This is a genomic window from Nitrobacter vulgaris (assembly GCF_031453995.1).
Lineage (GTDB): Bacteria > Pseudomonadota > Alphaproteobacteria > Rhizobiales > Xanthobacteraceae > Nitrobacter > Nitrobacter vulgaris.
Map to the genome: position 1 here is coordinate 1 of NZ_JAVDPZ010000010.1, position 114,832 is coordinate 114,832.

Annotated in this window: 105 protein-coding genes and 2 tRNA genes (1 of these 107 cut by a window edge); 65 read left to right on the forward strand and 42 right to left on the reverse strand. The window is 60.6% G+C overall.

The window, feature by feature from the left end; genetic code table 11:
• The first annotated feature begins 355 nt into the window (after positions 1-355).
• The 7 genes from GGQ85_RS08205 to GGQ85_RS08235 all read left to right on the forward strand — a co-directional run bounded on the left by GGQ85_RS08205 (position 356) and on the right by GGQ85_RS08235 (position 6,213).
• Positions 356-2,893, forward strand: coding sequence for a TonB-dependent receptor (locus GGQ85_RS08205; protein WP_309774087.1), 2,538 nt, complete (start codon positions 356-358; stop codon positions 2,891-2,893).
• 412 nt (positions 2,894-3,305) lie between these two features.
• Positions 3,306-3,995, forward strand: a complete 690-nt coding sequence (locus GGQ85_RS08210; RefSeq protein ID WP_309774088.1) for a Fe2+-dependent dioxygenase — start codon at positions 3,306-3,308, stop codon at positions 3,993-3,995.
• 22 nt (positions 3,996-4,017) lie between these two features.
• Positions 4,018-4,257, forward strand: a complete 240-nt coding sequence (locus tag GGQ85_RS08215) for a hypothetical protein (protein WP_309774089.1) — start codon at positions 4,018-4,020, stop codon at positions 4,255-4,257.
• A 44-nt stretch (positions 4,258-4,301) separates the two neighbouring features.
• Positions 4,302-4,574 (forward strand): energy transducer TonB family protein, encoded by a 273-nt coding sequence (locus tag GGQ85_RS08220; RefSeq protein WP_309774090.1) that lies wholly within the window; start codon positions 4,302-4,304, stop codon positions 4,572-4,574.
• Positions 4,571-5,146, forward strand: a complete 576-nt coding sequence (locus GGQ85_RS08225) for an invasion associated locus B family protein (protein WP_309774091.1) — start codon at positions 4,571-4,573, stop codon at positions 5,144-5,146. The genes GGQ85_RS08220 and GGQ85_RS08225 overlap by 4 nt, the downstream gene beginning before the upstream one ends.
• A 51-nt stretch (positions 5,147-5,197) precedes the next feature.
• A complete protein-coding gene (locus GGQ85_RS08230) occupies positions 5,198-5,644 on the forward strand; it encodes a hypothetical protein (protein ID WP_309774092.1) in 447 nt (148 codons plus the stop codon).
• 371 nt (positions 5,645-6,015) lie between these two features.
• Positions 6,016-6,213, forward strand: coding sequence for a hypothetical protein (locus GGQ85_RS08235; RefSeq protein WP_309774093.1), 198 nt, complete (start codon positions 6,016-6,018; stop codon positions 6,211-6,213).
• 466 nt (positions 6,214-6,679) lie between these two features.
• Here the strand turns inward: GGQ85_RS08235 and GGQ85_RS08240 are convergent, their stop codons facing one another.
• Both GGQ85_RS08240 and GGQ85_RS08245 read right to left on the reverse strand, forming a co-directional pair.
• Positions 6,680-7,597 (reverse strand): alpha/beta hydrolase, encoded by a 918-nt coding sequence (locus GGQ85_RS08240; protein ID WP_309774094.1) that lies wholly within the window; start codon positions 7,595-7,597, stop codon positions 6,680-6,682.
• A 657-nt stretch (positions 7,598-8,254) separates the two neighbouring features.
• A complete protein-coding gene (locus GGQ85_RS08245) occupies positions 8,255-8,821 on the reverse strand; it encodes a helix-turn-helix domain-containing protein (protein WP_309774169.1) in 567 nt (188 codons plus the stop codon).
• Between the two features lie 124 nt (positions 8,822-8,945).
• On the opposite strand from GGQ85_RS08245, the gene GGQ85_RS08250 reads away from it, so the two are divergent.
• Complete coding sequence (locus GGQ85_RS08250) at positions 8,946-9,473, forward strand: GNAT family N-acetyltransferase (protein ID WP_309774095.1); 528 nt, start codon at positions 8,946-8,948, stop codon at positions 9,471-9,473.
• Positions 9,473-9,919, forward strand: a complete 447-nt coding sequence (locus tag GGQ85_RS08255) for a DMT family transporter (RefSeq protein WP_309774096.1) — start codon at positions 9,473-9,475, stop codon at positions 9,917-9,919. Before GGQ85_RS08250 ends, GGQ85_RS08255 begins: the two co-directional genes overlap by 1 nt.
• A gap of 77 nt (positions 9,920-9,996) precedes the next feature.
• Here the strand turns inward: GGQ85_RS08255 and GGQ85_RS08260 are convergent.
• A tRNA-Arg gene (locus GGQ85_RS08260) sits at positions 9,997-10,073 on the reverse strand.
• 264 nt (positions 10,074-10,337) lie between these two features.
• The gene (locus tag GGQ85_RS08265) at positions 10,338-11,822 is read right to left on the reverse strand and encodes a sensor histidine kinase (protein WP_079448173.1); all 1,485 of its coding nucleotides are present in this window, start codon (positions 11,820-11,822) and stop codon (positions 10,338-10,340) included.
• A 319-nt stretch (positions 11,823-12,141) separates the two neighbouring features.
• On the opposite strand from GGQ85_RS08265, the gene rpmH reads away from it, so the two are divergent.
• From rpmH to GGQ85_RS08320, 11 genes are all read left to right on the forward strand, one after another.
• Entirely contained in the window at positions 12,142-12,276 is a 135-nt protein-coding gene (gene rpmH, locus GGQ85_RS08270; protein ID WP_006609582.1) for a 50S ribosomal protein L34, read from the forward strand.
• A 22-nt stretch (positions 12,277-12,298) separates the two neighbouring features.
• Complete coding sequence (gene rnpA, locus GGQ85_RS08275; protein ID WP_079448172.1) at positions 12,299-12,634, forward strand: ribonuclease P protein component; 336 nt, start codon at positions 12,299-12,301, stop codon at positions 12,632-12,634.
• Between the two features lie 72 nt (positions 12,635-12,706).
• The gene (yidC, locus tag GGQ85_RS08280; protein ID WP_079448171.1) at positions 12,707-14,539 is read left to right on the forward strand and encodes a membrane protein insertase YidC; all 1,833 of its coding nucleotides are present in this window, start codon (positions 12,707-12,709) and stop codon (positions 14,537-14,539) included.
• A 148-nt stretch (positions 14,540-14,687) separates the two neighbouring features.
• Positions 14,688-15,341 carry a ribosome biogenesis GTP-binding protein YihA/YsxC gene (gene yihA, locus GGQ85_RS08285; RefSeq protein ID WP_309774098.1) on the forward strand — a complete coding sequence of 218 codons (654 nt, stop codon included), beginning with the start codon at positions 14,688-14,690 and terminating at the stop codon, positions 15,339-15,341.
• Positions 15,338-15,739, forward strand: coding sequence for a DUF423 domain-containing protein (locus GGQ85_RS08290; RefSeq protein ID WP_309774099.1), 402 nt, complete (start codon positions 15,338-15,340; stop codon positions 15,737-15,739). The genes yihA and GGQ85_RS08290 overlap by 4 nt, the downstream gene beginning before the upstream one ends.
• Before the next feature lie 188 nt (positions 15,740-15,927).
• Positions 15,928-16,824: an acetylglutamate kinase gene (gene argB, locus GGQ85_RS08295; protein WP_309774100.1), complete on the forward strand. Its 897-nt coding sequence runs from the start codon at positions 15,928-15,930 to the stop codon at positions 16,822-16,824.
• Positions 16,821-17,534, forward strand: coding sequence for a pyrimidine 5'-nucleotidase (locus GGQ85_RS08300; protein WP_309774101.1), 714 nt, complete (start codon positions 16,821-16,823; stop codon positions 17,532-17,534). Before argB ends, GGQ85_RS08300 begins: the two co-directional genes overlap by 4 nt.
• A gap of 73 nt (positions 17,535-17,607) precedes the next feature.
• Positions 17,608-18,453: a 2,3,4,5-tetrahydropyridine-2,6-dicarboxylate N-succinyltransferase gene (gene dapD / locus GGQ85_RS08305; protein WP_309774102.1), complete on the forward strand. Its 846-nt coding sequence runs from the start codon at positions 17,608-17,610 to the stop codon at positions 18,451-18,453.
• 89 nt (positions 18,454-18,542) lie between these two features.
• Entirely contained in the window at positions 18,543-18,941 is a 399-nt protein-coding gene (locus GGQ85_RS08310; RefSeq protein WP_374708863.1) for a DUF805 domain-containing protein, read from the forward strand.
• On the forward strand, positions 18,941-20,110 hold the full coding sequence (dapE, locus tag GGQ85_RS08315; protein ID WP_309774171.1) for a succinyl-diaminopimelate desuccinylase: 1,170 nt from the start codon (positions 18,941-18,943) through the stop codon (positions 20,108-20,110). The genes GGQ85_RS08310 and dapE overlap by 1 nt, the downstream gene beginning before the upstream one ends.
• Positions 20,107-20,667, forward strand: a complete 561-nt coding sequence (locus GGQ85_RS08320) for a phosphorylase family protein (protein WP_079448165.1) — start codon at positions 20,107-20,109, stop codon at positions 20,665-20,667. The genes dapE and GGQ85_RS08320 overlap by 4 nt, the downstream gene beginning before the upstream one ends.
• Here GGQ85_RS08320 and truA read toward each other — a convergent pair.
• From truA to def, 3 genes are read right to left on the reverse strand one after another with little or no spacing between them, the layout of a single operon-like run.
• On the reverse strand, positions 20,664-21,401 hold the full coding sequence (gene truA / locus GGQ85_RS08325) for a tRNA pseudouridine(38-40) synthase TruA (RefSeq protein WP_309774103.1): 738 nt from the start codon (positions 21,399-21,401) through the stop codon (positions 20,664-20,666). The genes GGQ85_RS08320 and truA overlap by 4 nt on opposite strands.
• A complete protein-coding gene (fmt, locus tag GGQ85_RS08330) occupies positions 21,401-22,333 on the reverse strand; it encodes a methionyl-tRNA formyltransferase (protein ID WP_309774104.1) in 933 nt (310 codons plus the stop codon). The genes truA and fmt overlap by 1 nt, the downstream gene beginning before the upstream one ends.
• 32 nt (positions 22,334-22,365) lie before the next feature.
• Positions 22,366-22,893 (reverse strand): peptide deformylase, encoded by a 528-nt coding sequence (gene def, locus GGQ85_RS08335; RefSeq protein ID WP_079448162.1) that lies wholly within the window; start codon positions 22,891-22,893, stop codon positions 22,366-22,368.
• A gap of 148 nt (positions 22,894-23,041) precedes the next feature.
• On the opposite strand from def, the gene GGQ85_RS08340 reads away from it, so the two are divergent.
• Both GGQ85_RS08340 and GGQ85_RS08345 read left to right on the forward strand, forming a co-directional pair.
• Complete coding sequence (locus tag GGQ85_RS08340; protein ID WP_309774105.1) at positions 23,042-24,256, forward strand: DNA recombination protein RmuC; 1,215 nt, start codon at positions 23,042-23,044, stop codon at positions 24,254-24,256.
• 39 nt (positions 24,257-24,295) lie between these two features.
• Positions 24,296-25,651 carry an AmpG family muropeptide MFS transporter gene (locus GGQ85_RS08345; RefSeq protein WP_309774106.1) on the forward strand — a complete coding sequence of 452 codons (1,356 nt, stop codon included), beginning with the start codon at positions 24,296-24,298 and terminating at the stop codon, positions 25,649-25,651.
• A 65-nt stretch (positions 25,652-25,716) separates the two neighbouring features.
• Here the strand turns inward: GGQ85_RS08345 and yddG are convergent, their stop codons facing one another.
• The 3 genes from yddG to GGQ85_RS08360 all read right to left on the reverse strand — a co-directional run bounded on the left by yddG (position 25,717) and on the right by GGQ85_RS08360 (position 28,755).
• Positions 25,717-26,583 carry an aromatic amino acid exporter YddG gene (gene yddG, locus GGQ85_RS08350; RefSeq protein ID WP_309774107.1) on the reverse strand — a complete coding sequence of 289 codons (867 nt, stop codon included), beginning with the start codon at positions 26,581-26,583 and terminating at the stop codon, positions 25,717-25,719.
• Positions 26,584-26,648: 65 nt separating this feature from the next.
• A complete protein-coding gene (gene phbB / locus GGQ85_RS08355) occupies positions 26,649-27,374 on the reverse strand; it encodes an acetoacetyl-CoA reductase (protein ID WP_309774108.1) in 726 nt (241 codons plus the stop codon).
• 202 nt (positions 27,375-27,576) lie between these two features.
• Positions 27,577-28,755 carry an acetyl-CoA C-acetyltransferase gene (locus tag GGQ85_RS08360; protein ID WP_309774109.1) on the reverse strand — a complete coding sequence of 393 codons (1,179 nt, stop codon included), beginning with the start codon at positions 28,753-28,755 and terminating at the stop codon, positions 27,577-27,579.
• A 317-nt stretch (positions 28,756-29,072) separates the two neighbouring features.
• On the opposite strand from GGQ85_RS08360, the gene phaR reads away from it, so the two are divergent.
• The 5 genes from phaR to GGQ85_RS08385 all read left to right on the forward strand — a co-directional run bounded on the left by phaR (position 29,073) and on the right by GGQ85_RS08385 (position 35,357).
• Positions 29,073-29,669 carry a polyhydroxyalkanoate synthesis repressor PhaR gene (gene phaR / locus GGQ85_RS08365; RefSeq protein ID WP_309774110.1) on the forward strand — a complete coding sequence of 199 codons (597 nt, stop codon included), beginning with the start codon at positions 29,073-29,075 and terminating at the stop codon, positions 29,667-29,669.
• A gap of 413 nt (positions 29,670-30,082) precedes the next feature.
• Positions 30,083-32,122, forward strand: coding sequence for a sensor histidine kinase (locus tag GGQ85_RS08370; protein ID WP_374708864.1), 2,040 nt, complete (start codon positions 30,083-30,085; stop codon positions 32,120-32,122).
• Positions 32,092-33,834 (forward strand): ATP-binding response regulator, encoded by a 1,743-nt coding sequence (locus GGQ85_RS08375; RefSeq protein WP_309774112.1) that lies wholly within the window; start codon positions 32,092-32,094, stop codon positions 33,832-33,834. Before GGQ85_RS08370 ends, GGQ85_RS08375 begins: the two co-directional genes overlap by 31 nt.
• 1 nt (position 33,835) lies before the next feature.
• Positions 33,836-34,471 carry a response regulator gene (locus GGQ85_RS08380; protein ID WP_309774113.1) on the forward strand — a complete coding sequence of 212 codons (636 nt, stop codon included), beginning with the start codon at positions 33,836-33,838 and terminating at the stop codon, positions 34,469-34,471.
• 274 nt (positions 34,472-34,745) lie between these two features.
• Positions 34,746-35,357 (forward strand): sigma-70 family RNA polymerase sigma factor, encoded by a 612-nt coding sequence (locus tag GGQ85_RS08385; protein WP_309774114.1) that lies wholly within the window; start codon positions 34,746-34,748, stop codon positions 35,355-35,357.
• Between the two features lie 324 nt (positions 35,358-35,681).
• Here the strand turns inward: GGQ85_RS08385 and putA are convergent, their stop codons facing one another.
• Positions 35,682-38,687, reverse strand: coding sequence for a bifunctional proline dehydrogenase/L-glutamate gamma-semialdehyde dehydrogenase PutA (putA, locus tag GGQ85_RS08390; RefSeq protein ID WP_309774115.1), 3,006 nt, complete (start codon positions 38,685-38,687; stop codon positions 35,682-35,684).
• Positions 38,688-39,005: 318 nt separating this feature from the next.
• Between putA and GGQ85_RS08395 the strand changes: the two genes are divergently transcribed.
• The gene (locus GGQ85_RS08395; RefSeq protein WP_309774172.1) at positions 39,006-39,599 is read left to right on the forward strand and encodes a hypothetical protein; all 594 of its coding nucleotides are present in this window, start codon (positions 39,006-39,008) and stop codon (positions 39,597-39,599) included.
• 179 nt (positions 39,600-39,778) lie between these two features.
• Here the strand turns inward: GGQ85_RS08395 and GGQ85_RS08400 are convergent, their stop codons facing one another.
• From GGQ85_RS08400 to GGQ85_RS08415, 4 genes are all read right to left on the reverse strand, one after another.
• Entirely contained in the window at positions 39,779-39,979 is a 201-nt protein-coding gene (locus tag GGQ85_RS08400; protein WP_011316219.1) for a cold-shock protein, read from the reverse strand.
• 249 nt (positions 39,980-40,228) lie between these two features.
• Positions 40,229-40,561 carry a SorB family sulfite dehydrogenase c-type cytochrome subunit gene (sorB, locus tag GGQ85_RS08405; RefSeq protein WP_309774116.1) on the reverse strand — a complete coding sequence of 111 codons (333 nt, stop codon included), beginning with the start codon at positions 40,559-40,561 and terminating at the stop codon, positions 40,229-40,231.
• An 11-nt stretch (positions 40,562-40,572) separates the two neighbouring features.
• Entirely contained in the window at positions 40,573-41,775 is a 1,203-nt protein-coding gene (sorA, locus tag GGQ85_RS08410) for a SorA family sulfite dehydrogenase catalytic subunit (protein WP_309774117.1), read from the reverse strand.
• A 234-nt stretch (positions 41,776-42,009) separates the two neighbouring features.
• Complete coding sequence (locus GGQ85_RS08415) at positions 42,010-42,270, reverse strand: hypothetical protein (protein WP_309774118.1); 261 nt, start codon at positions 42,268-42,270, stop codon at positions 42,010-42,012.
• 332 nt (positions 42,271-42,602) lie between these two features.
• On the opposite strand from GGQ85_RS08415, the gene GGQ85_RS08420 reads away from it, so the two are divergent.
• Complete coding sequence (locus GGQ85_RS08420) at positions 42,603-44,276, forward strand: glycosyltransferase family 39 protein (RefSeq protein ID WP_309774119.1); 1,674 nt, start codon at positions 42,603-42,605, stop codon at positions 44,274-44,276.
• Between the two features lie 55 nt (positions 44,277-44,331).
• Here GGQ85_RS08420 and GGQ85_RS08425 read toward each other — a convergent pair whose 3' ends face one another.
• Complete coding sequence (locus tag GGQ85_RS08425) at positions 44,332-45,378, reverse strand: YcjF family protein (RefSeq protein WP_309774120.1); 1,047 nt, start codon at positions 45,376-45,378, stop codon at positions 44,332-44,334.
• Positions 45,375-46,844 carry a YcjX family GTP-binding protein gene (locus GGQ85_RS08430; RefSeq protein ID WP_079445852.1) on the reverse strand — a complete coding sequence of 490 codons (1,470 nt, stop codon included), beginning with the start codon at positions 46,842-46,844 and terminating at the stop codon, positions 45,375-45,377. The genes GGQ85_RS08425 and GGQ85_RS08430 overlap by 4 nt, the downstream gene beginning before the upstream one ends.
• A 480-nt stretch (positions 46,845-47,324) precedes the next feature.
• On the opposite strand from GGQ85_RS08430, the gene GGQ85_RS08435 reads away from it, so the two are divergent.
• On the forward strand, positions 47,325-48,806 hold the full coding sequence (locus GGQ85_RS08435; protein WP_309774121.1) for a methyl-accepting chemotaxis protein: 1,482 nt from the start codon (positions 47,325-47,327) through the stop codon (positions 48,804-48,806).
• A gap of 113 nt (positions 48,807-48,919) precedes the next feature.
• Entirely contained in the window at positions 48,920-50,095 is a 1,176-nt protein-coding gene (locus tag GGQ85_RS08440; protein ID WP_309774122.1) for an isovaleryl-CoA dehydrogenase, read from the forward strand.
• A gap of 220 nt (positions 50,096-50,315) precedes the next feature.
• Here the strand turns inward: GGQ85_RS08440 and GGQ85_RS08445 are convergent, their stop codons facing one another.
• Positions 50,316-50,882, reverse strand: coding sequence for a L,D-transpeptidase (locus GGQ85_RS08445; protein WP_079445854.1), 567 nt, complete (start codon positions 50,880-50,882; stop codon positions 50,316-50,318).
• Positions 50,883-51,112: 230 nt separating this feature from the next.
• Here GGQ85_RS08445 and GGQ85_RS08450 point away from each other — a divergent pair, with 230 nt between their 5' ends.
• From GGQ85_RS08450 to GGQ85_RS08460, 3 genes are all read left to right on the forward strand, one after another.
• Positions 51,113-52,657, forward strand: coding sequence for an acetolactate synthase large subunit (locus GGQ85_RS08450; protein ID WP_309774124.1), 1,545 nt, complete (start codon positions 51,113-51,115; stop codon positions 52,655-52,657).
• Positions 52,658-52,736: 79 nt separating this feature from the next.
• Positions 52,737-53,411 (forward strand): metallophosphoesterase, encoded by a 675-nt coding sequence (locus GGQ85_RS08455; RefSeq protein WP_309774125.1) that lies wholly within the window; start codon positions 52,737-52,739, stop codon positions 53,409-53,411.
• Between the two features lie 128 nt (positions 53,412-53,539).
• Positions 53,540-53,797: a hypothetical protein gene (locus tag GGQ85_RS08460; protein WP_079445857.1), complete on the forward strand. Its 258-nt coding sequence runs from the start codon at positions 53,540-53,542 to the stop codon at positions 53,795-53,797.
• Between the two features lie 47 nt (positions 53,798-53,844).
• Here the strand turns inward: GGQ85_RS08460 and GGQ85_RS08465 are convergent.
• Positions 53,845-53,919, reverse strand: a tRNA-Val gene (locus GGQ85_RS08465).
• 1,073 nt (positions 53,920-54,992) lie between these two features.
• Here GGQ85_RS08465 and GGQ85_RS08470 point away from each other — a divergent pair.
• Both GGQ85_RS08470 and GGQ85_RS08475 read left to right on the forward strand, forming a co-directional pair.
• Positions 54,993-55,181 (forward strand): hypothetical protein, encoded by a 189-nt coding sequence (locus GGQ85_RS08470; RefSeq protein ID WP_079445858.1) that lies wholly within the window; start codon positions 54,993-54,995, stop codon positions 55,179-55,181.
• A gap of 154 nt (positions 55,182-55,335) precedes the next feature.
• The gene (locus GGQ85_RS08475) at positions 55,336-55,761 is read left to right on the forward strand and encodes a PadR family transcriptional regulator (RefSeq protein ID WP_079445859.1); all 426 of its coding nucleotides are present in this window, start codon (positions 55,336-55,338) and stop codon (positions 55,759-55,761) included.
• 619 nt (positions 55,762-56,380) lie between these two features.
• Here GGQ85_RS08475 and GGQ85_RS08480 read toward each other — a convergent pair.
• From GGQ85_RS08480 to GGQ85_RS08495, 4 genes are all read right to left on the reverse strand, one after another.
• A complete protein-coding gene (locus GGQ85_RS08480; protein WP_079445860.1) occupies positions 56,381-57,199 on the reverse strand; it encodes a formate/nitrite transporter family protein in 819 nt (272 codons plus the stop codon).
• A 257-nt stretch (positions 57,200-57,456) separates the two neighbouring features.
• Positions 57,457-60,699 carry an AAA family ATPase gene (locus GGQ85_RS08485; RefSeq protein WP_309774126.1) on the reverse strand — a complete coding sequence of 1,081 codons (3,243 nt, stop codon included), beginning with the start codon at positions 60,697-60,699 and terminating at the stop codon, positions 57,457-57,459.
• 761 nt (positions 60,700-61,460) lie between these two features.
• Positions 61,461-61,748 (reverse strand): hypothetical protein, encoded by a 288-nt coding sequence (locus tag GGQ85_RS08490; protein ID WP_079445861.1) that lies wholly within the window; start codon positions 61,746-61,748, stop codon positions 61,461-61,463.
• Positions 61,749-61,972: 224 nt separating this feature from the next.
• Positions 61,973-62,602 (reverse strand): DUF2478 domain-containing protein, encoded by a 630-nt coding sequence (locus tag GGQ85_RS08495; RefSeq protein WP_244553421.1) that lies wholly within the window; start codon positions 62,600-62,602, stop codon positions 61,973-61,975.
• 330 nt (positions 62,603-62,932) lie between these two features.
• Here GGQ85_RS08495 and GGQ85_RS08500 point away from each other — a divergent pair, with 330 nt between their 5' ends.
• Positions 62,933-63,925 carry an NAD(P)H-dependent flavin oxidoreductase gene (locus GGQ85_RS08500; RefSeq protein ID WP_079445862.1) on the forward strand — a complete coding sequence of 331 codons (993 nt, stop codon included), beginning with the start codon at positions 62,933-62,935 and terminating at the stop codon, positions 63,923-63,925.
• 41 nt (positions 63,926-63,966) lie between these two features.
• On the opposite strand, the gene GGQ85_RS08505 is transcribed toward GGQ85_RS08500, so the two are convergent.
• From GGQ85_RS08505 to GGQ85_RS08525, 5 genes are all read right to left on the reverse strand, one after another.
• The gene (locus GGQ85_RS08505) at positions 63,967-65,283 is read right to left on the reverse strand and encodes a DUF3422 family protein (RefSeq protein WP_079445863.1); all 1,317 of its coding nucleotides are present in this window, start codon (positions 65,281-65,283) and stop codon (positions 63,967-63,969) included.
• A gap of 138 nt (positions 65,284-65,421) precedes the next feature.
• Positions 65,422-65,634, reverse strand: a complete 213-nt coding sequence (locus GGQ85_RS08510) for a SlyX family protein (RefSeq protein ID WP_309774127.1) — start codon at positions 65,632-65,634, stop codon at positions 65,422-65,424.
• Positions 65,627-66,394, reverse strand: a complete 768-nt coding sequence (gene trhO / locus GGQ85_RS08515; RefSeq protein ID WP_309774128.1) for an oxygen-dependent tRNA uridine(34) hydroxylase TrhO — start codon at positions 66,392-66,394, stop codon at positions 65,627-65,629. Before trhO ends, GGQ85_RS08510 begins: the two co-directional genes overlap by 8 nt.
• A 264-nt stretch (positions 66,395-66,658) precedes the next feature.
• The gene (locus GGQ85_RS08520; RefSeq protein ID WP_079445866.1) at positions 66,659-66,874 is read right to left on the reverse strand and encodes a CsbD family protein; all 216 of its coding nucleotides are present in this window, start codon (positions 66,872-66,874) and stop codon (positions 66,659-66,661) included.
• A 195-nt stretch (positions 66,875-67,069) separates the two neighbouring features.
• Complete coding sequence (locus tag GGQ85_RS08525; RefSeq protein WP_079445867.1) at positions 67,070-69,166, reverse strand: methyl-accepting chemotaxis protein; 2,097 nt, start codon at positions 69,164-69,166, stop codon at positions 67,070-67,072.
• Between the two features lie 411 nt (positions 69,167-69,577).
• Here GGQ85_RS08525 and GGQ85_RS08530 point away from each other — a divergent pair, with 411 nt between their 5' ends.
• The 6 genes from GGQ85_RS08530 (at position 69,578) to glpD (ending at position 77,944) form a co-directional block, all read left to right on the forward strand.
• Entirely contained in the window at positions 69,578-71,842 is a 2,265-nt protein-coding gene (locus tag GGQ85_RS08530; RefSeq protein WP_309774129.1) for an acyl-CoA dehydrogenase, read from the forward strand.
• Positions 71,842-73,125, forward strand: coding sequence for an acetyl-CoA C-acetyltransferase (locus tag GGQ85_RS08535; RefSeq protein WP_309774130.1), 1,284 nt, complete (start codon positions 71,842-71,844; stop codon positions 73,123-73,125). Before GGQ85_RS08530 ends, GGQ85_RS08535 begins: the two co-directional genes overlap by 1 nt.
• Positions 73,126-73,132: 7 nt before the next feature.
• Positions 73,133-75,223, forward strand: a complete 2,091-nt coding sequence (locus GGQ85_RS08540) for a 3-hydroxyacyl-CoA dehydrogenase NAD-binding domain-containing protein (RefSeq protein WP_309774131.1) — start codon at positions 73,133-73,135, stop codon at positions 75,221-75,223.
• A 31-nt stretch (positions 75,224-75,254) separates the two neighbouring features.
• Positions 75,255-75,701 (forward strand): acyl-CoA thioesterase, encoded by a 447-nt coding sequence (locus GGQ85_RS08545; RefSeq protein ID WP_309774132.1) that lies wholly within the window; start codon positions 75,255-75,257, stop codon positions 75,699-75,701.
• A gap of 280 nt (positions 75,702-75,981) precedes the next feature.
• Positions 75,982-76,218, forward strand: a complete 237-nt coding sequence (locus GGQ85_RS08550; protein WP_309774133.1) for a hypothetical protein — start codon at positions 75,982-75,984, stop codon at positions 76,216-76,218.
• Positions 76,219-76,405: 187 nt separating this feature from the next.
• Positions 76,406-77,944, forward strand: a complete 1,539-nt coding sequence (gene glpD / locus GGQ85_RS08555; RefSeq protein WP_309774134.1) for a glycerol-3-phosphate dehydrogenase — start codon at positions 76,406-76,408, stop codon at positions 77,942-77,944.
• A 15-nt stretch (positions 77,945-77,959) separates the two neighbouring features.
• Here the strand turns inward: glpD and GGQ85_RS08560 are convergent, their stop codons facing one another.
• Entirely contained in the window at positions 77,960-78,463 is a 504-nt protein-coding gene (locus tag GGQ85_RS08560; protein ID WP_309774135.1) for a DUF1993 domain-containing protein, read from the reverse strand.
• A 298-nt stretch (positions 78,464-78,761) separates the two neighbouring features.
• Here GGQ85_RS08560 and GGQ85_RS08565 point away from each other — a divergent pair, with 298 nt between their 5' ends.
• Positions 78,762-79,172: a hypothetical protein gene (locus GGQ85_RS08565; RefSeq protein ID WP_309774136.1), complete on the forward strand. Its 411-nt coding sequence runs from the start codon at positions 78,762-78,764 to the stop codon at positions 79,170-79,172.
• On the opposite strand, the gene GGQ85_RS08570 is transcribed toward GGQ85_RS08565, so the two are convergent.
• On the reverse strand, positions 79,096-80,547 hold the full coding sequence (locus GGQ85_RS08570) for a helix-turn-helix domain-containing protein (RefSeq protein WP_309774137.1): 1,452 nt from the start codon (positions 80,545-80,547) through the stop codon (positions 79,096-79,098). The two genes, GGQ85_RS08565 and GGQ85_RS08570, sit on opposite strands and share 77 nt — an antisense overlap.
• A 177-nt stretch (positions 80,548-80,724) precedes the next feature.
• On the opposite strand from GGQ85_RS08570, the gene aceA reads away from it, so the two are divergent.
• The 3 genes from aceA to GGQ85_RS08585 all read left to right on the forward strand — a co-directional run bounded on the left by aceA (position 80,725) and on the right by GGQ85_RS08585 (position 83,026).
• Positions 80,725-82,032, forward strand: a complete 1,308-nt coding sequence (aceA, locus tag GGQ85_RS08575) for an isocitrate lyase (RefSeq protein WP_309774138.1) — start codon at positions 80,725-80,727, stop codon at positions 82,030-82,032.
• A 24-nt stretch (positions 82,033-82,056) separates the two neighbouring features.
• Entirely contained in the window at positions 82,057-82,263 is a 207-nt protein-coding gene (locus GGQ85_RS08580) for a DUF4170 domain-containing protein (protein ID WP_011509641.1), read from the forward strand.
• Positions 82,264-82,471: 208 nt separating this feature from the next.
• A complete protein-coding gene (locus tag GGQ85_RS08585) occupies positions 82,472-83,026 on the forward strand; it encodes a hypothetical protein (protein WP_309774139.1) in 555 nt (184 codons plus the stop codon).
• A 92-nt stretch (positions 83,027-83,118) separates the two neighbouring features.
• Here the strand turns inward: GGQ85_RS08585 and GGQ85_RS08590 are convergent, their stop codons facing one another.
• From GGQ85_RS08590 to GGQ85_RS08610, 5 genes are all read right to left on the reverse strand, one after another.
• Positions 83,119-84,267 carry a PQQ-dependent sugar dehydrogenase gene (locus tag GGQ85_RS08590; RefSeq protein WP_309774140.1) on the reverse strand — a complete coding sequence of 383 codons (1,149 nt, stop codon included), beginning with the start codon at positions 84,265-84,267 and terminating at the stop codon, positions 83,119-83,121.
• A 95-nt stretch (positions 84,268-84,362) separates the two neighbouring features.
• The gene (locus GGQ85_RS08595; protein WP_079445879.1) at positions 84,363-84,542 is read right to left on the reverse strand and encodes a hypothetical protein; all 180 of its coding nucleotides are present in this window, start codon (positions 84,540-84,542) and stop codon (positions 84,363-84,365) included.
• A 147-nt stretch (positions 84,543-84,689) separates the two neighbouring features.
• A complete protein-coding gene (locus GGQ85_RS08600) occupies positions 84,690-85,340 on the reverse strand; it encodes a glutathione S-transferase family protein (protein ID WP_309774141.1) in 651 nt (216 codons plus the stop codon).
• A gap of 171 nt (positions 85,341-85,511) precedes the next feature.
• Positions 85,512-86,501 carry a glycosyltransferase gene (locus tag GGQ85_RS08605; protein WP_374708860.1) on the reverse strand — a complete coding sequence of 330 codons (990 nt, stop codon included), beginning with the start codon at positions 86,499-86,501 and terminating at the stop codon, positions 85,512-85,514.
• The gene (locus GGQ85_RS08610) at positions 86,488-87,714 is read right to left on the reverse strand and encodes a glycosyltransferase family 87 protein (RefSeq protein ID WP_309774143.1); all 1,227 of its coding nucleotides are present in this window, start codon (positions 87,712-87,714) and stop codon (positions 86,488-86,490) included. The genes GGQ85_RS08605 and GGQ85_RS08610 overlap by 14 nt, the downstream gene beginning before the upstream one ends.
• A 190-nt stretch (positions 87,715-87,904) precedes the next feature.
• Here GGQ85_RS08610 and GGQ85_RS08615 point away from each other — a divergent pair, with 190 nt between their 5' ends.
• The 14 genes from GGQ85_RS08615 to serA all read left to right on the forward strand — a co-directional run bounded on the left by GGQ85_RS08615 (position 87,905) and on the right by serA (position 104,674).
• Positions 87,905-89,107 carry a pyridoxal phosphate-dependent aminotransferase gene (locus GGQ85_RS08615; RefSeq protein WP_079445918.1) on the forward strand — a complete coding sequence of 401 codons (1,203 nt, stop codon included), beginning with the start codon at positions 87,905-87,907 and terminating at the stop codon, positions 89,105-89,107.
• Positions 89,108-89,303: 196 nt separating this feature from the next.
• Positions 89,304-89,861, forward strand: a complete 558-nt coding sequence (locus GGQ85_RS08620; protein ID WP_309774144.1) for a DUF992 domain-containing protein — start codon at positions 89,304-89,306, stop codon at positions 89,859-89,861.
• A gap of 184 nt (positions 89,862-90,045) precedes the next feature.
• Complete coding sequence (locus GGQ85_RS08625; RefSeq protein ID WP_079445883.1) at positions 90,046-90,528, forward strand: DUF992 domain-containing protein; 483 nt, start codon at positions 90,046-90,048, stop codon at positions 90,526-90,528.
• A gap of 173 nt (positions 90,529-90,701) precedes the next feature.
• Positions 90,702-92,777: an elongation factor G gene (locus GGQ85_RS08630; protein ID WP_309774145.1), complete on the forward strand. Its 2,076-nt coding sequence runs from the start codon at positions 90,702-90,704 to the stop codon at positions 92,775-92,777.
• A gap of 226 nt (positions 92,778-93,003) precedes the next feature.
• A complete protein-coding gene (locus GGQ85_RS08635; RefSeq protein WP_309774146.1) occupies positions 93,004-93,861 on the forward strand; it encodes a shikimate dehydrogenase in 858 nt (285 codons plus the stop codon).
• A gap of 97 nt (positions 93,862-93,958) precedes the next feature.
• Complete coding sequence (locus tag GGQ85_RS08640; RefSeq protein ID WP_374708861.1) at positions 93,959-94,267, forward strand: FeoA family protein; 309 nt, start codon at positions 93,959-93,961, stop codon at positions 94,265-94,267.
• The gene (feoB, locus tag GGQ85_RS08645) at positions 94,264-96,144 is read left to right on the forward strand and encodes a ferrous iron transporter B (RefSeq protein WP_309774147.1); all 1,881 of its coding nucleotides are present in this window, start codon (positions 94,264-94,266) and stop codon (positions 96,142-96,144) included. The genes GGQ85_RS08640 and feoB overlap by 4 nt, the downstream gene beginning before the upstream one ends.
• A 142-nt stretch (positions 96,145-96,286) precedes the next feature.
• Positions 96,287-96,472, forward strand: a complete 186-nt coding sequence (locus GGQ85_RS08650; protein WP_309774148.1) for a hypothetical protein — start codon at positions 96,287-96,289, stop codon at positions 96,470-96,472.
• Positions 96,473-96,702: 230 nt separating this feature from the next.
• Entirely contained in the window at positions 96,703-98,049 is a 1,347-nt protein-coding gene (glmM, locus tag GGQ85_RS08655) for a phosphoglucosamine mutase (protein ID WP_079445889.1), read from the forward strand.
• A 132-nt stretch (positions 98,050-98,181) separates the two neighbouring features.
• Positions 98,182-99,429, forward strand: coding sequence for an MFS transporter (locus GGQ85_RS08660; protein WP_309774149.1), 1,248 nt, complete (start codon positions 98,182-98,184; stop codon positions 99,427-99,429).
• Positions 99,430-99,630: 201 nt separating this feature from the next.
• A complete protein-coding gene (locus tag GGQ85_RS08665) occupies positions 99,631-100,482 on the forward strand; it encodes an outer membrane protein (protein ID WP_079445891.1) in 852 nt (283 codons plus the stop codon).
• A gap of 209 nt (positions 100,483-100,691) precedes the next feature.
• Positions 100,692-101,516, forward strand: a complete 825-nt coding sequence (locus tag GGQ85_RS08670; protein ID WP_309774150.1) for an outer membrane protein — start codon at positions 100,692-100,694, stop codon at positions 101,514-101,516.
• A 141-nt stretch (positions 101,517-101,657) separates the two neighbouring features.
• Entirely contained in the window at positions 101,658-102,830 is a 1,173-nt protein-coding gene (locus GGQ85_RS08675; protein ID WP_309774151.1) for a phosphoserine transaminase, read from the forward strand.
• 254 nt (positions 102,831-103,084) lie between these two features.
• Positions 103,085-104,674: a phosphoglycerate dehydrogenase gene (gene serA / locus GGQ85_RS08680; RefSeq protein ID WP_079445893.1), complete on the forward strand. Its 1,590-nt coding sequence runs from the start codon at positions 103,085-103,087 to the stop codon at positions 104,672-104,674.
• 150 nt (positions 104,675-104,824) lie between these two features.
• Here the strand turns inward: serA and GGQ85_RS08685 are convergent, their stop codons facing one another.
• Positions 104,825-106,378: a S10 family peptidase gene (locus GGQ85_RS08685; protein ID WP_309774152.1), complete on the reverse strand. Its 1,554-nt coding sequence runs from the start codon at positions 106,376-106,378 to the stop codon at positions 104,825-104,827.
• Positions 106,379-106,791: 413 nt separating this feature from the next.
• Between GGQ85_RS08685 and GGQ85_RS08690 the strand changes: the two genes are divergently transcribed.
• Both GGQ85_RS08690 and GGQ85_RS08695 read left to right on the forward strand, forming a co-directional pair.
• Complete coding sequence (locus GGQ85_RS08690) at positions 106,792-108,084, forward strand: adenylosuccinate synthase (RefSeq protein WP_079445896.1); 1,293 nt, start codon at positions 106,792-106,794, stop codon at positions 108,082-108,084.
• Positions 108,085-108,135: 51 nt separating this feature from the next.
• The gene (locus tag GGQ85_RS08695; protein WP_309774153.1) at positions 108,136-109,692 is read left to right on the forward strand and encodes a hypothetical protein; all 1,557 of its coding nucleotides are present in this window, start codon (positions 108,136-108,138) and stop codon (positions 109,690-109,692) included.
• Positions 109,693-109,858: 166 nt separating this feature from the next.
• Here the strand turns inward: GGQ85_RS08695 and GGQ85_RS08700 are convergent, their stop codons facing one another.
• The gene (locus GGQ85_RS08700) at positions 109,859-110,047 is read right to left on the reverse strand and encodes a hypothetical protein (protein WP_309774154.1); all 189 of its coding nucleotides are present in this window, start codon (positions 110,045-110,047) and stop codon (positions 109,859-109,861) included.
• A gap of 298 nt (positions 110,048-110,345) precedes the next feature.
• Between GGQ85_RS08700 and GGQ85_RS08705 the strand changes: the two genes are divergently transcribed.
• Positions 110,346-110,888, forward strand: a complete 543-nt coding sequence (locus GGQ85_RS08705) for a DUF4112 domain-containing protein (RefSeq protein ID WP_309774173.1) — start codon at positions 110,346-110,348, stop codon at positions 110,886-110,888.
• 149 nt (positions 110,889-111,037) lie between these two features.
• Here the strand turns inward: GGQ85_RS08705 and GGQ85_RS08710 are convergent, their stop codons facing one another.
• The 5 genes from GGQ85_RS08710 to GGQ85_RS08730 form a co-directional block, all read right to left on the reverse strand.
• Positions 111,038-111,325 (reverse strand): hypothetical protein, encoded by a 288-nt coding sequence (locus tag GGQ85_RS08710; protein ID WP_079445900.1) that lies wholly within the window; start codon positions 111,323-111,325, stop codon positions 111,038-111,040.
• Positions 111,326-111,633: 308 nt separating this feature from the next.
• Positions 111,634-112,047 (reverse strand): peptide-methionine (R)-S-oxide reductase MsrB, encoded by a 414-nt coding sequence (msrB, locus tag GGQ85_RS08715; protein WP_079445901.1) that lies wholly within the window; start codon positions 112,045-112,047, stop codon positions 111,634-111,636.
• Between the two features lie 17 nt (positions 112,048-112,064).
• A complete protein-coding gene (gene msrA, locus GGQ85_RS08720; RefSeq protein ID WP_309774155.1) occupies positions 112,065-112,784 on the reverse strand; it encodes a peptide-methionine (S)-S-oxide reductase MsrA in 720 nt (239 codons plus the stop codon).
• 245 nt (positions 112,785-113,029) lie between these two features.
• Positions 113,030-113,299 carry a DUF7662 domain-containing protein gene (locus GGQ85_RS08725; RefSeq protein ID WP_309774156.1) on the reverse strand — a complete coding sequence of 90 codons (270 nt, stop codon included), beginning with the start codon at positions 113,297-113,299 and terminating at the stop codon, positions 113,030-113,032.
• A gap of 4 nt (positions 113,300-113,303) precedes the next feature.
• Positions 113,304-114,179, reverse strand: coding sequence for a UTP--glucose-1-phosphate uridylyltransferase (locus GGQ85_RS08730; RefSeq protein ID WP_309774157.1), 876 nt, complete (start codon positions 114,177-114,179; stop codon positions 113,304-113,306).
• Positions 114,180-114,514: 335 nt separating this feature from the next.
• On the opposite strand from GGQ85_RS08730, the gene GGQ85_RS08735 reads away from it, so the two are divergent.
• Positions 114,515-114,832 carry the start of a lytic murein transglycosylase gene (locus tag GGQ85_RS08735; protein WP_374708862.1) on the forward strand. The gene runs 1,122 nt beyond the window's last position, so the window shows 318 of its 1,440 coding nt (coding positions 1-318); its start codon is at positions 114,515-114,517; the stop codon falls past the right edge of the window.

The following is a 114,832-nucleotide window of genomic DNA, read 5'->3' on the forward strand; positions in this document are numbered from 1 at the left end:
AGCTAACCCGTCGGCCCCATCGCGGATCCAATCCACAGTCATGCCGTTTCGCCCAAGGCCTCGGACCAGCGCTTTGCCAAACATCGCATCGTCTTTCAATCGCCCTCGTTGAACTAACCCGAGACCTTGAAGTCCCTTTTCAATTTACAACAGGTGCAAATCTACGATCCGGTATCGTGTATCGATGGGACACCGGTACTACCTCATCCTGCGAACCCTGAGCGCAGATTAGAATATCTTTAAATAACGTCGATTCCGGATTTGTGTTGCTTGCTGTGCGTTGACGGCCGAACAGGTTTGCAACGATTCATATCGTCGCGCGACATTATAGCGCAAGTGATGAATGGGGGCTTTGATGAGTATTAAGATACCGGCCACGCTGCGAGCTGGCGGGGCAGCAATTAAGATAGCTCGTGACGAGAGCAATGTCGGAAAGGTGTCGGCCGTCGCAAGCTTGATCGCCGTGGCGTCCATTTCTGGCGCTGAGGCGCAGAAGGCCGATTTGCCTCCTGTTACGGTTGACGCTCCAATTCAACGCCCCCATCCCACAGTCTCCAAACCCTCGTCAGAGCAAGTCCGCGCTCGCAACGCTTTGAGGCGGGCTCAGAGAACTCAGCGCGCGACGCCGGCGCCCGTAGTTGTTCCAAGCGCGGTCGGCGCTGCCGATCGTAACCCGTACGCGGACCCGGCGGCGCCCTACAAGGCTGATCATGTTCAAGCCGGGGGGAAGTTTCCGGAAAAGCTTGTCGATACGCCAAAGTCGATCACGGTGCTGACCAAAGAACTTCTTGAGGACAAGAACGCCACGTCGTTGAAGCAAGCGATCTTGAGTACGGCAGGTGTAACGCTCGGGACCGGGGAAGGTGGTAACGCCTTCGGAGACCGCTTCTTTATCCGCGGCTTTGACGCGCGTAACGATATATTCATCGATAACGTTCGCGACGCCGGCGTCAGTGTTCGCGAAAATTTCTTCACCGAGCAGGTCGAAATCCTACGCGGTCCAGGGTCATCCTTCGCAGGCCGTGGTACGGCCGGCGGCGCTATCAATATCGTGACCAAGCAAGCAGCGACGGAGAACAGCTTCTACAACATGGATACCATGTTTGGTACCGACAGAACCAAGCGCGTTGTACTCGACGTCAATCAAGTGATTGACCCAACGCTCGCTATTCGCGCCGGTGGGTTGTTTCAGGACGCAGGCGTTGCTGGCCGCGATCATGTGACGGACAATCGAAACGGGGCCTTTTTCGCCACGACATGGAAGCCAGTTGACGCGGTTATAGTTCAGGCGAACTACATTCACACGGCGTTGTCGGGTTTGCCAGACTTCGGTGTGCCCTACTACCGGCCAAGCACAGCGACCACGGCTGGCGGGCCCTTTCCGGATTTCGGTTCAAACCGCGCTAATTGGTATGGCTTCGTGAACCGCGACTTCTTCCGGACCGGCCAGGATATCGGTTCAATAAATGCTCAAGTGCAGATCACTCCGGACCTTACGCTGACCAATAGATTCAGGGCTTCGAACTCGACCCAGGACTACATTGGAACACTTCCTGAGGCCCCGGTCATTAGAACTCCGTTCACAGCATCAACGATTTCCGCAAACCCGCAGAGTCGCTACCAAGCTACTGGCGTGGTCGCCAATCAGACGGAAGCAACCTACAAGTTTCAGGATGGCGTTGGCTTCAGACACACCGCACTTGCGGGCGTTCAGTTCGATCGCGAAACAATTTCTATCGACAGTTATACTGGGCTTACTTCGGAAGCCCTGCCAGGAGGGTTTACGGGCAATTCATTGACGGGTGTAAGCATCTTCAATCCGCAATATACAAACCTTCCGTTCGGCGGTACCCCAACCCTTACAGGTCGGCCAACCAACATTCGAATTAACACCCAAAGCGCTTACGCATTGGATTCGGCCAACTACAACGATCTGCTGATCCTGAACGGCGGTGTGCGTTACGACAACTACAATATCAGCTTGAACGGATACGGCACGGTCAACGGCGTTGCGGGCGTCTTCGGCCAACAGCAGCAATCCTATGGGTTGCCAAACTTTAACCTTGGCCTCACCCTGAAACCCTTGCCTAACGGCAGCGTCTATGTCGCATACGCGACTTCCTCAAATCCTGTGGGAGCTGAGTTCGATGGCACGAGCATTCAGTACGGTGGTCTGGCACCCGTCTTAAACGGTGGCGTTTCCCAGATCTTCGGACCAGAGAGGAACAAAGCGATCGAGATGGGCACGAAGTGGGAGCTGTTCGATCGACACTTACTGGTGACCGCCGCGCTGTTCCAGACAGAAAAAGAAAATGCTCGCGAGTCGCGTAACATCACGGCAGCCACTGCGACCCCAGCGTGCCCGTATCCTGCGGGCACAACGGGTAACGTTTCCTGTATCACAGCGGGCGCGGCATATCGTATCCGCGGTATAGACCTCGGAGTTGGCGGCAAGATCAATGACAGGTGGAGCATCTTTGGCGGGCTTGTCTTGATGCAATCTGAAGTGACGCAGTCGCTCATTCCTCCGGCAAACCCGATCCTTTTCAGTTCTAATATCGGTCTTCCGCTCACGAACGTTGCTCATCAGTCATTTAGCTTACTAAACAAGTATCAACTGAGTGATGCCTGGGAAGTTGGTATGCAGTCGGTCTATCGATCGCAGATTGCTGGCGGCACATTCCTCGCGGCCAACCAGGGGACGGCAATTCCAAGTTACTGGCGGTTTGATACGTTTGCAGAAGCACGGATTGACAAGCACTGGAAGCTGAAACTGTTTGTCAACAATATCATGGACAAGCGCTACTACGATGCTCTCTATCAAAGTGCGGCGCCGTTCGTCCTCGAAGCCCCCGGTCGTGCTGCTTATCTGGTGCTTTCAGCGCGGTACTGAGAAAGCTTAAGGCGCTGGCCATGCTTTGTGGCCTCACCAACGGATGGCAGCAGTCAGCTATGCAGCTGGCTGCTGCTACTTTTACCGATCTGCCTGGGCTAATCGATGTGGTTCCGCAGACCTTGTGGGTTCTGCGATGTTTCCCGGATCACTCGACCTTTCACGATCAAAATTGTCCGCCGCTACTTTCGCGAGGTCATGGTGAAGTTCGACACAAATGTAGGAATGACTTGAACACGTCACCAAAGCAGACGGGACAAATTGCTGTCGATTTCAGATCGGAACGGCCTCCGAACACTCGCATTGCCCGGACTGATTATTCGTCATCCTGATCGCCGCTCCGCAATCAGCGGGTTCGATCCGATTCGACACTTCTTGAAAATATCGGCGGCAACTTCGAAAGAGTGATGAAATGCTCGTTTGCATACCGAATGTTCTCACTAAGGCAGAGGTGCTTGAGTTTCGACAACTAATGGACGGCGCGTGTTGGGAAGATGGACGTCGTACAGCAGGATCACAGTCCGCGATGGTCAAGCGAAACGTGCAGTTGCCTCCAGACGGGGATCTCGCGCGCTCGCTGGGTCGGCGGATCATCAAGGCGTTAACGGGAAATCCGCAGTTTCTCTCAGCAGCTATTCCCCTTCACATTTTTCCTCCGCTCTTTAACCGATATTCGGCAACGGAGGGTCACGAGTTCGGCATTCACGTTGACAATGCCGTACGTGGCGATCCGCTAACCGGACTTCGGATTCGTACTGATCTTTCCATAACACTTTTCCTAACGGAGCCGGATGAATACGAAGGGGGAGTTTTGACGGTTGAAGATTACTTTGGCTCCCACGAAATTAAACTACCGGCGGGTGATCTGGTGCTTTACCCCGCCACCAGCCTGCATCTCGTCACGCCAGTTACACGTGGTGAGCGGGTTGCCTCGTTCTTTTGGCTGCAGAGTATGATCCGCGATGAACGCGCCCGTAGCATGATCTACGACTTGGACGTAGCAATTCAGGGAATCGTTGGGCGTGTAGGCGCGGGCGATCCGGAAGCGGTTCGGTTGACAGGAGTGTACCACAATCTCATTCGCTATTGGGCCGAATGCTGACGTTGGATGGTTGAGGATAGAAATGGACGAATTGAACGGCAAGATGATCGCGTGCCAGTTGTTGATCGCCGGGCTCATTGCGCGAGTAGCGAATGAACAACGTGATCCCCTTCGTTTTCTTACAGATTTTCGTGATGAAATCCGCGCGGTCGTGAAGGGCGTGAACATCGCTGGGATCGACGGTGCAGATCGAGTGCGGTATCTGGCCAATCAGTCAATCGACGAACTATTTTCATTGATGAAACCTCCGAGCAGTGAATAGGCGCGGAGGCGCGGAAAGATGCCGAACATGATTCAGGTTCAAGGATGACATTGCTTGAGCGGGGCAATTGTTGTCGCTCCTGCAAACCTCCCGATGCGGCGTCCGGTGCGGCGGGGGCGGGTGTTGCGACGGTTGCGTTCACGATCGACCGCTCCGGCCGCGTGCTGTCGGCACGCCTGGTGCGCTCGGCCGGCGACTCCGCGCTCGACGCAGAAGCCGCCTCGCTGTCGCGTCGCGCCAGTCCCGTCCCCGCCCCGCCGCCCGATGTCGGCGGCGGTTCAATCACACTTGCCGTTCCAATCAGGTTCAGTCGATGATGTCAGCAAATCTCACACGAACATGCCTGCTCACTCTCGCCGCCGCGATCACAGCCGCAACGATGACTGCGGCTCAGGCCCAGCAACCGGCGGTGCAGCAGCCGGCCACATCAGCGGCAACGCTGCCGAACGGGGCTTCGTCGGTGAACGAGACCTTCGGCGACTGGACCGTCGATTGCCGGATCATCGAGCGGCGCAAGCAATGCTTGTTGTCGCAGGCGCAGGGCAACAAGGAAACCGGCAGGCGGGTCTACGCCATCGAGCTGAACCCTGCCGTGGGCGGCAAGGTCGATGGCACCATCCTGATGCCGTTCGGGCTCAATCTCGACGCCGGCGCGGTGCTCAAGCTCGACGACAAAGACCTCGGAAAGGGACTGCGCTTCTCCACCTGCGTGCCGCAGGGCTGCCTGTTGCCGGTGAATTTCCCCGCCGCCGCCACCGACGCCATGCGCAAGGGCACGAAACTCGTGGTCGCCTCGCTCAACCTCTCCAGCAACGAGGCCGTCACCTTCAACGTCTCGCTCAACGGCTTCGGTCCCGCGCTGGCGCGCGCAACAGAACTCGCAAAATAGCGACAATCAAATCGAAAAGGCCGGTTCATCCGGTATACAGGGAGATTGCCCATGCTGACGCTGGTTAAGGATGATCTCTCCGTCCAGCAGGAATCGCCGCCGCCTCAACGCGATTACAACCGGCGTCGCTTCCTCTCATGGCTCCGCGACGAGGTGGCGATCCTGCGCACGCTCGGTATGGATCATCGCCGCATCGCCGCGCAGCTCGATATCGAGGAGCACGACGTGCGGGCGTTCTGCCCCAAGCCGAGCGAGAAAGCTCCGCGCCGCAACCTGCCGCGTCGCGCCGTGGAAGCGTTGCTTCATGGCCGCCACGCCTCGCTCGGCGGCCGGACCGTCGCCAAACGCAGCCGCCATCTCGTCGAGATCGCAACCGCCTACACCTGGGATGAATTATTGTCCGAGCCGGGCGTCGGATCTGTGACGGCGTCGGAAATCAGACTTTGGCTTGAGGAACGAGGGGCTTCGCTGCGAGCGTCGAATGAAGCATTATCCTGACAGAGCAGGCATAGACCTGCCCACTAAGCCCGAGGCTGCCCAGTCCCATTCCGCCCGATATTGAGCTTGTATTGTCTCAACGCCGATTAGCGTGCTGCCTATTTTGCCGCGATCGCAGTCTTCGTCAGAGTACCAACGAGTGACAACAAGCCTCCAGGAATATCGGTCGCTAGTTCGCCTTAAACGTTGAACTCGAGCCTCTGAACCTTGGCCCGGATTTTCAACGTGACGGTCGACTATCTCCTCGGCGGCGACGCGGGTCGAGAAACTGGGATCCGCCGAAGACGAGGCGTTCTTCCGTGAATACCAATCCATGTCGCCGGAGGCCAAGGCTCGACTAAGGCGGTTGGCGAAAGCTCTGGACGACTGATATGAACTTCGAGGTCCGGAAAGGCATCGATCATCCTGCCGGAGTTTGGTTCGGCCAGCGGGTCAAGGAGCACTCATTTCGTAGCGAGAAGTACGAAACTGCCTACACTCTGATTCACCTGCCGGATGCGGAGCCGAAGTCTTGGTTCGAAGGAAAGCCGCTTGAGGACACGTACGAGCGCTTCGTTCGTCGTGGATGAACTAGGCGTCGATCCGCTCCCGGTAGAATCACATCCTCACGACAGCCGCGGCCATGCCGCTTCGTGCCAGCAGCTTCTCGCGGGGCTACGACGTCATGACGGCACTTCCGATTTTGCGAAGCGCCGTCTGATCGACGACGCGGACCGTGGTCGACGCCATTGCCAATACGCTCGGCGACGTCGTCTTCTGCTTACTATCCGCTTACTTTCGCAAAATTGCGGTAAGCGAGCCGAGCCAGACAATTAGCTAACTACCCGGAATCACTGGCGCGCCGTCTCAGGTGATGATGCGAACTATGTCTCCTCCATAGCCCTCTAAGGCCCTATCCAGTCACTCCTGACGCTGGAAGCAGGATTGTCACGCGCGGCTTCCACCAATCAAGCTCCTGCGGAACGACGGGAGCTTGATTGGCTTTGTTACTCGCAACGCGGGCGAGAGGGCGAGAGAAGCGCGCGTCCCGAACCTTCAAAGATTGCTCTTGTAGAACGGAACCAGCTTTTCGAGCGCCTTTCCGACCGGCTCGGGCTTGTCGTAAAGGTCGTAGTGCGACCAGCCTTCCACAACGACCAACTCCTTCTTCTTCGAAGCAGCGCGCTCGATGATTTCGCAGCCGTCGCGATAGGCGCCGAAGGCTCCGACCTTGTTGCCCACGACAATGCAAAGCGGCTGGGTGAGAAGCACCTCAGCGAGATGAAACGCATCCCAGCCGACAGCGGCAGCCTGGTGCGACAGGAGCGAGCGGTTGCAACCGTGAGGCTTCTGTCCACGCGGGGTCCGATAGTAGTCCGTCGCTTCCAGCACATCGATGTCTTTGATACCGGCCTTCTTGTCCGCCTCGACCGAAGGAGGCAGCAGATCGTCGACATGCCATTCAGCGCCGCGCGCCTCCGCGGTGCGCTGTTTTGATATCTTTTCCAACAAGCCGATGGGGTCGAGATTGGCGAAGCCGCCGCGCATCAGCCGCCCATAATTCGCGCCGGTCACGGTGCCGACTGCCTTGATGCGCCGCTCGGTCATCGCGGCGTTGATCGCATAACCGCCACCACCGCAGACACCAATGCGATCCTCATCCACATACGGCAGCGTCACCAGATAGTCGGCGACATGGCGGAAGTCCTCGACGGTCAGGGTCGGGTCTTCGATGAAACGGGGCTCCCCGCCGCTGGCCCCCTGAAAGCTCCGATCGAACGCAATCACGACGAAGCCTTCCTTCGCAAGCGCCGCGCCATAAACGTTGCCCGAGGTCTGCTCCTTACAACTCCCGATCGGATGGGCGCTGATGATGGCCGGATACTTTTTCGTCTTGTCAAAGTTCGGTGGGAAATGGATATCGGCGGCGATATCCCAATACATGTCGCGATTGCGGATATTCACGGTTTCCATGGTGCGTTCTCCCTGGTTGGCAGGTTGGATTGGAGGATTTGCTATCGGCGGGCGGGTTCACATGAAGGCGGGTTTGTCGCCATCAGTATTTGGCTTGTTGATGCCGATATTGCGATTGCCGAGTGGTCTTGAGGCACCGGCAAGATCAGCAACGACGGCCGCCACGCTCTTGCGCGCGATTTCCGTTCCCTTGAACGGCTCAGTCCGCTCCGTGATTTCGAAATCGATCTCGTCCGCGTCAGTCAGCAGATGCCTGCGAAGCTGCGCGCGCTGGTGGATTTCCTGATCGAAAAGCGGCGTGTCGCGAATTTCGCTTCAACAGCGATATCGTAACGGCAACTGGCATGATCATCACTTGGGAGCTTGGCCTTCCAACACGGTCGTGAGGCCGGCTGACCGAGTCCACAGCGCATTCAGTATGACACCACCGTGAGCGATTCGAACTTTTTCACCGCCAGACGCCACCGTTTCTACGCTTTTTCATCCGTCGCCTATCTCCCGCTCTCTGCGCGAGCGTAGTTTCTGCGAGTATCGGCGGCTATGGAGGGCAATCGGCAGTTTTGGCGCGCCGGTGGAGATGAAACTGGGCACCGCTATGTCATTGCGGGGCCTCTATAATTTTAGGATCGCCCTGCGCCTGGGAGCCAAGGCGCAGCTCTACGCGACGCTCAGTGCCGCGACCGCATAGATGCAGGTGTGCTTGCCTTCGTTCTTGAAGACGCAATCCATTGGCGGGCCGAGTTCCAGGCAGTCGCCCTGCTTCATTTCGTGCCGTACCTCGCCTTCGACAAAGACCAGTTCGCCCTCCAGAACCCAAATGAGTTGTCGCAGGAAGGCATAGGCGGACGCCGGCATAGGAACCGCCTTGCCGGCAGGCAAGGCAACTTGAACCAGATCGAGCGGCATATCCGAACGCGGTGAAACGTGCCGGCGCACATACCCCGTTTCGGGGTCAGTCCAAACCGGCTGATCGGCCTTCCGCAGCATGCGGCCCTGCCGAACCTCGGCGCGAGCCATCAATGCTGACATGCTGAGGCCGAATGCGCCGGTGAGCTTGCCAAGGAGGTTGGCGGTCGGGCTGCTGTCGCCGCGCTCAATCTTGTAGATCATGGCGCGGGACACCGACGCCTTCTCCGCAAGGTCGGTTAGCGACCAGCCTCGGCTTTCCCGCTCGGTGCGAATGCGCGCGCCAATCCGACTGTCTATGTCGTCATTCTTTTTCATCATACTACTATGGTAGACGGATTCTTACCGCGCAATGAAGTGACGCCGGGAAATGGCCCTGTTGACACTTGGCTTCTGTTTCATATAGTAGACAATAGTGCTTCTATGGTAACAGGAGAGCGATATGGAGATTCGCGACGCCGGCCCGACCGATGTGGAAGGGGTCACCGCGATTTACAACGACGCCGTCGAAAACACGACGGCGATCTGGAACGACACGAAGATCGACACTGGAAACCGCCTCTCGTGGCTCGCCGACCGGCAGCGGGTGGGCTATCCGGTGCTGGTCGCGGTGGATGACGCCGGCACCGTTCTTGGCTACGCCTCGTTCGGAGACTGGCGCGCATGGGACGGCTATCGCCATACGGTTGAGCATTCCGTCTATGTCAGGGCCGACCAGCGCGGGAACGGCATCGGAAAGGCGCTTATGCTGGGACTGATCGAAAGGGCGCGCGGCATTGGCAAACACGTGATCGTGGCCGGCATTGAGGCAGGAAACACCGCGTCGATCCGGCTACATGAGAAGCTCGGGTTCGAGTCTGTCGGTCACTTGAAGCAGGTCGGGACCAAATTCGGCGTGTGGCTCGATCTGGTCTTCCTGCAACTCATGCTGGATACGCGCACGTCCCCCGATGAAATCGGCAAGCCGTGATGACCCCACTGATCGTCGCTTTGCTTGTCGCTGCCGGTGCCGCCATCGTGGCGCAGAATCTCCTGATGGCGCACATGACAGCTGGCGCTTCCACTGTTCTGATTGCGTTGGTGATGAACTCGGCGGTTGGCCTCGTTGCCCTATCGATCCTGTTGGTCAGTCGCTCCGGCCTTGCGGGTATTTCCGAAGCCTTCGGCGCTGTCCGGATTTGGGGCGTCTTGCCAGGATTGCTCGGCTCGTTCTTCGTGTTCGCCAGCATAGTCGGCTACCAACGTCTCGGGCCGGCGGCGACGATTTCGATTCTGGTCGCAAGCCAGTTGATCTTCGGGCTGGCGCTCGACATGGCAAGGTCCGACGTCACCGGCGTACAAAGCTGGCTCACCGCTATCGCAGGCGCGGGGCTTCTGGTTTCCGGGGCGTTTCTCGTCGCATCCCGCAGCCTTTGAAATTCGTTTACTCGGCGCTGCGCGAAAAATGACCAATCCGTGACCAGGACCAGAGAACTACGGTGCTGTAAGATTACTGGCGCGCCCGAAGAGATTCGAACTCCTGACCCCCAGATTCGTAGTCTGGTGCTCTATCCAGCTGAGCTACGGGCGCGTTTGTCGGCAAAAATCGCTGAAATTCACAGTGCTTGCGTTTCGGGAACCAGCGTCCCGAAGGCGCGCCATTGCTAACGGCTCCCGGTCGGCTTTGCAAGCGGTGCGGCTGCACCGGCATGCATATGATTCGCTATGAAGAGCGCGACAAGGCTGCTTTCTAGCCTAGGGCCTTTCCGCTTCTGCGGGAATTAGAAGCGTGGCTCCAGGATTTTGATTTGACGTGTTTTCTTCACGCGAACCGGCATCCACATCTTGAGATTGATCAGGCTCGGGCGCGTTCGTTACGGATCGTTTGCAACTCCACGGGACGATCCGGGATCGCTATCCGGAACGTTGCGCCTATGGTGCCTTCCACCAGAGCAATGTCGCCGCCGTGCGCACGCACCAGTTCTGCCGCGATCGCAAGGCCGAGACCGCTGCCGCCGGGGCGTACCGATCCCTGGAAGGCCTCGAACAGATGGTTGCGCGCCTGTTGCGGAACGCCAGGTCCGGTGTCGGAAACCTCAACGATCGCCACCGCGCCTTCGCGGCGGCCGGTAACCCGGATTTGCCGGGTCGCAGCATCAGCGTCGTTTCGCGGTTGGCTCTCCAAAGCCTGTGCGGCGTTGCGCACGAGATTGAGCAGAATACGGAAAAGCTGATCCGGATCCGCGTCGATGGTAAGGCCGCGCTCGATCGCGTTGATCCAGGTGATGGAACCGTCCGGCGCCAGTCCCGCCGACTCCCGCACTTCGTTGACGATAGGCTCAATCGCCATTAGCCGCCGGTCGGGGGCGGCCTCCTGCGCCCGTCCATAAGACAACGTCGACTGGCAGAATGCGATGGCGCGTTCCAGCGAGCGCATCAGCTTTGGCGCGAACCGCTGCACCCGGGGATCGGGCACGCTGGCCAGTTGGTCGGAGAGCAGCTGCGAGGACGCCAGCAGATTGCGAAGGTCGTGATTGATCTTCGAGACGGCGAGACCGAGCGCTGCCAGCCGGCTCTTCTGATGCAGCATCGACACCAGGTCACGCTGCATGTCGGAGAGTTCGCGCTCGGCGACGCCGATTTCGTCGCCGCGCTGCGACGGCACGATGATCCGCGCCGAGCTTTCGGGATTCTGGTGAAAGCCCACGAGATTCGCGGTCAGGCGCCGCATCGGGCGGACGAACAGGTAGTGCAGCGCCAGATAGACCAAACCTGCAGTCAAAATCGCTATCGCCAGCGAGACCAGCAGCAGGTTGCGCGAAAAGCGGTACATCGACTGGCGCAGCGGCTCCTCGTCGGTGACGACCTCGATGAACTGCGCGCCGCGCGACCCCGGTCCGATGATGCGGATCGCCTGGTTGCCGCTCTCCAGCATGGTTTCGAATGAACCGACAATGGCCGACCACGGAGTCATGGTGCGCATGTCGATGTCATGATCGATCGCCGCCGGTAGATCGGCACTGGCGAGCAGCCGGCGCTGCTGACCCATCTTGATGGCGACCGCACGGGCGCCGATGCTGTTGAGAATCTGCCGTGCGAGCGAGTCGGGCACCATGCCAGAGGGAGCTGCATCAAGCACCAGCGCTGCGGTGTTGGCGGCTGCCAGGCGATCGTTGAGTCGATTCAGCCGAAAATTGGCGATAGCGGGGACGTAGATCAGTATTTCGGCGATCATGACCAGCGGAATCGTCAGCAGCAGGAGCTTGCCGGACAGGCCGAGCCGGCCGCGCAATGAGAGACGTGAGGCCCGAATCCGGAGCTGTTCGATCGCCTGTGACACGGTTGTCCTCTGAAGGGCCTGCGGCAAACTGACCGTGATCCGCGCTCCTGGAATGGATCACGCCGGCCTCTGAACCACTGCCGGAACACATGCGTAATATAGGTCGGCGCGAGATTTTGGCCAATTCGGCCGGGCTGGGAAACGGTACAGGGCAAGATTGACGAAAAGAGGCCGCTCCCGTATAAGCCGCGCCAATTGTCCGTGACGGCTCGGTTTCGATCGGGACGGCTTGTTCGGGTCGAATAAGGGCTCGGTTCAGGTCGGTATTACCGGACTTAACCTCAACATCAGGCGACGTGCCCGGTCAGCGGAGACTCCCGTGAAACGGACTTATCAACCCAGCAAATTGGTGCGCAAGCGCCGCCACGGTTTTCGTGCCCGCCTCGCGACCACCGGCGGCCGGAAGGTTCTTGCCGCGCGGCGCGCGCGGGGCCGCAAGCGCCTGAGTGCCTGAGCGGATCGTCCCGAGAACCATCATGGACCGGTTGAGGCAGCGGGCGGATTTCCTCGCCGTTGCCAATGGGCCGCGGGTGAGCACCCCTGCCTTCGTGGTACAAAATCGTCGCCGCAACGATGGCGGTCCGATCAGGATCGGCTTCACGGTGACAAAAAAAAATGGCACCGCGACCGAGCGAAACCGCATCCGCCGCAGACTTCGCGAATTGGTGAAGCGCCTGGACGCCGTATCCATGCGACCGCACAGCGATTATGTGATAATCGGCCGCCGTGCTGCGCTCAACCGCCGTTATGCCGTGATGCTTGATGATTTGCGTTCGGCGTTTCATCGCCTCGACCGCCGGCATCCAGGATGAACGCAGCGTCAAATCGACGACATCAACGGTGTATACAGCCGCAATCCGAATTGAGTGACGAGATCCTGAACGATGTCTGAGAACCGCAATACCATCATCGCTATCGTTCTGTCGGCTCTCGTGCTGATCGCCTGGCAGTATTTCTACAACATTCCGCAGATGGAAAAGGATCGCGCCGCGCACCAGGCGCAAAGCGAGCTTGCCAAGTCTCAGACTGAGGCGGCGCCGAATTCCCCCACGCCTGCTCAACCCGCAGCTGAAACCGCGGTGGTTGCCCGGGATGCTGCCATCGCGTCCAAGCCGCGCGTCAAGATCAGCACCCCTCGCCTGAGCGGAAGCCTGTCGCTGACTGGCGCGCGTATCGATGACCTCCTGCTGACCAAGTATCGCGAGACGGTCGATCCCGCTTCGCCCGCGATCGAGCTGTTTTCGCCCTCCGGTACGGCCAATCCGTATTATGCCGAATTCGGATGGGTTCCCGCCACCGGATCCACCGTCCGGGTTCCAGATCAGAAGACGGTGTGGGTGCAGGAAGGGTCGGGGGCGCTGACGCAGTCCACGCCGGTCACGCTGAAGTATGATAATGGCGAAGGGCTGACGTTCCGTCGCACCATCTCGGTGGACGAGCACTATCTGTTCACGGTCAAGGATGAGGTCACAAACGCCGGCAGCGCGCCGGTGACACTGTACCCGTTCGCGCTGATTTCACGGCATGGTACTCCGGCGGTTTCCGGTTACTACATTCTACACGAAGGGCTTATTGGCTTTCTCGGCGATCAGAAGCTTCAGGAATATACATACAAGAAGATCGATGAAGCCCAATCGGTGACCTTCAATGTCACCAACGGCTGGCTCGGCATCACCGACAAATACTGGGCCGCGGCCCTGCTGCCTGACACCAGCGCGCGATTGCAGGCGCGGTTCTCGTCCGATCTGGCGGGTTCAGTCAGGACCTACCAGACCGACTATCTGGAGGATGCGCAGACGATCCCGGTTGGCGGTACCGGTTCGGTAAACACACGTCTTTTTGCCGGCGCCAAGGAAGCCGGTGTTGTCGGCCTCAATTTTCCGTTCGTGGAGCTTGGCGGCTACAACAAGCAACTCGACCTTAACCATTTCGACCTGCTGATCGACTGGGGTTGGTTCCACTTCATCACCAAGCCGATGTTCCTCGCGCTGGACTTCTTCTTTCATGTGTTCGGCAACTTCGGCGTCGCGATTCTGGTCGTGACCGTACTGGTCAAGCTGATTTTCTTCCCGCTCGCCAACAAATCCTATGCCTCGATGGCGAAGATGAAGGCGGTCCAGCCTCAGATCAACGCACTGAAAGAACGCTTCCCTGACGACAAGATGAAGCTGCAGCAGGAGATGATGGAGATCTACAAGAAGGAGAAGATCAACCCGATCTCGGGCTGTCTTCCGGTCCTCCTTCAGATTCCCGTGTTCTTCTCGCTGTACAAGGTGTTGTTCGTGACCATTGAAATGCGTCACGCACCGTTCTTCGCCTGGATCAAGGACCTGTCCGCGCCCGATCCGACCCACATTTTCAACCTGTTCGGACTGCTGCCATACGATCCCTCGGTGGTGCCGCTGCTCGGGCCTTATCTGGCGATCGGTGCGTGGCCGATCATCATGGGCATCACGATGTGGTTCCAGATGAAGCTGAATCCGACACCGCCGGATCCGACTCAGAAGATTATCTTCGACTGGATGCCGGTAATCTTCACCTTCATGCTCGCGTCTTTCCCGGCCGGCCTCGTGATCTATTGGGCGTGGAATAACACGCTGTCGGTGATCCAGCAGAGCTACATCATGCGCCGCAACGGCGTGAAAGTAGAACTGTTTGATAACGTGAAATCGACCTTCCGCCGCAAATCCTCCGACAAGCCGGCGAAGACCACATAGACGGATCGCCGCCTTAAGATCGTCGCGGGGGCGCATTGCGGACGAAGCCGTCCAATGATCGGCGGGAACGTTTCTGATTCCGTCGCTCCGCGCAAAATCGGCCGATCTTGCCGCGAAGGCGCAATGCCAAGCCAGGAGGCCTCTTCGCATGACAACCGGCCTTGATACGGAGTTGATCGAGCAAGGCCGAAGACTGTTTGCCGGGGACTGGCAATTCATCTGGGCGTCGCCGTCGATCGAAACGTTGCCGCCCATGGCGGGCCTTGAGGTCGCATTCGCCGGACGCTCCAACGTCGGCAAGTCGAGCCTGATCAACGCGCTGACCGGCCGCAGCACGCTGGCCCGAACGTCACGCACGCCGGGACGAACCCAGGAGCTGATCTTCTTCGAGGGTCCCAAGGGGGCCGACGTTCGGCTGGTCGACATGCCGGGATACGGCTTCGCGTCGGCGCCGAAGGCCAAAATCGCGTCGTGGACGTCGCTGATTCATAAATTCCTGCTCGGCCGGGCGACCCTTGCGCGCGTCTATGTCCTGATCGACGCGCGCCACGGCATCAAGGATACTGACCAGGACATCCTGACCACGCTCGACAGGTCCGCGGTGAGCTATCAGATCGTGCTGACCAAGGCCGACGAGGTCAAGGCCGCTGAAATGGCGGAGCGTACCGAAGCGACCAGGTCGCTGCTCGCCAAACATCCTGCAGCGTTCCCGGATGTGCTGGTCACGTCGTCGCGCACGGGCTACGGAATACCGGAGTTGCGCGCCGCCATGGCCCGCCTGATCGGAGAGCTTCAGCGATGACGCAGTTCTGCTGTTTTCGGATCATCGTTTTTGCGGCGGGGCTGATGGGCGGCGCCGGCGTCATCCTGGCTGCGGTCGCGGCGCACAAGACAGGGGGCACACTTCTGCTCTCGGCCTCGTCGATGCTGTTGTTTCATGCTCCCGCCGCGCTGCTGGCGGTGCTTCTGGCGGATCGGCAGATTATTCGCCCACGTCTCGGTCTCGCGACTGCCAGCTGCTTTGCCGCAGGCGCAATCCTGTTCAGCGTGGACTTGACGGTGCGGCAATTCCTCGACCACCACCTTTTCCCGAGAGCCGCTCCGTCCGGCGGAACGCTGATGATTCTGGGTTGGTTTTTGCTCGCGATCGCCGCCATCTGGCCTCGTGCGGCGTCCCGTTCCGAGCAGTCTGGATCCTGACCCGAAGCGGCTTTGCGGTCCTGCCGCCAATCGGTTATAGCGTTTTCGAGCGAAGTGGATTCCGGTTCGCGTAAAGAAAACGCGTCAAACATAAAGATTGAGCTTCGCTTCTGATTCAATCAGAAGCGATACTGCTCAGAACCCGCTTATCCCGCCGGCCAAGAGATTAGTCTCAAGAGATCAGCTTCATGTCCGATGACTCCCGCATCAGCCCGCTCGATCAGGCGCGCATCCTGTCCGAGGCGCTGCCGCACATGCAGCGATATGACGAGGAGACCATCGTCATCAAGTACGGCGGCCATGCCATGGGCTCGGAGGAGGTCGCCCGCCAGTTTGCCCGCGACATCGTGCTGCTCGAGCAGACCGCGATCAATCCGGTAGTGGTGCATGGCGGGGGTCCTCAGATCGCGGCCATGCTGCAACGGCTCGGGATAAAATCCGAATTCGCCGCCGGCCTGCGCATTACCGATGCCGCGACGATTGAAATCGTCGAGATGGTGCTCGCCGGTTCGATCAACAAGCAACTGGTTGGCTACATTAACGAGGCCGGCGGCAAGGCCGTCGGACTTTGCGGCAAGGACGGCAACATGGTTACCGCCTTGAAGGCCACGCGAATGTTGGCGGATCCGGATTCGAACATCGAGAAGGTCGTCGATCTCGGCTTTGTCGGCGAACCCGAACACGTCGATCTGACGCTATTGAATCAGTTGATCGGTCACGAACTGATTCCGGTTCTGGCGCCGTTGGCTACCTCAAAAGGCGGCCAGACATTCAACGTCAATGCCGATATTTTCGCCGGGGCAGTGGCAGGCGCGCTGAAAGCCAAGCGTCTCTTGCTTCTCACGGACGTTCCAGGCGTGCTCGACAAGTCGAAGAAGCTCATTCCGGAGCTCTCGATCAGCGACGCGCGCAAGCTTATCGCCGACGGGACTATTTCGGGTGGCATGATCCCGAAAGTCGAAACCTGCATTTACGCGCTCGAACAGGGCGTCGGTGGCGTCGTCATCATCGACGGGAAGACTCCTCACGCGGTTCTCCTGGAGCTCTTTACCGATCAGGGTACGGGAACGCTGATTCACAAGTGATCGACGCGCAGCAACATCCACACCGCGGCTTCAGTCACATCGACACGTGGGTGTTCGATCTCGACAACACGCTCTATCCGCATCACGTCAACCTCTGGCAGCAGGTCGACGCCCGGATCGGTGAATACATCGGCCAGTTCCTCAACGTCGATTCCGTCGAGGCGCGGCGCATCCAGAAGGATTACTACAAGCGCTTCGGCACCAGCATGCGCGGCATGATGACCGAGCACGGCGTCTCACCTGACGACTATCTCGCTTACGTCCATCAGATCGACCACTCGCCGCTCGACCCCAATCCGGCGATGGGTGCGGCGATCGAAAGGCTTCCAGGCCGCAAGCTGATTCTGACCAACGGTTCGACCGCCCATGCCGGTAAGGTGCTGGAGCGGCTTGGTTTCGGTCATCACTTCGAGGCCGTGTTCGACATCATTGCCGCGGAGATGGAGCCGAAGCCGTCGCCGCGGACTTATCGTCGCTTTCTCGAACGGCATCACGTCGATGCCGCGAAAAGCGCGATGTTCGAGGATCTGTCGCGCAATCTCGTCGTCCCGCATGAACTGGGGATGACGACCGTGCTGGTGGTGCCGGACGGGACACGTGAGGTGGTGCGGGAGGAATGGGAAATGGAAGGCCGCGGCGCGCCGCATGTCCACCATGTGACCGACGACCTCTCCGGATTTCTGGCGGGGCTGACGGCGCGGTCGGCTTGACATGTCTGCCTCCGTCCAAGAGAACACCGCGTTGACAAACTACGACCGCGCAGTAAAGCCACGAGGAAATCCGATGTCGCTCGCCTCGCTCGAAACCACCATCAACGGCGCGTTCGATGTACGCGAGACCGTCACCCCCGCGACCAAAGGCGAGGTGCGCGAGGCGGTGGATCATGCGCTCGACCTGCTCGACAAGGGCGAGGTGCGGGTCGCCGCGCGCGCGGCAGACGGCAAGTGGATCGTCAATCAGTGGCTCAAGAAGGCCGTTCTGCTGTCGTTTCGTCTCAACGACATGAGCGTTATTCCGGGCGGTCCCGGCAACGCCGTGTGGTGGGACAAAGTGCCGTCGAAGTTCGAGGGCTGGGACGAGAACCGGTTTCGTAACGCGGGCTTTCGGGCCGTGCCGGGCGCGATCGTGCGCCGCTCCGCCTTCATTGCGAAGAACGCGGTGCTGATGCCGTCGTTCGTCAATCTCGGCGCCTATGTCGACGAGAGCACCATGGTCGACACCTGGTGCACGGTCGGCTCCTGTGCCCAGATCGGCAAGCGCGTGCACATCTCGGGCGGCGCGGGCATCGGTGGCGTATTGGAGCCGCTGCAAGCTGGGCCTGTGATCATCGAGGACGATTGCTTCATAGGTGCGCGCTCCGAGGTGGCGGAAGGCGTGATCGTCCGCAAGGGCGCTGTGCTGTCGATGGGCGTTTTTCTCGGCGCCTCGACCAAGATCGTCGACCGTGCAACCGGCGAGATCTTCATGGGCGAAGTGCCGGAATATGCGGTGGTGGTGCCGGGAGCGCTGCCGGGCAAGCCGTTGAAGAACGGCCAGCCCGGGCCGTCCACCGCCTGCGCAGTCATCGTCAAGCGCGTCGATGAACGCACTCGCTCCAAGACCGGCATCAACGAACTGCTGCGGGACTGAGCCTTCCGGAGACCGCTCATGAACCTGACGACGCTGCTGTTCAGCTTTCAGGGCGGATCAATCGAGCCAGATACTGGTGGGTAGCGCTGATCAATCTTGCCATTCTTACTGCCTGCTTGGTCTTTGCCTTAGTCCTCATAGGGCTTGAAATTTCGAACGCTACTCCTGCGACCGGCGCGCCGGTGAACTACTTGTTTATGGCGATCTTCGTTGTCGTCGGTCTATTGGTGATATGGTCAAGCACAGCTACGGGAATTAAGCGTTTGCATGATCGAGACCAAAGCGGATGGTGGATGCTCGTGTTTTGGGGAGTCAGTGCCATCGTCGGCTTGCTGCAAGAGACTGCCACGACGCCCAGCAGCAAGTTCATCCTTGACGTCGGGAATTTCGCGGTGACCGTCTGGATCATCATCGAACTCGGCTGCCTGCGCGGCACGCAAGGGCCAAACCGCTTCGGCGCTGATCCACTTGAAGCGTCGCCCCAATGATGCCGTCCGACGCGCTCTCCATCGCCCGCGATCTCGTCCGTTGCCCGTCGGTGACGCCAGCGGATGCAGGCGCGCTCGGCGTGCTGGAAACACTGCTCAAGGGTGCGGGCTTCGATGTCCACCGCATCACCTTCAGCGAACCGGGCGCCGCTGATATCGACAATCTCTATGCCCGCATCGGCACGACCGGCCCTCACATCGCGTTCGCCGGCCATACCGACGTCGTGCCTCCAGGCGATGAGGACGCCTGGACCCGTGGCGCGTTCTCAGGTGACGTGGTTGATGGTTTTCTCTATGGGCGCGGCACGGTCGACATGAAGGGCGGAATCGCCTGCAGCGTCGCCGCCGCGCTTGACTATCTCGCGGAGCATGGCGGCCAGCCGGGGAAAGACGGCGACGGCTCGATCTCGTTCCTGATCACCGGGGACGAGGAAGACATCGCCGTCAACGGCACTGTCAAGCTGATGCAATGGGCCGCTGCACGCGGCGAAAAATTCGACCACTGCGTGCTCGGCGAGCCCAGCAATATCGAGGAGCTTGGCGATTGCATCAAGATCGGCCGCCGGGGCTCACAGTCCGGTACGCTCTATGTCGACGGTGTGCAGGGCCACGTCGCTTACCCGCATCGCGCGTCAAATCCGATTCCGGACATCGCCGCGTTGATTACCGCGCTTGTCAGTGAGCCGCTGGACCAGGGGAGTGCTCAGTTTCAGCCTTCCAATCTGGAATTCACCTCGGTCGATGTCGGAAATCCGGCGGCCAATGTGATTCCGGGACAGGCGCGCGCGAAGTTCAACATCCGCTTCAACGACCATCACAGTCAGGAATCGCTGCGTGCGCTGATCGAGGCGCGCGTCTCCGAGACCTCGGGCAATCGCATTGCGACCCGCATCGTGTGGGAGCCCTCGAATGCCGACGTGTTCCTGACCGAGCCCGGCCCCTTCACCAATCTCCTGGTCGCAGCCATTGAGGAGGTCACCGGCCGCAAACCGGAGCTCAGCACCGGCGGCGGCACCTCGGATGCGCGCTTTATCAAGGACTATTGCCCGGTGATCGAGTTTGGTTTGGTCGGGCAGACCATGCACCAGATCGACGAGCGTACGCCGGTGGCCGATCTCGAAAGGCTGACCCGTATCTACCGCGGCGTGCTGGATCGCTACTTCGCATGAACGACAAAATCCTCGTCCTCACCGCCATCGACGACGAACTCGACAAGGCGCGCGCGCCCGATGGCGTCCGGGTGATCTACACCGGCGTTGGCAAGATCAATGCCGCCAGCGCAACCACGCTGGCGCTGCTGACGATGCACCCGTCACTTGTCATCAATTACGGTACCGCGGGAAAGATCAATGAGACGCTCCAGGGTCTCGTGGAGGTCTCAAACGTCGTCCAGCGCGACATGATGGCGATGCCGCTGGCGCCGCGCGGACGCACGCCGTTCGCCCCGGAGCTTGATCTGTTGACTTCAGGCCAGGGCGGTGTCGTCTGCGGTACCGGCGACAGCTTTGTCACAAGCTCCGATCCGTGGCTGATCGAGAACAACATCGACATCGTCGACATGGAGCTGTTCGCGGTGGCGCAGGTGTGCCGGCGGCATGGCCTGCCGTGGCGTGCGTTCAAGTTCATCACCGACGACGCCAACGACCTCGCGCATCAGGACTGGACCGCCAATGTGAAGGATGGCGAGGGCCTGTTCTGGGATGCGCTGGAACGGATTCGCTCTTAGTAATCCACCCGCACAAGATACAATCCGTCGGGCGGCGCCACCGGCCCGCACGCTTCACGCCGCCGCGCGGCCAACGCGTTGGACAGGTCATCTGCGCTCCAGCGGCCATGCCCGACCCACACCAGTGATCCTACCATCGAGCGGACCTGGCTGTGCAGGTACGAGCGCGCCGACGTGATGATGTTGACGCTGTCGCCGTTTCTGACGACGTCGAGTTGATCGAGCGTTTTCTCCGGCGACTTCGCCTGACATTCAGTGTCGCGAAATGTCGTGAAATCGTGCTTTCCGATGAGCCGCTGTGCCGCCGTGTGCATCGCCTCCGCATCGAGCGGCCGCGGCACGCGCCAGACATGGCCGACATCGATGGCGAGGTTCGCGCGCCGATTGGCGATGCGATAGATGTAATGTCGTCGGCGTGCTGAGAAGCGCGCCTCGAAGCTGTCGGGCACGATCTCGGCTTCGAGCACGCCGATCGGATGTGGGCGCAGGTGCGCGTTGAGCCCGTCACGCAATCGATTCGGTACGAAGTGCTTCGCGATGTCGCAATGGGCAACCTGCGCCAGCGCATGGACGCCGGCATCGGTGCGGCCCGCGCCGTGCACGCGGACGCAATCACCGCAAATCGCCTTCACTGCCGCCTCCAGCGCGCCCTGTACCGAGGGACCGTTGTCCTGGTACTGCCAGCCGCAGAAGGGACCTCCGTCATATTCGATGGTCAGCTTGTAGCGGGGCATCAGACGAGCCGCAGCGGCGGCGTCAGCGGCGTGCCGTTCAGAAAGGCGCCGGCCTTCATCGGTGGCTTTCCCGCGCGCTGCAATTCAAGGATGCGGATCGCGCCTTCGCCGCAGGCGATCGTCAGGCGGTCGTCGAGGAGGCTCCCCGGCGATCCCGCGCCTTCCGCCAGCTCACAACGCAGGAGCTTGACGCGGACCGGCTCGCCATCCACCGGCATCTCGCACCAGGCGCCCGGAAACGGCGACAGGCCATGAATATGGCGCAGCACGTCGCGCGCGGGTCTGTTCCAGTCGATGCGCGCCTCGGTCTTATCGATCTTGGCAGCGTAGGTGACGCCTTGTTCGCTCTGCTTCGTCAACTGCAGGCCGTCGCGCGACAGCGAGGCCATCGCACGCACCATTAGATCAGCCCCAAGCGGCGCCAGCGCGTCATGAAGATCCGACGCCGTCATCGCATCGGTGATGGTGATCCGCTCGGCCAGGGCCACGTCGCCGGTGTCGAGACCGGCATCCATCTTCATGACCATGACGCCGCTTTCGGCATCACCGGCCATGATGGCGCGGTTGATCGGTGCAGCACCGCGCCAGCGCGGTAGCAACGATGCGTGCAGATTGTAGCAGCCATATCGCGGCGCACCGAGGATCGCCTGCGGCAGGATCATGCCATAGGCGACGACGACCGCGGCATCGGGGGCGAACGATTGAAACTCAAGCAGCGCCTCCGGCGTCTTCAGCGTTTTTGGCGTCAGCACGGGGAGACCGAGGCGCTGCGCTTCCCGCGCCACCGGGCTCGGCTGCAGCTTCATGCCACGGCCGGCGGGCCTCGCCTCGCGGCTGTATACGGCCGCGATCTCGTGGCCGTGGGCCACGAGTTGCAGCAGCGTCGGCACCGCAAATTCGGGCGTGCCCATGAAAATCAGGCGAAGCGGCATCTGATTAATTTCTGCGCGGCAAAAAAACCGCTTTATCTCGCGGCGAGCTTCGCGGCCTTGGTGAATTTTTTCATCACACGGTCGCGTTTCAGTTTCGAGAGGTAATCGACAAACAGCACGCCATTGAGATGGTCGATCTCATGCTGGATGCAGGTGGCGAAAAGACCCTCGGCATCCTCCTCGTGAACCTTGCCGTCAAGATCGGTGAAGCGAATCCGCACGCGCGCCGGCCGCTCGACCTCCTCGTAATATTCGGGGATCGACAGGCAGCCTTCTTCATAGACCGACAGCTCCTCCGAAGCCGAGAGGATTTCCGGATTGATGAAAACACGCGGCCGCGGTTTCGTCTCTCCTTCTTCGTCGCGTTTGGCGAGGTCCATGGTGACGATGCGGACAGGCTGCGCGATCTGGATGCCGGCGAGCCCGATGCCGGGCGCGTCGTACATGGTCTCGAACATGTCGTCGGCAAGCTTGCGGATCTCCGGCGTGACCTTTTCGATCGGCCTTGACACGAGGCGCAACTGCTTGTCCGGCACAATGATGATTTCGCGAATGGCCATGCCGGCGATGTAATCCCCGAGTCTGTCCGGGTCAATCCGCGAGCTGCATTGACCGTCCGGCCGTCATGAGCAGGCACATTGAGCTTTCGTTAACTCCGTGTGTTCGCTCTTCGTTCGCGAACATGGCCGAATCGGCTACGATGGGCGGATGAGCGACATTCTTTTCATGCTGGGCGATGTGCCGGTGCGGACCGGCGCCGTGCTGATCGCGTTTGGCGCGCTGGCGCTGGCATTGTTGCTGAGCATTGCGATCGTGATCGCGCGCTCGGGACGCCGGGGAACCGAAATGGCGACCGCGCAAGCAAGTCGCGCGGATGAACTCGAGGAGCGTCTCATCGACATGATGCGTACGCAGGCCGAGGCCACCGGCCGCGTCGACGCCATGGGCAAGGCGCTCGCAGGGCGACAGGCGGAGATGGCGCGGGCAGTCAGCGATCGGCTGGACGCGGTCACCCACCGGGTCGGCCAGTCGATGGAGCAGACCACACGCAACACCATGGACAGTCTGCGGGTGCTGCACGAACGGCTCGGAATTATCGACAACGCACACCAGAACCTAACCGAACTGACGACGCAGGTGACGACGCTGCGCGATGTGCTCGCCAACAAGCAGTCGCGCGGCGCGTTCGGGCAGGCGCGAATGGAGGCGATCGTGCAGGACGGAATGCCGAAGGGCTCGTTCGCCTTTCAGCACACGCTGCCAAACGGCAAGCGGCCGGATTGCGTAATCTTCCTCCCCGATCAGCGCCCGCTTTGCATCGATGCGAAATTTCCACTTGAGGCGATGACGGCGCTGCGCGACGCCCGAACCGACGACGAAAGGAAACTCGGAACTCAGCGGCTGCGCGCCGACGTTATGCGGCACGTCACCGACATCGCCGGAAAATATCTGATCCCGGGCGAGACCCAGGACACCGCGCTGATGTTCGTGCCATCGGAATCGGTCTATGCCGAGATTTACGACAGCTTCGACGATGTGATCCAGAAGGCCTATCGCGCCCGGATCGTGCTGGTATCGCCGTCACTCTTGATGCTGGCGATTCAGGTGATGCAACAGCTTCTCAAGGACGCGCGGATGCGCGATGCCGCGGATCAGGTACGGATCGAGGTCATGAACATGATGGGTGACGTCGAGCGCCTGCGCGACCGGGTCAACAGGCTCGGCAGCCATTTCGATCAGGTCAGCGAAGATGTGAGGCAGGTCCTGATCTCGGCCGGCAAGATCGGCAAACGGGCTATGAGGATCGAGGAACTCGATTTCAGCAAAGACGGGGCGGCTGAGGAGACGCCACGGATCGTCGAGCCCGTCGAACCGACGGTGTTTTCGCCGCAGTTCGCCCGCAAGATCCAGGCGGGTGAGTAAGAGGAGGGCGAAACTGGCCGAATCTGCTAGCACTGCGGCATGACCGCTCCGGACGTCGCCCCAACCGTATCCGAGGCTGCCTCCCGTGCGTCTTGGCGCGAGAGCATGGCGGTCTATCTGCAACCGCGCGTCCTCATTGTCATGATGCTCGGCTTCTCGTCCGGCCTGCCGCTGGCGCTGTCGGGCTCGACTCTGCAGATTTGGATGAAAGAATCCGGCATCGATCTGCACGACATCGGTCTGTTTGTTCTCGTTGGCACGCCCTATACGCTGAAGTTTCTGTGGGCGCCGTTGGTCGATGCCCTGCATATTCCGCTGCTGACGCGGCGGTTCGGCCGCCGTCGCGGTTGGCTCGTCTTTTCGCAATTGCTTCTGATCGCGGCAATCCTGTTGCTGGCCTCGACCGATCCAGTGAAAGCGCCGTGGTTTGTCGCGCTCGGCGCGGTGCTCGTGGCGGCGACGTCGGCGACGCAGGACATCGTGGTCGATGCCTTTCGGGTCGAGAGCCTGCCGGAAAGCGAGCAGGCTGCCGGCATGGCGGGTTATGTCGCCGCCTATCGTATCGGCATGTTGGTCTCGACCGCCGGAGCTCTCTTCCTGGTCAGCGCATTCGAAGGGACAGGCCAGGTCCGCGCCTCGGCGTGGGCGTGGGGCTACATTAGCATGGCGGCGATGGTTCTGATCGGCACCGTCACGGCACTGGCGGCCACTGAGCCCGAGCAATCCGTGCGCGCCGAACTGGCGACGCGGGCTAAGGGCGGTTTCGCGCGGGTCATGAATGCCGCGGTCGGCGCATTTTCTGAATTCCTGAGCCGCAAGGACGCTCTCGCCGCGCTCGCCTTCATCGTGCTGTTCAAGTTCACCGACGCGTTCTCCGGCACCATGACCGCACCGTTCGTCATCGATCTTGGCTTCACCCGCAACGACTACGCCGCCATCGTCAAGGGCGTCGGTCTTGCCGCGACGCTGATTGGCGGTTTTGCCGGCGGCTTCGTGGCGCGGCGCTACCCGCTGGCGGCAAGCCTGTGGGTTGGCGGCATTTTGCAGGCGGTCGCCAACCTGTCGTTCTCATGGCTGGCGCTGGTCGGCGTCAATCAATGGGCGCTGGCTCTCGCTATCACAGCGGAGAATTTCACCAGCGCCATCGGCACGGTGATCTTCGTCGCCTATCTGTCGGCGATGTGCCGCAATCCGCTGCACACCGCTACCCAATATGCGCTTCTCACGGCGCTTGCCGCGGTCGGCCGAACCTATCTGTCCGCCAGCGCCGGGTTCGTCGCCGAGGCGACGGGATGGCCGCTGTTCTTTGCGATCTGCGTTGCCGCTGCCATACCAAGCCTGATCCTACTGGCCTGGCTGCAGCGGCGCGGGCACTTTGCCGCGTTGCGGGCGTAAACGGTGGCGCAGCGAACCGGTACCTACCTCGGGTCAAGCCCGAGGATAGGCTTCGCTCGAAAACGCTATTTCCAGATCATGTCCTTTGCCGCGATCAACCCGCCGCCCGCGATCAGCACGGACGCGACGGCGAGCGCCGCAGTCGGCTTCGCGAAACCCGCCAGTATCAGGAACGCGGTCGAAAGTAGCGGCGTCGCATAGGCGGCCGCGCCGAGCACGCGAATGTCGCCGCGCTTCATGCCGATATCCCAGACATAGAAGGCAAGGCCGACTGGACCGATGCCGAGCGCGGCGATCGCGAGCCACTGTGCCGCGCTGTCCGGCCACACCGTCTGTTCCATGAGCAGATGCGCAACCGCCGCGAGTGCAGCCGTCGCCAGGCAAAAGCCCGCGACCGCGTCGGTTGGAACCGAGGCCAAGCGTCGCGACAGCACCGAATACGCTGACCAGACAAACGCCGCCATGAACGCTGCCGCAAGACCGGACATCTGGACGCGTTCGAACACAATCGAGGTACCGCCCGCAAACAGCGAAACCGTCCCGGCCAGCCCGAGGATCGCGCCGATCAGATGATGTGACGCCAGCCGCTCGCCTGGCAGCATCGAGGAGAACAGCACGATCAACAGTGGCCAGAGATAATTCAGGAGGCCCGCTTCGGCGGGTGGCGCCTGTCGCAGCGCGATGAAATACAACGCATGATAGCCGAACAGCCCTCCCACCCCCACGAGCCATACAACCGCCGGCTGTCGCAACGCGCTGACGCCTTCGGGACGGAACAGCCAGCTCGTGCAGCCGGCAAGACCACCAATTGCAAACGTCATGGCCGCGAGTTGAAACGCGGGAATGTGCCCGGTTGCGACCGTCATGACCGCGAGCAGCGACCACATCAGGATGGCGGCGAGGCCGATGAGTGTGGCGGTCCGGGAGGTCATGATTTCTTCCTTCTCCTCTCTTGGGAGAAGGAAAGAAGCGGCATGTCCACCCTATGCACTCTTCATTACGCTTGATACTGGCCGCCGTTGATGCTCAGCGTCGATCCCGTGATGAAGCCGGCATCGTCGGCGGCGAGGAATATCACCGCGCGCGCGATCTCATCGGGCTCACCGAGGCGGGTCACCGGAATCTGCGGCAGGATGTTTTTCTCGATGACGTCCTTGGGCACGGCCTGCACCATTTCCGTGTTGATGTATCCGGGGCAGATCGCATTCACGGTGATTCCGTTCTTGGCATTCTCCAGCGCCAGCGCCTTGGTGAAACCGATGTCTCCGGCCTTCGCCGCCGAATAGTTCACCTGGCCGAACTGGCCCTTCTGGCCATTGATCGAAGAGATGTTGATGATGCGGCCGAACTTGCGCGCGCGCATTCCCTCGATCACCGGGCGCGTCATGTTGAACAGCGAGCCGAGATTGGTGTTGATGACGGCGCTCCACTGCTCGAGCGTCATCTTGTGGAAGGCGCCGTCTTTGGTGATGCCGGCATTATTCACGAGCACCTCGATGGGGCCGAGGTCCGCTTCGACCTGCTTGATGCCGCCAGCACAGGCATCGAAGGAAGCGACATCCCACTTGTAAACGGGAATGCCGGTTTCCGCCTTGAATTTTTCCGCCGCCGCGTCGTTGCCGGCGTAGCTCGCCGCGACGTTGTATCCGGCCGCTTTCAGCGCTCTGCTGATCGCGCCGCCGATGCCTCGCGTTCCCCCCGTCACCAATGCCACTCTTGCCATGCGTCGTCCTCCTGGAGTTCCAGCTTTTGTTTTGACGCGCTTCTTGACGCGAACCGGTACCCACCTCGCTCGTAAACGCTACGGAAAGCCGGATTTATCCTGATCGTTGAAACAAAAGCTTTGCGGATAAAAATGCCCGGCACGAGGCCGAGCATTTGGTTGTCAGCGCGACTCAATGTCCATTTTCGCCGCCTTCATCCGCTCAGCCGCGCTCAACGCACATGGCGAGCCCCATGCCGCCGCCGATGCATAACGTGGCAAGGCCCTTCTTGACGTTTCGCTTCTGCATTTCGTGCAGCAGGGTCACCAGCACGCGCGCGCCCGAGGCACCGACCGGATGGCCGATGGCGATCGCGCCGCCATTGACGTTGACCTTTGAGGTATCCCAGCCGAGGTCCTTATTGACGGCGCAGGCCTGTGCGGCGAAGGCTTCATTGGCTTCGATCAGGTCGAGGTCGCCGATCGTCCAGCCTGCTTTTTTCAGCGCGGCACGGGAGGCCGGAATCGGGCCGGTGCCCATGATCTTCGGATCGACCCCGGCTTGGGCCCAGGAGACGATGCGGGCGAGGGGGGGCTTGCCCTCTTTCGCCGCCTGCGCGGCCGACATCAGGACGACGGCCGCGGCGCCGTCGTTGATTCCCGACGCGTTGGCCGCGGTCACAGTGCCGTCCTTTTCAAAAGCGGGTCGCAGTTTGGCGATGGCGTCGACCGTCACGCCAGCCTTCGGATATTCGTCCGTGTCGACCACAACATCGCCTTTGCGGCTCTTGACGGTGACGGGCACGATCTCGTCCTTGAATCGACCGGCTTTTTGCGCGGCCTCCGCCTTGTTCTGCGAGCCCGCGGCGAATTCGTCCTGCTGCTGGCGGGTGATCTGGTACTCACGGGCGACGTTCTCGGCGGTGTTGCCCATGTGGTAGCCGTTGAACGCATCCCACAGCCCGTCCTTGATCATGGTGTCGATGAATTCGAGGTTGCCCATCTTGACGCCGCCGCGCAGGTGCTGCGCATGCGGCGCCATGCTCATGGATTCCTGTCCGCCGGCGACGACGATATCCGAATCCCCGTTCAGGATGGCCTGATAGCCGAGCGCGACAGTGCGCAGGCCCGAACCGCAGAGCTGGTTGACGCCCCAGGCCGGGCTTTCCACCGGAACGCCAGCGGCGATCGACGCCTGACGTGCCGGATTCTGGCCCTGCGCCGCAGTCAGAATCTGGCCCATGATGACTTCGGAGACCCGTCCGGGCTCGATTCCCGCCCGCTCCAGCGCAGCCTTGATGGCGATAGCACCGAGGGCGTGGGCGGGCGTCGTGGCAAGCGCGCCGTTGAAACTTCCCACTGGAGTGCGGGCGGCGCTGACGATGACGACATCGTCTGACATGGACACCTCCTGGAGCTTAAGTGACATGCTGGGGCTTGAGTGACTTGAAATTCGATGATGACAGGCCGCACCGGCGGTCCGCGATCTACTCAGATATATATCCTGTTGACCTCACGAGAGTGTGTCAATCATGCCAATGGCTGGAAGTTGCACCCGTACATGATCGTGAGCACTTCTATGCATTGGCATTAACTGTTTTTTATAAAACGGTAGCCGAAGCGGGCTGAAAGTGCTTACTTTGCTGCAATGCGTTACGTGTTAACCCCATCGTGGATGCCGGCGGGGTTTCTTGTCCTCGGCAGGGACGTGTGGGATCTATGGCGAAATCAGAGACACCGACGACAATCAAGAAATATGCGAACCGGCGGCTCTATAATACCGGCACCAGCACCTATGTGACGCTCGAAGATCTCGCGGGGATGGTCAAGCAGGGCGAGGACTTCCTTGTCTTCGATGCAAAGACTGGAGACGACATCACCCGTTCAGTGCTGGCGCAGATCATTTTCGAACAGGAAAACAAGACGGGGCAGAACCTGCTCCCGACCACCTTCCTGCGGCAGCTGATCCGTTTCTACGGCGATAGCATGCAGATGGTGGTGCCGAAATATCTCGAACGATCGATCGACATGCTGACCCGCGAGCAGGAGAAGTTTCGCAAGCAGATGACAAGCAGCTTCAGCGGCACTCCGTTCGCGCCGCTTGAGGAGCATGTCCGCCGCAACATGGAGCTTTTCGAGCGCACGTTCTCGATGTTCAAGCCATTCGTGCCGCCGCGCAATGGGACCGCCGCGCCCGAGCCGGAGAAAACGCCCGATACTCCCGATCCCGGCGACAATATCGAAGATCTTCGCCAGCAGATGAAGGAGATGCAGGACCGCCTGGAACGGATGTCGAAAGAGCCGAAGAAGGAGTAGGTGTTCGGGTCTGCGATCATGATCGAACAGATGACGCTGAGGTCGCCGACCAGGAATCCAAGGGGATTTCGGCTCATGCAGAACAGCAGCGCGGTCTCCATGCTCGTACCTGCATCGTGTGCGCCCTCTGCCCCGGCGGAGCCGAACTCCGCGGCCATTGCCTGACACCCCTCACGGCCTGCAATTGACGACCGGGGCGCCTGCCCGTCCCAGTCCATCAAGTGTCAGATTGGTATTTCCTCGCGTTGAACCTTTTCTTGAGATGGATGACTCTCACAAAGGGGTCACGCGTCGGTGTGCCGTGCGCGACAATCGTCGCCAGGCTGTCGTTTGAAGCCATTGTCGCCGGGAAAGCCGCAGCGAACGAATCCGCAAGGTAGCTCCATTTGGTTCCAGCCGAGACCCAGAACGGCATAGCCGAAGAGCAGCAAGAGGGCCGCTCGGGCATCGTCGGCCTGGTTCGCGCTATTCCGATCCGCTGGCGCATTTTCTCAATCACGGCTTTGAATTCTGCGGCCGTGCTTGTTCTTGCGCTGTTGATATGGAGCGGTGCCAAGACCCTGGGGTCGGCATGGGACGACGTGCGTCAGGTCAGGAACTCCGATAAGATCCTTGCGGTTCTCGAGAGCGAGACCGGTCGACTGCAAAACCTGATCCATCGCTACGTCAATCAGCCCGGTCCCGATCTGTTTGCGGAAATCCTGCTGTTGCGCGAGGCCATCCTCGGCACCTTGAGAGCGCGCGCTTCGACTGACCCGATATTGCTGGGTACGGTCGACGAACTGGAACGCGCCACCGAACGCTTTCTCAGCGGTTTCAGGGAATTGCGCGCATTACAGACGACGATTGCCAAGACCTATAAGAACCAAATCCTGACGCCTACCAAGGACATGGCCGGCCTCTATTCGATCATCGAGGGTGCGATCAGTCGCCGCGACGCGCGGATATGGCCGACACTTGGCAAATCACGCGAGGCATTCACGGCGATGCTGGTGGACGCCAACGCCTACTACCTCGCACCCGCGTCAACCAGTGCGGACGAAGTCCGAAAGAATATCGATGCGGTCGCGCGCACGATCCCGGTGATGATCGATTTTGCCGAGAACGATCTCCAGCACGACGCATTGCAGCGGCTCAAAACACGAACATCTGCGCTGCACGATGGGATCGCGAGCCTGTCCGATCTGCTCACCAAGCGAACGGATCTTTCGCGCAACTCCATCGACGCCAGCCAGGCTGAGACCATCGCCGCGATCGACGGCTTGTCGGTCAAGATGCGTCGGCGGGAGCAGAATGCGCAGTTGACGTTTGACCACACTCTCACGAGCATCTCCCGCAAGATGCTGTCGATCGCCGCGATCTTTCTCGCCATCATAGTGATTGCCGGCGTTGTCATCGCGCTCAGCATCCGTCTGCCCCTGCGGCAGCTCATGACGTCGATGCGCGCGATCATGTCCGGCGACTACGGTCGCAGAGTCGCCGGCACCGACGCGCGGGATGAAATCGGCACTATGGCGCGCGCGGTCGAGATGTTCCGCAAGAACGCCATCGCCAAGCGCGCGGCGGAGGACGAATTGCGGGCATCGACGCAGAGGGCCGAGAATGCTTTGCTAGAATTGAACGCGGTGCAGCGCAATCTGATCGACGCTGAGCGGCTTGCAGTGCTCGGGGGGTTGGTCGCGGGCGTCGCGCACGAGGTGAACAATCCGATCGGCATCAGCCTCACTGTTGCTTCGAGTTTCGCTTGGCGCGCCGACACATTCGACGCCGAATTGAGATCCAAGACGCCACTGAAGCGTTCGCAGCTTGAGGAATTCGTGAGCACCTGTCGCGATGCAGCTCGTCAGCTGGTTGCAAATCTGCACCGGGCCGGCGAACTGATCCAGTCCTTCAAGCAGGTTGCCGTCGATCGATCTCACGCTGAGCGCCGCCAGTTCAGCTTGAGTGAATCCACCGGCCAGATCGTCGCCAGCCTCCGTCCGGTTCTGAAGCGATCTCCGATAAACATCTCTGTCGATGTCCCGGAGGGTCTGATTATAGATGGGTTTCCCGGCTCATACGGGCAGATTTTGACTAATCTTTTTCTCAACGCTGCCAATCACGCGTTCCCCAATGGGCGATCGGGTACGATTTCCATCGCGGCGAGCCTGCGCGCCAATGATGACATCGAGATCATTTTTTCCGACAATGGTATCGGGATGACACCGGACGTCCAGCGGCAGGCGTTCGATCCCTTCTTTACCACACGCCGCAACGAGGGTGGCACCGGCCTTGGGCTTCACATTGTCTACAATCTTGTCATACAGCAGCTCGGCGGTCGGATGACGGTGAAATCAGAGCTGGGACAAGGAACGACTTTTCGCATTATCATGCCGCGATCCGGCGCCGGCGCTGGCACGGAAACAGACAGCGGGACAGTACAATGGCCTACCAGGATGATCTCCTCGACCTGATCGACGATTCTGGAGCTGATCGCCCCGGGGCGTCGACGGTTCGCCAGTGGAAGGTCGCCGTGATCGACGACGATCGGGCGGTGCATGAAGGCACGCGCTTTGCGCTGAGCGATTACAGTCTCAACGGACAGACGCTGGAGATTCTGTCGGCCTATTCGGCTGCCGAGGGACGTGAGCTAATGCGCGCGCACCCTGACATCGCCGCGGTGCTCCTCGATGTGATCATGGAGACCGACGAAGCCGGCCTCGATCTCGTCGAATTCATCCGTAACGAGCTACAGAACGAAACCGTGCGCATCATCCTGCGCACGGGGCAACCGGGACAAGCGCCGGAGCGCAGCGTTATTGTCGACTACGACATCAACGATTACAAGGCCAAAACGGAACTCACCGCCGACAAACTGTTCACCTCCTTGACTGCGGCGCTGCGCAGCAATCAGCAGCTCGAACGGATGGTGCAGACCCGTCGCGGCCTCGAGATCATCATCGATGCGGCTTCCACGCTCTACGATTTTAAGTCGATGCAGCGGTTGGCCGAAGGCGTCCTGACGCAGATCGCGTCGCTTTTGAACATCGACTGTGCGGGCATTCTGGTGTTGCGCGACGGCGGCGCGGTCGATGATGACTTTGCGGTTCTTGCGGGGTCCGGCTGTTACAGCTGCTTCAGCGGGGTCGACGGCCAGGCATCGCTCGATTCCGATCTCAAGCAGACGGTCGAGGACGCCTTCAGGCGGCGTAAGCACGAATTCGCCGATCACCGTTCGGTCCTCTATATCCGCACCGGCAGTGGACGCGAAGTCGTGGTGTTGTTGCAGGCCGAGCGCGATCTATCGGATACTGATCGGTCCCTCGTGGAGATCTTCGGCAGTCGGCTGTCGATCGCATTCGACAACGTGATCCTCTATGAGCAATTGCAGGACGCCAACGCGCAGCTCGAAGACCGCGTGGCGCAGCGCACGCGCGCGTTGATGCAAGCCAATCGCAGGCTTTCCGCGCAATGGCTGCGGTTGCAGCGGGCCAACGGGTTCAAGAATGAGATTCTAGGAACGGTGGCGCACGACCTGAAGAATCCTCTCGGCGTCATCCTGGGGCGGACCGAAATGCTCGCCGAACTTGTCAGCGCAGGCTCGTACGGTGACACCGTCACCGTGCAGGTCGATCACATTCGCGACGCCACCAAGCGCCTGATTACGATGGTCGATCACCTGATTTCAGACGCCATGGCCGATGCTTTCGATATCACTATAAAGCGCGAGCCGGTCGATATCGCGGCGCTGGTCGCCGAGGTCTCCGAGGCCAATCAGCTATCAGCGGTTAACAAGCAGCAAACCATCGCCGTGTCGGCGCCTACCGGACACGTCACGATCTGCGACCAGGACCGGATGCGCGAGGCGATCGACAATCTCGTCAGCAACGCCATCAAGTACAGCCCGGTGGGAGGCAGGATCACGCTTCTGGTCGGCCAGGATGCGGACCACACAATCATCCGCGTCACGGACGAGGGCGCCGGCCTGTCGCCCGAGGATTTAGGACGACTGTTCGGCCGTTTCCAGCGATTGTCCGCAAAACCCACCGCTGGTGAAAGCTCCACCGGCCTTGGCCTGTCGATCGTGAAACGGATCGTCGAAATGCATGATGGCCAGATCAAAGCCGATAGTGGTGGCCCCGGACAGGGATCGACCTTCACCATCATCTTGCCTACGACAATCTGACATGAACAGGAATCCGTATATCATTGTGGTTGACGACGAGGCGCCTGCCCGGGAGATGGTGGGTGACTATCTCAAGATGCATGGCTTCGCCATCACGTTGTGCGACGGCGGCCGAAGTTTGCGCGACGCGATCGGCAGGACAACGCCAGATCTCGTAGTACTCGATCTGAACATGCCGGAGGAGGATGGCCTTTCGATCATCCGCGATCTCAAGAGCCGCACCAACATTCCGGTGATCATGCTGACGGCGACGGCCAGCCCGATTGATCGTGTGGTCGGCCTCGAACTCGGCGCCGACGACTACGTGGCAAAACCATGTGAGTTGCGCGAACTGATGGCGCGTATCCGCTCGGTACTGCGGCGAAGTGCGCCAAAAATGGAGGGCAACGAACATCCGCTTACGGCGTCGGAGTTTGGTCTGTTGAAGGTCTTCGCCGCCAATCCGAAACGGGTTCTGTCGCGCGAGCGGCTGCTGGAACTGGCCAATGCACGCGACAGCGAAGCCTTTGATCGGGCGATTGATCTGCGAATCATGCGGATCCGGCGGAAGATCGAGCCCGACCCCGCAAAGCCCGCGGTGATTCGGACCATCCGGGGCGGCGGTTATCTGTTTTCACCTTCCGGCGACAAATCCTGAGTTGCTCCAACGGCTAAGTCTAACGACGTTCAAACGAACAGTGCTTTCCCAGCTCAGTCGAAACTGACAAAAAAATACTTTAATATTCAACAGTTTGCGCCACAGAACCGGTATGCATTTTTTGCGGAGTATACGCTGGGTTTCGCTGATTGTTTCATCGCTGGGGAGGGGACGAAACAATTGCACCTTCCCGCGAAACCATTTTCTGCTTTCCGTGCAGGCGTTCTGAAACGTGAGACGGCTAATATTCTGCCCAACGATAAGGGGAGCCGTCATGCAAAATGTCATCGCGATTAACGCAGCCGCCTGCCAAGGCATTATCGCTGCCCAGGCAACCACAGATGAGATGCTTCTCGAGCGGATCGCCCACGGCGACCGGGCGGCGATGCATACCCTGTATTTGCGGCATAACGTCCGAGTCTATCGCTTCGTGCTCCGTAGCTTGCGCGACACGACGGCGGCCGAAGATATTGTCAGCCAGGTATTCCTGGACGTTTGGCGTACTGCCGGCCAGTTCGAAGGCCGCTCACGGGTATCAACGTGGTTGCTTTCGATTGCCCGGTTCAAAACGCTGACCACGCTGCGCCAGCGTCGGCATGAGGATATCGACCAGGAGAATGTCCGGGAAATCGCTGATGGCGCCGATACGCCCGAGGCGTCGCTCGATCGCAGCAACGTCAGCGAAATTCTGCGAGCCTGCATCGCCAAGCTGTCCCCGGCTCATCGCGAGATCATCCATCTCGTTTACTATCACGAGAAGACGGTCGAAGAAGCCGGCGAGATCATCGGCATTCCGCCAAGCACCGTGAAGACCCGTATGTTCTATGCCCGCAAACAACTCGCAGCGCTTTTGAAAGTGGCGGGCCTCGCAACACTAGCAGCCTGACCAACTACTTGATCTGCTGATCGCCCGCCTAGCAGCGGCCCCGATGCATGACGTTCGGGCCGGTTTGCGTTCGGGCGACATCCCCGCGCTTGAGCGATTATCGGAAAACCGCGAGCGAACCGCGCAGTGCCCATCGTTGCTGGCGCCAGCCTGCAATCCCAAGCAGAGGCCTCGGGCGGCCAGGGCTGAATCGATAATGGTCGTTGCACGTCTGAGGGCTTCGCAAAGCGTGAGACGGCGCGGCTTGTCTCTGCCGCCACTATAGCGTTTTTGAGCGAAGTGGAATCCGGTTCGCGGGAGAGAAACGCGTCTAATCAACAAGCTCTAGCCTACTTCGGTCATCAATGCGGCATTGCCGCCGGCGGCTGCGGTATTCACCGTTACGGTCTGTTCGGTGGCAAACCGGGTGAGATAGTGGGGGCCGCCGGCTTTGGGTCCTGTCCCCGACAGCCCATGGCCACCGAAGGGCTGCACTCCGACCACAGCGCCAATCATGTTGCGGTTGACGTAGATGTTGCCGACCTGAAGCCGGTCAGCGACGATCTCGATCGTATCGTCAATGCGCGAGTGGATGCCGAGCGTCAGGCCAGAGCCGGTGTCGGCGATGGAGTCCAACACCCCATCGAGACCGGAGGCGCTATAGCGCACGATGTGAAGGATTGGTCCGAACACCTCTTCGGTCAGTTGCCGCGCGTCGTCCAGCTCGAAGATATGCGGCGCGACGAAATTGCCCGATGACGGCGCAAGTCCCGCGAAATGTACCTGAGCCTCGCGCGTCATGCGCGCGATATGCGCATCGAGCCGATCCTTTGCCTCGCGGTCGATCACCGGGCCGACATGGGTGGCGGGATCGGACGGATCGCCGATCCTCAATTCGCGCGCTGCGCCAACGATCATCTCGATCATGCGGTCGGCCACGTCCTCCTGCACGAACAGAAGCCGCAGCGCGGAGCAACGCTGCCCGGCCGAGCGAAATGCCGAAGTCACGACATCGTCGGCGACCTGCTCGGGCAGCGCGGTGGCGTCGGCGATCATGGCGTTGATGCCGCCGGTCTCGGCGATCAGCGGCACGATCGGGCCGTCCTTGGCGGCGAGCGTGCGGTTGATCGATCGCGCCACTTCTGTTGAGCCGGTGAAGACCACGCCCGCGATGTCGCGATGCGCGACAAGCGCAGCCCCGATGTGTCCGTCGCCCTGAATGAGGTGAAGCGCCGCCTCCGGAATCCCGGCTTGATGCAGCAGGTGCACAACTTCCGTGGCGATCCTCGGCGTCTGTTCAGCCGGTTTCGCAACCACGGTATTTCCAGCCATCAGCGCCGCCGTCACCTGCCCCAAAAAGATAGCCAGCGGAAAATTCCAGGGCGAGATCGCGGCAAAAACGCCGCGCCCGCGCAGACGCAGCGTGTTGCGTTCGCCGGTCGGCCCGGGCAACGGCTGCGCGTCGCCGAACAGCTTGCGGCCTTCCGCGGCATAGTATCGGCAGAAGTCGGCGGCTTCGCGAACCTCCGACACACAATCATCCAGCGTCTTACCGCCTTCCCGTTGTAAGAGCGCGATGAAGCGCGCCGATCGCTGTTCCAACAGGTCGGCTGCGCGATCCATGGCGGCGGCTCGCACGGCCGCCGGTGCGCGGCTCCACGATGAAAACCCACTGCGCGCCGCGGCAACGGCTCGGTTCACATCTTCCGGCCGGCTATCGTTCACCGGCACGATTGAGACATGCTCAGCCGCGACCTCGGCAACCAGCCGGTTCACCGCGGCGCGCTCGCCGAATTCGACTCCGCGCGAGTTGATGCGCTCCGGCTGGAAAAGATCGCGCGGCAGTGGAATCCTCGCGTGCTCGGCGCTGTCGGCGCTTCCTATGATATCGACCGGTCTGCGCAGCAGCGTGTCTAGCGGCATATTGGGATCGGAGACCGTCGCGACGAAGGAGGAGTTGGCTCCGTTCTCGATCAGGCGGCGCACCAGATAAGCGAGCAGGTCGCGGTGACTGCCGACCGGCGCATAGATGCGGCAGGCGATCACGGGGCGATCCTTGCAGAGCGTGGTGTAGAGGGCTTCGCCCATGCCGTGCAGGCGTTGGAATTCAAAGCCGGTCTCTCCGTCCGTCAGTTCGAGAAGCGTTGCGACAGTGAGGGCATTGTGGGTTGCGAACTGCGGAAACAGGCGCGGCCGCAGCGTCAGCAGTTTTTTCGCGCAGGCGATGTAGTTCAGGTCGGTCATCGCCTTGCGGGTGAACACGGGATAGCCGTCGAGCCCGCGCTCCTGCGCGCGCTTGATCTCAGTGTCCCAATACGCGCCCTTCACCAGACGAACCATCATCCGCCGGTTCAGGGCTCGTGCGAGGTCGTCGATATAGTCGATAACGGCACCGGCGCGCTTCTGATAGGCCTGGACGGCGAGGCCGAAGCCACTCCAGCCAGCGAGCGAGCGGTCGGCGGCAATGGCGGCGATCACATCGAGCGAAAGCTCCAGCCGATCGGCTTCCTCCGCATCGACCGTGAAAGCGAGATTGAGCGCTTTGGCGCGCTTGGCGAGATCGATGGCGCGCGGAACCAGCTCCACCATCACCCGCCCTCGGCTCACTGCCTCAAAGCGCGGATGCAGCGCCGACAGCTTGACGGAAATGCCGGGGCGGTCGGGCAGGGTCCTGTCGCCCACGCCGCGGCCGATCGCCTCAATGGCGGCGGCGTAGGAACTGAAATAGCGGTCCGCATCCGCAGCGGTGCGCGCGCCCTCGCCTAGCATGTCGAAAGAGTAGCGGGTGCATCCCGCCGAATGCGCGTGCGCCCGCTCGAGCGCAGCCTCAATGGTTTCGCCCAGTACGAAGTGACTGCCCATCAGCCGCATCGCCTGCCGCGTCGCCGCGCGAATCGCCGGAACGCCGAGCCGTTTCGCGAGCCGCCCGATGGTTCCCTGCGGCGTCTCGCCCGGTTGGATGACCCGCGCCGACAACCCGAGCGCCCACGCGGACGCGTTGACAAGAAAGGCGCTGGATTTGGTCTCGTGGTGGATGAAATTGCCTTGCCCGAGCCTGTCCTCGATGAATCTGTCCGCGGTCTCGGTATCGGGAACCCGCAGCAGCGCCTCGGCGAGCACCATCAGCGCGAGGCCTTCCTTGGTCGATAGTGCAAACTCGCGCAGCATATCCTCGACGCCGCCGAGTGGGTCGTCGTTTTGCCTGATCGCATCGATCAGGCGTCGCGCCGTCCGATCGATCCGCGTTTCCCGCTCAGGTGTCAGCCGGGCCTCGGCGAGCAGCCGCTCCGCGATTGGCCGGTCATCCGGAGCGTAGGGAACCGAGAACGGCGGTGGAAGCTGGGGCGACATCGGTGATTCCTGATCACGATGATTCTGGATTGAATCGATGCAAAATCACGAACGTGATCGATTTCCCGATTTTTGAGCGGGAGCGGTCCCGCTAAGTTCCGTGCACAAACTTTCCGGTTCTGGTAGCAGCATGTGAGCGGCACGCGTCATCGATAAATAGGATCGCTGTTGCGCCTGCGCGACCCTCTCTCCGCGTCGTACAGGCTAATCTCAGTCCGGGATCGGATATCAGGTCGAGGGACGATGGCGGGCTTTCCGGAACGACAACATGACCGCGCCCGCGTGCGCCGCCTGTCTCGTCTGCTTGTGGTGGGCGCGATGCTGCTCATGGCTAACGGCGTGGATCATCCTGTCGAAGCCGCAGAACTCAGTCCGGGAATCTCGCAGCTTTATACCTCGGTTTCGATCAATCCCCCGACCGCGGAATCCATGACGGTCTGCTACGGTTTCGTCTGCCGGCGTCGCGAAAGTCTTGACTTCACGTCCGCCGACCGTGCCGCGTTGGGGCGGGTTCTGGCGGCCGGCCGCTCATCGGCCGCTGCGGAACGCCGGGCTGTGCAGAAGGCGGTGGTCTGGTTCGATCGCCGCATGGGATCGATCCTCGGAACTGACAGGCGTGTGGCGCGGGCTGATTTCCGCGCCGGCGATGACAAGCACAACTTCGATTGCTGGGACACGACGCGCAACGTGACGAGCCTGTTGCTGGTCCTGCAGGGCTGGGGGCTTCTCAAATTTCACACTGTGGGAAATCCGCGTTATCGTGGCAACGCGCTTGTCTTGCAGACCCCGCATAACACCGCGGTGCTGGTGGAGCGCACCACGCGTGTGGAGTGGGTCGTTGACATGTGGACGCGCGGCTTTGCGCAATTGCCCGATGTCATGACCGTGGATCAATGGACCAAGCAGAACTGAGACAATGCCTTCCTGCGCGACTTTGCCACGAAGATTACCCGATCGTCGTCGCCGGCGAATTCAGTCTGCGCGGATAGCGTAAACCTGATGGCGTCGGCGGAGCCCATGTCGTTCGCCCGGAATGGATCGCGCCTGCCAGGACGCGCTTTTATCCGAGCCTGAAGGATCGCGTCGACGCGTCAAACCTTCAGGTTTTCGGCCGAAGTTTTGCCTCGATTGGCAACTTCTTCGAACTCAACCGTCTGCCCCTCGTTGAGGGTCGAAAGACCTGCTCTTTCCACGGCTGAAATATGGACGAACACATCCTTGCCACCCCCGGCCGGCTGGATGAAACCATAACCTTTGGTCGGGTTGAACCACTTCACAGTACCCTTAGCCATTCCCAAGTCTCCGCAGGATTGAAACAGTCGTCGGCCCCCGGAACCGGCTTGTCCGACGGCGCACAAGATACGCGGTCTCGGTCCGGCTTGATAGATCAAACATGAAGGCCGGTACCATTTTGCCACAATTCTGAGAGGCCTCAGACCGCCAAGTACAAGGGGTCTCGCCCGACCGGGGTAGCGCCGGGGGGCCACAGCGGCCGGTGTCCCAAGCTTTCCGGGGGGCTCTCGGCGAATACCCTTGCGACGTCAATACGTAGCAGTGAGATAGTCGACGATCTTGCTGATGTCGGTCTCATCGATCTGCGCGCCGTACACCTTGATCATCTTGTTCACTTCCGCCTGCCAAAAATCCTTTTTGAATTTCGGGCCGCGTGGCTGGGTCGCGATGTAATCCGCCGAATGGCAGGCCAGGCAATTGTTCTTTACGACGTCGACATTGAGTCCTGGTTTGAATTCGATCGTTTCGCGCGGGAGCTTGTAGGAAAGCGGTTCGGCGATGGCCCCCGTCGACTCGTAGGCGCAGGCGCTCGCGGCCAGTCCGATGCCGGTCGCGAGGGTAAGAACAACTGAACGCGTCATGAGCCTCTCCCTCAAGAGACCGAGACGCGAACGGTCTCGGTGACGTTGCGCATGTAACCGGCCGGATTCCACGTGGCATCAGACGGCTGCACCTGACCGCCATCGCTGGTCGCGCGCACCTTCAATTCGTGTGGACCGGCAGTGAGCTTGACCGGAACCTTCCATTCGCGGAACGAGTATTTACCGTAGTTCCGGCCGAGCCGCGCGCTCTTCCAGGTCTTGCCGCCGTCGACTGAAACCTCGACATTCTTGACACCCGTGCCGCCATCGAACGCGATTCCCTTCAAAATTTTTCCGCCGCGTCTGAGTTGCGCGCCCTCGGTGACGTTAGTGATGAAGGAGCGGACATTGAGCCTGTTGATGGGGACCGTCGCTGTCGGCGTGGTGCCCGGTTCGACGCAGGCGCAGGCATTGTCGGGAATGCGATAGGCCGTCTTCATCCAGAAATTGTCATAGATGCTGTCGATGACGGTGATCTCATTGAGATGCTTTATCCAGTAGGTGCCGTAATATCCGGGAACGACGAGCCGAAGCGGAAAGCCGTTGAGAAACGGCAGGTCTCTTCCATTCATCAAATAGGCCAGCATGACCTCGCCGTCGCGTGCGTGATCGACATCAAGCGCCTTGGCAAAATCCGGGGTCTTGTCGCTGACGGGGCCATCCATGCCCCCGAAAACCACTTGCTTGGCGTCGTGCTGTACGCCGGCTTGATCGAGCAGGGTCTTGAGCGAAACGCCGCGCCAGCGTGCGTTGCCCATCGCTCCGTGACCGAGCTGGCCGCCTGCGACGCGGGGATTGACGAATCCGCGGCTGTTGCCTGAGCACTGATTGACCGCGACGATCTCTGTCTGCTTCATCTTTTTGATGTCCTTAAGCGACAGCTTGAGCGGACGATCAACCTTGCCCTTGATCTCGAGCATGAAGGTGTCGGGATCGATATTGAGCGGGATGTCGGCAAGATGATAGCGGACAAAGAAGGCGTCGTTCGGCGTGATGGGGCCTTCGTTGAAAACCGAGAACGGTGTTTCGAGTTGTGGTGGCCGGCTGGTGATTCCGATCATCGGACGCTTCTGTGGATATTTGACCAGCGGACGTTCGCCGTTGTCGAAGGGCATCGTCACGCTGTCGAGCGCCAAGGCTTTGAAAGGGGTCAGGCCGATGCTAAGCGTCAGTCCAGCGCCGATGCGTTTCAGCATTTCTCGTCTGTCGAGCATTGGCTTCCTCCGAAGCTTTATTGACATGGCCCGTCATCACGGATCACAGTTCTGCAAGTTTGTCACCGGACAGCGGCAAGTCAATCGACGAGTTCCGAATATGCCGTTCGATGCGATCGATGGATCGGATCGCGAGATTTTGATGCGGCGGCATGACAACAGCCCGTTGCTCTCAACGCAAAAAACCCCGGCCGCTGGGCGGCCGGAGCTTTTTGACCGGACAGGAAGGTGCGATCAGTCGCAGACGTTGATGGTCCGCAGGCGGAAGCCGAACGGGGTCGGCACGCGGCGCACGACGTAGCAGCCGTCGTCGTAACCGCCGATATAGGCAACGCCGAAACCGTGGCCGAAATGGCCGTGGCCGAAGTGGTGGCCGTGATGCCATCCACCGTATCCTCCGCCATGCCAACCGTGAGCCGAAGCGGCGGTCGGAGGCAGCGCCATCGCGCTGAGGGATGCTGCGGCAACAAGCCCGAGAGCAATCTTACGAAACATGGTCGTTCTCCTTTTAGATGAAGCGTGGGATGCGCGGGTTTCAGGTTCAAAGCGATTTTCAGTTTCCAGTTGCGGGCTCTTGCTTGGTCTCGCTCTTGCCCGTCGCAAGTTCGTCGCTTGCTTTGAAAAGGCGGTTCGAAGAATCCGGCCGACATTTTTCTGAATGGACGTTCAGACAAGTGGGGTTTCGAGCCCTATGCGTGTGCGAAATCTCACACGGTGCGAATGCCGCTGAAAAATATGCGTGAACCAAGCGGCGACGGGCCGACCTCGCCCTAGATTGACACCGAGGACCGGGTGGTCAAGAAACGCGAGGAAGCTGCCGGAGAACCATGCGAGGACGCGCGACAGGTGTAATCCTCGACATCCAGATGACAATCGCACAGTCCGATAAACCCGCGTTGCCACCGGAGCGTCCCGCGCTTTCGTCGCTGCTTTGGGTCGCGGCATTGATCGCTGTGATGACCGCGATGAGATGCGTCTTTGCCGGCACGCTGGATCTGCGCACTGACGAGGCCTATTACTGGACCTGGTCGAAGGAAAGCGCGCTGTCCTTCCTCGATCATCCTCCGATGATTGCGTGGTTCATTCGTTTCGGTACCGCGATTTTCGGCGATACAAATTTCGGCGTCAGGTTTGCCGGGCTGCTGGCGATGCCGATCTCACAATTGCTGCTTGCCGACATCGTTCGCCGAGTCACGCACGACATCCGTGCCGCCATGCTGGCGGTTCTGATGATGGAAGCGGCGCTGTACTACGGCCTGCTAATGGCGAAGGTCGCGCCCGACATTGCGCTGATTCCGTTTGAACTGGCGATGGTCTGGTCGCTGGTGAGGCTCACGGAGAGCGGCGACGCGCGCTGGTGGCTCGCGGCCGGTGTTTTCGGGGGGCTCTCGCTGCTGTCGAAGCTGACTGCTTTGATGCTGATTCCCGCCATTGCCGCCTTCATCCTCGTGCCGGACTGGCGTTGGCGCTGGCTACGCAGTCCGTACCCATGGACCGCGGCGTTGATTGCCGTTGCGGTGTTCTCACCGGTCCTGATTTGGAACGGGATGCACGACTGGGCCTCGTTCAGGTTTCAGTTCGTTCGTGCGACGTCGGCACATGATCTTACACTTCGCACGCTCGGCGATTACATCGGCCTTCAGTTCGGTCAGGTCGGACCGATCCTGCTGCCTGTGGTGCTGTTCGCGGTAGGCGTCACGGCATGGCGTGGCTACCGGCATCGCGATCCCGTCGCCGTGCTGTTGTCTACCGCCGTACTCGTACCGTTCGGGTATTTTCTCTGGAAATCGCTGACGCTTCGGGTCGGCGACACCTGGCCGATGTTCATCTGGCCGTTGGGTTTCGCGGCGGCGGCGATCGACATTGCAATGCGACGGCGCGAAAACTGGCCGGCGTGGATGCTGAAATGGTCAACGTTCTGGGCCAACGCCGCGATTGTGTCGGGTCTCTGTCTCGTCGTCGCGATCTTTCTTTATTACACCGTCAGTCCGTGGAATTTCATCGGCAAGACCGATCCGATCGGCGGTGAGGCGGGATTCGCGCAGGTCGCGAGCCGCGCTGAAAGCGAAATGCAAAACTCCGGTGCAACCTGGATCGCAACAGTCGACTACCGCGTTTATGCGATGCTGCGCTGGTATCTCAGGGATCGCGTGCCGGTGATCCAGATCAATGAGCGCAGTCGTTTCTTAGGCTTTCGGGATCCGGGTTGCGACATGATTGCCGGGCATGCCGGGCTCTATGTCGCCCGGGAGCCGGATGATGCCTCGATTCTGGCCTCGACCGCGGCGGTGCTCACGCCCCTCGGTCAGGTTCAACGGACCTGGCGTGGACGGGTCATGGACACCTATGTGCTGGAAAAGCTGACGGGCTGGACGCCCGATCTCTCGCCGCCGCCGGCCTCGCCGTTTTACAAATGGCGACAACTAGCCGAGGGCGGGGCAGTTTGCCGTCTAGGGTCTATTTCAACAGGAGCGAATCAGACTCTAGCCGCATCCTTGTGAGAGAGGATGATTTTATCCGAAAACCGGTACTCACTTTTGCGGAATACGCGCTAACTCAGTTGCCGCCGTCTCGCTTGCGCAACAGATCTTTTACAAGGTCGCCGAGCGCGGGCCGCGGCAGCGCCGTGAACGGCATCGGCCGGGTAACGTCGATCGCCGCCAGCCCGAGACGGGCGGTCAGCAATCCATTGAGGACGCCTTCGCCCAAACGCGTCGACAGTTTCGCGGCGATGCCCTGGCCGAGCATTTGCTGGATCAGCGTGTCACTCGCCGCCATGCCGCCGGTGATTGCCAGATGCGCGATGACGTGGCGCATCAGGCGGATCATCCCGAGCGTACCTGGCCTTCCGCCATACAGACGCGCAAGCTGCCGCACCAGCCGCATCGCTGCGGCGAATACGAACAGCACATCCACGACGGCGCGAGGGCTGACCGCGGTGACGATCGACACACGCTGCGCTGCCACTGATACGAGTCGGCGCGCCTCTTGGTCCAGCGGAGCCATCAGTTCGCGTTCGGCGAGCCGCACCAGATCGGCGCCGTCGATGATGTCAGTGCTATGGCTCCGCAACGTTGCTCGTGCCCGGGCCAGGTGCGGATCGTTGTGGGCGAGTTTCACCAGATCGTGCACGACCGCGTCGGCTTCCTTGCGATTGTCAGCCGCGATTGCGGCCAGCGCTCGCCGATGCAGATTCTCGATGGTGGCGAGACGGGTAAGACCCGCGATCTCGCGGGCCGCGATGGCAATCGACGCGATGACAAACAGCGCCGCCAGCATCAGCCCGAGGAAACCAAGCCCCTCGCTGCGTGCAAACAGGTCGCCGACCAGATCGATAGCGCCGATTACGGTGCCGAGCAGGATGAACCCGGCCAATGACGACCAGAACAATGCCCCCCAACGAAATCCCTTCCGCGCCGGAACCGGAGGCATCTCCGCCGGTTCCGGGAGGAGTACGGGCTCCGGCTCGGGTTCCGCTTCCGGCGTGATGCTGATGCTGCCGCGAGCAACCCGGCTCGCGGCCTCGTCGTGTTCCAGGACCACGACGAGCGGATCGTCGAGCTTGAATGTGACGGGACGACGCAGGCCGGAACGCTCACTCATTGCAGTCGGTCTCCGATTAGGAACTGGAGCGCCCGGTCGAGGCGGATATGGGGCAGCGACGGTTCGCCAGTTCCTTCGTTTTGGAGGCGCGGGGGACGAAAGCGCAGAAAACGAAAGTCGGCCTGATCCATAGCGGATGTCGACAGCCCGCGGAAAGCGCCGTTTCCGCTGAAAAGTTCCTTGACATCCTCAGGCAGGTCTCCGGGGAATGTTGCGACTTCGGTGTTGCCGTCGAAGGTCTCGCCATTGGCGGCTTCGCCGGCAAGGGGCGTGCCGAGTATGGACGGCAGTTTCTCGCGACCGCATCGCACCTGCGCCTCGCGCGTGGCGCGGACCGCGGCCAAGGCGACGACATCAATGGCGGCGCCGGCGACTTCGGCCCGCGAGGCGGCGCGTTCCACAATGCGCCGAAGGATCGCCTCAAGCCGGTCATGACTGGTGTGATGCAAGTGGTCGGCCTTGGTAGCGGCGAACAGGATGCGATCAATCCGCGGCCGCAATAGTGTACTGAGTAACGTGCTGCGGCCGACGCGATAGCAATCGAGAATTCCGGCAAGCGCCGCTTCGAGATCATATAAGGCTTCCGGTCCCGAATTGAAGGCGGCGAGTGTATCGACCAGCACAATCTGGCGGTCGAGCCGCGAAAAGTGATCGCGGAAAAACGGCCGCACCACGAGATCCTTATAGGCCTCGTATCGCCGCCGCATCATCGTCCAAAGCGATCCATCAATCGGGATTCCGCCGGAGGGCAAATCAAGCGGCGCGAAAGTGAGCGCGGGCGAGCCTGCAAGGTTGCCCGGCATCAGGAAACGGCCGGGCGGCAGCAGGCTCATGGCGAAACGTTCGTCCCGACACGCGCGAAGGTAGTCGGTGAACAGCCGGGCGGCGGCGAGTGTCGCCTGTTCATCCTCGCGGGCCGAGGGCCGCAGCGTTGCGAGATGATCGTGCCATGCGTGTGCGAGGCGCGCCCGTGGCTGTTGCCGCGATAGCGCCAAGCTCTCTGCCGACCACTGTTCATAACTCTTATCGAGCAGCGGCAGATCGAGCAGCCATTCTCCGGGGTAGTCGACAATATCCAGCGTCAGCGTTTGGTCCAAACCATTCTGCCGCTGATAGCCGATTACGAGCCGCAATTCGCTGATGTCGACCGTCGAGCTTGGCCAGCGCCGCTCCGTGATCAGGGTGTTGACGTGATGTTCATAGCTAAATCGCGGTACGGCGTCGTCCGGTTGCGGGGCAAGCTGCGCGCGGGCGATTCGACCGCTGGCGAGAGATTCAAAAACCGGAAACCGGCCGCCACGCGACAGACCGTGCACAAGCGCCGTGATGAACACGGTTTTGCCAGCGCGTGACAGGCCTGTCACGCCGAGCCTGATCGTCGGGTTGAAGAAGTTTTCGCCGTAGTCCAGCAGCGCGCGTGCCGAGAGGCGCGCTCCTTCAAAGATATCGGAAAAGCTGGCGGCCATATTGATGTGATGTCGGTGATGAAGCCTGCAATGGCGCACCTATGGTTCGTGGCAACCGGAAAGTGGCGACTGCCGAGCCTGAATCAAGTTCCGTATCCAAGTGAGATGTACATTAATTAGGTTGAGGCTTCGTTGACCCGCGGCTGCTCTACGGCTGCGGCGTGATCTTCAGAACTTGGCGGAGCCTGTCTTATATGGGCTGTGATCGACCTCGTCCTGGCCTGTGCGTCTTATGCGCGAGTGGAACGACGCGGACGACTCCTCGAAATGGTCGCGGTTCGCTCCGGGAATCTTGCGCCGCTAACGGTTGGCGCGCGTTTGCTGTTCATACGAGCGCAACATCGACGATCTCGGGCATGAATTTACCACTTCGGCTGGCTGTCTGTTCCGTTTTCGTAAAATTTTCTCTCCCTCCAGTTGTGTAAAAGAAGTTTAACTACTCGCGTAGATTGTATTTGCGAGCATTTGGGGACGACAATCATGAGCTTTCTACCGGCATCTCGCGATGCGAACGCGAAACTCGACGCGCTGAGCAGATCTCAGGCTATCATCGAGTTCAATCTCGACGGAACGGTCATCACCGCGAATGCGAATTTTCTCAATGCGATGGGATATACGCTCGAGGAAATCCGCGGCAAGCATCACGGCATGTTCGTCGACAAGGAACGTCGTGACAATGCTGAATATCGCGAATTTTGGGATTCGCTGCGTCGCGGCGAATATCAGGCGCGAGAGTTTAAGCGAGTCGCCAAGGGCGGGCGAACGGTGTGGATTCAGGCTTCCTACAATCCTCTGATGAACGCGCGAGGCAAGCCTTACAAGGTCGTCAAGTTTGCGACCGACATCACGATGCAGAGGCTGCGCAATGCCGATTATGAAGGTCAGCTGAAGGCGATCCACAAGTCGCAGGCCGTGATCGAATTCAATCCTGACGGCAGTATTATCACAGCGAACGACAATTTCCTTAAGACGGTTGGTTACAGTCTGGACGAGATCCAGGGCCACCATCACCGGATGTTCGTCGAGCCGGACGAGCGAGACAGCGTGGCTTATCAGGTTTTTTGGGACATGCTCCGGCGCGGTGAATATCAGGCCGCCGAGTACAAACGAATTGGAAAAGGCGGCCGGGCGGTCTGGATCCAAGCATCCTACAACCCAATCCAGGATTCGGAGGGGGCAGTCATGAAGGTGGTCAAGTTTGCGACCGATGTGACGGCTCAAGTCCAAGACCGTATGCGTCGTACGGATTTGCAGAAATCCATCGATACGGACCTCGGTCAGATCACTGAATCCGTTGCCGCGACGTCGCGGCGCGTTAGCTCGGCCGCCGATGCGTCCACGCAAGCGTCCGCCAACATGCAGGCTGTCGCGGCTGGCGCCGAAGAACTCGCGGCGTCGGTCGGCGAGATCAGTCGCCAGGCAGCGGACGCGCTTGCTATCTCCCAGCAGGCGGTCACCCAGGCGAACGAGACCGGCACCATCGTTGCCGGGCTTGCGACCGCCGCGCAGAAAATCGGCGACGTCATCAAGCTGATCAACAGCATTGCCGAGCAGACCAATCTGCTGGCGCTCAACGCCACGATCGAAGCGGCCCGCGCAGGCGAGGCCGGTCGAGGTTTTGCGGTGGTTGCGTCGGAAGTGAAGAGCCTGGCATCACAAACCGCCAAGGCGACAGAGGAAATCAGCGGTCAGGTTGCCGAAGTGCAAAACACCACCGGAAGCGCGGTGGGCGTCATCGAGGCCATCACCCAGACCATATCGCGGATCAACGAAATATCTGCGGCCATCGCTGCGTCGGTCGAGGAGCAGGCGTCTGTGACGCAAAGTATCTCATCTAATATGCAGGTCGCTGCCAAGAGCGTTGCCGATATCACGGCAAGCATGAGCGAGATAGCCGACGTCACGCAGTCCGTCGACGCCGCAACCCGCAAAGTCAAGGACGCATCTCGCGCGGTGGCGTAAGCGTTGGTATAGAGGCCGTTGCGCCGGCTCTTCTCTCCGTCATCTCGCCATGGCATGGTTGCTTCCGGGACGGTACGCGATCGGTCTCCGGTCGCGCCTGCGGGAGACTTCGCGTGGCCATTTCCAATAGTCCTGGTAATTTCGATTTCGGTCTCGGCGAAACCGCCGATGCAATCCGCGAGATGGTCCGTGATTTTTCCGCGAACGAGATCGCGCCGGGTGCTGCCGAGATCGACAGGTCCAACCAGTTCCCGCGCGATCTCTGGCCGAAGCTCGGCGCACTCGGTCTTCACGGGATTACCGTCGAGGAAGATTATGGTGGCGCCGGTCTCGGTTACCTCGAACACTGCATTGCAATGGAGGAAATCTCACGCGGTTCGGCTTCGGTCGGATTGTCTTATGGTGCTCACTCTAATCTCTGCATCAATCAATTGCGCCGCAATGGCAGCGAAACGCAGAAGCGAAAATATCTGCCGAAGCTGATTTCCGGCGAGAATGTTGGCGCGCTGGCAATGTCCGAGCCGGACGCTGGTTCGGACGTGGTCTCAATGAGGACGCGTGCTGACAGGAAAGGTGACCACTACGTTCTTAATGGCAGCAAGATGTGGATCACCAACGGGACGCTCGCGGAAACGCTGGTGGTCTACGCCAAGACCGACGCCGCGGCGGGCGCACGAAGCATCACCGCCTTTATCGTTGAGAAAGGCATGAATGGATTCTCAACTGCACAGAAGCTCGATAAGCTCGGTATGCGCGGCTCCGATACCTGTGAACTGGTGTTCGAGGATTGCGAGGTGCCAGAGGAAAACGTCCTCGGTGAAGCCGGCTGCGGCGTCAATGTCCTGATGTCCGGTCTCGATTACGAGCGCGCCGTGCTCGCTGCCGGTCCGCTCGGCATCATGCAGGCTTGCATGGATGTCGTGATGCCGTATGTGCACGAGCGTAAGCAATTCGGGCAGCCGATCGGCAGCTTCCAGCTCGTTCAAGGCAAGGTTGCTGACATGTATGTCACCATGAATGCGTCCCGCGCCTATGTCTATGCGGTGGCAAAGGCGTGCGATCGCGGCGAGATCACGCGCGAGGACGCGGCAGGAGCGATCCTTTACTCCGCGGAGAAGGCGACGCAATGCGCGCTGGATGCGATCCAGTTGCTGGGCGGGAATGGTTACATCAACGACTATCCGGCCGGCCGCCTGCTGCGCGATGCCAAGCTCTATGAAATCGGCGCCGGCACGAGCGAAATCCGCCGCATGCTGATTGGTCGCGAGCTATTTGAGAAGAGCGCCTAGAGCGGAATGAGGAAAGGGCGCAGCGGCTTTCCGCCTGCACCCCGCTTCTCAAAATATTGGAATCGATCACGTTCATGAAAATGCTGCGCTGATCAGCGTGGCAAAGAGCCTGAACGGTAGGCTGCCTCACGGTCGCGCTTTCTCAGCCCGCGCCGCGACACTCAGGGCGTCGTGCGCGTTCCGATCCATGTGTCGCGGGCGGTAGTCTAGTTGCGTTAGTCTAGTTATTGACGACGACGACCGTCGTGCCGATCGGCACGCGGTTATAAAGGTCCACCACGTCCTCGTTCGTCATGCGGAAACAACCAGAGGACACCGCCTGACCGATCGTCTCCGGTTCGTTGGAGCCGTGGATGCGATAGAGCGTGGAGCCGAGATACATCGCGCGCGCGCCGAGAGGGTTTTCGAGTCCGCCCTTCATGTGGCGCGGCAGATCGGGGCGACGCGCGATCATTTGCGCGGGCGGGGTCCAGCTCGGCCATTCCTTCTTGGCGCTGATGCGGTGGACGCCGCTCCAGCGGAATCCGTCGCGGCCGACGCCGATACCGTATCTCAGCGCCTGGCCTTGGGGGAGGACGAGATAGAGCCTCCGTTCCCCGGTCCTTATGACAATGGTGCCCGGCGCATACCGGCTCGGGAAATAGACAAGCTGCCGCGGGACCGGACTTGCGGATGTAAAATTGGGACCGAAATTCATGAAGTCGCCCGTATCAACGTACTGGGCGAAAGCGGACTTTCCACTGAAAACAAAGGCGATGGCAATCAAAAGAGCCAGAATGCGCGTCATTATTTCCTCGCATCAATCGATTTCACTGTGAGACTGGCCATAATTCGTCCAATTTCGCAAGCCGCGGCCGTGCAAGGATACTCCTTCTCCGCCGTCGTTTGCGAAAAAGCCCCAGCTCCAAGTCCTGGTTTATGCGGGACCGCCAACAGTCATAGGGCAAGCCAGGGTAAGGACGTGGCGGGAATAATGTTGATCTCAGGGTTACCGAAAAATGAAACCGGAGCGCAACGATGAACGGCGCCGAAAGTCTGGTCCGAACGCTGATCAAAAACGGCGTGGATATTTGCTTCGCCAATCCTGGCACGTCGGAAATGCATTTTGTCGCAGCGCTGGACCGGGTGGAGGGAATGCGCTGCGTGCTCGGATTGTTCGAAGGCGTGGTGACCGGCGCTGCAGACGGCTATTTCCGTATGAAGGGCGCGCCGGCCTGTACCCTGCTTCATCTCGGTCCAGGCCTCGCCAATGGCCTTGCCAACCTTCACAACGCCAAGAAAGCCAGCTCAGGCATCGTCAATATTGTCGGCCAGCACGCGCTCCACCATATCGAATGCAACGCTCCGCTGACGTCGGATATCGAGGGGCTTGCTCGGCCGATGTCGGCCTGGGTCCGCACCTCGCCGGATTCGAGGTCGGTCGCTCGAGACGGCGCCGCGGCCATCGCCGCGGCCCAGAGTTCGCCGCCGCAAATCGCAACGCTGATCTTGCCCGCCGACGCCGCATGGAGCGATGCCGATGACGTTGCCGACGTAACCGAGACGTTGCAGCGCCCGGATTATTCGTCGCAGGCGATCGAGAGCACAGCGAAGATCCTGCGCGGCAGCGGAGAGACTCTGCTTCTACTCGCCGGTAGCGCGCTGACTGAAAGGGGATTGGCGCTGGCTGCTGGCATCGCCGGCAAGACAGGCTGCAAGGTGATGGGAGAGACCTTTAACGCGCGCATGGCGCGCGGCCGGGGCCGTTTTTTCGTGGATCGCATTCCCTACCCGGTCGAACAGGCGTTGTCGGTTCTGAAGCCGTTCAGGAACATCATCCTGGTTGAAGCCAACGATCCCGTCGCTTTCTTCGCTTATCCGGACAAGCCGAGCTTCTTGAAGCCGGAGGGCTGCGATGTGCATCGCATGACGGCGAATGGCGAAAACTCGATAGCTGCGCTGGAAGCACTGGCCGGTGCTGTCGGCGCCAGGCTGCGGGATGCGAAACCGCAGAAGCCAACCGACATTACGTGGCCGGAGGGGCCGCTCAATCATACGTCCATCGCGCAGGCCATCGCGATGGCGATTCCGGAAAATGCCATCGTCATCGACGAGGCGATCACGACGGGCCGTAAATTCTTTCCGTCGACAGCCTTCGCCGCGCCGCATGATTGGCTGCAGAACATGGGCGGTTCGATCGGATTTTCGACGCCGGTGGCGATCGGCGCCGCGGTGGCTTGCCCCGAACGCAAAGTGATCTGCATGGTCGGCGACGGCAGCGCGATGTACACGCTGCAATCGCTATGGACGCAGGCCCGCGAAGGCCTCAACGTCCTCACGATCGTTTTCTCCAATCGCATGTATCAAATTCTGCGAGGCGAATTCGACGGTGTTGGCGCTGGCGAACCCGGCAAGAAGGCGATGGACATGCTGAGCCTCGATCGTCCCGCGCTCGACTGGGTGACGCTTGGCAGAGGCATGGGGGTTCAGGGCCGCGCTGTCACCACGGCCGACGAGTTCAACAAGGCGCTTGCCGAGGCCATGGCCGAGCAGGGGCCGCGCTTGATCGACGTACAGATGTGACGACGATGCAGGATGCAGTCGTAAACAATGGTCGATGCGTTGAGCGCGGCGGGGAGGTGCCCCGGGTGCGGGAGCCTTCATGAGCCTGACCTATGTCATTCCCGACATCCACGGCCGCTTCGATCTGTTGAGCGAGGCCTTGCACGGAGTTCATGCCCACGCCGCTGGCAATGGGGGGACGCTCGTCATGCTCGGCGACTATGTCGACAAGGGGCCGGACAGCAGCAAGGTCATCGCTCGCTTGCGGCGCGGAATGCCGGACGGCTGGACCTTCGTTCCGCTCAAGGGCAATCACGATGCGATGATGGTTACGGCGTGGCGTGACCCCGCGGAAATGACGCGCTGGCTGGAACACGGCGGCGATGCGGTCCTGGAATCCTACGGCAGTGATCCCTTCGTGATTCCGGAGGCCGACATTGCCTGGCTCGAGGCGCTGCCGCTCATGCATATCGATGCGCACCGCATCTATGTTCACGCCGGGCTCGATCCCGGAGTTGGACTTGACGCGCAGCCCGAAATCACGCTGCTCTGGAAACGCTATCCCCAAGGCGAAGCGGCCGGATTCGAGGGCCGTCATATCGTGCATGGACACAACTCGTTTGCTGAGGGACCGGAAATGTACCAAGGCCGGACCAATCTCGACACCAGGGCGTGGCGAACCGGCCGCCTCGTGACTGGCGTGTTCGATGATGCATATCCTGGTGGGCCGGTCGATTTCATCGTCGTTCATGGCTCGACTCAAGGGACCTCGTGACTCCGGCTTTGAAGAGGTTAAAGCTGGAACCGCACGCCCCTCGGATAAGAAGACGACCGGTTTCTTTCGTGGGATAGCCGGATGGTTTTATCTTGACGGCTGCTCGCGGCGCAGGTCTTCGTGTGGCAATGGACAAGGTCTCGAACTCGGTTACGAAACTGCAGGCGACGTTCCGCATCACGCTGAATGGCGAGTCCGTCGCCATCGCTACGGTCGGACAGGCCTACGACTTCATCACCCGCCTGAGCACCGCCGAGTGGGTGGAGTTTAGCACGCTGCACGAGGACGCGTGCGCCGCGCTCGAGGCCGCCGCGGGCAACGCGATGCTGAGCCGCAAGGCGACCGATGCATTGCGAGCGTTGTTCGCGCGAACAAAATTGTTGTGACTGATCGGGCGGGGCCATGAGGGCGCGCCGCGTGGCTAAATCCAAAATGGTGGGCGCACAAGGGATCGAACCTTGGACCTCTCCCGTGTGAAGGGAACGCTCTCCCGCTGAGCTATGCGCCCGGAATCGTCATCTGCCGTGAAGGATTCCCAGGCCTCGGTGTCGAATCCGACCCGACGCGGCGACGAAGCCGCGATTTAGGGAATGCAGGGCAGGAGTGTCAAGCGAACTTGTACCTGCCGCTCGAAGCCAAGGGAAGCCAAGGGAAACCAAGGCAGTTCCGAACCATAACCATCACTGCGGTCCAGCCGTCTACGTCTGTCAGCGGGCCATCACTGAACCTGAACCGCCAGCGGATCCCGCAAGGGCGGTTGGCGGACGATCTCATTCCCGAACAACTGACTCGCTTTCCGACAGCGCCAGGTGCATACTCTTAAGGTTCCGGAGAACGCTGCCCGCGCTCCGCCCCCTTTTGAAGCAGGGAGCAACGCCATGAGGGTGCAACGTGGTTCTCGTCAGCTAAAGTCCTTGAAAGATCGTCTGGCCGAGTTTGTGGCAGGTGTCCGCAAGGCTACCGACGAACTTCCTCCGTACGCGCGCGGGGATGAAGCGTTGAGGAAACGCCGTCTATCGGACATTGCGGCCCATATAGAGGGCTGGGCAAATTCCTCGGGGTTGCAGACGCCGAAGTGATGCTGGTTATGCCCGTTTCGCGTCAAGCCTACGTGCCGGCGACGTGGAGAAATCGTGTGCGGATGTTTTGCTGACATTTGCCCAGATGATGCTGTGAGGGTGGCTTCAAGGGGATCAAGAAAAAAAGCCATTCCCTTTCAGGAATGGCTAAAGGCGAGCTATGGAGGTCGTCCAGCCCTGTGTACTGCCGTTACCTTGTTTGCAGCCATACGCGGCAAGAATGGCCCATGTTTGCTGATTCGGCTGCAACATGATTGACACAGTTCTTTTCGGTCGGCTTTTCAGAGGCGCAAGCAATAGTCCGATCGTGCAGTGTCAGGCGGTGCCGCGCTGATCCGGCTGTTACTGTGGAGCGTGCGGGTCTGTTCGCGGGTGTCTTACGAGGCGTTCGGGATTGCCCACCAGCAGACACTCGCCGTTGCGGGAAGGCGTACCCCTTTATTGGCGAGGGAACGACCGGTGTTTCTGACGGTTGGCAAATTGAATTATCGGGAGGAACGCCATGCCTTACGCACTCTTTGATCACGACGTACGTATCGGCGAATCAGCGTCGACGGAATTGGGTGCCTGGCAAAATGCGCTGCGGGCTGGCCTCATTTCGGATATTCCCGTCGCCGACGAGCAAGGCGGTCAGGTTTTGCCGCGAGGCCTCACCGTGAAGCGGATGGATGAAAAGGGCGGCCGCGATTAGAGCGGGATCCTGACGTCACGACGAGCTGAACCGCCGACGGTTGTTGGAACCGGCACGGAGCGCGACCGGGCAGTCAGGATAGCAAAGGAAATATCTTGCGTTACAGCATAATATGGGTTTCTTTCGAGCAAAGGTATCTTCACGGAGAATAGAAATGACGGCTCCATCATCGAAGGGTGTGGCCGAAGAGGATCTGCGTCTCATTGCGCTCTCACTTATCTCCGAGGCGCCCCGTCACGGCTACGACGTCATCCAAACGATCGAGAAAATGACGGCTGACTGGTTTTTACCCGGTCCCAACGTCGTTCATCCGATGCTGGCCAAGCTTGTGGAAGAGCGCTGTCTGACCGCATCTGCTGATCCTCCGAGACTTTTCACCATCACGGACGAAGGCCACGCCTATCTTGAGCAGCATCGTGATCGCGCCGATGCCGTCCTAAATCGTCTGAAGGCTCTCGGCGAGCGCGTCACCCGCTGGCGGCAGGCTCTCGGAGTTGCGGAAAGGCAGAAGGAGGCCGACGCGGATGCTACGGAGGGACTGCTGGATGTCCTTGCCCGTGCGGCGATGCCGAGGAAATAGCCTTGCGTAAAACGAAGCTGGCGCGGCGACGCTTTGAAGTGAACGGGTTGGTGGGGACGATCGCGGCATAACGGAGCGCAGCCGCGGCCTTTGTAAGGCCGCCTTCGATCACGCTCGGCACCAGCCGCTCGACCTTTCGGTGTCAGGGGCGCATTCTTGTGGATGTTGTATAGGCTCGAGGATATCGAAGCTTTGCAACCTCAGCTTCCTCGGTTCAGTTCAGACGGACAACCTTGTTGAAAGCTCCAGAGCCTTTCCGAGCGAACTGAATCGTTGATGAGTCTCAAGGAGCTTGTGATCTGATTCACGCTGTCTGCCGAATCGGAAACCCGCAGCCATAGCTCGCAATTTGTTCTGATCACAGATGTCTCGGCGCTGACCGCTCAATTCTTCTTTCGAGAACTATTAGGATGCGCGGGTCATAGGCGGTCGAACAACATCGTTCTTCGAACCGGCCATCCCCGCGCATATTGCAAGAGCACAGATCGGGTCTATGCAATCGGCAATCGATCTATAGCGTTTTCGAACGAAGTGGATGCCGGTTCGCGTAAAGAAAACGCGTCAAAACATAAGATAGAGTTCCGCTTCTGATTCCATCGGAATCAGAAGCGGAAAAGCTCTAGTCCCTCTGCAGGGTATGCGTGAAGTACCACAGTGTGCCGTTGAGCACCATCGCACCCAGGATATTGCCGATTGTGACCGGGATCTGATTCCATACCCACCACTCGTAGATGCTCACGTTGGCACCCGAGAGGATAGCGGTTGGGAACAGCCACATGTTGACCACGGTGTGCTCGAATCCCAGCGCGAAGAACATCCCGATCGGGATCCACATCAGCACCACCCGGCCCAAGGTGCTGCGCGTGGCTTTGGACATGACGGACCCGAGGCTCACCAGCCAGTTACAAAGGACGCCTTTGCCAATGGCGGCGCACCAGCCAATCGCGCCGTAATGGATATAGCTCACCTTGCTCTCGGCGGTCTTGGCGATCACTTTGAGCATGCTGTCCGGCTCGATGGACCCGCCTTTGGTCAATGAGAACCACAGCAGCCAGCCGAAGAATATGCCTCCCAGAAGGTTGCCCACCATAGTCCATGTCCAGTTACGAACTAACTGGAACGGCGTAATCGTCCCGGCGTACATGCCGATGGGCATCGTCGCGAAGCTGCCCGTCGCCATCTCCAGGCCGAGGAAGCTCAGTGTGACGTAGCCCGCCGGGAAGACAAGTCCGGCTACCGCGAGCGGTATGCCCGCTGCAACCATGGCGAAGGTCACACAGGCTCCATAGGCCAGAAAGGGTGTACACAAGAAGCCGCGAATGAGTAGGTGAATGGTACCGAACTTAGCTTTCTTGGCGGCATCCGCCGCAATCGCGGCGCCCATATCGGACGGCGGCACCGTTTCGATCACAACGCTGGCGTTCGCATAATCGGCCATTGCGTTCCCCCCTGTGTATTGATTTTTCCGATCACCGCCCCGTTCAGGCAGCGCCGTTATCACTCAAATGCATATCAGATATCTGTATATCGTGCAACGGCGAGGCCGGGGTAGCCGCGCGCGAATCAGACTCGACACGCGCGGGTAGAATCTCACGCGCGGGCAGAACCATTGAGCGCTTTTAACGAGGCGCAAGCGATCGCCGGCGCAGCTGCAAAGCGCCGTGCTGATCTTTGTTTACCTGGAGGATGGACCGACTAATCCGTCAAGGTCGCAATCTGTTCGGTGAACCAGTCCAGATCTTTTTTCCAGCCGGCATTGTCGGGTGCGCGCATGACAACCCGTTCCATGGCAGCTTGTCCCTGCCGCAGCGCAGCCAGCGCGTTATTGTGGTCGTTGGATCGGCGATACATCTCCGCCAGGTGCCCCTGGCTCACGGCAACACCGCGCTGCAGATCGACGTTGCCGGGATCGGCAAGCGACAGCCGCTCCATGATCGCAAGCCCTTCAAGAAAGGATTTCTCGGCCTCGTCCACATTGCCCTGCGCTTCCAGCACTTCGCCGATACGATCGTAAGATACCGTCAGATCGCGCAGCCAACCGACGTTATCAGGACTGCGCTGCGCCAGCCGTTTCCTGATTTCAAGCCCTTCGCGGAAGGCTTTCAGCGCTTCCTCCACTTCGCTCTGTGCTTCCAACACGTCGCCGATACAATCGTGTGACACCGACAAACTGCGTTGCCAGCTGACGTTATCGGGATCGTTGCGCGCCAACCGCTCTCTGATCGCGAGTCCCGCGCGATAGGATTTCAACGCCTCGGGCAGGTTGCCTTGCGCCATCTGCACGTCGCCAACTTTTTCATGGCATACAGACAGATCGCGTTGCCAGCCGGCGTTGCCCGGGTCGATCCGCGCTAGTCGTTCGGCAATCGCGAACTGATCCTCGAAGGCCTTCAGCGCATCGGCCATGTTGTCCTGAGCCATCAGCACGTCGCCGATGCGGTCGTAGGACACCGCCAGGCCGCGCTGCCAGTCAACATTGTCGGGGTCGGCGTTTGCCAAACGCTGCCTGATGGTCATCCCTTCATGGAAGGCTTTCAACGCGTCGGGCAGACTGCTCTGCGCCACGTGCACGTCGCCGATCTTGGCGTGCGACACTGACAGATCACGCTGCCAGCCGACATTCTCGGGCTCGGTGCGTGCCATCTGCTGCGCGATCTCAAGCCCTGTGCGGAAGGATTTCAACGCGTCGAACAGCTTGCCCTGCGCGACCAGCACATCCCCGATACGATCATGAGAGATTGACAGACTGCGCTGCCAGCTCGTGTTATCGGGATGGGCCTTGGCGACCCGCTCCTTGATCGTGAGCCCGTTGCGGAAAAATTCGAGAGACTCCGGCAGCTTGCCCTGCGCCATCAGCACGTCGCCGACGCGGTCGTAAGCGAGCGTCCGATCGCGTTGCCATTTGTTGTCGTCGGTGTCGGCGCCGCGCGCCAGCCGCTCAGTGATCTCGAGCTGGTTTTGGAACGCTCCCAGCGCCTCCGGAAGATTGCCTTGCGCCATCAGCGCTTCACCGATCTTCTCGTGACACAGCGACAGCTCGCTCTGCAGATCGGTGTCGCCGGGGGCGCCGTTCGCCAGCCGTTCGACAATGGCGAGTTGCTTGCGGATCGATTCCAGCGCCTCGTCCAGTTTGCCTTGCACCGCAAGCAGGTCGCCGACCTTCTCGTGCGAGATTGATAAATCGTGTTGCAGCCCGGCATTGTCGGGAGTCTTGCTCGTCAGCCGCTCTCGGATCGCAAGCCCCTCACGGAACGACTTGAGCGCTTCAGGCAGCTTGCCCTGCGCCACCAGCACGTCGCCGGCACGATCATGCGCAACCGACAGATTGCGCTGCCAGCCGGCATTGTCGGGTTCGGCGCGGAGTAGTTGCTGAAACGTTTGTTCGATCGCATTCAGGACGATCAGGCGAACATCGGAAGGAAGGTGCCGACCCGCCACATCGTCAAAACTGACGAGCAAACGCTCGGCCGCGCTTGCGCGGACAGAATTATCGGGGTTCTCAAGCAGACGGCATATCTCTCGGGCCGCGCTCGCCGAAGTGCCGGCAGCCGGCGAGATGATCGCATCAGCGAGCGCTTGTGTGGCGCCTCGCAGCTCCTTTTCGCCAAGCGCTGGATCGCCATAGTACCGGGCAGCACGGACATCGTCCTTGCTTGCCAAAAGATGGATCATGGTTTCAGACACCCGCAGCGGGTCGCCGGGTGCAAGCGTCAGAAGGTGATCTGCGATCAGCAGGTGCAGTTCGGGATTCGAGACGCGTAGCGCGGCAAGGCGCGAGCGGGCGGCAGCCCGCGCCTGAGCGTGGTTGAAATCCAGTTGCGCAAGATCGCCATGCTGGTGAATCTGGCCGCGGAACAGGTTGCGCAGCGCAGCAAAGCGCTTCTGGTCCCAGGCTTCGCCGCTGACCTGAGGCAACAATTGACGAAAGTCACTCTCTCGCCATCCAGTCCGGCCTGCCGAAAGAAGACCGATAAACGCCGCCGCGATCGCCGGACCCAACAGCTCGGCCGCGCTATCGAATGTTGCGCGATAGAGGAGCAGGATGTCCGTAGGCATGGCGCCGACCGCATCCAGCATCGCATTCTGCCGACGCTCCTCCGGAGTGCCAGTATATTCGCGCTGCATGTCGGCAAAATCACTGGTGGCGAGCAGCTCGAGTTCCTCGAGCGCAACCATCAGCCACAACGGATTGGCCCAAGCCGACCCGCCCGCATGCTTCTTCGCGAGCAGAGCGTCAATCACCGGGGAGGCCAGCTTGCGCTGGTTGCGTTTGCATACCGCGTCGATGATCGCTTCGGGCGCCTCCAGTGGCGGGAGGGTCAGCGCTTCCACGCCCGAACGTTCGGCCAGCGCCTTGGAGGCGCCTCCGGCAAGGCCGGTTGCGACCAGGCGCGCATTGATCGGCCAAAGCCGTGGCAACCAGGTGGTAAACTTCCCGCGCGAGGTCTTCTTGAACTGATCGATCGCGTCGATCAGGATAATCACGCGCCGTTGCGAAGCCATCCGCGCGAGCAGGGAGGCGAAAGCCCGCTCGACAATCTCCGGGTCGATATTGGCGGCGAGGTCAACATCGCCGGCGCCGAGGGCGCTGCCGAGTTCGGTAATCCAGCGGCGCAGCATGGCATCGATCGATGAAGCCCGCGGGGCTGCCTCCGCAGCATGGGCGAGAACGAAGGCATCGGTTTCCTTCATGCGGCGGAGAAGCTCGCCGAACAGTGCGCTCTTGCCCGAGCCCGGATCGCCGGTGATGCAGATCCCCCATGGCGCGCCTTCCCTCGTGGGGGAAAGTTCCTTGGCAGGGGAGAGACAGAGGTCGGTGACGCGCGCAAGGACCGACTGCCTGCCGACGAAGTCGCGTGCGCGATCGTTGGCAAAGCTTTGGAGCACGTTGCGCTCCGCCTGCATCTCCTCGATCGTGCTGCTAACGGATACCGACATCGTGGAAACCTCACTGAACAACTAGTTTATAACATCGTCGTGGAGTCGGACAAATCCGACCTGGCCGCGACATCCGCCAAAAAGACGATCGTCGAATTCGCGCAGAAGCGCCGTACCGCCGGCGCGAAGATCTTGACTGGCGCCTCGTGAAAAGCTCTCGGCATGGTCCGCATTCGAACGATCGCTGGAAGCATGCGTCGTACAAAGTCGGTGTCCGCCGGCAGGTGTTCAAGTCCGGACCGGCAGCGCTCCAGCCCGAAACCACCACAGCCGTCACGGGTACACAGCCGTCACGGGTACGAAGTGACCGAAGCCGCTAGGTTAGAGTTCTGCGAAACGATAACAGCAATGGTGTGCACCGTGACGCGGTAAGCGCCGAGCAAGCCTCGTACGAGCTTTCGAAGTCAAGCACTATTTCACGGCATTCTTCATTCCCTCAGCTCGGGGTTGTCGGTTCGATCTGGCTGCCCTTGCTTGCGTCGGCCCCATGTCGGGAGGCCGGGTAAAATCGTGGTCAAGGCTACCGCCGTTCCGTGCCCCCGCGCTCCATCGGTTATCAGATTTTCCCGTGGGCTCGAGTCTGTAAGGGCTTGGAACCAAGGCGTCAACGTGCCCAGCTAGCTGGAAATCAGAACGACCAGGAAAGAGGACGCGCCCGCTGCGATCCCGCAAGCAGAGCGAGACGGCCGACAAACTGTCGTTCCTTTGGGGGCGATGCGTCGCTCCATTATCGTGATGGAGGTCGGAACCGGCCGCAGATGCTAGATCTCCCGTCCCCTGGCGATCGCCGCGTCGAGTAGCTTCTCCGCGTTTTCGACGGCCTGCCTGAAGATCTCCGCCTCGTCTTCCAACGACATTCCAGTGATTGTGGAGTTCTTCAGGTCGCGGAGGCAGTTGTCTCGGAGTGTCATGAGAGACGTATCATCGAGGAGGTGCCCACTGAGGACATATCGGATCAGTTGGGCGGTAAAATTCTCGAACACAAGCGTAATCATACCCGCCTGGGCCGCACTGCGAGTTGCATTCTGGAGGATCTGTTTATCATCCATCGCGTCGTTTCATCTGTTTGTGTCAGAGAATTTAGAGGTTGCTGTTTGTCTGGTACCGTTTGGAGCCTTTGGAGTCGTTCTGGGCGCGGGCCGGTGGTGGCATGGCGCCGTCCGCTCTCTAACAAAGGTGCGCCAGATTCGAGACTAGCCTTTTCCAGTTCATCCAGCCAGCAGCCTTTCTTTGCCGATCCGTCGTTGCCTATCCGTTGCAATCGGGCTTTTGACTAGGCTCCCACCGACGGAAGTCCCGGTTCGCATCGATCGTGAGCCCGGCGTTCAATCGCGTTCCGGCACCAAGCCGTCATTGTCTCGATGTCGGGTTTCAGACGCGTGGCTGAATCTCCGGCGAAAGCCAGAAAGTCACCGAGGTTTTGCGTGGAAACACCGATGAGAAGCGGGATATCGGCAATCAGGGCCTCGGCAATGACCGCTCGCAGCCCCCGGCCGTGCGCTTCTTCCCTGCCAAACTTGTTGATGACCACCAAATCGACGTGTTCGAGCACCGCGCGCTCGATCCAGGCGTCGATGCGCGCGAAGGCGTCCTGATCAAGCCGGCAGCCCCTTGCTTCGTTACCGCGGTCCAGCGAGATCTTGACCTCGTCACCGCACAACAGATCCTTGACATACATGTCGCATCGACGCCGGCCTTCCCGATGCGGGTTTGACTGGACGACGCCACCGAGCTTGTAACTGGAAGCGATCAGAACGGCAGCGCATTGAGCTATCAGAGCATCCCTGACGAGACCGTCATCGTAAGCCACCACCCCGATCGGCCTCAGGCCGGGGTCCGTATGCTCGGCAGAAATTTGGGGAGCAGGGCGCCGCTCCATCGTTCCCTCTTCTGCATCAGCCATGTCTTGAATTCTTGTTTTGATTTGATCGCTGCTCGGTTCTTTTTACGTTGCTCATTTCCCGGCCCGCGCTTTTTCCGGCGCGGAGAAAGCCGCTGGTGCTGTTTCAGAGCGGCGTCACGATCAGCAATACGCTGTTTCATTGCGACAGGCAGGCCACGGAATGGTCTATCAGGGCAAGTGAAACCGACGCAAAGCGGCCTGTCAAGTGATCCCATATGAAGGGTCTGCCTGCCCTTGCGTAGTCAGCAGCGCGGAACGCGCTTGTCGGATTGATGACAGAATGGGACCTTGCCGGAGCGTCTGCCACCGCAAGCGAATCGGGAGCTATGTGTGAAAACGGCCATTACAAAACTATTCGGCATCCAGCATCCGATCATCCAGGGCGGTATGCATTATGTCGGCTTCGCCGAGCTTGCCTCCGCGGTCTCGAATGCGGGTGGTCTCGGCATCATCACCGGATTGACCCAGAAGACGCCGGACCTGCTGGCGAAGGAAATCGCGCGTTGCCGTGGCATGACCGATAAGCCGTTCGGTGTAAATCTGACGTTTCTCCCCGCGTTCACCGCGCCGCCATACCCTGAATATATCCAGGCGATCGTGGAAGGCGGCGTCAGGATCGTCGAGACGGCGGGCCGCAATCCGGAGCAGTACATGGCCGCGCTCAAGGCTGCCGGCATCAAGGTGATCCACAAATGCACCTCCGTGAGGCACGCGCTGAAAGCGGAACAGATCGGTTGCGACGCGGTCAGCGTCGACGGCTTCGAGTGCGGCGGTCACCCGGGCGAGGACGACATCCCCAACATGATTCTGCTGCCGCGCGCCGCCGACGAACTCAAGATTCCGTTCGTGGCGTCGGGCGGCATGGCAGATGCGCGCAGCCTGGTCGCCGCGTTGGCGCTCGGTGCCGACGGCATGAACATGGGCACGCGCTTCATAGCCACGAAAGAGGCGCCGGTGCATGACAACGTGAAGAAGGCGCTGGTCGCGGCCTCCGAACGCGATACCCGGCTGATCATGCGCGCGCTGCGCAACACTGAGCGTGTCTTGAACAACCGCAAGGTCGAGAGACTCATGGAGATCGAGCGGGAGAAAGGCGAGAGCCTCAAGATCGAAGACATTATCGAGGAGGTCGCCGGCATCTATCCCAAGGTCATGGTTGAAGGCGACTTGGATGCCGGCGCCTGGAGCTGCGGCATGACGGTTGGTTTGATCGACGACGTGCCGAGCTGCAAGGAGCTGATCGATCGCATCATGGGCGGTGCAGAGCGCATCATCCGTCAGCGGCTGACAGGTCTGCTCGACGGCAAAATGGCTATGGCTTAGCGGATTCGAGAATCGGCTGTGGTCTCGGCGCTTTCGAAAACTTAGCTGTCGTGGCCGATGTGCTTGTGGCGAATACGGCGCACGATCGACCAGATCGTTAACGCCGCCACCGGAATGAAGCCCGCCGTCAGATAGCCCGGCTCGATCGCGACCGTTCCGGACTCATGGAGCGCCTTGGCGACGTAGCCGAACAGGCTGACCACATAATAGGTGATGGCCGCAACCGACAGCCCCTCGACGGTGGTTTGCAGCCGCAGTTGCATCCGGGTGCGGGCGTTCATCGATTTTAGCAGTTCCTGATTCTGCTGTTCGAGTTCGACATCGACCCGCGTGCGCAGCAGGTTTGCCGCCCGCGACAGCTTGAACGATAGGTTTTCCTGACGCGCCTCGGTGGTCACGCAGGTTCGCATAGCCGGCGCCATTCGCCGCGCCAGAAATGACGTCCATGTCGGCAGACCGGACACCTTCCGCTCGCCGATGGTCGTCAGCCGCTGCTGCACGATCTCGTAATAGGCGCGGCTGGCGCCGAAACGAAACACGCTCGCCGCCGCGCCGGCCTCGACCTCCGCGGCCAGCGCCGTCAGTTCGTCGAGCAGGTGGCGGTTGTCCGCGAGATTGCCGTTATTGCGCATCTTGTCGGTCACTTCGGCAAGGCGCTGCTCGACCTCGCTGATCGAAGGCGCGAGCCGCTGCGCCTCGGGCAGGCCGAGCAAAGCGAGCGTGCGATAGGTTTCGATCTCGATCACCCGTTGCGCCAGCGCGCCGGCGCGATCGGGATTGAGCTTGCGGTCGACCACCAGGATTTTCACGAATCCGGACGGATCGGGCTGGAAGTCCGTGGCGTAAATCGCTGCGCCATCGTTGTTTTCAGCAAGCGCCAGACTGGTTCGCTCGAACAGCCGCTCGGGCGGTTGAACAGCGGGCCCGTCGGCGAGCACATGCATGTCGATCGCCACAAGCAACGGCCCGGGCTGCGGCACAAGTTGCATTGGGGCAGCCAGCGCGGCGGCGGGCGGGTGAAACGGAATGCCCTCGGCAGGAGAGTGCAATTCCCAGGTGTAGGTCGTAAATTCGGAATGCTGCTCCCACCGCAGCGTCGTGGTGCCGAAGGCCACGCGATAGTGCCGTTCGGAGGCGGTCGGTACGGGCAGGCCACGTGCCGAGCAGAATTTCGCGAGGTTGGCGAGGTCTATCTGCGCGCGCTCGCCGGCCGTGTCGAACGCGAAATGCAGAATTCGGGCGGGGACGGTCAGCGCCGTGAAGGGCCGCGCATGGAGTTCGCCGAGAATCGCGGTGCGGAGCGGATGCGGAGCAAGCCGGGCGGACTCTGCGTCCCCAATCGAGACTTCCGCGCTCATGCGATCCTTTCCGGCGTACGTCGCTTGTTCTGTTGACGGTGCAACGACCGCGGCAGCGATGCGCGGTGTTGCGCTTCCTGATAAGCCGAGAACGATTGCCGATCAACGGCGATCCGGAGCAAACGGGTCACGCGCGCCTCAATAATGCGGCGGCGGCTCGCTAGCCGGGGCTGGCCGCCCGGCTTCCGCCTCCCGCAAGCGCTCGCCGAGTTCGGCAATCTGTCGCATCAGCGAGTCGATCTGCTTCCACTGCGCAGTGACGACCTGATTCAGGGCCTCGATGGTCTCCTCCTGATGCGTTGCGCGCATTTCCAGCGCATTGATGCGATCCGCGAATGCCTTGTCATTCATCGCACGGCATTCCGTCCATCATCTGGTCCGGGGATCGGGATTCCTTCAGCCCGTGACTGAGAGCGATTCTGTCATCGAATACAAAACATTCGCCTCGCCAGCGGCTTTCGCTTTCAGGAATGTCCTCGAGGTATTTCAGGATGCCGCCCTTGAGGTGATAGACTTCCCCGAACCCGCGCGACAGCAGGTAGGAGCTTGCTTTCTCACAACGAATCCCGCCTGTGCAAAACATTGCGATCCTGTGATGCTTGTGCGGATCGAGTTCTCGCGCGGCGAAATCCTTGAACTTTCCGAAACGGGAGAGTTGCGGATCGACAGCGCCTTCAAAGCTGCCCATCGCCACCTCGAAGGCATTGCGGACATCGATCAGAAGTGTGCCGGGCGCGGCGATCAGTTCATTCCAGTCCCTCGGGCCGACGTAGATGCCGACCGCGCGGGTCGGATCGGTCGCGGGGTCGCCCAGCGTCACGATCTCTTTCTTGAGCCGGACCTTCAGCCGTGCAAACGGCATCGTCGAGGCATGCGAGAATTTCAGCTCGAGATTATTCAGCCGGCCGGAGAACAGCGGGCCGGTCCGTAATTCTGATACCAGCGTGTCGATTGCGCCCGGCATTCCGGCGACGGTCCCGTTGATGCCCTCGGCAGCGAGCAGGATCGAGCCCTTGATGGACTGCCCGGCGCACAGCGCGCGCAGCGGTTCGCGCAACTCGCGAAAATTCGGCAGCGGCGTAAATTGGTACAAAGCGGCAACCTTGAGCATGGAGCGGGTTTAGCAGCCCGCGCTGCGTCGAGAAACCCATGCAATAATTCAATAGAGGGTCGATAGCGGATAATGTCCCTTTATGTCCCGCTTCGTCGTGCAGACCGGTCTTCTGCCGCCATCTGCAACGGCCGTTGCATACGAGGTTCTATTGCCGTTCGACCGTCAGGGAATACTTCGTCGCATAGAAAAAGCCGGCCCGCAAAGGGCCGGCCTTCACGTCAAAATGCGACGCACGTTTTAGTTGGATCAAGATTAGTCAGATCAGAGTTTCTTGTTGATTGCGGCTGCTGCTTTGTCAGCAGCGTCCTTGGTCGCTTCCTTGGCGTCGCCAAGCGCGTTCTGACCCTTACCCTTTAATTCTTGAATCGCGCCTTCACCCTGAAGCTTCTCCGAACCGACCGCTTCGCCAATTCCCTGTTTGGCCTTACCGATTGCTTCGTTGACGGTACCCTTGATCTTGTCGGTAGTGGAACCCATAAGTTTTTCTCCTTCACGTCAGCCTGCACCATAACGTGCAATGCGTTGAAGGGTTCCTGCGGTGGAAAAGGGACGTGCCGTTCCGCATTCAAAAAGAAATTCAGAAGAGAGGTCCATGAGCGGGTCGAAAGGGTGATCCGCTCATGATTCATGTTCGCGCCAGATGCGGCTATGGATCGAGGATATCGTCCCCGACTAAGCAGCTCTGACCGTTGCGAGAAATTTCTCGACCTCCTGCTTGAGACGACCAGTGTCCCCGGACAGGGACTTCGCCGCCGCAAGGGCCTGCGTGGAGGCGCTGCCTGTCACCGAAGCTCCGTTGCTGACCTCGATAATGTTGGAGGAAACTTCTGAGGTTCCGGCAGCAGCCTGCTGGACGTTGCGGGATATCTCCTGAGTTGCCGACGCCTGCTCTTCGACTGCCGAAGCGATCGTGGCAGAAATCTCCGCGATCTTTCCGATGACGATCCCGATTTCCTTCACGTTATCGACAGAGTCGTCAGTCGCCGACTGGATGCTTGTAATCTGCTGGCCGATTTCGGCGGTGGCCTTCGCGGTCTGTTCGGCCAACGCCTTGACCTCGGACGCTACGACGGCAAACCCCCGGCCGGCTTCACCAGCGCGAGCGGCCTCGATCGTTGCATTGAGTGCCAGGAGATTGGTCTGGCTGGCAATCGTATTGATAAGTTCAACCACGTCTCCGATCTTCGTGGATGCCTGCGACAGCGAATTGATACGCTGGTCGGCGCTATGAGCCTTCTGCGCCGCGTCGTTTGCGATCCTCGAGGCTTCCTGCACCTGCCGGCTGATTTCATTCACGGAGGCCGCCATTTCCTCACTTGCAGAGGCCACAGACTGAACGTTGACCGTTGCCTCCTCGGAAGCCGCTGCCACAGCTGATGACAGCTGATGGGTTTGCTCGGCCGTCTTGGTCAAGGCGGTCGCCGAATCTTCGAGTTGGGTCGCCGCCGAGGATACGGTCTGGATCACTGCGCCGACCGCCGCTTCGAAGCCATCGGCAAGGCGGTGCATGTCCGCTTTGCGCTGCTGCGCAGCAAGTTGATCCTGCTGCATCTTGGCTTCCGCTTCATCGCGCGCCTTCTGCTCGGCCTTGACCTTGAAGGTTTCGACCGCCCGCGCCATGTCGCCCATTTCGTCCTTGCGGTCGAGCCCGGGCAGGACGACGGAGAAATTGCCTTTTGCGAGTTCACCCATCGCTGTCGTCAGCGCCGCCAACGGCCGCAGGATTCGCGAGAACGCTATCCAGAAGCTGACAAAAGCGAGGGCGATACAGCCCAGAAATATCAAGCCGGCGATGAGCAGTTTGGATGAGCTGTTTGCAGCCTCCTTGGCCGCCTCCTGGTCGGCCGCTTCACCGACTGCATTGGCCAGCCGAAGTATCGAATTGATCGCGGTCGTCGCCTGCGCCACATAGTCGTTGCCGCTGATCTTGTATTCACCCGTCTCGGCTGCCGCGAGTACGGCGTCGCGAGTCTGGCCGTAGATCTGGAAATAATCTCTCTCGACACCCGAGATCGCATCAGCAACTTTTCTCGGCAAGTCGGCGCGCATACGAGCCGGTGAAATGGTTTCCCATGCCAGCTCAACATTTCCGCGGAAACGAGCGATCGTCCGCAAGTTGGTCGTGGAAATCTTGGCGCGGGAGCCAACCATCCCTCCGAAGAGCGCGCGCTCCCTTCCGGCGTTCTCTGCCATCTGCGCAGTCAGATGACGTAAGCTGACCAATTGCGTCAGGGCCGCTGTAGGCGGGCGGGTCAGCGTTTCCAAAGTGAGCCGCAGCCTGTTGCCGGATACGTCAATCAGCTTGGTGATGGTCGGCGAGAAGCTCTCCACGACGTCCGGGTTCCGTTCCGATCCCCGCTTGGGAAGATTCTCGTCGAGGCGCGTGCGAAATCCGACGAACCCCTGGAAAGCGCTCTCGGCCTCCGAGATTTTCGATTCCGCAGATTTCATCGCCGGATTTCCGCGCAGCAGTTGCGCGGCTTCCGAAAATGCGCGATCGGCGGCTTGCCGTGTTTCGGCGATCTGAGGACGGAGTTCTGCGGGCAGCGCATCGGGAGACTTCAGCGGCGCGTTCGTAAGTCCGCGCTCCACCGCCCATTGTCCCGCGCTTCGCAACAGCAATTGCGAGATGTGGTTCACTTCGAGGAATGCTTCAGATTGCTGTCGCTGTTCGTAGGCTTGATAGGCCGACATTCCGGCGGAAAGTGCGCCTATCATGACGAGCGCGGAGACGATCGCGGGCAGTGTAACGCTTATCTTCGCCTTCATTTTCGGATCCTTCCGATGCAGGTGAACTCTTCGCCGATCAACCGTTCTCAGTTGATCGAGGCTGGTGTTGGTCGCTGTAGTACGGGTTAGGACGTTGTGCTTTGATGCGCGGCTGAGTGGCGAGAAGGCCCCGCGGTACGACACATGAACCGTTCAAATCGGCGGTATCTTCGAGCTACAGGATTAAAATTTTACCAATAAACGCGAGTGGATGATGTCTCGCAACCAAACCTTGCGTTCGGTTCAGGCTCTAACCGCGTTTTTCCGTTTGGTTTTCGATTATGAAAAATATGAAATGAAGCCGGCCTTTCCCTATTTTAAAGATATTTTCCTTATAGCGGTAAGATCATTGCCTGTAGTAATCCCGAATCGGACCGACGGCGTCGAGTACCCGAACAAGAGGACATTGCGATGAGCTTTCGCCGTGACGTGATCTCCAAGCTGATCTTCTCCTGGGCGCGCCGTGTGCTGCCTTCGGTGTCCGATACCGAGCGCGAGGCGCTGGAAGCCGGGGACGTCTGGTGGGATGCCGACCTGTTCACCGGCGATCCGGAGTGGACGAAACTCCTGGATACCCCGCCGGCAACTTTGACAGCAGAAGAGCAGGCCTTCCTCAACGGGCCCGTGGACGAACTGTGCGCCATGCTCGACGAATGGAAGATCAATTGGGAATTGCGAGATCTGCCGCCGGAGGTCTGGAATTTCATCAAGCAGAAAAAATTTCTCGGCATGATCATTCCGACCGAGCATGGCGGACTCGGCTTTTCGCCCTATGCGCATTCGGAAGTCGTGCGCAAGATTTCATCGCGCTCGCTGGTCGCTGCGGTCACGGTGATGGTGCCGAATTCACTCGGCCCCGGCGAATTGCTGATGCGTTTCGGTACCAGGGATCAACAGAGCAAATGGCTGCCGTGTCTGGCTGACGGTCGCGACGTTCCGTGCTTCGGCCTCACCAGCCCGGAAGCCGGCTCCGACGCGGCGGCGATGACCGACAGCGGCATCATCTGCAAGGGCATGTTCGAGGGCCACGAGGTCATTGGGATCAGGCTAAACTGGCACAAACGGTACATCACGCTTGGTCCGGTGGCGACACTTCTCGGCCTCGCCTTCAAAGCCTACGATCCGGATCATCTGGTTGGCTCGCAGGAGGACCTCGGCATCACCGTGGCGCTGATTCCAACCAGCCTGCCTGGAGTTTCGATCGGCCGTCGCCATCTTCCTGCGATGCAGGTGTTTCAGAACGGCCCAACCTGGGGCAAGGACGTCTTCGTTCCTCTCGACTACGTCATCGGCGGAAAGGAGCGTCTGGGTCAGGGCTGGAAGATGCTGATGACCGCGCTGGCTGCCGGGCGCGGCATCTCGTTGCCCTCGTTGTCGGCTGCGGGCGCGGCTTTTTCGGCGCGGACGACCGGCGCTTATGCGCGCATCCGCGAACAATTCGGCATTCCGATCGGAAAGTTCGAGGGTATCGAGGAGCCGTTGGCGCGGATTGCCGCCACGGCCTATCTGATCGATGCGGCGCGGCGGCTGACTTGCGCTGCGCTGAACGAGGGCCACCATCCCGCGGTCATTTCCGGCATCATGAAACTGCATGCCACCGAGCGGCTGCGCACCGTGATCGATGACGCAATGGATATCCATGGCGGCAAGGCGGTCATCGATGGACCTCAAAATTATCTCGGTAACCTCTATCGGGGGGTGCCGGTTTCGATCACCGTGGAAGGCGCCAATATCCTGACGCGCAATCTTATCATCTTCGGGCAGGGTGCGATCCGTGCGCATCCCTATTTGCTGCAGGAGATGAATGCGCTCGGCGACACGAACAAGGCCCGAGGCCTTGATGCTTTTGACAAGACGTTCTGGGTTCACATCGTCCATAGCTTCAAGACTTTGTTCCGTGCCTGGGGCCGAAGCTGGAGCGGCGGAGTCTTTGCGCCCGCGCCGAATGACGCTGGCGCGGTGACCGGATTCTATCGTCAACTCTCGAGGTATTCGGCGGCCTTCGCATTATGCGCCGATATGGCGCTCCTGACGCTGGGCGGCAAGTTGAAGCGGAAGGAGATGCTATCCGCACGGTTTGGCGACATTCTTTCCGAGCTGTATCTCTTGTCGGCTGTACTCAAGCGTTGGCACGAGGAGGGCCGTCAGGAGGCCGATCTCGCAGCGGTCGAATGGTGCATGGCGACCGGCTTCCGCACCATGGAGCAGCGGTTTGCGGATATCCTGGCGAATCTGCCAAACCGCTTTGTCGCGATCATGCTCAAATTCATGATCCAGCCGCTCGGCGCGCAAGCGCGCGGACCCAGCGACAAGGTCATTCACGCCTGCGCGCAACTGGTGTTGGAGCCTTCCGTCGCGCGCGATCGCCTGACGCAGGGACTGTCGCATGTCGATGATGACGGTGGGCCAGCCCGGCTGGAGAAGGCATTCCTACTGGTTACCGCCGCCGAGGACGTGTTTAAGCGGATGCACGCTGCGCGCCTGCGCGATGCGGATGCCGCCGTCAGGCAAGGCACCATCACCCAGGTCGAAGCCGAGCAGTACAAGGCAGCGCAAGAGGCAGTGGCCCGGGTTATTGAGGTCGACGACTTTGCGCCGGAGGCATTGTCGCCTCACGAGAAGGCCGTCAGCGTGCAAGTCGTGCAGGAGCGGACCGAGACGAGGGTGGCAGGCTGATGGTGCGCCCAGTCTATATCATCGACGGCAGCCGAACTCCGTTCCTGAAAGCGCGAAGCGGTCCGGGGCCGTTCACGCCGGTCGATCTGGCCGTGCAATGCGGCCGGCCGTTGCTGGCGCGCCAGCCGTTCGCGCCTGACGCGTTCGATCAGGTCATCCTCGGCTGTGTCAACGTCATTGCCGATGAAATGAATCCGGCCCGCGTCGCGGCATTGCGGCTCGGCATGGGCGAGGCGATGGTCGCGTTCACGGTGCAGATCAACTGTGGCTCGGGCATGCAGTCGATCGACACCGGCTACCGCTACATCCGCGACGGCGACGCTAATTTGATCCTGACTGGCGGAGCGGAGGCGCTGAGCCATGCACCGTTGGTATGGCCGCAGCAGGGCGTGCGCTGGTTCGCAGGTGTCGCCGCCGCCAAGGGCATCGTTGAGAAAATCAAGGCGATCGCCAAAGCGCGGCCGCCCTATTTCAAGCCGATCATCGGGCTTGAGCGGGGGCTGACCGATCCGATCACCGAACTCAACATGGGCCAGACCGCGGAGGTGGTCGGCCATCTTTTCGGCATCACGCGCGAACAGTCTGATGCCTACGCGGTCGAGAGCCACAAACGCCTTGCCAAGGCGCAGGCCGAAGGCTGGCTGAAAGGCGAGTTGGAAACCGCTTTCGCGCGCGACGGCAAATTCTATGATCACGACGACGGCGTGCGCCCCGACTCCTCGATGGAGTCGCTGGCGAAGTTGAAGCCGGTGTTCGAGCGGCCATGGGGCCAGGTCACCGCCGGCAATTCCTCGCAGATCACTGACGGCGCGTGCTGGACGATTCTCGCATCAGAAGACGCCGTCATCAAACACGGTCTCAAGCCGAAGGCGATGATCATCGACAGCCAGTGGTCGGGGCTGGATCCTTCAGTCATGGGACTGGGTCCGGTGCTGTCGGCGACTGAACTGTTGAAGCGCAACAAGCTATCGCTTCACGACATCGAAACCTGGGAGCTCAATGAAGCATTCGCGACGCAGGTGCTCGGCTGCCTCGCGGCGTGGGAGGACGAGAAGTTCTGCCGCGAGGTGCTCGGACTTGAGGGCGCCGCCGGCACGATCGATCGCGCCAGGCTCAATGTCGATGGCGGCGCGGTCAGCCTCGGTCATCCCGTCGGCACTTCGGGCAACCGCATCGTGTTGCATCTTGTCAACGCTATGAAGCGGCTCGGCACAAGGCGCGGGATTGCCACCGAATGCATCGGCGGCGGGCTGGGCGGTGCGATGCTGGTTGAGATGGTGTGAGGGCGTCATGAAATCAAAGGTATTGGACGCTCTCAAGGATCGCGTGCTGGAGCTTGGGCCAACGCCCGATGCAAGCGGTCCCTATCGCAACTTCAAGCTGACCCGCGATAGCGATGGTGTGGCTTGGGTTCTGTTTGACCGCGCCGATTCCAGCGCCAACACGCTGTCGTCGGACGTGATGGAGGAGTTTGGCGCAATTGTCACCGCGCTGGAAAACCATCCGCCCGCCGGCGTCGTGCTCCGTTCGGCCAAGACGTCCGGCTTCATCGCAGGCGCCGACGTCAACGAATTCCGCGGCGCCGCCGATCCGGGCGAGGTCGAAACGACGCTCAGGCGCGCCGACGGCATTATCGGCCGGCTGGAGGCGCTGAAGATTCCGACCGTCGCCGTGATCCACGGCTTCTGCCTCGGCGGAGGACTCGAGGTGGCATTGGCATGCCGGACACGAATCGCCATCGACAATGCGCGGTTCGGTTTCCCCGAAGTGATGCTCGGCCTGCATCCCGGCCTCGGCGGCACCGTCCGCTTTACCAGACTTGTCAATCCGATGCAGGCGATGACGTTGATGCTGACCGGCAAGACCATCGACGCGCGGAAAGCGAAATCGCTTGGTCTTGTCGATGCCGTGACCCAGGAGCGGCACGTCCGCAACGCCGTGAAGGATGTGATGGTCGGCCGGCTGAAGCGTGGCCGGCCAAGCGTGCTCAATCAGCTGCTTAATCTCGGCCCCGTTCGCGGCTTTCTAGCCAAGCGGATGCGCCAGGAGGCCGCGAAGGCGGCGCCACAGGAGCATTATCCCGCTCCCTATGCACTGATCGATCTCTGGGAGAGGCATGGCGGTAGCAAGACGGCGATGCTGGCGGCTGAAAAGCGGTCCTTCGCCGAGTTGATGGTAACGTCGACGGCGCAGAACCTGATCCGGGTGTTCTTCCTCCGCGAGGAGATGAAGAAGCTCGCGGCCGGCGACAATGTTGTGAAGCATCTGCACGTCATCGGCGCCGGCGCCATGGGCGGCGACATCGCCGCGTGGTGCGCGCATCAGAATATCCGGGTCACGCTCGCGGACATGAAGCCGGAGCCGATCGCCGCCGCGATCAGGCGCGCAGCCGATCTTTACAGCAAGATCGTCCGCAAGCGGACCGGTATCCGCGACACGCTCGACCGTTTGATACCCGACCTGGTTGGCGAAGGCGTGCGCCACGCCGATCTCATCATCGAGGCGGTTTCCGAAAAGCTCGAACTGAAGCAAAAAGTCTATGCCGCAATCGAGCCGAGAATGAAGCCGGGCGCGATCCTCGCTACCAACACCTCGAGCATTCCGCTGCAGGAACTGCGCACCACATTGCAGCGTCCTGAGCGCCTGGTGGGCCTGCATTTTTTCAATCCGGTGTCGCGGTTGCAACTGGTGGAAGTGGTCAGCCACGAAACCGCCGACCCGCAGGTGCTGAAACAGGCCATGGCATTCGTCGGGGCAATAGACCGGCTGCCGCTGCCCGTGCAGAGCTCGTCAGGGTTCCTGGTCAACCGCGCACTGACGCCGTATATGCTCGAAGCCATGGTCATGCTCGACGAAAAGATCGACAAGACGGTGATCGATGCCGCGGCGGAAAAATTCGGCATGCCGGTGGGACCGATCGAACTCGCCGACCAGGTCGGGCTGGACATCTGCCTCGCCGTTGGCGACGAGTTGCGCGCGAAGTTCGGCGAAGCTCTTCCGCAGCCGCCGGACTGGCTGCGTGAGAAAGTTGCGAAAGGCGAACTCGGCCGCAAGACCGGCCAGGGTTTTTATACCTGGCGCGGAGGTAAGGCTGAGAAGGGCGATGCCGGGAATTCGCGGGTTCAGCCGGAATTGATCGATCGCCTGATGCTGCCGATCTCGAACGTCTGCGTCGCATGCCTGCGCGAAGGCATCGTCGACGATCCCGACCTTGTCGACGGGGCCATGATCTTCGGCACCGGCTACGCTCCGTTCCGCGGCGGTCCGCTGAAGTATGCGCGCACTCGTGGCCCGGAGAATGTCGCCGCCAATTTGCGCGAGCTCGCGGCAAAATACGGCGCTCGTTTCGCGCCGGATCCGGGCTGGGATACGTTCAAGTGAGGCGATGCGTGATGTTGCTTCAGACCAACGAATGACAGACATCATGACCGACCTCACAGCCGTTCACGCCCCGGCGATCAGTGAAACCACGCCGCTCGGCGAACTCTGCACGCGCACGCTGGCGATGCCGGCCGACACCAATCAGAATGGTGACATTTTCGGCGGCTGGCTGCTGAGCCAGATGGACATCGGGGGCGGCGTCTTCGCCTCCAAGCTCGCGAAGTCCCGCACCGTGACGGTTGCAATCGACGCCATGAATTTCCGCAAACCGGTCTTTGTCGGCGATCTCGTCTCCGTGCATGCAACACTCGTCCGCATTGGCAAGACTTCGATCACGGTGCATCTGGAAGCCTGGGTGATGCGCCGCAAGGAGAAGCAGTTCATCCTTGTCACCGACGGCAAATTTACCTACGTCGCGATCGACGATCAGGGCCTCCCGCGGGAAATCCCCCAGGCCGGGCGGCCGGCTACGGCATAGCCGGCACTCCCAGCCAGCCTGTTTGCTGAACCGGAACGGTTTACGCCGCCAGCCGCCAGCCGCCAGTTCGTCGATCCGATATGGCGTTTTCGAGCGAAGTGGATGCGGTTTGCCTGAAGAAAACGCGTCAGAAGCAAAATGCTCTCGGTGCCCAACCTCGACCGATTCTAGTTGCGAACGTCAGAACCCATGTCCATATCCTGTTGGTACGACAGGGAACGTTTCCCGCCATTGCCCGTTATTGGCGCGGCCTTTAGGGCCGGAAGAATGCGAGTGGGACATGTCGAAGACCTATATTATCGAAGTCGGTTCTGAATCCGCCGGGATCGTGGTGCGTGATCGCACCGGGTTCCGGTTCTTTTCGGCCTCCCGGAGGTACAGTTGCCTCGACGGCAAGCTGTTTCGCAGCGCCCGTGAAGCGGAGCGCGCGGCGAAAAACCGTGCGTCGTCCAAGAAATCCACGTGTCCCGAATTCGTGAGATCGCTGCGGCGCGCTTTGCCGAAACTTCCCTTTTGATAGAGATGCTGGCCGACGCAGGAAACTGCGTTGACGACTTCGTCCAACATCAGCACCATGGCATATCCTGCGGGTCCTGGGTGCTGTTGCTGTAACGACTATCGCCCTCCTCGCATCGAGGTGATCGTCGGCCGCGCGCCGGTTCGACGATCTCATCTCGCGTTAAGGTGATGGAGAGGGCGCGTCCGTGGGTCAGGTTTTCGACCTCGCTATCATCGGCGGCGGCATCAACGGGTGCGGGATCGCGCGCGACGCGGCTGGGCGGGGCAACTCGGTCTTCCTGTGTGAAATGAACGATCTCGCCAGCGGCACGTCGTCGTGGTCGACCAAGCTGGTGCACGGGGGGTTGCGATATCTGGAGTATTACGAGTTTCATCTGGTTCGCGAGGCGCTGATCGAACGCGAAATCCTCTGGCGGATCGCGCCTCACATCATTCATCCGGTGCGCTTCGTGCTGCCTCATCACGCCGGCCTGAGGCCGGCATGGCTGCTGCGGCTCGGCCTTTTCCTTTACGACCATATCGGCGGCCGGAAGCTGTTGCCGTCGACGCGCTCGGTCGATCTGGCGCGCGACAGTGTCGGCAAGCCGCTGAGCCCCGGCCGCTACCGCAAGGGTTTCGAATACTCTGACTGCGTTGTCGACGATGCCCGCCTCGTCATTCTTACCGCGCGCGATGCGGCCGACCGCGGAGCGGATATCCGGACCCGAACGCGCGCGGTTGAGACCCGTCAGTCCGACGGCCTCTGGCGTATCACGGTCGAGGATACGCTAAGCCGCGAACGCAGCACGATCGCCGCGCGGATACTGGTCAACGCGGGCGGCCCCTGGGTCGAACAGGTGCTGACATTGGGCGCGGGCGTCAACACCCGTGCGAGAGTGCGGCTGGTGCAAGGATCGCATATCGTGGTCAGGAAACTCTACGATCACGACCGGGCTTACATTTTCCAGAACAGTGACGGCCGAATCGTGTTCGCCATTCCCTATCGGGATGACTTCACCCTGATCGGCACCACGGACCGCGACTATGAGGGGGACCCTGCCAAGGTAAAGGCCTCAAGCGAGGAAATCGCTTATCTCTGCGCGTCGGTCAGCGAGTATCTGGCGAAGCCAGTGAAGCCGCAGGATGTGGTCTGGTCCTATGCCGGGGTGCGGCCGCTTTACGATGATGGCGCCAGCGAAGCCAAGGCCGCCACCCGCGAATACGCCTTTGAACTCGATGCGCCCGGCGGGGCGCCGCTGCTTTCGGTTTACGGCGGCAAAATCACAACCTATCGCCGGCTGGCCGAAGAGGCGCTGGAAAAGCTGTCGCCATATCTGAAAGGGACAAAAGCGCGCGAGGGCTGGACTGCGAAGGCGGCGCTGCCCGGCGGAGACATGGAGGTGTCGGCGGTGGCGGCGTTGACGGCTAATCTGCTGCGCAGCTATCCTTTTCTGACGGAAGGACACGCGAAACGTCTCGCGCTCGCCTATGGCACCCGCGCGGCCAAGATGCTGGGTACAGCGAAGACGACGACGGATCTTGGCCGGGAATTCGGAGCCACGCTCACTGAACGCGAGGTCTGCTATCTGATTTCCGACGAATGGGCATGCACCGTGGAGGATGTCATCTGGCGGCGCTCCAAGCTCGGCTTGCGCATGTCGGCGGCCGACATAGCGGAGCTTGAATCCTGGTTCGCGGAGCGGACGGAGGCCGGCCGCCCAAGGGAAGCGGAAGCACGGCCATAAGTCTCGCCTCGAGCCTTATTTTACGCCCAAGAAATCTCGCTTGCCGAGTTCGACGCCGTTGTGACGCAGGATGTCGTATGCGGTCGTCGCGTGGAAATAGAAATTCGGCAAGGCGAAATGGCTGAGATATTGCTGACCCTTCAAAGTCATTGTTTTGTCGGGACCTGCCGGAAAGGTGATATCGCGGCTTTCCGCGCCTTCGAATTTTCCGGGCGCTGCGTTCTTGACGAAATCCGTTGCCTGGGCGATCCGCTGCTGCAACTCGTCGAAGGTCTTTTCCGTATCCGGGGTGCTCGGCACCTCTGAACCGGTCAGCCGCGCGCAAGTCTTCACGGCGAAATCGCAGGCGATCTGGATCTGGCGCGTCAGCGGCAGCATATCCGGATAGAGCCGCGCGGTGAGCAGTGTTTCGGGCGCGATCTTCCGGGCGGTGGCGTAGCCTTCGGCTTTCCTGAGAATGTCGGAGAGGGCGCCGAGCGTTTGCAGAAAGGCCGGCGGAGCGGAATCATAGAATGACATGGAATGCCTTTGTCTGTTCTGGTGTGCGAACGCGATGGTGAGACAGCAGAATGCGCTGCCGTTTGCAGATGGGGGCTCACGTCACAAGCCGCAACCTCTCGGTCCTCGCCGAATCATCAGCCTCAACGGTCTTCGCGATCGCCTGATCTGCATGGCTTCCCCCGCTGTGGGTTGCTCGTCCGAGCATACTTTGATCGAAGCCGCGCTCCTGGTTCGGATTAGGTTCAATTTTAAGAAATTTCGGAGCCGTATTTCAGTAGCGAACCGATAACTAACTTCCGGTTTGAGGGAGGCTGTCGTGAGCAAAAATGCCGTGGTCTCTGATGGGAAAACGGATCCACTGCGCCCGACCCTTGTGCGCCGCATAGCGCTGGGTTGTGCCTTGGTTCTGCTGATGGTCGCTTTTAAATTCCTGTTTTTACAACTTGGTTCGACATCGTCACGCGCAGGTACGCTTAAGGCATGGGTTGAAATTAAAAACGAGAAGGCCGCGCTCTCACTTGAAAAAACTTCCTTCGCGGGGGTGTCGAACGAACCGCAATCCATCCTCTCCGTCTCACGCTCTATTGACGCCGGATTGCTGCTGCGCGCCATCCGGAATGACGGAGAAGTCCCGGTCATGCGCCGGATTCTCACACCTCTCGCGCATTTGAAAATGCAAAGCTCGTCACGCGTCGCGTGTTCTCATCCAAAATCAAGGTCCGCGTGAGCGGCGGCTCGGCGCGCTGGGCGCAGTTCTCGCGCTCGCAGAGGCGACAGTTGATACCGATCGGCGTGCCCTCGGACTTGTCCAGATCCATCCCGGACGCATAGACAAGCCTTGCGGCGTGGCGGATTTCGCAACCCAGGCCGATAGCGAAGCGTGGTTGCGCCAGCGGATGCGGCGCGACCGGCCGGCGCACCATCTGCGCAACCGAGAAGTAGCGGCTGCCGTCCGGCAACTCGATCACCTGCTTCAAGAGGCGATCCGGGGTGTCAAACGTGGAGTGGACATTCCACAGCGGACAGGTACCGCCAAACTTCGAGAACGGGAACGTGCCGGATGAAAATCGCTTGGAGACATTACCGGCGTTGTCGACGCGCAGCATGAAGAACGGCACGCCGCGCGCGTTCGGCCGCTGCAGCGTCGTCAGGCGGTGACACACCTGCTCGAAGCCGGTGTTGAAGCGCTGCGCCAGCACATGGATGTCGTAACCGAGCGATTCCGCCGCGGTAAGGAAGGGCTGATAGGGCATCAGCGCACAGCCTGCGAAGTAGTTCGCGAGCGTGATGCGGTAGAGGTGGCGCGAGGTGTCGTCGAGCGCCCCAGCGCGGGCGATGATCGTATCAAACGCGGGCGTGCATTCGGAAAGCGCGATCTGAAACGCAAGCTGGAAAGCGCAGCCGGGGCCGTCTACCAGTTCTGAGATCAGGAGCTGGCGGCGGTGGCGGTCGAAGCGACGTAGCGTCTCGCGCATGACATCGACCGGCATGATACGGGTCTGAATCGAATGCTTTTCACGCAACCGGGTGCTCAAAGCCGCGAACAAGTCCTGTGCGGGAACGTTGATCTCGTCGCGCAGGGTTTCCGCTGCTTGTTCAAGCTCGGGGAAGTAGTTGCGATTGGCCTCGATCAGGTCGCGAACCTGCTCGATCGGGTTCGCGTCGAAGCGTCCGCCCATGCTTTCGTCGCGCCCCGCGAACTGTGCCGCCGCCAGCGTTTCGCCGCGCCGCGCCTCGGCATAGGCGGCATAGAGACGCTGCAATGCGTGGGTCACGCCGGGACACAGCTCCGCGAGATCTCGCAATTCCTGCTTCGGAATGTCGATCTGGCGAAATAGTGGATCGGAAAAGACCTCGTTCAACTCGGCGAAGAAGCGGTCTTCGTCGGCGGTGGCGAGGTCGCGCAGGTCGAGATCGTAAGTCTCCGCGAGGCGAAGAAGGATTTGCGCGGTGACCGGTCGCTGGTTGCGCTCGATCAGGTTGACATAGCTGGGCGAGATGCCGAGCCCCTCCGCGAACTGGGTCTGCGATAACCCGAGCTGTTGGCGGATGCGCCGGAATCGCGGACCGACGAAGAGTTTTTTGCCGGGATCTGTGGCCATCCTTACGCTCGTTTTGACAATAATTACAAAATAACATCTATGACATGTATATATGTTACATGACATCATCAATTGAGATCAAGATCCCTATGCGAATTCGTCTGTTCGGCGTTATCTAGAACCACGATTGCAGTGCGATTGCAGTGCAATGTCATAAAAGTGGCGCTGGAGATAAAAATGGCCCAGACCTTTGAGCAGCTCGTTCCGGCCCCGAACGGTCGTTTTGAGGGGATCAGCCGTTCCTACAGCCCGGCGGACGTCGAAAAGCTGCGCGGCTCGGTGGAGATCAAGTACACGCTGGCCGAGAAGGGCGCGAACCGGCTGTGGAAGCAGCTCAACGACATGCCTTATGTGAATTCGCTCGGCGCCGTCACCGGCAACCAGGCGATGCAGCAGGCGCGCGCCGGTTTGCCCGCGATTTATCTCTCGGGCTGGCAGGTCGCCGCCGACGCCAATACCGCGGGCGCGATGTATCCGGACCAGAGCCTCTATCCAGCCAACGCCGGTCCTGAACTCTGCCGTCGCATCAACCGAACCTTCCAGCGTGCTGACCAGATCGAGCATGCTGAAGGCGGCGCCAAGATCGACTGGTTCGTGCCGATCGTGGCCGATGCGGAAGCGGGCTTCGGCGGACCGCTCAACTCGTTCGAGATCATGAAGGCCTATATCGAGGCGGGCGCGGCTGGCGTTCACTTCGAGGACCAGCTCGCGTCGGAGAAGAAGTGCGGCCACATGGGCGGCAAGGTGCTGATCCCGACCGCCGCGCATGAACGCAATCTGATCGCAGCACGGCTTGCCGCCGATGTCTGCGGGGTGCCGACCTTCGTGTTGGCGCGCACCGATGCGGAGAGTGCGAAGCTCATCACCTCAGACATCGATGAGCGCGATCACGAGTTCATCACCGGCGAACGCACGGCGGAAGGCTTCTATCGCCTGAAACCTGGCACTGGCCTCGATCACTGCATCAAGCGCGGGCTGGCGTTTGCGAAATACGCTGACCTGCTGTGGTGGGAGACCTCAAAGCCGGACCTGGAAGGCGCGCGCAAGTTCGCGGAAGCTATCAGGAAGGTCTATCCGAACAAGATGCTGGCTTACAACTGTTCGCCGTCGTTCAACTGGGAAGCCAACCTCGACAAGGACACCATTGCCAAGTTCCAGAAGGAAATTGCAGCAATGGGCTACAAGTTTCAGTTCGTCACGTTGGCGGGCTTCCACTCGCTCAACCACGGCATGTTCGAACTGGCGCGCGGCTACAAGGCCGAGGGCATGGCGGCATATTCCCGTCTCCAGCAGGCCGAGTTCGCCTCGGAGAAGTTCGGCTATTCGGCGACGCGCCATCAGCGCGAGGTCGGCACCGGTTACTTCGATCTGGTTTCGACCACGATCACGGGAGGCCAGTCGTCGACCACTGCGCTTCACGACTCCACCGAAACCGCGCAGTTCAAGTCGCAAGGTTCGCAGATCAAGGTCCAGGCTGCTGAGTAGGCGGCGGAACAGAAGGAGGTTCTCATGACCGGCAGCAATTTCTGGGTGATTGGCGGCGAATTTGGTTCCATGAACTTCCACAAGCTGGTGGAAGGTTCGGCTCAAGTGCAAGGACCGTTCAAAACGCGGAAGGAAGCGGAGGACGCCTGGAGGGTCGTGTCTGAGGAAAACCGTCACCGCGCCGGCGTGCGGTTCTCCATCGTGGAAGAGCCGAATCGCATGGCGAGCTGATGTTGCATCTATCGTAGAAGAAGAAGCGTCCAAGGGAACAACGGCCCTGCCCGGCATATCGGGCAGGGCCGCTTGTTCGTTCAGAAGGCGGATCGTGGCCGCCTAAGCCTTTGGAACTAAACGGGCTTTGTCTGAAACGGAGTGCCTGCTAAGTTACATGGTTACCGTCAGGTTAAAAAGGCGGCAGTATCTGCGGGAAAGGCGACCGATGTCGGACGGACCGAACATTGGAAGGAGTGTGGCGGAAACGGCGAAGCCGCTGCGGCTGCGCGAGGCACTGTGGCAGGCTCGGATCGAGGCCGCGGATCGCACCGGCGTCGTCGTTGATCTGCGCGACGCGGAAATGGCGCGGCTTGAGATCTTGAACGAGGCGCTCGATCCGCTGTTCGCGCAAGTGCCGGATCAGATCGATCTATTCGATCGGGGCCTCAGCAAGGGAGACACGCCGCGGCTGTGGATCGACATTGTAGCCCACGTCCTGATGGGACGCGATAAACGCATGTACCGTTTCGTCCAGGATACCCGGCACGGCCGGATTGTACTCGCGGAATCTCATGACTCGGCCGCGATCGTCAAAGCTGTGACGGATTATGTCGCTCGCCGCATGATCGAACGCGAGCGTGCGATATCGGTGCCGCCGCTGTGGGAGCAAGCGGAGGTGAAAAAGCCGCCCCGCGGGCTTTGGACATTCGCGTTCGGATTTATAGCCGGTGTCATCGTGCTGTTCGGCTTCGCGCTATTCGCAGCGCTCAGGACTCCGTGACGCGAGGCACGGCGCTCGCGGTGTTAGAGCGTTTCGAGCGAAGTGAAATCCGGTTCGCGTGAAGGAAACGCGTCAAAATTAATAATCTAGAGTCATTTCCCGGCCGGCGACACCCGCAAGAGGCGTCCGGCAGTGCTATCGGTCAAAAGCCACAACGCGCCGTCCGGCCCCTGGCGTATGTCGCGGATGCGCTCGTTGAGGTCTTCCAGCAGGCGTTCCTCGCCAGTCACCTCATTGCCACTGAGCGAGAGCCGCACCAGCATCTTGCCAGACAGCGCGCCGGTGAAAAGGCTTCCTTTCCACGACGGAAACAGCGTGCCGGTATAGAAGGCCATGCCGGATGGCGAGATCGAAGGCACCCAATATTTCACGGGCTGCTCCATGCCTTCCTTCGCGGTGCTGGCATGGATTTTCGCGCCATCGTAGTCGATGCCGTAGCCGATCACCGGCCAGCCGTAGTTTTTGCCCTTGCCGACGATGTTGACCTCGTCGCCGCCGCGCGGGCCGTGCTCGACCTCCCAAAGGTCGCCGGTCGCCGGGTTGATGGCGAGCCCCTGTTCGTTACGGTGGCCGTAGCTCCAGATTTCCGGCTTGGCGTCTGCGCGTCCGACGAACGGATTGTCCGCCGGCACCGAGCCATCGGGCGCGATGCGGATCACTTTGCCGAGGTGGTTCGCCAGATTTTGCGCCTCGTCGCGATGGTTGAAATGCTCGCCAAGCGTCACGAAAAGGTTGCCGTCGTCAGCTTGCGCGATGCGGCAGCCATAGTGATTGCCCGACGACAGCGGGCCCTCCTGCCGGAAGATGATCTCGACGTCTTGAAGCCGATCCTCACCTAATGTGGCGCGTGCAACGGCGGTTCGCCCGCCGCCTTCTGCCCGTTCTGCGAAACAGAAATAGAGGGTCTTGTTGCCCGCGAACGACTTGTCCAGCACAACGTCCAGCAGCCCGCCCTGACCGGAGGCCCAAACTTCAGGCACGTTCTTGAGCGGCGGCGACAGATCACCGTCGCGGCTGACGATGCGAAAGCGCCCGGGCCGTTCCGTGACCAGTATCCGCCCGTCCGGCAGCAAGGCGAGCCCCCAAGGATGGACAAGGCCGCGGGCAATGGTTGAGACCTCGATCGGTCCGGCTGACGACCGGAACGATTTGCTTTCGCTGCGCGCGTTAGTGGCGAAGAAAGCCGCGAGGACGGTGGCCGCGCCCAGAATGGCCGTAACCCGCACGATTGGTCTTTTCATCGAACGCTCCTGGCGGCGAGCGATGGTCACACGGAGAGACATGGTTAGCCGTCACAAAATTGTGAGGAACCAATGTACATTGCAAGGAGTGCGGTTCAGATGCCGATTGGCATAGCCATCGCGACCTTGATCGACATCATCGCGAAGGCGACCGAAAGGACGACTGCAAAAGCAGCGATTGCCAGTGAAGCCGCAACAGCATTTGTCAGACGCGAGGATGCGACGGGTGCGAAGCGCCCTCCAAACCATCCGCTCGAACCTCGCGACCGCATCATTGTCGGATCTCCACAAGCACTGGCGAATCACCAGCCTGGACAATCTTTCACCAAGCGCGGGCAGGATTGGGGCAAATTGAATGAGGCGAAGAGGTTCCCGCCTTGCGATATCGAAGCCGGTTTTTACCCCGATGTCGGACGCACGGATCAGGCCCTTGCGATTCCGACTGCGGCATCGTCCGAGAAAGTCGCGCTGCCGTCCATGGTTACAAAGCCGGGTTGCTGTTCAACCCGCCGCAACCAGGCGCGGATCGACGGGAACGTCGTGAGGTCGAAGTCGCATTGGTCGGCGACATGGGTATAGGCATAAAGTGCAATGTCGGCGATGGTCAGCTGCCCGGCAGCGAAAAAGTCATTGGTTCTGAGATGGTTTTCCATGACCTGGAGGGCCGCATAGCCGCGCTCCATCCAGTCTTCCAGCGCGTGAGTCTGCAACTCGCGGCCTCCCTTGACCAGCGACAGCCAGAAATACGCGGCGCCAATGTTGGGCTCCAGCGCGTGCTGTTCGAAGAACATCCACTGCAGTGCTTCGGCACGCTCGATCGGCGAATTCGGAGCCAATGCGGTTCCGATCGAGACATACCACAAGATGGCATTGGACTCGGCGAGGTAACGCCCTTCTGCCACCTCCAGTAACGGTACCTGTCCGCTCGGGTTCTTGGCGAGAAAATTCGGCGTGCGGCTTTCGCCACGCAGGATATCGATTTCGATGGCATGATAAGGCACGTCAAGGAAAGTCAGCGCGAGGCGAACCTTGTAGCTGTTTCCCGAGCGCTGCATTGAATAGAGCTTGTACATTACGGAGCTTCGCCTGATCGCCGGAGCGCCCGGCATGCTCGCCTGCAACGCAGTGGAAGAATAGTGGTCGCAGGCCACTCGCCGCAAGGTCTTGCCATTTGGAAAAGTAAAATTGAACTGCCGCAAGTCCGTGCGGAAGATTTTATTGCGCGATCAACGACCCGATCAGCATCAAGGTTTGTTCGCAACTGCGTCAAGATCGAGATAGCGCATCCGTTTGGCTTCACGGCGACCTCGCGCGACGGCATCAAGCACGAGTCCGATTGCCAGGCTGAGGAATCCAAGCTGGGCAATCGCCGCAGCGAGTACCGCAGTTGGTATTCGGGGTACAAGGCCGGTTTCCAGATAGGTCGCGATGAGCGGGGCGCCGAGCCCAAGACAAACGAGCAGAAGCATAGTGCCTGCAGCACCGAAGAATCGTAGCGGCTGCGTTTCTTTGTACAGCTTAAGAAGCATCAGCAGGATGCGCAGGCCATCGCGATAGGTGCGCAGCTTGCTGGTCGATCCATCGGGGCGTGTACCGTAAGGCAGTGCCATTTCGCCGGTCGCGATCTTCAGGTCGAGGGCATGGACCGAGAGCTCGACCTCGATCTCAAAGCCTGCCGACGACACCGGAAATGATTTGGCGAAGCGGCGGGAGAGAACTCGATAACCCGAGAGAATGTCGGTGAAGCCGTCACCAAACATGTGCGCCATGACGCGATTGAAGAAGAGGTTGCCAAACCGATGGCCTGACGGAAAAGCCTTGTCGTCGCCGTTACGGGTTCCGATCATCATGTCGAGGTTGCGCACGACAAGCGCCTCGATCAGCGCGCCGGCGGCGTCCGGTTTATAGGTGCCATCGCCATCCGCCAGAACGTAGATGTCGGCGTCGATATCCGCCAGCATGCGGCGGACGACATTGCCCTTGCCCTGCAGCAGTTCGCGGCGAACGACAGCGCCGGCCGCGAGCGCTGCGTCGTAGGTGCCGTCAGTGGAATTGTTGTCGTAGACGTAGACCCTGGCGCCGGGCAGCGCGCGAAGGAATCCGCGGACCACACCGCCGATGGTGACTTCCTCATTGTAGCAAGGGAGAAGCACGGCGATCGTTCGGTTACGTACCATGCTGCTCTGCGCGAACATGCCGTCGATTTCGTCGCGGATCCGGTCAAGCCTTGGCAAGGACATCACTCCTGAAGATAACGCCGGCTTCCATCGCCGCCCGGCGCAGGATGACGACGTAGAGCATCATCATTACGATGAGGCCAAGGGGGAGACCGCTCGCGCCGGCAATGGTGCGTGTAAGAAGCGGCATGATCCACGCCAGCGCCAGCAGCGAAAGTTCGTAGGATATGAAACCGTGCGCCAGGCCGTGACGGGCGAGAAACGCGATCGCAATGCCGAGAACGACGAGATCGTAGTCCAGTACATATGGCGTGACGAGCAGCGATGCGGTGCAGAGTGCGGCGGCTTTCAGATCATACGAAGCTCGCGAGCGCCATAGCCACGCAATGCTGATTGCGAGCGCGGCGGCCAGCATTGCCTGAGCTGCATAGGCAAGATGGATTCCGCCGCCCCACATCCTGACCGCTGAAAACAGCGATTGGATTTTGTGCCAGCCGGTGGCGCCCTGTTCCAGGATCACCGTTCGCGTAAACGTCGTCGATACCGCGAAGGCGTGCCAGATTTCGACCCCGGATATCGCGAAGCTGGCGACCGCGAGTGCCGATGCGGTGAGAGCCGCCGCGGCAAAGGTCGTCCAGCGCCCGCCGGCAAGCAATGCAATGGGGATCAGCACGCCAAACTGTGGCTTGTAGATCAGCAGACCGATCAGGATGCCTGAAACCCACGGTCGGCGATCGAGTAGCACCAGCGCGCCGCCGATAAGCGTTGCGGTGAAAAATGCGTTCTGCCCGTGGCCGATATTGATGAAGACGGCCGGAAAAGCCAGCGCCGGCAGCCAGGTCCCGGGACGCCGGACGATGGCGCAGACCGTCACGAGGTAGCCGGCCAGACTGGTCACCAGCCATAACAGCAGACCCCAACCGTAAGGAAAGGCGGCGGCGGCCATCGCGATGGCAAAGAAAAACGGCGGATAATGCCATCCGTAGAAGGGCACCGGCCGGCCGCCGAAGATGGCCTGCTCGGCGGCATGCTGCAGCCCGGGATCGTAGGCGTCAGGCGCTAACCCCTGCCAAGCCAAGGCGCCAGCGGCGTAGACGTTGGAGAAGTCCGTTCCGATCGGCTGGCCGCGCCGGTCGATGAGCCCGTCCGACGCCGCGACCCACACAACGATCGCGATGGCGCAGAGAACCAGCAAAATGATGCTGTAGCCCTGCAGACGCTCCGCAGTCAGCCATTGTCCGGTTCGAATCTTTTGCCAAAAACGGGTCATGTCCCAATCGCCGCGTACGGAGGTCCGGCGGACACTAATCGTTGGTATTTAAGGTTCTCTGAAACCTATCCGATGTGCACCGGTCAGCATTGTTCTTGCGGTGCAACGTAACGCACACTAATGTGTTAGCGATCCCAATCACTGAAATAGCGTGGAAATGGTGACCGACCACGCTTGCTAGGAGATGACGATGTCGTTCCTGTCCGCCGCGCTCGACCGTGTGAAACCGTCCGCGACCATCGCGGTCACGGATAAAGCACGTCGGCTCAAAGCGGAGGGGCGGAATGTGATCGGTCTCGGCGCGGGTGAGCCGGATTTCGATACACCGGCCAATATCAAACTTGCCGCGGTTCATGCCATCGAGGCGGGCAAGACCAAGTATACAGCGGTCGATGGTATCCCCGAACTGAAGCAGGCGATTATCGCCAAGTTTCAACGCGAGAACGAGCTGACCTACAAGCCGAACCAGATCATTGTCGGCACCGGCGGCAAGCAGGTACTCTACAACGCGCTGATGGCGACCATCAATCCGGGTGATGAGGTCGTCATCCCTGCGCCTTACTGGGTCAGCTATCCCGAAATGGTGGCGTTGGCGGGAGGCGAGCCCGTGCCCGTGGTTTGCACGGCGGAGTTCGGGTTCAAGTTGCAGCCCCAGGCGCTGGAAAGAGCGATCACGCCGAAGACCAAGTGGATCATCCTCAATTCGCCATCGAACCCGACCGGCGCGGCCTACACGCGGGCCGAATTGAAGGCGCTGACCGATGTGCTGGTGAAGCACCCGCACGTCTGGGTGATGACCGACGATATGTACGAGCATCTGATCTACGACGACTTCGAATTCACCACGCCGGCGCAGGTCGAGCCAAAACTGTTCGATCGCACCCTGACGGTGAACGGGGTGTCGAAAGCCTACTGCATGACCGGCTGGCGCATCGGCTATGCCGGCGGTCCCGCGCAACTCGTCAAGGCGATGGCAACGATCCAGTCGCAATCGACATCCAACCCGTCATCCGTCTCGCAATGGGCGGCGGTGGAAGCCCTGAGCGGCCCGCAAGGGTTTATCGAAGCGAATAACAAGATATTCAAGGAGCGTCGCGACCTCGTGGTGGCGATGCTGAATCAGGCCAAGGGCATTGATTGCCCACGGCCGGAAGGCGCGTTCTACGTCTATCCGTCCTGCGCCGGCGCCATCGGCAAGACCACGCCGTCGGGCAGGAAGCTCGAGACGGATGAGGATTTTGTCACCGAGTTGCTGGAGGCCGAGGGAGTTGCGGTGGTGCAGGGGTCCGCGTTCGGCTTAGGACCGGCCTTCCGTATCTCTTATGCGACTAAAACGGCGGATCTCGAAGAGGCCTGCAAGCGCATCCAGCAGTTCTGCGGTAATCTGCGCTGATCGCCTTCGCGGCAGCAATACCTGCCCAACTCTGGAGTGGCTTTGTCCTGATGTTCATTAAGTTTTAGCAACGTGCCGGCATGTTGATGCCGCAATGTGGCGATTGCCTTGTTTTGGACACGGCGATTCCATCATGTCCCACACCTTTACCGATTCCACGCCTTTCCCCTTTCCCGATTCCAAGCGGAGATTATTCATGAACTTCCCGAGACTTCTCGCCGTGGCCGCCGTGACGCTCGTCGCGTCAGTTGCGAGCGCCCATGCTCAATATAATACCGTCCAGGCCGGTGTCCTCGAATGTGCGGGCGGCCAGAACGTGAGCTATGTCGTTGGTTCGACAACCGAGCTGCAATGCGTCTTCCGCAGCAACAGCGGAGCGCCGCCTGAACCATATATCGCGCGCATTCAGCGCTTTGGTCTTGACCTTGGCATCACTCAGCAGACCGGTTTGGCATGGATGGTCCACGCGCCGGGTGGTCGGCTGGGCCGCGGAGCACTTGCCGGTCACTTCGGCGGGGTCGGCGCTAACGCGACGGTCGGAGTTGGGATCGGCGCGAACCTGCTGGCCGGCGGTTCCAACAATTCGATCTCGCTGCAGCCGCTGAGCCTGCAGGGCCAGACCGGCCTTAGCGCCGTGGCTGGCATCGTCGATGTTGATCTGCGCCCGGTGGATCTGCGTCCGGCGCCACGCTACAGGCGGCATCGGCACCACCATCATCATCATCATCACCACCACCACCACCATCATCACTGATCGGATCGGACGACCATTGGGGCCCGCGAAAGCGGGCCTCACTTTTATGGCTTATGGTTGAGGCGTTCATGACGGCGGGGCGCGTCTGGTGAGCGGCAGGCAGGTGCGATAAAAAAGCACGTTTCGCAACTCATTAAAGTGGCCGTTTTTGCATCACACCACCAAATTCATCCGGAGTTTTGCCATGCGGGGTTTTCCAGCTCTGGCGGGCGCGGCGGCGGCGCTGATCGCGTTGTATGCGGGCGCCGTTGCGCAGCAGCCCCGGCAACCTGTCAAGGTCGGCGTTCTCGAATGCCGCGGCGGAGCGAGCGTTGGGTTTGTCGTCGGCTCCGTTACCCATCTTGGCTGCGTGTTTCACGCCGACGGCCTGCCGGAAGACCGTTATGTGGCTACGATCCGCAAGGTTGGGGTCGATCTCGGTATTACCCAGGAATCGGCGCTGGCCTGGGGCGTTTACGCTCCGGTGGCGCGGCTCGGGCCTGGCGATCTCTCGGGTAACTACGCGGGCGCACAGGGCAGCGCTTCGGTCGGCGTTGGCCTCGGCGGCAACGTTCTGATCGGCGGCTCCGCCAATTCGATCGCGCTGCAACCGCTCAGCGTGCAGGGTCAGGTCGGCCTCAACGTGGCGGCGGGTCTCGCTGCGCTGGAATTGCGTCCGGGCCGCTAACAGGCTTCCGCCGCCGTTCGGCGTTTCGCCCCCATTGAGCCGGGCTGCGCGTTGGCTGAACCGTCGGCGCGGATGTCCCGACGTGTTTTCCTGCTTGCCAAATTCCGTCTGCGGGAGGAGCATCGGCTATCGCCGACCCAATCATGGGCCGACTTCCAGACCAGGAGGCGGCAATGGGACAAGACCTCAGAAGTCCCCAAGGGGGACCTCAAGGCACTCAAACGTCGGGTCCCCGGTGCATTGCGCTGGTGGGCCCGTTCCAGAGCGGTAAAACCACACTTCTCGAATCCATCCTTGCCCGAACGGGCGCAATCCCCAAAGCAGGCAGCGTCGATCAGGGAACCAGCGTCGGCGACGCCAGCGACGAAGCTCGCCAGCACAAAATGGGAGTCGGACTCACTCCAGCTAACACCTGCTTCATGGGCGAAACCTATACTTTTATTGATTGTCCGGGTTCGATCGAATTTGCACACGACATGCGCGCTGCAATTCCCGCGGTCGATGCGGCGGTGGTCGTGTGCGAGGCGGACGAGCGCAAGTTGCCGCAGTTGCAGATTATCCTGCGCGAACTGGAAGATTTGGGCATTCCCCGTTTTCTGTTCCTCAACAAGATCGACAAGGCGAACAAGGGCGTTCGCCAAACCTTGGCAATGTTGCAGCCGGCGTCGCGGACTCCGCTGTTGCTACGGCAGATCCCGATCTGGAACGGCGATTTGATCGCCGGATTTGTCGATCTCGCGCTGGAGCGCGCCTTCGTCTACCGCGAGCATATGGCTTCCGAAGTTGTCCAACTGGACGTCGGCGATCTCGACCGCGAGAAGGAAGCGCGGTTCTCGATGCTGGAGACACTCGCCGATCACGACGACGCGCTGATGGAGCAACTGCTCGAGGATATTGCGCCGCCGCGGGATGCAGTGTTCGACGATCTTGCTCGTGAGCTGCGCGATGGCCAGATTTGCCCTGTATTGCTCGGCTCGGCTGCGCGCGAGAACGGCGTGTGGCGGTTGATGAAAGCGCTGCGCCACGAAGCGCCTGGCATTAGCGAGACGGCGAAGCGCATGGGCGTGGCTGATAGCGAGGAGGCGCTGGCCTACGTGTTCAAGACCATGCACCTCCAGCACGGCGGCAAGCTGTCGCTGGCGCGGGTGCTGACAGGTCGCTTCGACGATGCCACGACGGTGCATGCGTCGTCAGGCGAAGCAGGAAAAATCTCCGGCATTCTCGCAGCCACCGGCGCGCAGGAGACCAAGCGCGCATCGGCGTGCGCGGGTGAGGTGGTGGCGTTGGGCAAGCTCGAGGCCGTCAAGACCGGCGATACGTTAACGACCGCCCGGATCGCGCCACCCTCACTGGTCAGCATCGCGCCGTCCGCGCCTGTGCTTGCGAGGGCGCTTGCCGCCCGCGACCGCAAGGACGACGTCAAACTCGGACAGGCTCTCATCAAGCTCAACGAGGAAGACCCCTCGCTCGCCGTCGTTCACAACGCGCAGACTCACGACACCGTGCTGTGGGGACAAGGCGAGATGCATCTACGCGTTGCGCTCGAACGGCTGCACGGTCGCTTCGGGGTCAATGTGGATTCGCATCCGCCCGCGATCAGCTATCGGGAAACGATCCGCAAGCCTGTCAGCCAGCGGGGACGCCATAAGAAGCAGTCCGGAGGGCATGGCCAGTTCGGCGACGTGGTGCTGGAGGTTCAACCCCTGTCACGCGGCGCGGGCTTCGTCTTTATTGACAAGATTGTCGGCGGCGCGGTGCCGCGCAATTATATCGGCGCAGTCGAGGACGGCGTGGTGGACGGACTCGCCCGCGGTCCCCTTGGCTTTCCGGTGATTGACGTGCAGGTGACGCTGACCGATGGATCCTACCACAGCGTCGACTCCTCGGATCAGGCGTTCCGCACCGCCGCCCGCATCGGGATAGCCGAAGCCTTGCCGAAATGCCAGCCGGTGCTGCTGGAGCCGATTGATGTGGTCGAGATTGTTTGCCCGAGCGATGCGACCGCGAAGGTCAACGCTATCCTGTCGGCACGCCGCGGCCAGATTCTTGGTTTCGACAGTCGCGAGAGTTGGGCCGGCTGGGACTGCGTGCGCGCCACGATGCCGGAAGCCGAGATCGGCGATCTCATCGTCGAACTGAGGTCGGCGACGGCGGGAGCGGGCAGTTTTACCCGGCAGTTCGATCGCATGGCCGAAGTCACCGGCCGGACCGCCGACCAGATCATCGCCGCGCGTCGGGTGGCGGCTTAGGGTCGGAGCTGATCCTACGGTTGGAGGTTCGCCGGGCGTGCGTTGATGCTCCTGACCATGGGCGTCAGCCCGCCGTTGCGGCCGATGCGGACGCCTGCGCTATGAGCCAGATCACGGTCTGCGGTGCGGCTGCACGGCGACCGCACCGGCGGCATTGACAGGCGCGTCAGCTTGCATGATTTCATCGGGTGCCGCCTGATGGTCGGCGCGTCACACGACGGGATGCATGATGACAGCCGGGACAACAGGCCGGGCCGCCTGCCTGATCGGATGGCCCGCGGCGCATTCGCGCTCGCCGCTGATCCATCACTATTGGCTGCGCGTGCACGGCATAACGGGCGGCTACAGCATTGAAGCGATTCCGCCCGAAGGATTCGCGGAATTCGTCATGCATCTTTCGACGCACGGCTTCGTGGGCGCCAATGTCACAATCCCGCACAAGGAGCGGGCGTTGCAATTGACGGAGCCAGACGAGCGCGCGAGAGCTGTCGGCGCAGCCAACACCCTCTATTATGATGGCGCCATCCTGCGGTCCACCAATACGGACGTCGAGGGTTTCATCGGCAATCTGGATGCCGTCGCGCCGGGCTGGGATCGCATCGGGGATGCGCTGGTGCTTGGCGCCGGCGGGTCGTCGCGGGCCGTGGTGTTCGGTCTGATCGAACGCGGGATCAAGCGCATCCATCTCGTCAACCGTACGATGGAAAGGGCGCAAGTGCTTGCGGATCAATTCGGACCCACGGTTATGCCAGCGGCTTGGAACACGCTTGGCGACGTGCTGCCGCGCACCGGTCTGCTCGTGAATACAACTTCGCTCGGCATGAACGGGCAGCCGCCACTGGACATCGAGCTGCCGCTGCTGTCGCGGGATGCGGTGGTCGCCGATCTGGTCTATGTTCCTCTGGAAACGCCATTGCTGGCTGCGGCGAGGGCGCGGGGTCTCAGGACCGCAGACGGTCTCGGGATGCTGCTGCATCAGGCCGTACGCGGATTCGAGCTGTGGTTCGGAGAACGTCCCGTGGTGACGCAGGATTTACGCGCGCTGGTCGAGGCCGATCTCCGGATCCCTCATCCCGCGACTTGAGGTTTACGATTGGCCCGGTATTTTCAATTGTTCCATTTTGCCGCAATCGCCTCTCTTTGTCTTGACCCCCGGGAGCGCTTGATCCAAAGCGAACGTCATGTCCAATCTCGATCCCAGCATCCCTGAAGCTATGGAAACCACGCCGCTCGGCCTCGCTCGGCGCGGCTTTCGCGGGCGGGTAACCGCCATTATGGTCGACGGCGACCACCTGGGGGTGTCTGCAATGGAGATCGAGAGGCGTCTTCTTGAATTTGGCATCGTCGAGGGCGCGTCGGTTCAGATCCTGCATGAAGGGCCGATTGGCCGGGATCCGATAGCGGTTCGGGTTAACGGTACGACGATCGCGCTGCGCCGGCGCGAAGCCATGGCGGTCATGGTCGGCGGGCTAGCGAAAACCATCGCATGACCGCAATCGATGTGAATGACTGGCGTATCGCTCTGGTTGGGACGCCGAACAGCGGCAAGACCGCTTTGTTCAATGCGCTCACCGGCAGCCGCCAGAAGGTGGCTAACTACGCCGGCGTCACCGTGGAGCGGAAGTCCGGGGTTTTGCGCACGGCATCCGGCCACCGGGTCGATCTGATCGACCTGCCGGGAACTTATTCATTGCGGGGCCGCAGCCCGGACGAGGACATTACCCGCGACGTCATTCTCGGCAAGCTTGCGAGCGAAAGCCCGCCGGACTTTTTGCTCTGCGTCGCCGACGCTACCAATCTTCGTGTGGCGTTGCGCCTGGTGATCGAATTGAAGCGTGTTCACCGGCCGATGCTTCTGGTGCTGAACATGATCGACATCGCGCGGCGTCGCGGCGTCGGCATTGATCTCGACAAGCTTTCCGCCGAGCTTGAGGTGCCGGTCGTCACATCGACCGCCGTGCGGCGAGGCGGCATTGACGATCTCCTGCACAGGATTGACGACATCGCCGGCAAGCCGGCAGGTGCCATCGTCGGGAGCGACTGGACTACGCCGGGCGTATCAGATCTTCGCGCGGCGCAGCGCGAGGCTGATCGCGTGATCGGCGCCGCGGTCAGCGAGCCGGCTAAGCCCGATACATGGACCACGCGCGTGGACGCAGTGCTGCTGCATCCGGTGTGGGGCATGATCGCGCTGCTCCTGCTTCTGTTCGTGGTGTTTCAGGCCGTATTCGCCTGGGCCCAACCGGCGATGGAACTGATCTCCGGCGGCTTCGATGCGCTTGGCGCCCTTTCAGCGACTGTGCTGCCGGAAGGATTGCTGCAGAGTTTCATCCAGAACGGCATCATCTCCGGCGTCGGCAGCGTCATCGTGTTCCTGCCACAAATCCTCATTCTGTTTCTGTTTATTCTGCTTCTTGAAGACCTCGGCTACATGGCGCGTGCGGCGTTCTTGATGGACCGCATCATGGGTGGCGCCGGACTGCACGGCCGCGCTTTTATCCCGCTGTTGTCGAGCTTCGCCTGTGCGATCCCGGGGATCATGGCGACGCGGGTGATCGATAACAAGCGCGACAGGCTGACCACTATCATGGTCGCGCCGCTGATGACCTGCTCGGCGCGCATCCCGGTTTATACGCTGATCATCGCGGCGTTCGTGCCAAACCGGCCGGTGCTCGGCATTCTCGGATTGCAGGGGCTCGTGATGTTCGGGCTCTATGCGGTGGGGATATTCAGCGCGCTCGCGGTGTCATTCGTGGCCAACCACTTCTTCTGGCGTGACAGCGCGACGCCGCCCTTCATGCTGGAACTGCCGGATTACAAGTTGCCGCAACTGCGCAGCGTGCTGATGAATCTCTACCAGCGCGCGATGGCATTTCTGAAGCGCGCCGGCACCACGATTTTTTCCATGATGGTTCTGATCTGGTTCCTGGCGTCGTTCCCCCGTCCGCCGGCTGGCGCCACCGAGCCTGCGATCGATTTCAGCCTTGCAGCCATGATCGGCCGCTGGATCGAACCTGTGCTCGCGCCGATCGGGTTCAACTGGCAGATCAGCGTTGCGCTTATTCCCGGCATGGCTGCGCGCGAGGTGGCGGTGGCTTCGCTTGGCACCGTCTATGCGATTGAAGGAGGCAACGAGGCGGCGGAACAGATCGGTCACATGCTGGCCGGGAAATGGAGTCTCGCGACCGCGCTGGCGTTCCTCGCCTGGTATGTCTTTGCGCCGCAATGCGCCTCAACGCTCGCCGTTATCAAGCGCGAGACCGGCGGGTGGCGCTGGGTGATGATCACATTCTTCTACATGCTGTCGATGGCTTATCTGGCGGCGTTCGTCACCTACCGCATCTCGCTGGCGTTAGGTTGGCGCTGACCGCCGGTCCGGCGGCGCCTTCGTCGTTTTTGGCAGGCTGCGAAGGGCTGGCGCCACAGCAAGCTGGACTTGAATTCCACATTCGCCGGAACCGACGCTTACATGAGGGCGTTACATTAGCTGCCCACACCGGGAGAAAGCTATGACGCGACATGACGGTGAGACGAACGACCGGAACCAAAAAACCAAGGAAGAACTGGACAAGGAACTCGATCGCGCCCTGAAAGAGTCGTTTCCCGGTTCGGACCCGTTGAGTGTCACCCAGCCGGCTCCTGAAAAACCCGCCGAGGAAAAACCCGCCAAGGATCAAATGGATCGTCGCCATTAGAGGCGCTTGCATTGACTTGCATTGAGAAGACGGCGGCTGCTTCGTCCTGACATGCCACAGAATAACGATCCGGCCCTTTCCCCCAAATTCCGGTAACGGTTCATTATATTTTTTGAAGTCGCTTTATCTTTAGGGGCGTTATAAGCGGCCTTGCGATATGCTCGGCGTCCAACGATTCGATGAGCCGACCTCAAGCGTGGCTGTGAGCAAAGGCGGGTCATGGGGGGAAAATGAGCCGCAAATATTTTGGAACCGACGGCATTCGCGGCCGAGCTAACGGCTTGATCACGCCGGAACTGGCGATGAAAGTTGGACAGGCCGCTGGGCTGGTGTTCCAGCGCGGCGAGTACCGTCATCGCGTCGTGATCGGCAAGGATACGCGCCTCTCCGGCTATATGATCGAATACGCGCTGGTCGCGGGTTTTACGTCGGTTGGCATGGATGTGCTCTTGCTAGGTCCGATGCCGACGCCGGCAGTAGCGATGCTGACCAAATCCATGCGTGCTGATCTCGGCGTCATGATTTCAGCGTCGCACAACCTTTTCGAGGACAACGGCATCAAAATGTTCGGCCCGCGCGGCTTCAAGCTGTCCGACGAGGTCGAAAAGAAGATCGAGCAGTTGCTCGATGAAAACCTCGACAAGAAACTCGCGCAGAGCGGGAACCTTGGCCGCGCCCGCCGTATCGACGGCGTGCATGATCGTTACATCGAATTCGCCAAGCGCACGCTGCCCCGCGAACTTAGCCTCGAGGGGCTGCGGGTCGTGGTCGATTGCGCCCATGGCGCAGCCTACAAGGTGGTGCCGGAGGCGCTGTGGGAACTGGGCGCGGACGTCATTCCGATCGGCGTCGAGCCCGATGGCTTCAATATCAATAAGGAATGCGGCTCCACCGCGCCGGAGGCGCTGTGCCGCAAGGTCCGCGAGATGCGCGCCGATATCGGCATCGCGCTCGACGGAGATGCCGACCGCGTCATCATAGCCGACGAGCGCGGCCATGTGGTCGACGGCGATCAGCTTCTCGCAGTGATTGCCGAGAGTTGGAAGGAAGACGGCCGGCTGACCAGGCCAGGGATTGTCGCTACCGTGATGTCCAATCTCGGCCTTGAGCGATTCCTGAAGGATCGCGAGTTGTCGATGGTGCGGACACCTGTCGGCGACCGCTACGTGCTCGAGCAGATGCTAAAGCATGGCTATAATCTCGGCGGCGAACAATCAGGGCACATCATCTTGTCGGACTATGCGACCACTGGAGACGGATTCGTGTCTGCGCTTCAGGTGCTTGCTGTCGTCCAGAAGCTGGGACGCCCGGTCTCCGAAGTCTGCCACAAGTTCGAGCCGCTTCCGCAGATATTGAAGAACTTCCGTTATCGCAATGGCAAGCCGTTGGATCGCGCGGAGGTGAAGTCGGCCATTACAGCGGGCGAGAAGCGTCTCAACGGTCATGGTCGCCTGTTAGTCCGTTCTTCGGGAACCGAGCCTGTCATTCGCGTCATGGGTGAGGGCGATGACCGTATCTTGGTCGAGGAAGTCGTGGACACGATCGTTTCTGCATTGGGAAACCCGGCGGCGGCGTGAAACCGCAACCAGAACCTTGTGCCGTCGCGCCGCGTTGGCGAATATCCTGATGCATCCCAGCTATAACGATTGGTGGACGGCCGGGCGCCCGCGTCGTAACAGGCTCCGGTTGTAACAACCGGAAAGCCGTCCGTGGACAAGCCTGTCATCTCCGAGGAAACGCTGGTTGCGCCGGTCGTGGTTCCCGGGATCACGGAGAAGGCCGCCGCTACGGGTCCCGCCTATCTGGTGCTCGGCGGCATCAGCTTTTCGCATTTTCTCAACGACACCATGCAGTCGCTGATCCCCTCGGTTTATCCGATCCTGAAGGAAAATTACGCGCTCGACTTTGCGCAGATTGGAATGATCACGCTGGCGTTTCAGGTGACCGCCTCGCTGCTGCAACCCGTGGTCGGCTATGTCACCGACAAGAAAGCCCAGCCGTTCTCACTTGCCGTCGGTATGGGCTTTACTTTCGTGGGGTTGCTGCTGCTGAGCGTCGCTCATGTCTACGGAATGATCCTTGTTTCCGCTGCACTGATCGGCCTTGGCTCTGCGGTGTTCCACCCGGAGTCCGCGCGCATCGCACGAATGGCGTCCGGTGGTCGTTATGGCTTCGCGCAATCGGTTTTTCAGGTCGGCGGGAATTTTGGTTCGGCGATGGGGCCGCTCCTGGCGGCTCTGATCATCGTGCCGTTCGGGCAGCCCAGCATCGCGTGGTTTTCGTCGATCGCATTCATCGCGATCGTCGTCCTGTTTCAAATCGGGCGGTGGTACAAGCTGCGGATCTCGCCGCATGAGAGTGCCCGGCCGCGCCGATCGTCGGAGACACCGGCGCCCGCGCGGACGGCGCTCGCACTGACGATTCTGATCGTGCTGGTGTTCTCGAAATACATCTACATGTCCAGCCTGACGAGCTATTACACCTTTTATCTGATCGAGAAGTTTCACGTCTCGACGCAGACAGCTCAACTTTTGCTGTTTGTGTTTCTCGGCGCGGTCGCCATAGGCGTGTATTTCGGCGGTCCGATTGGCGATCGCTTCGGACGCCGCTATGTCATCTGGCTGTCGATCCTCGGGGTGCTGCCATTCACGCTATTGCTGCCGTTTGCAAATCTTGCTGGCACAGTGGTGCTGACGGTGGTCATCGGTGTCATCCTCTCATCCGCGATGCCTGCGATCATTGTGTTTGCGCAGGAACTGATGCCGCACCGTCTTGGCATGATCTCAGGCATGTTTTTCGGCTTTGCATTCGGCGCGGCGGGACTTGGTGCCGCGCTGCTGGGCGAGGTCGCGGATGCCAAGGGCATCGAGTTTGTCTATCAAGCCTGTGCGTTCCTGCCGGCGATAGGTCTGCTGGCGATGTTCCTGCCGAAGATGCCGAAAATCCAGCACTCGTAGTCGCCGCTGTAGGATCGCTCGTCCACGAACCCGTGTGCCAGCATCATCGTGACGGTTCGCCGTGCCGTTCACGGCCAGAATAAACTTACCGAAAATCAACCTTAAAAATTAGGGTTAAGCGGCTCTTAAGGATTTGGTGTCATCGTCCCTCCGAATTGGAGTGGGGCCGCACTTGCCTCACGGTACAAAGGGACGAAGCCGATGCGTGGTGTAAAATTGCTCGTAGCCGCCGGAGCGGCATCACTATTATCATCTGCCGCATTCGCCGCTGACCTGCCCATCGCGCCTCCGCCCTATTACGCCCCACCGGTCGTGGGTTTCGGCGGCTGGTACCTGCGAGGCGACATCGGATTCAGCAACCAGCGCGTGAGCAACATTGCGATGGCGGATGGCCGCAACGCGCAACTGCTGTCGTTGCAACAGACGACCGCTTTCGATGCCGCCGGAATCTACGGCGTCGGTGTCGGCTATCAGTTCAACAACTGGTTCCGCGGCGACTTCACAGGTCAGTATCGCGGTAATTCGAACTTCAAAGGCACCGATCTTCTAACCTATCCAGCAGGCGGCGGGATTGTCGGAAACGGTATCAACAACTACAACGCCACCAAGTCGGAATGGCTTGTGTTGGCGAACGGCTATGCCGATCTCGGCACCTGGTGGGGCGTCACGCCATTCATCGGTGCAGGCGTCGGCGCAGCGCGCGTGACGATTGCCAATTACACCGATACCGGCATGGTCAACAATAACGGATTTGGCTTCGGCGCCTTCCCAAGCTTCGCAAACGCGCCGGCTGCGTCGAGGTGGAATTTTGCGTGGGCGCTTCACGGCGGTTTGGCCTACATGGTCAATCCGGGCCTCACAGTTGAACTGGCTTACAGCTATGTGAATCTCGGTTCTGGAATGACGGGCGCGGTTTCCGATTACACCGGATTCACGCGGGGCGTTCCGATGCAGTTTAACGACATCACGTCGCATGACGTGAAACTCGGCGTGCGCTGGTATTTCAACACCCCGCCGGTCTATGCCCCGCCGCCGCTGGTCACCAAGGGCTGAGCTCTATCACCTCTTAACGGTTCTTAACGGCGCGGGAATTTTCCCGCGCCGTTTTGCTTTCGTGCGGTTGATTCCCGACTGCTGCGAAGGGTCGGGCACGTCGATGGTTTGTCGACAATATGAAGCAATCACGCTGCGCAACAACGATTGGTTAAGGTTAACAGGCGATGATCGACACCACTCAAGTTGTGGTCGATGGAGCGTTCACGATGCGTAGACTTCTGCTGGCGGCGGTCATTTGCGGAGCGGCGCAGGGCGCATACGCAGCCGATATGCCCGACCTTCCGGTTCTGCGTGGATCGTATTCCGAGGGCCTCAGCACGGTGCGGACGGTGTGGCAGGGCTATTACATCGGCGGGCAGGCCGGCGTCGGTGAATCCGACATGAAATTCACCGGTGCAACGCGTGACATTGCGGCGCGGCTACTGTCAGGAACGGAAATGGAGCAGCAGCAAAATATCTCCTCGTGGCCGGTGCTTGGCAAGGGCTCCTCGCGTGGCGATGGCTGGGGCGGCTTCGTAGGCTACAATAGCCAATGGGACGATGTCGTGATCGGTGTCGAAGCCAATTACATGCACGGCTCGTTTGGCGGTTCGCAAACCGGATCGATGACCCGGTTTTTCACGCTACCTTCCGGTTATACGGATTCGGTGACCAACCAAGCTAGCGCAAGCATGTCGATTTCGGACATTGGAACATTGCGCGCACGCGCCGGCTACGCGGTTGGATGCTTCCTGCCTTACATGTTCGGTGGATTGGCACTTGGCCAAGCGAATATCGTCAAGACGGCGCGGGTGTTTGGGACTCAAAATAATCCCAATGTGGCGCCACCTTTTGACGTCGTACCGTTTGACGATAGCGCAACCGACGTAAGGCGCAGCAGGCTTCTGGTTGGCTACTCTGCGGGTCTCGGGGTTGACGTCAATCTGATTGCCGGATTGTTCCTTCGCGCCGAATGGGAATACATGCGCCTAGCCACTCCGATCGATACCAGCATCAACACAGTGCGCGCTGGTGTGGGCTACAGGTTCTGATCGTGGTTTGATTTCTGTTCATCGCGGTTGTCATCCAGCGTAACTGCCGGGAATATCCTTGACGGGATCAGCTGATTCCCATATCCACAGCGGCGGGACACCTCCCCCCAACGGGAGGCTTGCTATCTGGAAGGATAGATCATGACCGTTGCGAAGCCTGCTTCGCGGCCGAACGTGCCGCATTTCTCATCCGGCCCATGCGCCAAGCGCCCCGGCTGGACCCCCCAAAATCTCAAGGACGCAGCCCTCGGCCGTTCGCATCGCGCGAAGATCGGCAAGACCAGGCTCAAGCTCGCCATCGATCTGACGCGTGAGGTTCTGGAAATTCCGGCTGACTACAAGATCGGCATCGTGCCGGCGTCCGATACCGGCGCGGTCGAGATGGCTTTGTGGTCGCTACTCGGTGCGCGTCCGGTAACAGCAATCGCCTGGGAGTCTTTCGGCGAGGGCTGGATCACCGATATCCTCAAGCAGTTGAAGCTGAAGGATGTCACCAAGCTCACCGCGGGTTATGGTGAGCTTCCCGATCTTACCAAGGCCGATCCGGCCTCTGATATCGTTTTCACCTGGAACGGGACGACGTCCGGCGTGCGTGTGCCGAATGCGGACTGGATCAGCGCCACGCGCGAAGGTCTCACGATCTGTGACGCGACGTCAGCCGCTTTCGCGCAGCCGCTCGATTGGGCCAAGCTCGATGTCGTCACCTTCTCCTGGCAGAAGGCGCTAGGCGGCGAGGCGGCGCACGGGATGTTGATCCTCAGCCCACGCGCCGTGGCGCGGCTTGAGAGCTACACGCCGCCGTGGCCGATGCCGAAGATTTTTCGCATGACCAAGGGCGGCAAGCTGATCGACGGCATATTCGCTGGCGAGACCATCAACACGCCGTCGATGCTGTGCGTCGAGGATTATCTCGATGCGCTGAACTGGGGCAAGTCGGTCGGCGGCCTCAAGGGCATGATTGCGCGCGCTGACGCCAACACCAAGGTGTTGAGTGATTGGGTGGCAAAGACGCCGTGGATCGATTTTCTGGCCAAGGATCCGGCGATCCGATCAAACACATCAGTCTGCCTGAAGGTCGTCGACTCCACGATCACGTCGTTGCCGCCAGAATCGCAAGCCGATTTCGCCAAGAAACTCGTTGGTGCAATTGAGAAAGAAGGCGCGGGCTACGATTTCGGGTACTACCGCGACGCGCCACCGGGTCTGCGCATCTGGTGCGGCGCCACGGTGGAGGCGAGCGACGTCGCACTGCTGACGCAATGGATTGATTGGGCCTTCGCCGAGGCCAAGGCCTCGCTTGCAAAGGCGGCGTAGTCTCTAGGCTCGATGCCTTGTTTCCCTCTCCCCTGTGGGAGAGTGCCCGAACGAAGGGAGAGCGGATGAGGGGTGTTTCCCGTCGCCGCTTCAATCCTCACCCGCTCAATCTCGTTTCACTCGATTTCGTGACCCTATGAGCGAACTTCGCTCGTCTCGGCTCCCACAAGGGGAGAGGGAAGAAGCAGTCTCACAACTCACCCCGGCGCAGCGCGCCGACCCTCTCCCTCAAGGGGAGGATAGAGGACAGCATCATGACCAAACCCAAGGTTCTCATTTCCGATGCGCTTAGCCCTGCCGCCGTGCAGATCTTCAAGGATCGCGGCATCGAGGTCGATTTCCAGCCTGCGCTAGGCAAGGACAAGGACAAGCTCGCCGAGATCATCGGCAACTATGATGGCCTTGCCATCCGCTCCGCCACCAAGGCGACCGCGAAAATTCTCGCCAATGCCAAGAAGCTGAAGGTGATCGGCCGCGCCGGCATCGGCGTCGACAACGTTGAGATTCCGGCGGCGACGGCCAAGGGCGTCATCGTCATGAACACGCCGTTCGGCAACTCGATCACGACCGCCGAACATGCGATCACCCTGATGTTGGCGCTGGCGCGCGAAATTCCCGCCGCCGATGCCTCGACCCAGGCCGGCAAGTGGGAGAAGAACCGCTTCATGGGCGTCGAGATCACCGGCAAGACGCTGGGCGTGATCGGTTGCGGGAACATCGGCTCGATCGCCGCCGACCGCGCGCTCGGCCTGAAGATGAAGGTGATTGCGTTCGATCCGTTCCTGTCTCCGGAGCGGGCCAAGGATCTCGGTGTGGAGAAGGTCGAACTCGACGATCTGTTTACGCGCGCTGACTTCATCACACTGCATACGCCGCTGACCGACAAGACTCGCAACATCATCGACGCTGCCGCTATCGCCAAGATGAAGAAGGGCGTGCGCATCATCAACTGTGCGCGTGGCGGCCTGGTGGACGAGCAGGCGTTGGTCGATGCGCTCAACGCCAAGCAAGTCGCAGGTGCGGCGTTCGACGTGTTTGTTGAGGAGCCTGCCACCAAGAACGTGCTGTTCGGCCATCCCAACGTGATCTGCACGCCGCATCTCGGCGCCTCCACCACCGAAGCGCAGGAGAACGTGGCATTGCAGGTCGCCGAGCAGATGTCGGACTATCTGCTCACCGGTGCGATCACCAACGCCATCAATTTTCCCTCGATCACGGCGGAGGAAGCGCCGAAGCTGAAGCCGTTTGTCGAGCTTGCGGAAAAGCTCGGCTCGTTCGCCGGTCAGCTCACGGAGACCGGAATCTCAAAGGTGACCATTACCTATGAGGGGCACGTCGCCGAAATGAAGATCAAAGCGCTGACCTCGGCGGCGCTGTCGGGCCTGCTGCGGCCGATGCTGGGCGATGTCAACGTCGTGTCCGCGCCGGTCGTCGCTAAAGAGCGCGGCATGGTGGTGGACGAGGTCGTCCGCGCCGCGCAGAGCGATTATGAAAGCCTCATCACAGTAACGGTCGCAACCGAACGGCAGGAGCGTTCGGTGTCGGGAACGGTTTACGCCGATGGTCAGCCGCGCCTCGTCGACGTCAAGGGCATCCGCGTCGATGCCGAGTTCGGCAAGTCGATGATCTACGTCACCAACGAGGACAAGCCGGGCTTCATCGGCAAGTTCGCCTCTCTGCTCGGTGACGCGGGCGTCAACATCGCGACGTTCAATCTCGGCCGTAACAAGCAAGGCGGCGACGCCATCGCGCTGGTTGAGGTTGACGGCAGCGTGCCGGAGAACGTTCTCGCCAAGGTGCAGGCGCTGCCGCAGGTCAAGCAGGCCAAGGTGCTGACCTTCTGACCGGCCGAAGCCCGATCATGATGGATCTACGGCTAGAGCCTTTCCGCTTCTGATAAAATCAGAAGCGGTGCTCTATGATTTTGATCTGACTCGTCACGCAAACCCGGCATCCACTTCGCTAGAAACACCATAAGTCAGTCCGGCGTTTCATCACTTCATCAGCGCGCGAACCTCGTCGCGCAGCGCCTGACGCGAGCCGTCGTGCGAATAGAACATGTGGCCGCCGGGATAGACCACAAACTTGACCCGATCGCGCGAGCCGAAGGTCGGTAATTGATCGAGGCGGATCTGGGAGGCGAGATAAGGTGTCGCCAGATCAAACAATCCATGTGCGACAAGCAGCTTGAATTTTGCGTCCGCAGCAAGCAGTTCGCGGATGTCAGACGTCGACTCGACGGACGACCGGCTCTTGCCGAAATCCCATTCCCGGTTGACGCTGCGACTGAGCAGTTCATAGGAGCCCGCCGGTCGCCAGTTCAGCTTGTGTGCATAGAGTTCGAACGCCGCCGATGTCAGCGCGGATAGCAGCGGTTCCTCCGAAGGGTCGTTGAAGTCGCTGGCGCTTGATTCCGGGTAAGGGTCGAACCCCAGCACCGAGGCGTCATAGCGTCCGGTTACCTTGTCGCTGCTGCGGTCGAAGGCGCGGCGGAATTCGCTGACGTCGAATCGCCCGGCGAGGCGGCGGCTCTCCGCCTGATCGATTCCCGTCAGCGACGCGAAGCGGTCGGCAAGCCGCCGCGTGGCTTCCGCATCGGCCTGTCCCTTGACGAGGTCGGTCAGGAAGTCACCCCGTGCATAGGCTTCAACGTCGGCCATGTCCGCGCGGGTCAGCGTTCTGTCCTTCTCCTTTTCCCGTGCAACCGCCGCCATGCTCGGCAGGCTTGCCACGAACCGGGTCAACCCCGCGCCCAGCACGTCGCTGAAGTCAAGCGCCGGGGAAATCAGGATCAGCCCCTTGACGGCGACGCCCTGCCGGGTCTGCAGGTTACGGGCGATCTTTGGTCCGCGAATGCCGCCATAGCTTTCGCCGGTGATGAATTTCGGCGACTGCATCCGGTCGGCTTTCTCCAGCCAGCGCCGGATCACCAGAGCAATCGAGTCCACGTCGCCATCGACTGTGAGGAAGCGTTTTCGTGCGTCGTCCCCGTGCGCCACCATGCGGCTGTAGCCGGTGCCCAACGGATCGATGAAAACGAGATCGGTGAAGTCGAGCCAGGTTTCCGCGTTCGGCTCCAGCGGCATTGGAATGGAAGGGCTGGTGATCGCGCGGTCCATCGGGATGCGCCAGGGGCCGTTGCTGCCGAATTGCAGCCACGCCGAAGAGGCGCCGGGACCACCGTTGAAAACAAAGGTCACCGGGCGGCTGCGGGGATCGGCGCCGTCGAGTTGATAGGCTGTGGTGGCGATGTCCGCTTGCGGTTCGCCTTTGTCGTTAAAAATATGAATCGTGCCCGCCGTTGCGGCGAAGGCCAACGTCCGGCCCGGTAGGACGAGCTTATGCCTGGTGGTCGAATCCGGCGGCAACCGGCGATTGTCGGCGGTTGCGGCAGGCCGGTCGCCGCCGTCCCGAGGGTCGGCGGGCGTGGTTTCTGCATGGTGCGATGGCGCGTCGGACGCCCCCTCGCGTGTGTAAGCGGCAGAAGGAGCCAGTATCGCCAGCAACATCGCTCCCGCGCATAACTCGCGGGTCATCAGACGGCGCATCTCTCCTCCTGTTCTCGGCGGTTGAGCGGTAAGCCGAACATTGATTATCGAGCGTCCTTGAAAACTGTGGCGGGCACGGGACCGCATGGAAGCCGCAGGACGCCACGTTTGTCAGGATGAATCAACGGCTTGGAGGGGCAGTTCGGGGCCGTTCCGGCTTGCGTCAACCGCACGCATCCTTTATCCGATGGGACGCCTCGCGTGGCTGGCGGCTTTGTATTGCGTCTGTCGTGTTTCGGCTGGCGGGGTGGTCCGGAAGATCGCTTCATTTTAGCTGCGATCTTTTTTCAAGCGAGTTTCCGAACCCACACCATTTACGACAATCACGAGTTGCCGGTGCCCTTCGAATTCGAGGTTCGTTACCGAAGGCGCTGTCGAGACACGCCCCACTTTTGCAAGGAATTTCCGCGGAAATGACCAACGTTGTCGTCGTCGGCGCCCAATGGGGCGACGAGGGAAAGGGCAAGATCGTCGACTGGCTGTCGGAGCAGGCGGATATCGTCGTTCGCTTCCAGGGTGGCCATAATGCTGGTCATACGCTCGTTATCGACGGAAATACCTATAAGCTGGCATTGCTGCCCTCGGGGGTCGTCCGCTCGTCGAAGCTGTCGATCATCGGCAATGGCGTCGTGTTCGATCCGCAAGCCTTCGTCAACGAGGTCGAGAAGCTGAAGGGGCAGGGCGTCAAAATCGGCCCCGACAACCTGCGCGTTGCCGAGAACGTCACGCTGATCCTGCCGCTGCATCGCGAACTGGACAGCTTGCGCGAGAATGCAAGCGCGGCGACAGCGATCGGTACCACCCAGCGCGGGATCGGTCCGGCCTATGAGGACAAGGTCGGCCGCCGCGCCATCCGCCTGATGGACCTCGCCGACCCGCAGACGCTGCCGCACAAGATCGAGCGGCTGCTCACCCATCACAACGCGCTGCGCCGCGGTCACGGTATCGCGGAAGTGGATAGCGGCGCGCTGTTGAAGGAGCTCGCCGCAATTGCGCCGCGTGTGCTGCCCTATGCTGACAGCGTGTGGAATCTGCTCGATCACAAGCGCCGCGAAGGCAAGCGCATCCTGTTTGAAGGCGCTCAAGGCGCGTTGCTGGACGTCGATCACGGCACCTACCCTTACGTCACCTCCTCCAACACTGTTGCAGCCCAGGCGGCCACCGGCACCGGCATGGGACCGAGCGCGCTCGGCTACGTACTCGGTATCTGCAAGGCCTACACGACGCGTGTCGGCCAGGGGCCGTTCCCGACCGAACTCACGGACGAAATCGGCGAAACGATCGGTCAGCGCGGCAAGGAATTCGGCGTCAACACCGGGCGTAAACGGCGTTGCGGCTGGTTCGACGCCATGCTGGTACGGCAGACCGTGCGCACCAGCGGCATACATGGCCTTGCACTGACCAAACTCGATATTCTTGACGGCTTTGACACGATCCAAGTCTGCACTGGCTACCGTCTCGACGGCAAGGACATCGACCATCTGCCGGCCGGAGAGGGGGCGCAGGCTCGCATCGAGCCAGTTTATGAAACGATCGAGGGCTGGAAGGAGCCGACGGCCAACGCGCGTTCATGGGCGGCCTTGCCGGCTCAAGCCATCAAATATGTTCGCCGGATTGAGGAACTGGTGGGGTGTCCGGTCGCTCTGTTGTCTACTAGCCCCGAGCGCGAAGACACCATTTTAGTTCAGAACCCTTTCGAGGCTTAACGGGGTGTTACGGGAATGCGTTCAAGGTTAATGTTCGTGCATTGAGGAGACATGGCTGATTATTACCCGCTGATCGCACGCGCTATCTCTGGACTGGACGTCAACGCGCCCGGCGAGCAGCGGCGCGCGCTCTACGAGCGGGCAAGGACGGCTCTGATCGCTCAGCTCCGCGGCGTCGAGCCGCCTTTAAGCGAGTCCGAGATCACCCGCGAGCGGTTGGCGCTGGAAGAGGCTGTGCGCAAGGTCGAGTCCGAGGCTGCCCAACGCGCTCGCGAGGCCTCGCGTAGCGGTGGTTCGCGCTCCGGCGATGCTTTCCGTGCCGCGACGCGCGCTGCGATGAAGTCGCAGGACCCGGCTGCCCCGCCGTCAGCCCGCTCGCGCGTCAACGCGACACCCCAACCGCGCAATCTGCGCGCTGACTCACCCCCATCTGATCCACCCTCATCCGCCAATCCGCCGCCGTCTTGGCGACCTCCCGGGCCGCCGATCCCAATACAGGATGAGCCGCCGCCTGCCCGCGAGCGGCAAAGCCAGGGGCAGCCGCGCCGCAATCTCGAGCCCGATCGCCCGCCGCCGCCGGTTCCGGGTTTTCGAGACGTTACCGCGGATGCTGACGATCTCGGCCGCGCCGCGGCGCAAGCCAATCGCTCGGCCCGCCGCACCTATGCCAATGTGCGATCACAGTCACCCGAATTCGACCGGCTTGAGCCGAGCCTTGAGAATCGCGGTGCGTTCGAGGGAGCGTACCCTTCCAATGAATCGTCCTTCGGCGGTGCCGTGGACGACCAACCGCCGCCCCTGCCGCGTTCGTGGCCGCAGCCTGGTCGCGACAGACCGAAGCGCGTGTTCGGCGGCGGCTTTCCGCTCAAGACTGCGATCGCGGTCGGCCTGGTGTTGATCCTCTCCGGAGCTGGAATTGTCTGGGGTCCGAATGCGGTTTCGGCCGTGCGCGGGCTGTTCGATTCCTCAAACCAAACTGCCGAGGTTGCGAAGCCGGCCACGCCGGGACTGAAGCCGAAGATCGCTGATCGGGTCGGTCAGCCTTCGTTATCCGAAACGATTGCGCCGGTGGCGCAGCGCGTCGTGCTGTATGACGAGGATCCGTCGGATCCCAAGGGCAAGCAGTATGTCGGCTCGGTGGTGTGGCGCACCGAAGAAGTGAAGGGCGCGGCTGGTAACACGCCGGAGATTGCGGTGCGCGCCGAGATCGAAATCCCCGAACGTAAGTTCAAGATGACGATGTCGTTCCGCCGCAACACCGATACCTCGCTGCCCGCCAGTCATACGGCAGAGCTGACCTTTGTGTTGCCGCAGGATTTCGACGGCGGCGGAGTCTCCAACGTCCCTGGCATTCTGATGAAGTCCAACGAACAGTCCCGCGGCACCCCGCTGGCGGGGCTTGCCGTCAAGGTCACCGACGGCTTCTTCCTGGTCGGGTTATCGAACGTCGAGTCCGATCGGGCGCGTAATCTTCAGCTCTTGAAAGAGCGCTCATGGTTTGACGTGCCGCTGGTCTATACGAATCAACGTCGCGCGATCATCGCCATCGAAAAGGGCGCGCCGGGGGATCGTGCGTTTAACGAGGCTTTCACGGCGTGGGGCGAGTAGCGCTTCTTGGACGGTGACTTTGGCGCTGTTATACACGTGAAGCGTGGTTGTTAAGATTCTCCGTCACGTCGGGATATACTCTCTCCGGAAGGTCGCTTTTGATTGAATCAGAGGTGACGAACGCAGGGAATATTCCGCATGACCAGCAGATATCGAAAACGTACCTTTATGCGGTGCGGTCCTCGCCTGCGGGCGAGGCCGTGCTCGTGATATGATGCGACTTGGCCTCGGCGGTCTCCGCTTGGCTCGCCAACGTGCGATGCTCTGGCCCGATCTGCTCGGCCGCGTTGTCGAGCAACTCGCGCAAGTGCGCGACATATTCGGCGCCAAACTTCTGCGGCGGAATCTGACTCATGCAATGCCCCTCCCCATCGACATGATCTCCAAAGTAAAGCCAGTTTCCGATGCGATCATGCAAGACGCTTGAGCAGAGAAAGTGGCGGCGCAATGGGGCGGAGTTGCGTCTTGGGCAGGGAGATGTCAGGGCAGACCGCAGCGTTGTTCCGATACGAAGCCACTGATGATTACATGTGAGCAACGAATGATGGAATGATGTGCGAAGGCGCCATGATGGAACAGGAGACCTCATCACGATCGTGCGCGGCCGCGTGACGTAGCTTGCGAAAATTGCCGGGAGAGCCCATGTGAAAGCCATGAGATCCACGCCGAACGACGATTTTTATTTCCGCGACACCTCCCGATCCCGGGGATCGGCACGTGCAAAGATCATCGATCAGGACGGTCGTGAAATTCCTGCGGGCGCCGATGGTTTCGAGGCCGGCGCATTCGGGGCATTTAAGCAAGGCGCCTCGGCATCCGGCGGTTTTGAATTCATCGCGGCATTTCAGCCGCTCACCCGCGAGCAGCGGTTGGCACGGCTGGACGCGATCGCGAAGCTGCTTGACGTTGCTTTCGTCGTTCCAGGAACGAACATCCGCTACGGCATCGATGGCTTGATCGGGCTGGTGCCGGTGATCGGCGACGTCATAACCACGGCGTTCTCACTATGGCTTGTGCGAGAAGCGCGGGCGCTTGGTGCGCCCTGGCACATCACCGCGCGGATGTTGAGCAACGTCGCGGTTGACGGGGCGGTCGGATTGGTGCCCGTGGCCGGCGATGCCTTCGACGTGATGTTTCGCGCCAACGTGCGCAACGTGCGGATGTTCAGGCGCTGGCTCGAGCGGCAGCCACGTTAGAGCACGAGCCCGACTCGAAGCGCCGCGCGAACGCACAGAGGAAACCGGTCCTGAGAAGATCCGTGCTTAGTCAAAACATCAAAACGAGAGCCCGATTCAATTCCGTTTGAGTCAGGTGAATCAGACTCCGGGGTCTGATTCACCAATCTTCACGCAGCGTCCTTCGAAGCGCTTGTTTCCGCGGATGCCGTCTCGGATTCGCGGCGAGGCAGCGGAAAATCGCGGCTGTCATAGAGCGAGCGGATACCGTTCTGATCGAAGCGAGCTTCGTCCACCTGAAGATACGCGCCGTTCAGTGAGTCGGCCGGTAATTCCTCGATTGCGAAACGTACGGCGTCGGCCGCGGTATCGAAACGGCGGTAGGTAAAACCGGCACGCCTTTTCTTGCGAACCGCGGCGGGAAACAGTTCGGCGGATTTCTTGAAGCTGAAGGCCATGGCGGAACCTCTACAAATTCGTGTACGCAACGGATCAATGCACTGGCACCGGCCACCCCTGGCCGCTGAGCATCGGCATGTCATGATGAACAGTTATATAGGTGCGCGGGGTAGAAATTGCGACCTTTTAAGGCCGGGATAATGAATCCGGGGTCCAAAACCAGAATTTCGATAAAAAGCTCGGCAATCTACTAAGATGGCCCCGGGGCGAGCTGTTTATTCGCCCCGTCGGGTCAGATTGGAGTGTCCACCCAAAGCTGGGACCCATCGTGGCGCGAGAAGGGTGGAATTCGAGGTAGTCGCCGCCGCTATTTCGGCTCGAGTTTAACGGCGGCCGAATTGATGCAGTAACGCAAACCGGTGGGTCCAGGACCGTCATTGAAGACATGGCCGAGATGACCGCTGCATCTCGAGCAAAGCACCTCGGTTCGGATCATGCCGTGGCTGGTGTCGTGCTCCTCATCAATATGGCTTTTGACCGCGGGCGCGGTGAAGCTCGGCCAGCCGCACCCCGAATCGAACTTGGCGTCGGATTCGAACAGCGTCTGCCCGCATCCGGCGCAGACATAGGTACCTGTGCGGCGCTCGTGTTCGTATTCGCCGGAGAACGGCTGCTCGGTCGCCTTCTCGCGCAGAACCGCATATTGCATCGGCGTCAGTTCCTTGCGCCATTCGCTGTCGCTCTTCGTGATTTTGGCTGGCATTGTCCTGCTGTCTGGCATGACTCCTCCTCTGTTTTTCAGTTCGTGTTCCTGGCGTTGCCGACCAGCGTTGGCTTCTGGAGATAGTTGGGTGCGAAAACCTTCTGCAAATTCCGGATCTTCGGAAGGTCATGAGATGCAATATAGGGTTGGTCGGGATGCAGTGTCAGGTAATCCTGATGATAGGTCTCGGCCGGAAAAAATCCCTGCAGCGTTCCAACCCTGGTCACGATCGGCTTGTTGTAGACCCAGGCGGCGTTGAGTTGGGCGATATAGGTATCAGCGACTTTCTTCTGCTCGTCGTTGAGCGCGAAAATCTCCGAGCGATATTGTGTGCCGGTGTCCGGCCCCTGGCGGTTGAGCTGGGTCGGATCGTGCGCCACCGAGAAGAATATTTGCAGTATTTTTCCGTAGCTGATCCGCTTCGGATCGAACTTGATCTCGACCGATTCCGCGTGTCCCGTGGTGCCAGTGCTCACCAGTTCGTATTCGGCGGTTTTCCTCGCGCCGCCGGCATAACCCGAGACCGCGTTGACCACGCCGGCGGTGTGCTGGAACACCCCCTGCACGCCCCAGAAGCAGCCGCCGGCGATGACCGCGGTCTGGATGCCGTCGGCAGCCTTCACATCCAGGGCCGGCGGCGGAATGATCACGGCGTCTTCGGCGCGGGATGCTCCGGAAAGGAGCCCCGACAGCGCAACTGCGCCAACGACAGTAGCGGCGACGAAGGCATTACGGCCGAACGGATTGCGGGTCATGCGTGAGTCCTTGGCACGGTTGAAAGGTATGCCGCACAACAGCGCCGCTTTCGCAGCATACGCGTTCAAGATACTTGGAGATGGCCGGTTTGGTTACTGGTCGTTATGTCTTGGCAGGCCACGAATCCGTGAGCGGCGTCCTTTGGGTGATGGCCGGCGGTATAGCGCTTTCGAGCGAAGTGGATACCGGTTCGCGTGAAAGGCTCCAACGCGGGAAGCAGGCACGACTCGCTTCTTCGCTACAGCTACTTGAAGCGCGGCCGTTTTGCGTCGGCTCGGCGGAAACGCACCCCCTCCTTGTCGCCAAGACGCGTTGCGACGTAGCCGGCTTCGATGCAGGCTTCACGTTGCGGCATCCGTTCCTTCGCCGCACGTGTTGTATCCCACCACGACGCGCGCTGCGCCGCTCGCGGGAGATCGTCTTCGATAATTTGCTCGATCTGCGCGAAGCTCAGGACGAATTCGATCTGCGTCTGTTGTTTCAGGTAATCGCGCAACGCATCGTAGTTCGGCACCTTATTACGTCCTGAGATATTTCTTCATTTCCGCGCGCAGGCCCTCGCGAAGGTCGGGGCGCGCCATCCCGTAAGCGATATTGGCGCGCAGAAAACCCGCTCGCGAGCCGCAGTCGTGGCGCTCGCCAGCGAATTCGAGGCCATGGAAGGCTTGCGATTTCGACAGGCCGATCATGGCGTCGGTGAGCTGGATTTCGCCGCCGGCGCCGCGTTCCTGGCTTCCGAGAATTTCGAAGATCTCGGGCTGGAGAATGTAGCGCCCGGTGATGGAAAGGTTAGAGGGGGCTGTGCCCTTCGGCGGCTTCTCCACCATGCCCTCGATCTCGAAGGTATTGCCACTGCGCTTGCCGACGCCGCAGATCCCGTAATTGTGGGTCATGTCGTCGGGCACCGCTTCCACCGCGACAATGTTGGATTTTGGTCCGAGATTCTCCGCGGCCTGCATCATTTGCTTGAGGCAGCCCGGCGTGTTCAGCACCAGTTCGTCCGGCAGCACCACCGCGAAAGGCTCCGCGCCGACGATGTCGCGGGCGCACCACACCGCGTGGCCAAGCCCGAGCGGCGCCTGTTGTCGGGTAAAACTCACCGCGCCCGCTTCGGCCTGGAATTGAGCCAGCAGATCCATCTCGGTCTTTTTGCCGCGCGCCTTCAGCGTTTCGTCCAGTTCGAACTGGCGGTCGAAATGATCCTCGATTGCGCTCTTGTTGCGGCCGGTCACGAACACGAAATGCTCGATGCCGGCTTCCCTGGCTTCGTCGAACACGTATTGGATCAACGGCCGATCGACAATCGTGAGCATTTCTTTCGGTATGGCCTTGGTGGCAGGAAGAACGCGGGTGCCGAGGCCGGCAACCGGAAAAACGGCTTTGCGGATTTTCATATCGATTCTGTGGGTTGTTTTGCAGGCGGGATGATACGATCAGTTGATACGTTGTTAGCCGGTTTTGCAGCTGGGAACAAAGATGGATATGTGGTTGCTGCCGGTGGCCCTGTGGGGAAGCATCATAAGATGCGGTGAATGTGTTCCTCTGTTCCCTGTCAGGTGCTCTGCCCTTCAAGCGGAGTTCCGTCGGCCCATGAACCGATTAGGTTCAAGCTGTGGCCGACTGTCCCCGGCAGGCAGGAAAAAGATACGCTGTTAAGCCGATGGAAACCGTGACAGGGCCTCCTGAGATCAGGATACTCCATCAAATATAGGTCAGATAAAGGTCCGGAATGGTTGCGACTGTGATGCAAGGATGGATGCGCGGAATAGGTATGGCGGCCGTTTTAGCGCTAGCAGTGCTTGTGCCGCCAGGCGAGGCGCGCGCCCAGGCATCGAATGGCAACGGCATCCAGGGTTTTCTTGACAACCTTTTCACCGGGTCGGTCGAGAATGGCGGGCAGGGCGCGTCCCTGCCGCCGCGCGGCGGATCGGAGCAGCTTCAGCCCGCCCCGAAGCAGGCCGCAGGTTCGGAGGCGTTGCCCTGGAGCGGCGAGGACGGCGCGTCCGGTCATCCGCTGATGACTGCGAGCGCGATTCGTCAAGCCGCG

Coding starts and splice junctions, on each gene's coding strand:
- GGQ85_RS08215 (WP_309774089.1), top strand. CDS start 4,018: ATGGACGAATTGAACGGCAAGATGATCGCGTGCCAGTTGTTGATCGCC.
- GGQ85_RS08595 (WP_079445879.1), bottom strand. CDS start 84,542: ATGATGCGGTCGCGAGGTTCGAGCGGATGGTTTGGAGGGCGCTTCGCA.
- trhO (WP_309774128.1), bottom strand. CDS start 66,394: ATGCTCAAGGTTGCCGCTTTGTACCAATTTACGCCGCTGCCGAATTTT.
- GGQ85_RS08585 (WP_309774139.1), top strand. CDS start 82,472: ATGTCGGACGGACCGAACATTGGAAGGAGTGTGGCGGAAACGGCGAAG.
- sorA (WP_309774117.1), bottom strand. CDS start 41,775: ATGCTCGACAGACGAGAAATGCTGAAACGCATCGGCGCTGGACTGACG.
- GGQ85_RS08225 (WP_309774091.1), top strand. CDS start 4,571: ATGATGTCAGCAAATCTCACACGAACATGCCTGCTCACTCTCGCCGCC.
- GGQ85_RS08495 (WP_244553421.1), bottom strand. CDS start 62,602: ATGGCTGATGCAGAAGAGGGAACGATGGAGCGGCGCCCTGCTCCCCAA.
- GGQ85_RS08470 (WP_079445858.1), top strand. CDS start 54,993: ATGCCTTACGCACTCTTTGATCACGACGTACGTATCGGCGAATCAGCG.
- GGQ85_RS08485 (WP_309774126.1), bottom strand. CDS start 60,699: ATGTCGGTATCCGTTAGCAGCACGATCGAGGAGATGCAGGCGGAGCGC.
- phbB (WP_309774108.1), bottom strand. CDS start 27,374: ATGGCAAGAGTGGCATTGGTGACGGGGGGAACGCGAGGCATCGGCGGC.
- GGQ85_RS08445 (WP_079445854.1), bottom strand. CDS start 50,882: ATGACGCGCATTCTGGCTCTTTTGATTGCCATCGCCTTTGTTTTCAGT.
- GGQ85_RS08475 (WP_079445859.1), top strand. CDS start 55,336: ATGACGGCTCCATCATCGAAGGGTGTGGCCGAAGAGGATCTGCGTCTC.
- GGQ85_RS08505 (WP_079445863.1), bottom strand. CDS start 65,283: ATGAGCGCGGAAGTCTCGATTGGGGACGCAGAGTCCGCCCGGCTTGCT.
- fmt (WP_309774104.1), bottom strand. CDS start 22,333: ATGCCGCTTCGCCTGATTTTCATGGGCACGCCCGAATTTGCGGTGCCG.
- GGQ85_RS08415 (WP_309774118.1), bottom strand. CDS start 42,270: ATGTTTCGTAAGATTGCTCTCGGGCTTGTTGCCGCAGCATCCCTCAGC.
- dapD (WP_309774102.1), top strand. CDS start 17,608: ATGTCGCTCGCCTCGCTCGAAACCACCATCAACGGCGCGTTCGATGTA.
- GGQ85_RS08345 (WP_309774106.1), top strand. CDS start 24,296: ATGACCGCTCCGGACGTCGCCCCAACCGTATCCGAGGCTGCCTCCCGT.
- GGQ85_RS08320 (WP_079448165.1), top strand. CDS start 20,107: ATGAACGACAAAATCCTCGTCCTCACCGCCATCGACGACGAACTCGAC.
- argB (WP_309774100.1), top strand. CDS start 15,928: ATGTCCGATGACTCCCGCATCAGCCCGCTCGATCAGGCGCGCATCCTG.
- GGQ85_RS08255 (WP_309774096.1), top strand. CDS start 9,473: ATGACCCCACTGATCGTCGCTTTGCTTGTCGCTGCCGGTGCCGCCATC.
- yihA (WP_309774098.1), top strand. CDS start 14,688: ATGACAACCGGCCTTGATACGGAGTTGATCGAGCAAGGCCGAAGACTG.
- GGQ85_RS08460 (WP_079445857.1), top strand. CDS start 53,540: ATGGACAAGGTCTCGAACTCGGTTACGAAACTGCAGGCGACGTTCCGC.
- GGQ85_RS08545 (WP_309774132.1), top strand. CDS start 75,255: ATGACAGACATCATGACCGACCTCACAGCCGTTCACGCCCCGGCGATC.
- GGQ85_RS08375 (WP_309774112.1), top strand. CDS start 32,092: ATGGCCTACCAGGATGATCTCCTCGACCTGATCGACGATTCTGGAGCT.
- GGQ85_RS08570 (WP_309774137.1), bottom strand. CDS start 80,547: ATGGCCACAGATCCCGGCAAAAAACTCTTCGTCGGTCCGCGATTCCGG.
- rnpA (WP_079448172.1), top strand. CDS start 12,299: ATGGACCGGTTGAGGCAGCGGGCGGATTTCCTCGCCGTTGCCAATGGG.
- GGQ85_RS08220 (WP_309774090.1), top strand. CDS start 4,302: ATGACATTGCTTGAGCGGGGCAATTGTTGTCGCTCCTGCAAACCTCCC.
- GGQ85_RS08425 (WP_309774120.1), bottom strand. CDS start 45,378: ATGAGTGAGCGTTCCGGCCTGCGTCGTCCCGTCACATTCAAGCTCGAC.
- GGQ85_RS08580 (WP_011509641.1), top strand. CDS start 82,057: ATGACCGGCAGCAATTTCTGGGTGATTGGCGGCGAATTTGGTTCCATG.
- GGQ85_RS08530 (WP_309774129.1), top strand. CDS start 69,578: ATGAGCTTTCGCCGTGACGTGATCTCCAAGCTGATCTTCTCCTGGGCG.
- GGQ85_RS08210 (WP_309774088.1), top strand. CDS start 3,306: ATGCTCGTTTGCATACCGAATGTTCTCACTAAGGCAGAGGTGCTTGAG.
- GGQ85_RS08625 (WP_079445883.1), top strand. CDS start 90,046: ATGCGGGGTTTTCCAGCTCTGGCGGGCGCGGCGGCGGCGCTGATCGCG.
- GGQ85_RS08665 (WP_079445891.1), top strand. CDS start 99,631: ATGCGTGGTGTAAAATTGCTCGTAGCCGCCGGAGCGGCATCACTATTA.
- GGQ85_RS08620 (WP_309774144.1), top strand. CDS start 89,304: ATGAACTTCCCGAGACTTCTCGCCGTGGCCGCCGTGACGCTCGTCGCG.
- GGQ85_RS08635 (WP_309774146.1), top strand. CDS start 93,004: ATGATGACAGCCGGGACAACAGGCCGGGCCGCCTGCCTGATCGGATGG.
- GGQ85_RS08490 (WP_079445861.1), bottom strand. CDS start 61,748: ATGGATGATAAACAGATCCTCCAGAATGCAACTCGCAGTGCGGCCCAG.
- GGQ85_RS08250 (WP_309774095.1), top strand. CDS start 8,946: ATGGAGATTCGCGACGCCGGCCCGACCGATGTGGAAGGGGTCACCGCG.
- feoB (WP_309774147.1), top strand. CDS start 94,264: ATGACCGCAATCGATGTGAATGACTGGCGTATCGCTCTGGTTGGGACG.
- GGQ85_RS08245 (WP_309774169.1), bottom strand. CDS start 8,821: ATGAAAAAGAATGACGACATAGACAGTCGGATTGGCGCGCGCATTCGC.
- dapE (WP_309774171.1), top strand. CDS start 18,941: ATGCCGTCCGACGCGCTCTCCATCGCCCGCGATCTCGTCCGTTGCCCG.
- GGQ85_RS08675 (WP_309774151.1), top strand. CDS start 101,658: ATGACCGTTGCGAAGCCTGCTTCGCGGCCGAACGTGCCGCATTTCTCA.
- serA (WP_079445893.1), top strand. CDS start 103,085: ATGACCAAACCCAAGGTTCTCATTTCCGATGCGCTTAGCCCTGCCGCC.
- sorB (WP_309774116.1), bottom strand. CDS start 40,561: ATGACGCGTTCAGTTGTTCTTACCCTCGCGACCGGCATCGGACTGGCC.
- GGQ85_RS08240 (WP_309774094.1), bottom strand. CDS start 7,597: ATGGAAACCGTGAATATCCGCAATCGCGACATGTATTGGGATATCGCC.
- msrB (WP_079445901.1), bottom strand. CDS start 112,047: ATGCCAGACAGCAGGACAATGCCAGCCAAAATCACGAAGAGCGACAGC.
- GGQ85_RS08600 (WP_309774141.1), bottom strand. CDS start 85,340: ATGTACAAGCTCTATTCAATGCAGCGCTCGGGAAACAGCTACAAGGTT.
- msrA (WP_309774155.1), bottom strand. CDS start 112,784: ATGACCCGCAATCCGTTCGGCCGTAATGCCTTCGTCGCCGCTACTGTC.
- GGQ85_RS08610 (WP_309774143.1), bottom strand. CDS start 87,714: ATGACCCGTTTTTGGCAAAAGATTCGAACCGGACAATGGCTGACTGCG.
- truA (WP_309774103.1), bottom strand. CDS start 21,401: ATGCCCCGCTACAAGCTGACCATCGAATATGACGGAGGTCCCTTCTGC.
- GGQ85_RS08560 (WP_309774135.1), bottom strand. CDS start 78,463: ATGTCATTCTATGATTCCGCTCCGCCGGCCTTTCTGCAAACGCTCGGC.
- GGQ85_RS08550 (WP_309774133.1), top strand. CDS start 75,982: ATGTCGAAGACCTATATTATCGAAGTCGGTTCTGAATCCGCCGGGATC.
- GGQ85_RS08700 (WP_309774154.1), bottom strand. CDS start 110,047: ATGAGTCAGATTCCGCCGCAGAAGTTTGGCGCCGAATATGTCGCGCAC.
- GGQ85_RS08685 (WP_309774152.1), bottom strand. CDS start 106,378: ATGCGCCGTCTGATGACCCGCGAGTTATGCGCGGGAGCGATGTTGCTG.
- glmM (WP_079445889.1), top strand. CDS start 96,703: ATGAGCCGCAAATATTTTGGAACCGACGGCATTCGCGGCCGAGCTAAC.
- GGQ85_RS08340 (WP_309774105.1), top strand. CDS start 23,042: ATGAGCGACATTCTTTTCATGCTGGGCGATGTGCCGGTGCGGACCGGC.
- GGQ85_RS08235 (WP_309774093.1), top strand. CDS start 6,016: ATGAACTTCGAGGTCCGGAAAGGCATCGATCATCCTGCCGGAGTTTGG.
- GGQ85_RS08455 (WP_309774125.1), top strand. CDS start 52,737: ATGAGCCTGACCTATGTCATTCCCGACATCCACGGCCGCTTCGATCTG.
- GGQ85_RS08400 (WP_011316219.1), bottom strand. CDS start 39,979: ATGGCTAAGGGTACTGTGAAGTGGTTCAACCCGACCAAAGGTTATGGT.
- GGQ85_RS08630 (WP_309774145.1), top strand. CDS start 90,702: ATGGGACAAGACCTCAGAAGTCCCCAAGGGGGACCTCAAGGCACTCAA.
- yddG (WP_309774107.1), bottom strand. CDS start 26,583: ATGACCTCCCGGACCGCCACACTCATCGGCCTCGCCGCCATCCTGATG.
- GGQ85_RS08520 (WP_079445866.1), bottom strand. CDS start 66,874: ATGGGTTCCACTACCGACAAGATCAAGGGTACCGTCAACGAAGCAATC.
- aceA (WP_309774138.1), top strand. CDS start 80,725: ATGGCCCAGACCTTTGAGCAGCTCGTTCCGGCCCCGAACGGTCGTTTT.
- GGQ85_RS08590 (WP_309774140.1), bottom strand. CDS start 84,267: ATGAAAAGACCAATCGTGCGGGTTACGGCCATTCTGGGCGCGGCCACC.
- GGQ85_RS08205 (WP_309774087.1), top strand. CDS start 356: ATGAGTATTAAGATACCGGCCACGCTGCGAGCTGGCGGGGCAGCAATT.
- GGQ85_RS08705 (WP_309774173.1), top strand. CDS start 110,346: ATGAGATCCACGCCGAACGACGATTTTTATTTCCGCGACACCTCCCGA.
- GGQ85_RS08640 (WP_374708861.1), top strand. CDS start 93,959: ATGTCCAATCTCGATCCCAGCATCCCTGAAGCTATGGAAACCACGCCG.
- GGQ85_RS08695 (WP_309774153.1), top strand. CDS start 108,136: ATGGCTGATTATTACCCGCTGATCGCACGCGCTATCTCTGGACTGGAC.
- phaR (WP_309774110.1), top strand. CDS start 29,073: ATGGCGAAATCAGAGACACCGACGACAATCAAGAAATATGCGAACCGG.
- putA (WP_309774115.1), bottom strand. CDS start 38,687: ATGTCGCCCCAGCTTCCACCGCCGTTCTCGGTTCCCTACGCTCCGGAT.
- GGQ85_RS08360 (WP_309774109.1), bottom strand. CDS start 28,755: ATGTCAGACGATGTCGTCATCGTCAGCGCCGCCCGCACTCCAGTGGGA.
- GGQ85_RS08450 (WP_309774124.1), top strand. CDS start 51,113: ATGAACGGCGCCGAAAGTCTGGTCCGAACGCTGATCAAAAACGGCGTG.
- GGQ85_RS08385 (WP_309774114.1), top strand. CDS start 34,746: ATGCAAAATGTCATCGCGATTAACGCAGCCGCCTGCCAAGGCATTATC.
- GGQ85_RS08540 (WP_309774131.1), top strand. CDS start 73,133: ATGAAATCAAAGGTATTGGACGCTCTCAAGGATCGCGTGCTGGAGCTT.
- GGQ85_RS08670 (WP_309774150.1), top strand. CDS start 100,692: ATGCGTAGACTTCTGCTGGCGGCGGTCATTTGCGGAGCGGCGCAGGGC.
- GGQ85_RS08380 (WP_309774113.1), top strand. CDS start 33,836: ATGAACAGGAATCCGTATATCATTGTGGTTGACGACGAGGCGCCTGCC.
- def (WP_079448162.1), bottom strand. CDS start 22,893: ATGGCCATTCGCGAAATCATCATTGTGCCGGACAAGCAGTTGCGCCTC.
- GGQ85_RS08395 (WP_309774172.1), top strand. CDS start 39,006: ATGCTGCTCATGGCTAACGGCGTGGATCATCCTGTCGAAGCCGCAGAA.
- GGQ85_RS08230 (WP_309774092.1), top strand. CDS start 5,198: ATGCTGACGCTGGTTAAGGATGATCTCTCCGTCCAGCAGGAATCGCCG.
- GGQ85_RS08510 (WP_309774127.1), bottom strand. CDS start 65,634: ATGAATGACAAGGCATTCGCGGATCGCATCAATGCGCTGGAAATGCGC.
- GGQ85_RS08525 (WP_079445867.1), bottom strand. CDS start 69,166: ATGAAGGCGAAGATAAGCGTTACACTGCCCGCGATCGTCTCCGCGCTC.
- GGQ85_RS08430 (WP_079445852.1), bottom strand. CDS start 46,844: ATGGCCGCCAGCTTTTCCGATATCTTTGAAGGAGCGCGCCTCTCGGCA.
- yidC (WP_079448171.1), top strand. CDS start 12,707: ATGTCTGAGAACCGCAATACCATCATCGCTATCGTTCTGTCGGCTCTC.
- GGQ85_RS08480 (WP_079445860.1), bottom strand. CDS start 57,199: ATGGCCGATTATGCGAACGCCAGCGTTGTGATCGAAACGGTGCCGCCG.
- GGQ85_RS08690 (WP_079445896.1), top strand. CDS start 106,792: ATGACCAACGTTGTCGTCGTCGGCGCCCAATGGGGCGACGAGGGAAAG.
- GGQ85_RS08290 (WP_309774099.1), top strand. CDS start 15,338: ATGACGCAGTTCTGCTGTTTTCGGATCATCGTTTTTGCGGCGGGGCTG.
- GGQ85_RS08535 (WP_309774130.1), top strand. CDS start 71,842: ATGGTGCGCCCAGTCTATATCATCGACGGCAGCCGAACTCCGTTCCTG.
- GGQ85_RS08650 (WP_309774148.1), top strand. CDS start 96,287: ATGACGCGACATGACGGTGAGACGAACGACCGGAACCAAAAAACCAAG.
- GGQ85_RS08420 (WP_309774119.1), top strand. CDS start 42,603: ATGCGAGGACGCGCGACAGGTGTAATCCTCGACATCCAGATGACAATC.
- GGQ85_RS08615 (WP_079445918.1), top strand. CDS start 87,905: ATGTCGTTCCTGTCCGCCGCGCTCGACCGTGTGAAACCGTCCGCGACC.
- GGQ85_RS08730 (WP_309774157.1), bottom strand. CDS start 114,179: ATGAAAATCCGCAAAGCCGTTTTTCCGGTTGCCGGCCTCGGCACCCGC.
- GGQ85_RS08435 (WP_309774121.1), top strand. CDS start 47,325: ATGAGCTTTCTACCGGCATCTCGCGATGCGAACGCGAAACTCGACGCG.
- GGQ85_RS08710 (WP_079445900.1), bottom strand. CDS start 111,325: ATGGCCTTCAGCTTCAAGAAATCCGCCGAACTGTTTCCCGCCGCGGTT.